The organism is Pseudomonas sp. IAC-BECa141 (assembly GCF_020544405.1).
Lineage (GTDB): Bacteria > Pseudomonadota > Gammaproteobacteria > Pseudomonadales > Pseudomonadaceae > Aquipseudomonas.
On the sequence record NZ_CP065410.1, the window covers coordinates 572,578 to 687,920 of the forward strand.

Genomic DNA, 115,343 nt, shown 5'->3' on the forward strand with positions numbered 1-115,343 from the left:
CGCCGAGGACATGAGCCAGCTGCGCTACGGCAAGATCTGCATCCTCGCTGACGCCGACTCCGACGGTCTGCACATCGCGACCTTGCTCTGCGCTTTGTTCGTCCAGCATTTCCGCCCGCTGGTGGACGCTGGTCACGTCTACGTCGCGATGCCGCCGCTGTACCGCATCGACCTGGGCAAAGAGATCTACTACGCCCTCGACGAGGCCGAGCGCGACGGGATCCTTGACCGTCTGGTGGCCGAGAAGAAACGCGGCAAGCCGCAGGTCACCCGATTCAAGGGTCTGGGTGAAATGAACCCGCCGCAACTGCGTGAAACCACCATGGACCCGAACACTCGGCGCCTGGTGCAGTTGACCCTCGGGGACGACTTCGCCCAGACCTCGGAAATAATGGACATGCTGCTGGCGAAGAAACGCGCCGGCGACCGCAAGACCTGGCTCGAATCCAAGGGCAACCTCGCCGAGGTTCTGGCCTGATGCGGTTTGGCTGGGCCTTGGCGGGTGCGTTGCTGCTGGGTTCGATGACGGTGTCGGCAGAGCCTGCGCAAGAGCTGCGCGTGCTCGCCGAGCACCCGGTCGAAGGCATGCGCGGCGGCAACCTGTCGGGGCTGGCCTTGTGTGGCAATGATCTGTGGACCGTTTCGGATCGCGACGATGACCAGATCTACCGTCTCGATATCCGCGACCGGGTCTGGCAGGCCACGGCCGTGCGCATCGATCCGCCGAAAGTGCCGGACAGCGGCTTGCCGTGGGGCATCAGCTCGCGCACCTGGGCGGCTTCGTTCATTCGGGGCGGCGATCTGGATTTCGAAGGCATCACCTGCGACAGCGCCGGCAACCGCTACATTGTCAGCGAAGCCCACGCAGCGGTGCTGCAAGTGCCGCCTCAGGGGCCGTCGTCGTGGCTGAAAATCTCGCCGATGATGGTCCGCGAGGCGCGGGCCAGCGGGATGTTGCTGCAGTTCAACGCGATATTCGAAGGCCTGGCGATCAATCCGGCGGGCGATCAGATGTGGCTGGCTGCGGAGCGGCAAAGCCGTGGCTTGCTGATGATCAAGCGTCAGCAGACGGTGTGGGATTGTGACGGGCGCTGCGTGCTGCTCAGCGAGGGCGGGATGGAAATGCAACCGCCGCAGTTTCCGAAAGCCCGCCCGGTCAATCGGGATTTTTCCGACGTGTCCCTGTTCAACGGCAAACTGTTTACCCTTGAGCGCAACGCGTACCAGATCTGTCGTCGCGATGCGCTGACGGCCAAGGTCGAGCTTTGCTGGTCGTATGCGGCCGAGTTGTTGCAGGCCAATCGTCGTTATTCGCAGAACTTCGGGCTGGAAGAGGCGCTGGTGGTCGATGCTCAAGGTGCGTGGATCGGCGTCGACAACAATTTTGGTCCCCGGGCCGATGGCGAGGTCCGCCCGATCATCTGGCGATTCGCCGCGCCCGAGGGTGGCTGGAGCGCCAAGCCATGAGCCAGCAACCGCCGGGCAGGCGCGCCGGTCGGGTGTTGATGATTCTGGCCTGGTGCGCGGCGCTGTTTCTGGCCACGCGGTTCTTCGGCCAGTGGGAAGAGCGCCAGCGCAATCCCAATGTGGAAGTGGCTTCGCAGCAGGGTAACGGCTTTATCGAAGTGAAACTGATCGGCAACGCCCAGGGACATTTTGTCGCCAGCGGCCTGATCAACGGTCGGCCGGTGGAGTTCATGCTCGACACTGGCGCGACCGACGTGGCAATCCCGGCCGAAGTGGCGAAAAACCTTCGGCTGGAAGAAGGTTTCGGTGTGACCCTGAGCACGGCCAATGGCCTGAGCCAGGGCTATCGCACCCGGATCGACCGCCTGCAACTGGGCGACATCGTGCTGCGGGATGTCCGCGCACTGGTGGCGCCCGGCCTGCATGGCGATCAGGTGCTGCTCGGCATGAGCGCCCTGAACAAACTTGAATTTACTCAGCGCGGCGGCACCATGCTGCTGCGCCAGACAACGAACCGATGAGGCCCGCATGAGCGACAACCTTGCAGACAGCTTAGATGGCGTAGAACGCCGGTCGCTGGCTGACTTCACCGAAAATGCCTACCTCAACTACTCCATGTACGTGATCATGGACCGTGCCTTGCCGCATATCGGCGACGGTCTGAAACCGGTACAGCGGCGTATCGTCTACGCCATGAGCGAGCTGGGGCTGGATGCCGATTCCAAGCACAAGAAATCGGCGCGTACCGTCGGCGACGTGCTCGGCAAGTTCCACCCCCACGGCGACTCGGCGTGCTACGAAGCGATGGTGCTGATGGCCCAGCCGTTCAGCTATCGCTACACGCTGGTGGACGGCCAGGGTAACTGGGGTGCGCCGGACGATCCGAAATCCTTCGCCGCCATGCGTTACACCGAAGCGCGGCTGTCACGTTATTCCGAAGTGCTGCTCAGCGAACTGGGCCAGGGCACCGCAGACTGGGGCCCGAACTTCGACGGCACCCTGCAGGAACCGCTGGTGTTGCCGGCACGTTTGCCGAACATCCTGCTCAACGGCACCACCGGTATCGCCGTGGGCATGGCCACCGATGTGCCGCCGCACAACCTGCGCGAAGTCGCCACCGCGTGCGTGCGCCTGCTCGACGAGCCGAAAGCCACGGTCGAACAGCTTTGCGAACACATCCAGGGCCCGGACTACCCGACCGAAGCGGAAATCATCACTCCGCGCGCCGACCTGCTGAAAATGTACGAAACCGGCAAGGGCTCGGTGCGCATGCGCGCCGTGTACCACGTCGAGGACGGCGACATCATCATCACCGCGCTGCCGCACCAGGTCTCCGGGGCCAAAGTGCTGGAGCAGATCGCCGCGCTGATGCAGGCCAAGCCGTCGAAAGCACCGCAGATCGCCGACCTGCGCGATGAATCCGATCACGAGAACCCGTGCCGCATCGTGATCATCCCGGTCAACAGCCGCGTCGATCACGAAGCGTTGATGCAGCACCTGTTCGCCAGCACCGAGCTGGAGTCGACGTATCGGGTCAACGTCAACATCATCGGTCTGGACGGCAAGCCGCAGCTGAAAAACCTCCGTGCGTTGCTGGTGGAGTGGCTGGAATTCCGCGTGCTGACCGTGCGTCGCCGGCTGCAATTCCGCCTCGACAAGGTCGAGCGCCGCCTGCACCTGTTGGACGGTTTGCTGATTGCCTACCTCAACCTGGATGAAGTGATTCACATCATCCGCACCGAGGATCAGCCGAAAGCCAAACTGATCGAGCGTTTTGCCCTCAGCGAAATCCAGGCCGATTACATCCTCGATACCCGTCTGCGTCAGTTGGCGCGACTGGAAGAGATGAAGCTGCGCGACGAGCAGGATGAACTGCTCAAGGAACAAGCCAAGCTGCAAGCGCTGCTGAGCAGTGAAGCCAAGCTGAAGAAGCTGGTTCGCAGTGAGCTGCTGAAAGACGCCGAAACCTACGGCGATGATCGTCGGTCGCCAATCGTCGAGCGCGCTGAAGCCAAGGCGCTGACCGAGCACGATCTGCTGCCGAACGAGAAAGTCACCGTCGTGCTGTCGGAAAAAGGCTGGATCCGTTCGGCCAAGGGCCACGATATCGACGCCACCGGCCTGTCGTACAAGGCTGGCGACGGCTTCAAGACCTCGGCAGCGGGGCGTTCGAACCAGTCGGCCGTGGTCATCGACTCCACGGGCCGCAGTTACTCGCTGGCCACCCACACCCTGCCATCGGCACGAGGCCAGGGCGAGCCGTTGACCGGTCGTCTGACGCCGCCGCCGGGCGCAACGTTCGAATGTGTGCTGATGCCGGAAGAGGACTCGCTGTACGTGATCGCCTCTGACGCCGGCTACGGTTTCGTGGTGAAAGGTGAAGACCTGCAAGCCAAGAACAAGGCCGGCAAGGCGCTGTTGAGCCTGCCGAACAACGCCAAGGTGATCGCGCCGCGTCCGGTGGCCGACCGCGAGCACAACTGGCTGGCCTCGGTAACGACCGAGGGTCGCCTGCTGATCTTCAAGATCAGCGACCTGCCACAATTAGGGAAGGGCAAAGGCAACAAGATCATCGGTATTTCCGGTGAGCGTGTGGCCAGTCGCGAAGAATATGTCACGGACATCGCCGTTCTTCCGGAAGGCGCCACCTTGGTGCTGCAGGCCGGAAAACGTACCTTGTCGCTGAAGGCCGACGACCTCGAACACTACAAAGGTGAGCGTGGTCGCCGTGGTAACAAACTGCCACGTGGCTTCCAGCGGGTGGATGCGCTGCTCGTCGAAAACCTCAATTAAGCGGCCAGGGGGCGTTCGTACTGATTTCTCCGGCGGAGAAAATGAGTGAGAACGCCTCTCTAGAGCGTCCGATCTTCGATTTAACCCGTAGATCGGCGCTTTGGCGCTGGAGTCGGAACGCATATTCACGGATGATATGGCCTTTCCAAGCGCCGGCGTGGCCGAGCGTTCTTCATATTTGCTGAGTATTTTCACTGTGGTCAGCCTTGTGGCGGCCACCTGGACGGGATGATGACTTCTCTGCGCCCCCTTATTTTCCTGCTCGCCGGCGTTCTTGGCCTGGCGGGTTGCAGCGTTCACCAGCCGGTGTCGCTGTATCAGCTGGACAGCGGAAGTCCGGCTCAGCCTGCGCAAAGCTCAGGCATGGCAGTTCTGCTGGGTCCTGTAATCGTTGCCGATTACCTGCAGCGGGAAACCCTGTTGCAGCGTCAACCGGACGGCAGCCTGCAAGCCTCGGTCGATGGTCGCTGGGCTGGTAGCCTTTCGTCGGATATCGATCAATTGCTGCTGCGTCAGGTTGCCGGTCGTCTGGACAGCCAGCGGGTGGTACTGGCACCGGCGACCACCGGGTTCACGCCCGATGTTCAAGTGTTGTTGACCATCACTCGTCTGGACTCCGGCGCAAAACAGCCGGCGATTCTTGACGCGCAGTGGCGACTGCTCGACCGTCGTGGCCAGGTGCGTGACAACCGCATCGTCCACTTGCAAGAACTGCACAGTGGCAGCACGGCTTCCCAGGTTCAGGCGCAAGGCATTCTGCTGCAGCGTCTGGCCGAGCAACTGTCGGTCGCGCTCAAGCCGTTGGCCAACCAGCCACCGGTTGCCGAAGCGCCACGCAAACCGGCACCGAAGCCGGCAGCACCGGCGGCGGAAGCCGAGAAGCAGCCGAAGATCCCGATGGCTTCGCCGATTCGTACCGATATGGAAGTGTTCCGCTTTTAAGGCTGGAACGAGTCAGGACAGAGCCCGCCTTGTGCGGGCTTTGTTGTGTCTGGGGCTCTGCGTGGACGATCAAAAGCCCCTCACCCGAACCCTCCCGAAACGTCGGACCGCTTGGAGGGAGAGGGTAGGGTGAGGGGCTGTCGAGAGTGCATAAAAAATCCAGAACGCCACACACAAAAAAGCCCGCAGACGAGTGATCATCTGCGGGCTTCTTTACATCAAGGCCTCAGGCCCGACGCTCATGCATCCGCGCCAGTTGCCGCTCGAGCATCGACGGATATGGCTCCATCAAACGCTCCACGCAGCAGGCGCCTTCAGGGCTGGCAATCGGCCGGATCCGCGCACGCTGACGGATCAGCGCGTCGTCACCGATCTTGCGCTCCACCAGCAGCAGGTTGCGGCTGTGTTGCGACAGCGCCAGGGCGTCTTGAGCGCTGTCGGTCAACAGCAGGTCAATCTGGCTCAGACCGAACAGTTCGTCACCAAGAGTCAGGCCCAGCTGCAATTGCAGGGTGATGCCGCTGTCGGCGACTTCGATCTGCAACTGGTGGCCCAGCGCCCGCAGCAGCTCGCCGCAGCAGATGGCGTTGGTCAGGTAATCGTCGCCGCTGTCTTCGGTGTGGAACAGCATCAGCGTGCTGCCATCGTTCAGGGTTTCGATTTCGCCCTGATACAGCGAAGCGGCCTGTTCCAGACAGTCGCGATAGCGATCCTGCAACTCTTCCAGGCGCGCACGCGGCAAGCGGCGCAGTTGTTCCTGCGAGCCCAGTTGCACCGCCAGCACCGCCGTATGTTGCGGCACGCTCGGGGTCGGTCGGCGCACGGCCGGTTGTGCGGTTTCGCTCAGCGACTCGTCACGCAGGTCGGCGAACGGATCTTCGTCATCGTCGTCTTCAACGGTGCTGACCACATGGCGTGGGGCAGGCTTGTGCGCGGCCATCGGGCGGCTTTCGTCGAAACTCGGATCACGCAGGTTGCGCACTTCGAATTCCGGCTCGTCGTCGAACTCGGGTTCCGGTTCGGGCTCCGGTTCGGCCGGCTCCGGGGCATAGCTGGCGTGTAACTGGCGGGCAAGATCGCCGATCTCGTCCTGACGCTCGATTCCCGGCGTGTATTCGTCGATCCGCCGCAGCCACACGCGCAGTTGCAGCAGCGGCGTGGAGATGTGCCGGCCCAGACGCAGGCTCAGGGCCAGGGACAGTGCCAGCAGAATCGCACTCAGGATGCCCATGCTTTGCAGGCTGATGGTCATCGGCTGCTGGAACTGATCCATGTCCAGGCTGATGCGCAGTTGCCCGGCGGTCACGTCCTGAAAGGTGATCTTGCTTTCGTACATGCCCTCGGCTTCGCCCAGCAGGCCGTGCTTGGGCCGCTGACCGGACTCGGCGAGGATGCGGTTGTCCACGCTGTAGATGGCGGCGTGGGCCACCAGCTTGTTCTTGGTCAGGTTGTTGAGCAGCACGTTGAGGCTGAGGATGTCGTTGGACACCAGCAGCTCGGTCGCGGAGGTGGCGGTCTGCGTGGTCAGGCTTTCGCCCAGCGCATCGGCCTGCTCGTGCATGGCCTGCTTGAATTGCAGGCCCATCACGCAGGCATAGATCACCAGGGCCAGGGCGACCAGGATCACGTTATGGCTGGCAATGCGCAATGCAATCGGTACACGGCGGTGGCGCAGTGCACGGAAGATCAGCAGAAAGAAGTTATCGGTTTTAACTGGCGTGGGCCGGTTCACTGAGCTCGGCTCTTTTGTCCGTGAAGTTGACGCGCAGTATAGCGACAGGCCCTAGACCGGCAAAGCGCTGGCGGTGCCCGATGGTCACTGAAAGTGGGTAGAATGCGGTTTTTTTCCAGTTGCGGGGGTGCGCGTTGCGCGAAATCGTCCTGATTAACATCACGGGAGTCGACCGTCCGGGTCTGACGGCGGCCATTACCGGTGTACTGGCGCAGGGTGGTGTGAATATCCTCGACATCGGTCAGGCGGTGATCCACGACATGCTGTCGTTCGGCATCCTGGTGGAAATTCCCGACTCCTTGCAAGGCAAGTCGGTGCTCAAGGACATCCTGTTCAAGGGCTATGAGCTCGACCAGCAGGTGCGCTTCACCCCGGTATCCGAAGAGGATTACCAGCAATGGGTGGGCAATCAGGGCAAGAAACGCCACATCGTTACCCTGCTGACCCGCAAGGTCACCGCCGGCCAGTTGCAGGCCGTGAGCTCGATCACCGCCAAATACGGCCTGAACATCGACCATATCGACCGTCTGTCGGGTCGCATGCCATTGGACACTCCGGCGGACAAGGGCAAGGGTTGCATCGAGTTTTCCGTGCGCGGCGAAGCGGCCGACCCGCAGGCCTTGCGCGCCGAATTCCTCAGCGTGGCCCAGGAGCTGAACGTCGACATCGCCTTCCAGGAAGATTCGCTGTTCCGTCGCAACCGTCGTCTGGCGGTGTTCGACATGGACTCGACCCTGATCGAAGCCGAAGTCATCGACGAGCTGGCCAAAGCCGCCGGCGTCGGCGACCAGGTTTCGGCAATCACCGAGCGGGCAATGGCCGGTGAACTGGATTTTCGCGCCAGTTTCAAAGAGCGTCTGGCGCTGCTCAAGGGCCTGGATGTCAGCGTGCTGGATTCGATCGGCGCCTCCCTGCGCCTGACCGAAGGCGCCGAAACCCTGTTCGCCGAACTCAAGCGCCTGGGTTACAAGACCGCGATCCTGTCGGGCGGCTTCACCTACTTCGCCAAGCAACTGCAGGCCAAACTAGGCATCGACTACGTGTTCGCCAACGAACTGGAAGTGGTCGACGGCAAGTGCACCGGCGTGGCCATCGAGCCGATCGTCGATGCCCAGCGCAAGGCCGATCTGCTGAAGCAGCTGGCTGAAAAAGAAGGTTTGCGCCTGGAGCAGACCATCGCCGTGGGTGACGGCGCCAACGACCTGCCGATGCTGGCCATCGCCGGTCTGGGCGTGGCGTTCCGCGCCAAGCCGCTGGTCAAGCAGTCGGCGAAGCAGGCGATCTCGACCCTCGGTCTGGATGGCGTGCTGTACCTGCTGGGCTTCCGGGATCGCGACGGGCAGCTCTGACCCGTGCACAGGATCGCAGCCCTCGGTTGCGATCCTGGCTCAAAGAGATTTCCACAACGAGTCGAAATCCTCTTCGCCCCCGCCATTCTGCGCGCCCTCCAGCGAGCGATAGGCAAACTGATTGAAACTGTGAGTGCTGGCCACCCGCCGATCCAGTCCGGCGCGGTGCTCTTCGCCCTGGGTGTTGATCAGCACTTTATTGCCCTCCTGAAACGGCAGTCGCGGCGCCAGTAGCGTCGCCGGCAAGTCGATTGCGCTGATCTCCGGCAACAGCAAACCGCGCAGATACTGGCTGTGATCATCCCGCGAACGCACCAGTTGCAACCCACATGGCCGGGCATGCGGAGCTACCAGTTCGATGCCCATTTGCGTGCCGGCGCCGCGCACCTGGCGGATCCAGCGCACCACGGCAATGCTCCAGCCCTGATTGAGGCTGTCCTGAATCCCGACCATTTCCCCGGCCTGCAATTCGGCCGGTACGTCCTTTGGCCAGGCCAGGCAATAACCACCGGGGCTGTGATTGATGACGGGCAAGGCGTAGGTCGGGTAATGCGGCGGGCTGTCAGTGTCGCCTTCATCGTCGATCAGTGGTTCGTAGCGGATTTCCTCGTAGGGCAACAATTCATCGGACGTGCTCTGCGGCGCGGCATCGAAGGCTTGGCTCCAGCTATCCTTTTCGCCCTGAACCACCGCGCGGCTGAAATTCGCCGCACGGGCGCCGGGGTGCTTGAGCAGTTCGCTGAAGGTGCGTTCGCCGCCGAGGTAGAAGTGCAGGGCGCTCATGCCGACGCATACGGTCAGGTTGCCCTGGCCGACGGTGCGCTGGAAGCTGCGTTCGGCGGCTTCGCCCCAGGTAGCGTGCAAATGTTGCAGGGTGTCGAGGGTCAGACCGGCCGGTACGGGCAGCGGCGTGGTCGCATCCTGATGCAGCAGGTGGGCTTCGATGGCATTCACCAGCGGTTGCGGATCGAAGCCGAGCAGGCGGGCCTGTTGCTCGCTGCGAAACTGGGAGCGGTAACGCGGGCCGGCGTCGATCTCGGCCGAAACCGCGAACAGCCCCTCGCCCTGATTGGCGGGGTGCAGTTTCAGCCAGGCACTCCACGGTTCCACTACTTGGGCCAGGCGTGCGATCTGGTTCTGTCGCAATTGATTACAACGGGCGCTGCCCAGCAACAGGGCGGCGAGGTAGGTCTGCTCGACGCTCAACTCGCCGGTCAGGCTGGCAAGGTCGTCGCGCACCCGGCGATGTTGCAGTTGCAGCTCGCAGGCGCAGCGAAACAATTGATGCAACTCGAACCACAGCTGTTCCGGCGCGGCGCTGTACAGCTGCGTGGCGCGAACCAGTTGCGCTTTCAGTGCATGAGCCGCGCGTTGCAGCGCTTCGCTCACCAGGGCTGCACGATCCCGCGAGTACTTGGGCGCGATCCGCAGAATGATTTGTTTGTAACCGATGGCCAGTTGGCTTTGCAGGGCCTGGCATAGATTGCTGATCTTGCGCGAGCGCTCATCGAGCATGATCGCCTGATGCAGAAAGTGCCGCTCCAGGTGCTGGCAGACGAAATAAACCTCGGGCCGCAACAGTTCCAGCAGATGCAGGCGGTTGTCGCTGGGCGTCAGCAGTTGATTGAGTTCGCCGAGGCCTTGATACAGCAGACGCGCGGTTTCGCCGATGTTGGCCTTGGGCAGGTTGGAGATCCAGCGTTTGAGGTCGCGCGGGGTGGCTTCACAGAAGGACAGGCGCAACTGCGTGGGCGTCGGGGCGCTCAGTTGGGGGCGTGATCGTGGCTCACTCATGCCGTGGCAAGCTCCGGCGGCGAATAGGGCAATGCCAAAAACTCTAGCAGTTGTGGCCTGTTTCGCAGGCGATTGTCAGGCTTTTTTACCGCTGGCCTGCTGGCCTGGTGCCATTTCGGCAGGCACTACCAGGCTTGTGGCAAGTGGGTGATCGGCGGGCGGGATAACCAGAACGTTATCGCGTTGAACGTCACGTTCAGTGACGGAGGGAACAACCTCGGCGGCAGCCATACCTGCGCCAACGAAGGGCCGATCGGCTTTCGTGGGCAGATAGAGTAACGACGCCACTCAGGTTGTGTCCGCCCCTTCGCAGATGTGCGAAAGGGCGGATCAACAGGTTCAGGCGTTGGACAGTGCCAGGGCCTGACCCATCTGTACCGGCGAGCCGGCCTTGATTTCTTCAACCCATTTCACCTGATCCGGCCCGAACAGCACGATCGCGGTCGAACCCAGCTTGAAGCGCCCCAGTTCTGCACCTTTTTCCAGATGGATTGGCGCACGGGCAGCTTCGTCGTAGCGGAAGGTTTTCAGTTCGCGCTTCGGTGGCGTGACCAGACCGGCCCACACGGTTTCGATCGAGGCCACGATCATCGCGCCCACCAGCACCACGGCCATCGGGCCGCGCTCGGTGTCGAAGATGCACGCCACGCGTTCGTTGCGGGCGAACAGCTCAGGGACGTTTTCCGCGGTGGTCTGGTTGACCGAGAAGATCCGGCCCGGGATGTAGACCATTTCGCGCAGGGTGCCGGCCAGCGGCATGTGCACGCGGTGGTAGTCCTTCGGCGACAGGTAAACAGTCGCGAATTCACCCCCCATGAACGGCGCAGCATTCGCCGCATCGCCACCCAGCAGCTCCAGCACGCTGAAGCTGTGGCCCTTGGCCTGGAAGATGCGGCCGTGCTCGATCGGGCCGAGCTGGCTGATCGCGCCGTCGGCCGGGCTGAGGATCGCGCCCGGGGTCTGGTCCAGCGGACGTGCGCCGTCTTTCAGGGCACGGGTGAAGAAGGCGTTGAAGTGCTCGTAAGCGGTTACGTCTTCAACCAGCGCCTGGGACATGTCCACTTGATAACGCTTGGCGAACCAGGTGGTGAAGGCATTTTTGAACCAGCGCACACGGCACTCGGCGACGCAGCCGGCCAGGCGCGACAGCAGGTGATGCGGCAGCAGGTACTGGCTGATGATAAACAAACGCTCTTTCATGACTGTCCTTAAAAATCCTTAAAGCTCGACGGGGGTATCGGGGTGGTTGCCCCATTCGCCCCAGGAACCGGCGTAGCCCTTGACCCGCGGATAACCGAGAGCCTTGGCCACCAGATAAGTGAAACCGGACCGGTGGTGGGTCTGGCAGTGAGTGATGATTTCTTTGTCCTTGGTGATCCCGAGGTTTTCCAGGATCTGCGGCATGTCGGTACGGATGCGCAACTGGCGCGCCTGATCCATGCCCGCCGTCCATTCGAAATTGACCGCGCCGGGGATGTGTCCACCCTTGGCCGCGAGGACTTTCTCGCCGGAGTATTCCAGCGGCCCGCGGGCGTCCCAGATCGCCAGGTCGGCAGCGCCGAGACGGCTTTGCAGGTATTCGCGGGTGGCGGTCGGTTCCTCGTGCAGGGTCAGGGCAACCGGGCCGCCCGCCGCCGGAGGAATCTGGATCGACATCGGCGAACCTTCCGCCAGCCACGCCGGCAGACCGCCGTCGAGATAGTGGTATTTGTCGTGACCGATCACGTCGAGCAGCCAGATGAAACGCCCGGCCCAGCCGCCGCCTTCGTCGTCATAGACCACGTAGACCGCGTCCTTGCGATGGCCGAGTTCGCCGAACAGTTCTTCGAGTTTTTCTTTGCTCGGCAACAGGCCCGGAGCCGGCGCCTGACCCAGCTGAGTGCGTTTCGGATCGACAAAACGTGCGCCGGGAATATGTCCCTCGGCGTAGCGGGCGGCACTGGTCAGATCCACCAGAATCAGATCGCGGGATTCGAGGCGCGGCAGCAGGTCGCTCGGCTCGATCACCAGGGCCAGGCCAGAGAAATCAGACATGTGAGGTCTCCAGAGCACAAAGGGGATGGATTGTAGCTGTCATTGGCCGCGCTGGCTAAAACTGTGCAGGGCTTTCTCGATGCACTGCGCGGTTTTGCCGAAGGCTTGTACGGTGATGTCGGCGAACGGCCCGCCACCCTGGTCGGCGACCACGATCATGATCACCCGGCCGTTGTTCACCAGCGAGCGCAGGAACAGATGTTCGCCACGAAACAGCGTGCGCAGCGAAGGTGGGAGCAGGGCGGAAAACTGGGCGTTGTTGTCTGGGGTGATCCGCACTTGCGCCTGCTGCGCGAGCAGGCGTTGCAGCACCGAACTCTGGCTGACGACGAAATTGAGCGCAGCGGCTTCCTTCGGCAACCCTGAGGTTTGATGGACGCGCAGATTGGCGTGGCTGCGGTCGGCCATCAGGATCATCACCCGGCGCATGCCGCTGGCGACCAGCGCGTCACGGGCGGCGACGGTCAGGCTCATGGCGTTGGTGAAACGGCTTGGCACGGCCAGCAGTTCGGCGCACTGCCGGCGCCACTGGGTCAGATCTTCAGCGGACGGCGCCGCCGCCGGGAGCATTCCGGCGGGCAGCCGACGGGTTCCCCACGGCCACAACAGCGAAACCGCCGGGTGCCACAGGTCCGGCATGGAATGAAGGCGAGCGCTGACGGCAGCCTGTTGGTGCAGCTGCTGTTGCACCTCGTCCATCGAGATTTGCAGGTAGAGGCTGGTCAGGTATTGCCAGCGCTCGCTGTGCGGACTGTCCCAGGCTTGTTGCGCCGAGAGGGCCAGGCCGTTGGCCAGCAACACGGTGTTGGCCGGTTGATTGAGCCAGCGGCGCAGGGTCGGATCGTCATCGAGGCGGTTTTGCTGGCGCAGCGGATGATCGACGTCGCGGGCAATGCGCAGGACCTTGACCAGTTCGCGCTGCTCGTTCAGCAGCAGTCGATAGCCTTGCTGCACCCAGATCGGCAGACGCCAGGCTTCCACCAGCGCTTCGCCGATTTTCAGCAGGCGCACACCGAACAGCTGCTTTTCCACGACGCGCGCTGATTCGCCTTTGTGGATAACCCGCACTTCCCACTCTTCAAGCAATTTGGGAAAGGTCAGCGCCAACGGCCACAGCGGCGACAGAAACAGCAGGCTGCCCCAATGAATGTCCTGCCAAAGTCGCGCCAGGCGGCTGGCAAAAAAGCCGTTGGCCTGTTGCGTGGCGTGCTGGCTGATCATCTGCAGCTGGCGCAGGGCCTGGGGAATTTGCGCGGCAGGTTCGGCGGGCAGGCGCGCCAGCAGTTCCTCGGTGCGGCCAAGGCCGAGGCGATTGATCGCCACTTCGAGGTTTTCCGCCGGCGCGGTCATGTTGCCATGGGTGTGGCGGTTGGCTTCGCGGATGATGCTCAGGGCCAGCGCCGGGCTGTCCTGCATCAGGTCGGCGATGTCGCGCAGCGAGCGGCGGTCATCTCGAATCGCCCGGCAGACTCGGTCATGGGCGTCTTGCGGTACTGGCAGGCGAACGCTGTCGAGCAACTTCACCCAGCCATCGAGTGTGGTCGGTTTCACGTGTGGGACGTTCGTTTCATTAGCCATGTCTGGACGAGATCTTCACTGACTGTAGACGCGCCCGGCATGGGCTAAATTGGCTTTTCGCCTGAACTGGCTATAGTCTGGCGCAGTTTTGCCGATAAGTAGAAGAAGAGATTTTTTAACTTCCGAATATGACCTTGAACCCGACTTAAACAAGTACCTTTCTACCTATGGCTAAAATTATCGGCATCATCGTCGTATTCGCGAGCGTGCTCGGCGGATACGTGCTCTCCCACGGCAAGATTGCCGCCCTGATCCAGCCCTTCGAGGTGATGATCATCGGCGGTGCGGCACTCGGTGCATTCCTGCAGGCCAACCCCGGTTACATGACGATGCACGTGCTCAAGAAGTCCCTGAGCATGTTCAGTTCGCGTTTCAGCCACACGTTCTATCTGGAAGTGCTCGGCCTGATCTACGAGATCCTCAACAAGAGCCGCCGTGAAGGCATGATGGCCATCGAAGGCGACATCGAAGACGCCGCCGCGAGCCCGATTTTTGCCAAGTACCCGGCGGTACTGAAAGACGAACGCATGACCGCGTTCATCTGCGATTACCTGCGCATCATGTCCTCCGGCAACATGGCTCCCCACGAGCTGGAAGGCCTGTTCGACATGGAGCTTTACAGCCTGAAAGAAGAACTGGAGCACCCATCGCACGCCGTCAACGGCATTGCCGACGGCATGCCGGGTTTCGGTATCGTCGCGGCGGTACTGGGTATCGTGGTGACCATGGCGTCTCTGGGTGACGGCGATCAGAAGTCCATCGGTCTGCACGTAGGTGCGGCACTGGTCGGTACCTTCTTCGGTATTCTCGCGGCGTACGGTTTCTTCGGCCCGCTGGCGCACTCGCTGGCGCACGATGCCAAGGAAGAGCTGAACGTCTATGAAGCCATCAAGGCCTCGCTGGTGGCTTCGGCCTCCGGCATGCCGCCGTCGCTGGCTGTCGAATTCGGTCGCAAGGTTCTGTACCCGGCTCACCGTCCAAGCTTTGCCGAGCTGGAACAAGCCGTTCGCGGTCGTTAAGCCATGGAAAATAACCAGCCAATAATCGTCAAGCGCGTCAAGCGCATTGCCGGCGGGCATCACGGCGGGGCGTGGAAGATTGCCTTCGCCGACTTCGCGACGGCGATGATGGCGTTCTTCCTGGTGTTGTGGCTGCTGTCCACCGCGACCCCGGAGCAGAAGATCGCCATCGCCGGTTACTTCAAGGACCCGGTCGGTTTTTCCGAGAGCGGTACGCCGTACATCATCGATCTGGGCGGCACGCCGACCCTGGCGCCGGAAAACACCCTCAACCCTGAAGTGAAGTCTCAGCCGCAACCGGACAAGGTCACGGTCGACACCGATCAGGTCGAAGGCATGGCCGAGCAGGTCGAGAAGGAACGCCTGGAGCTGCTGCTGCAAGAACTGCAGAACAAGGTCGACGAGAACCCGCAGCTGCAGAAATTCAAGGACCAGATCCTGTTCGAAATCACGCCGAACGGCTTGCGCATCCAGATCATGGACGCCGAGAACCGGCCGATGTTCGACTCCGGTTCTGCACGCCTGAAGCCATACTTCGAAGACATCCTGCTGGCCATGGCCGACACCATCAAAGCGGTGCCGAACAAAATCAGCATCAGCGGCCACACCGATGCCAAGCCTTACGTGGGCAACGGCGACTTCGGCAACTGGGAGCTTTCGGCCAACCGTGCCAACGCCGCGCGGCGGGCACTGGTGGCAGGCAGTTATCCGGACGCTCAAGTGGCTCGCGTGGTGGGTTACGCCTCGTCGGCGCTGTTTGACAAGGAGAACCCGTTCAACCCGGTCAACCGCCGCATCGACATCGTGGTGTTGACCAAAAAAGCCCAGGCGGCCATCGAAGGTGCGCAAGGTGCCGATGCCGCAAAACCGGCAGAGCAAGGTCAGAACGGCGCGGCTCCGGCCACCCCGGTCGACCCGAACGCCTTGCCGGCGGATCAGCAACCGGTGCCGGCCCACGAGTTGCGCGAACGGCTGAACCTGTTCGACGACCCGCTGCCGAAACCGACCGAACCGGGCAGCGCGGCGCCAGCCCCGGCGCCTGCTGCACCGGCCACTGCACCGGCGCCCGCGCCGAAACAGTGATCCAAAAAAGCCGACAGTGATGTCGGCTTTTTTGTGCCCTGTGCCCTGCATTCAAGGAGCGTTGTTGAGCAGGGTATCGCGCATAAGCGACCTTTCCCACTCCATTTGAAGAAACTGCCTACATTACCCGCAAAGCGCTCTTGGTAGCGTGCCCGCCAATTCTCGCGAGCACGAACCACGGACGGTTTGGACATCGCGCTCTTTTCCTCTTTGCTTAAGGATAAGCGTATGTTCCGGTCGGCCAATGCGGCGCATTTCGTGTTGCAGATTCCTGCGATCCGCCACGACTTCAAGGTCCTGGCCTTCAGCGGCACCGAAGCGATCAGCACCCTCTACGGCATTCACATTGAACTGGTCAGCGAACACCCGGATTTCGATCTGGAAAGCTTGCTTGCCCGGCCCGCGTTTCTGCAGTTTGGCCACAACGGCGAAGGCATTCACGGGCATATCGAGGATGTGTTGGCGGGTGAGTCGGGCAAGCGTCTGACCCGCTACCACCTGACACTGGTGCCGGCGCTGCACTACTTGCAGTTCAGTCGTGATCAGCGGATTTTCCAGCAGCGTACGGTGCCGCAGATCATCGCGCAGGTGCTCAAGGGGCATGGCATTCAAGCGGATGCCTTCAGCTTTCATGTCGCGGCGAATCCGCCCCGTGATTACTGCACCCAGTACGGCGAATCCGATCTTGAGTTCATCCAGCGCCTGTGCGCCGAGGACGGTATCGCCTGGCATCACCAGCACTCGGTGGACGGGCATCTGCTGGTATTTACCGATGACCAGGTGTTTTTACCCAAGCTCGGCGCCACGCCCTATCGGCAGGACTCCGGCATGGTGGCCGAGCATCCGGTGGTCAGCCGTTTCAGCATTCGTACCGGCACCCGCACCAGCACGGTCGTGCGCCGCGACTATGACCTCAAGCGCCCGAGCCTGCTGGTCGAGAGTCGCTTTACCGCCGATTTCACTCCGGTGCTGGAGGATTACCGCTATCCGCTGTTGATCGAAAACGAAAGACGCGGCAAGCAGCTCGCACGGCAGGCGCTTGAGCGCTCTCGCGCCGACTATGAGCTGGGTGAAGGAGAGAGCGATCAAGCCAACCTGCGCAGCGGCCATCTCTTTGAACTGGCCGAACACCCGCGCCAACACTGCAACGACCTGTGGCTGTTGCTCAGCGTTTCCCACGAGGGGCGTCAGCCTCAGGTGCTTGAAGAATCGGTCACCAGCGATGCGAAAGACACCGACGGTTTCACCCAGGGTTATCGCAATACCTTCAGCGTGATCCCTGCCGAGGTGGTGTTCCGGCCACCGCTGCCGGCACCTCGTCGTCCGCTGGTCAGTCAGACCGCCCGAGTCACCGGGCCGGTCGGCGAAGAGATCTATTGCGATGAGTTTGGCCGGGTGAAGTGCGAGTTCCCATGGGACCGCGCCGAACTCGACAGTGAGCGCAGCAGTTGCTGGCTACGGGTTTCGTCGAGTTGGGCCGGTGAAAGCTTCGGCTCGGTGACGATCCCGCGCATCGGCATGGAAGTGCTGGTGACCTTTCTGGAGGGTGATCCGGATCAGCCGCTGATTACCGGGTGCGTGGCCAACAAAGTCACCTCGGTGCCCTACACCCTGCCTGAGCACAAGAGCAAAACCGTGCTGCGCAGCCACAGTTCGCCACACACCGGCGGCTACAACGAACTGATGATCGAAGACCGTGCCGGGCAGGAAAAAATCTACCTGCGGGCCGAGCGCGACTTCGAACAACTGATCCTCAATGACAGCCACAGCCAGATCCGGCGCGACCGTTTCCAGCAGGTGGACAACCAGAGCACCAGCCTGATCAAGGCGGATGAACGACACACCACCGACGGAACGCGCCATACGGTCATCGGCACCGACGATCTGCTCAGCATCAGCGGCAACAGCAGCACCACGGCGGACGGCACGCTGGTCATCCAGGCCGGCCCCCATGCGCGGGTCACCGCCAGCCAGGTGGTGATCGATGCCGGGACCAGCCTGACGCTGACGGCGGGCGGGCATCACATCGTGATCAATTCGGGCGGGATCTTCAGCAGCGTGGCGATTGTCGAGGGTGGTGCGCCGGTGGCGGGGGCCGCCGCGCAGTCGGCACTGGCGGCGCCGGAATCTTCACAAACGCTCCTTGCGTTATCCATGACCACGCAATTGGCCGCCCTGGCTCAGGCAGCAGAGCAGGCTGCGTCCGTCTGCGCCGTGTGCGAAAAACTGGCGCAGGTGAGCGCATGAATCGGGCGTATCTGTTGCTGGATCAAATCCAGATCGAAAACCTTCCGGAACGCCTGTTCGAGCTGACGGGAGGCGTAATGCCTCACTCGCTTTATCAGCGCACGGCCTACAGCGCCCTGGATAAAGCAGGCCCCGTACTGGTGGCGGTAACCCCTGACAGTCCTCTGGCGCAGGTCTTTTCACAGGAGTGGAGCACGACGGCGGGGCTCTGGCTGGAGTCGCAAGCCGATGAGGGGGCATTGCTGGAGCATTTGCGCAGCCTGATCCACGCCCGTGTCGAGGGTGATGTGACCGTGCTCTTTCGCTTTTACGATCCCCGCATCACTGCGTTGTGGCTGGCGGACAAGCCCGCAGCAGAGCGGGATCGGTTGATGGGACCGGTGCACCTGATCCGGCTGCCGGGCCTGCAGATCCGGCAGCTCACCGAGCAACCGGCGATCCCTTACGCGGACAGACCGTGGCTGGTGCTCACGGCGGAGCAGCTCAATGACCTGAACGCTGCGAAACGCCGGACATTCGCCGGGCAACTGATCGAACATGCTCTGCGGTATTTCCCGAAATGCCTTGGATCGCAGGAACCGACGGCTTTGCAGCAATGGGCCATGGACTGTCAGGGCAGTGCGGCGCGCAATGGCTTCAGTGCCGTGGAGGAGGTGCTGCTCTGGGCGCGTTTCTACGCAGTGCTGGGGGCGGACTTTCCCGATGGGCCGGCGCACGGCGCCTACCGGCAGTTGCTGGCCGAGCCTGGTGTGTTGCCCCGCCAGCGCCTGGACAACCTCAACGGCGCATTGACGCATCAGTTGCTGACTGACAAGGACCTCACCCTATGAGCGCCGAAAAACTGGCCATGGTCGACCAGGCCGCGCAGGCCGAACGGGCCGCCAAAGCCCAGCCGCATGTGGATATCAACAGCACGGTGCATCCGTGTCCCGCCAGTCAGCCTGATCTGTTTGTGGTACCGGTGCGCTATGCGCTGGCGCACGAAAAGGCCGAACACGCCTGTTGCGTTCCCGGTATCGCGCCCGAGAGTCGCCCGATGGCAACGCGTCGCTTGCGGGCGGGGTTTGTGTACGTCTGGCAGCATCAGGGGCCGCTCAAGCGCTACGCCGTTTCAGCCGAAGGGCTGTTGCAGGCGCAGCCGCTGGACGCGGGGCCCGCCCTTGTGGCCGACGCAACGCTGGCCGGCCTGTCGCTGCCAAAAGCTCACGATGCCTGGATGCTTTACAGCGAATTCCCCCTGGGTGCCGAGCACTGTCAGTCACTGAGCGAGGACAGCGCCAAACGCACTCAGCACATGCGATGTATTGCGCTGCGCACAGTGGCCGACGAATTACAGGCCCCGCACTGCCCGGCCCTGGAGCGTGCCGATGAGGTCATGGCCGAACTTCTGCCGAACACCTATGCCCGGTCGATGAAAGCCGATCAGCAAAAAAATGCCGAGGACACCGACGCCCTCGGCGCGACACTGCTGAAGGATCCGACTGTGGCCAACATCAAGGCCTACACCGATGCCATGCACCGGATCCGCGAGCGCAACAAGGTGCTCGCTCAACACCCCGACGCCAGCGACCAGCCGCCCGGCGAGTGGAGCGCCGAGCCATGGGACGGTCAGGGCACCCGGGACTGGCTGGACAACGCCAGGGCGCAAAGCGACGGCCTGTTCGCCGTCTTCGCCTGTCTGGATGACGATCCTGGCGTGCTGCGCGATATCAACCATGAACAGGAATGGCTGGAATCCGGCCACGAGCAATGGCTCGGCGAAAACAACCTGCGCCTGAGCATCGGCGGGTTTGTGCGCAGCCTGATCACTGAGGACGGTGCAGAGCTGGCCGGCAATCTCAGCTACCGCTACAAGGATCGAGACATCAGCCTCACGCCGGCGCAGGGCCGGGTCATGCTCGACGCTCAGCATCGACTGGAGGAAGAGCTCAAGGCTGAAACCCGGGCCCGGCAGTATGGCGGTCAGCCGAGTCATGCAGAGTCCGCCGCCCGCGATGCCCGCATCGCAGCGATTGTCGCGCCGGTGCGGGCGTTTATTCCGGCAGACCTGTACCGCGAGGCCGAGGTCCTTGTCCGCGAATATCGCGCGGAAAAACTCGCCAACCTGAACAATCATCCGTTCGGCGCCAAGGTCGGCGAGTACATCGATCTCGACGCGATGAACACCTGGTTCAGCGACACGGCCGCCGCCCACTTTCAACAACTCGAAGAGCGGCACGCGGCGTTGTTCGCTGACCGGGGGCTGTACCTCAAACGCTCGTCCAGCGGCACCTGGTTTGTCGACTTCGACGACCTGGCGGCGCGCCAGTGGCTGACCGAGCTGGCCACCGGCTGCCTGACCGCCCAGTGCATCCGCGCCCAGGGCGCCGAGCAATACGCCGACTATGTACGCGCCGCCGACGGTGGCGCACTCCGGCAACTGTTCAACGCCTGGACGCCCTCACTCGAAGCGGCCGTCAACAATGCCTCGCGCCTCAGCGAGCTGATGGCCGCGCTGTCTGCCGACAACATCAGCGCCACCCATCAGGCGCTGGCGCCGTTGAGCGCAGTGGTGCTGGATGACATCGCGACCATGGCCCGGGACGCCGCCAGCCAGTGGAGTGTGCTGGTCAACCGGCTGGGAGCGGCGTTGTTGCTGCTCAAGGGTGACAACGGCTTCAGTGCGTCGTGGATGAGCATCTTCGTCGCGGCGAGGCTGGGGGGTGAAAGCCGTTTGCAGCAAGTGTCCGAGGGCGGGCGACAGGTGTGGGCGTTGCTGGGGCAACGGGCCGAGGCACTGGCCCAATGGGTGAACAAGACAGGCAAGGCGATTGGCGTCGGGCGGGTGGAACGGATCGTCAATTCGCCGGTGGTGGTCAACAGCGGGGGCGTTGTGCCGCTGGCGGCGCTGCTGGTGAACGTGGTGAATGTGCAGAACTACTTGAAAGAGGCCGGGGTGCTGGAGGGGATGGAAGGGCGCCGGGTGAATGACACGATTTCGGCGAGTCTTTACGGGGCGGCGGCGTTGGTGGCGGTGGTGGATAGTCAGGTGAGGGTGGGGTTGGGGAGGGATAGGTTTTACTTCTTCGGCACTGCTGCGCCGGCGCTTACGTTGTTTGGTGGTGTGATTGGCGCATTGTCGGCGGGTGCAGCATCCTCCGAATTCAAGTCTCTACAGCAGCAAATTGAAAACGCCCAAAACGCCGTCGATCCATGGCTGGAAATACGTCAGACCGTGGTAGGTGGGCAAGTAGCCGCGTTTGGCGCCCAGGCATTGTTAGGATTTGGCTATACCGCCCGTGCCTTGGCGGGGGCAATCACAGTAGACGTCGCCATTTTGCGTTACACACTCTACATGGGGCCATTGAACTGGATCATTGCCGGTTTGGGTCTGCTGTATCTGACGGCCTGGATTTTTGAAAAGACGCCGCTGCAGCACTTCCTGAGTTCCTGCTGCTGGTCCAGAGCCCGGGCCAATAATCTCGAGCCCCTTGCGCCCAAGGCTCAACAGGACGAGCTTGACCGTTTGTACCTCATCCTCTACACGCCACGGGTCTCCATGCAGAGCAGCTCCAGGCAGGCACCTGATAATGGCCGTTCCGGCCTGACTTACGTCAGCGCCATTGATTCCCTGACCATCGACCTGCCGGGTGCCGAGCCCGGCAACGTCTACCTGGAACTGAGCATGGTCGGCGACCCGGTGGATACCCTCGAAAACCGCTACCTGATCAAAAATAGTCCGATCGACTATTTCAGGCCTCCCCGTCCCTGGCGCGATATGACGCCCTTCTGGTTGTCCAGCAGCAGTTGCCAGTGGATACCGATCAAGGAAGGTCGGGGTTTGCGTATAGGCGGTCCATTCAAAGAGGTGAAAGACGTATTGCGCACTCCCCCTGGCACGTTGTCGCTCAGGTTGCGTTATCGCACACCGTTGACCGGAATACTCGGTGCCCGCTCTTTCATCGGTGGAGAACGAGGATTGGCGTTCACCTTGAACAACACCACCGGCGTCATCGCCCTGAGAAACGACCCGACGCCCGAGCTTGATCGTGTACCGAACTACCCGCTCGGTGAGGACCACCCCGGCGCCATTTACCTGCAACCCAAGGACAAACAATGAGTACGCCACCGGCCGGCACCACGAAGAAGGGGATTTTCTCGCGCAATGACTATTTGGCGCCATTGCCGATTCCAACCGGGAGAAAGCCCTGTGACGTGCTCAATATCGTCTGGCGCAAAAACGACGTCTTCATTGACATAGGCAACTACAGCATCGGTTCAGCGGTGATGGTGATGTGGCCGGGAGTGATGGTGTTTTTAGCAATGTCATTTTTTACTCGAAATCTGACTTCTGATTTCAGTCAGGACATTTTGATCCTGGGCGCATGTATCATGGCCCTTCCGATTTTTTGGTTGATTCAAGGCCTCTTTCGCGAAGTCCCCTTACCCGTGCGCTTCAACCGCCAACGCCGCGAAGTCTGCGTCCCCCGCGACAACGGCGAATACTGGATCGTCCCTTGGGAAAGCGTGACAGCGGCCGCCACCCAGCAGTCGTCGGTCAGTCAGGCCGGTAAAAACACCATGGGTTTACTGGTCATCGGTTTCGAAAACCCCGACCCGGATGCCACCCAAGACAACAAGCATTTTTCGCTGGGCTTCAACTGCGGCGGTGGTACGACGGCGATGGCGTTGTGGGAATGCATGCGCAGTTACATGGAGATCGGGCCAGAAGCATCGCCGGATGCCGCAGCGCTCAATTCAGGCGCCAACCTGCGTTACTACGTCGATTACATGAAAGATAAAGCCAAAGAACGTGGCTGGTTCTTGACGTTGTTATGGGAAGGCGTATTCGGCGTATTCATTTTCAATGCACCTCTCGCGACTTATCTGCAAAGAAAAAAGCTATATCCGCCCCCCGACTTGCCCCATCCCGACATCATCGAATGGTCAAAACCCCTCCCTCCCGAACAATGGGCCAAACGCTCTCCTGAACTAGAGGTCGCCATCGCCCAGCGCGAGGCTGAACTCGCTGCACCGGCCAAAAGCGAGCGGGTTTGAGGCCGGCCCTGCACTCTGAATGCAAAAAAGCCGCGATAATCGCGGCTTTTTTGCGTCTGTCAGAACCCCCGCCGAATCCGGTTTTTCAGTTGTTCATGGAAGATTTCCGCGTTGCGTCTGTAGGTGCCGCTGAAGGATTCGTTACTTGAATCCAGCGTCATCGAGCGTTTGTTCGTCACTTCTTCACGGTAGGCGTCGATGAAGAAGTTCAGGTCGTTGGCCGTGCTCAGCTTCGGCCACTTGTCCAGGTACAGCGGCAGTTGGGCGGCGCCCGTTCTGAAGGAACAGATCCGCCGGTTGCTGATCGTCGCTTCGCCGATCTCGAACGGCACCCACCAGGACAACGCGGTTGACTCCGAGACCACCGCCAGCAGGTGGGTGCATTCAGTGATGTTGCGGGTGATGACTCCGGTGATGTCGTCGGTGGTCTGGGATTCGGGGTCCAGCACGTCCAGATAGGTTTTGATATTGGCCTGCTTCAGGCGGGCATCGATCGCGAGGGCGTGGGCGCGGTCCATGTGGCGGTAGCTGATGAATACGGGCATCAGAAATGTCCTTTGAGGGCGAGTTCGCGGTAATAGGCACCCAGAGCTGTCAGGCGACACCCGGTAGAGTGCATGGCGGCGTAATACATGTGTTCGGCGTCCACCGGCTCGATCAGGCTGTGGCGGTTGCACATTTGCAACTGTTTGAAGATGTCACCGTGATCGGGATCGAACGAGGCGGCGGTGGGTTCGAAACTGGGGTCTAGCCGGAAGACAAAACTCGGTTCCGGAAACCAGTCCTTGAGCTTGCGCAGGGTTTCTTCGGCGATCAGCGGTGCGACCTCGCGCAGTGGTACGAACTGCGACACATTGGTCTTGAACACCGGCCGCTGCTCCCAGGCCCCCAGAGCATTGTCGACGAACGAGTAAACGCTGCCGGGAGTGACCTTGCCCAGCACGTTGGCGGCACCGCCATGCAGGGCTTGAAGCAGCAGGTCCGTGAACACGCCATGGCCACGGCTTTCCAGGGCGGACTGTTCTTTTTTGCAGGCGGTGAGAATGGTCACGCCTTCGCCGATCAGGCTGCTGCCGCCGCGCAAGTTGCGCACGGCACCGGCGGCGCCAGCCTGGCAGCAATCAAGGATGATGATTTTGTTCTTGATCTGCTGGGCGTTGTCGGCCCACTGCAGAATGTCGCTGATGCGAATGCCGTCGCCGCCGGGCTGATAGTCCTGGGGGATCAGCAACCCTTCATCGATGCTGGTATCGAACTGGCCATGGCCGGCGAAATACAGAAGCGCAACATCGCAGTCGCCCGAGAACAGGCTTTGGATGTGCTGCCTCATGGCCGTGAGCGAGAGGTCCTCCTCCGCCGAAGTCAGCACCTTGCTGCTGAAGTTGGGCCGTCCGCTGGCATGGCGCTCCAGCACCGAGGCCATGGCCATTGCATCATTGTTGCAGCCGCTGAGCGGCGAAACGTGGGTGTAGTGGTTAATGCCGATAAACAGTCCCTTGCGCATGATTACACCGCCGTATGAAGGCGTATGGCGCTGACGATGCTGTTGGTATTCCACGCACATTCGACATGCGCGGCGTCGCTGACCACTTTTGCGGTGCGTTCGGCGCCATGGGGACGAATCGCGATGATCACCTTGCCTAGACGTTTGGCAATCTCGATTTCCTTCTGAATCCATTTGCTGTAGGCCGAGTACATACCGGCCATGACCAGCACTGCCGAGCATGGGCGGATCTTGTTTTCGATGGTCTCTTCCAGCTCCTTGTCAGTGCGGGCGTCGATGATCGGATTGTGCGGCGGCACCGAGAAATTTTTGAAGGTGAACGTCGGGTGATCGCTGAGCAGGCGGATCAGATTGTCGTGGGAGCCGGAGTAGTTCCAGGAGTGGCTGATGAACAAATGGTAGGTTTGCATGGGGCCTCGGAGGTCGCGACAGTGCGAAGGAGGAACCCAATGTAGGCATCTGGCGTGTGCCAACAAGGCCTGAGCGGTGAAATAGAAATGTCCTGCAAGCAGGTGTGGGCGGAGCTGTCAGAAAGGTCTGACGTTCAACAGATTACCGGGTTTGTCAGACGCGGTCCGACACACGGCAGCCCTCGGGCGAGGTGCTGCCGTCGCGGATGTTCAGTAACCGTTTTCCGGCAAGCTGGCGATGATCGAGCGATAGCTGTTCATTCGCTGCTGCTGCACGCGGCCGTCTTCCAGGGCCTTGAGCAGTGCGCAACCGGGTTCGCGGTCGTGCTTGCAGTCGCGGAAGCGGCAGGTGCCGAGCAGGTCGTTGAACTCGATGAAGCCGGCTTCAACGTCGGCGCGGCTGACGTGGCCGAGGCCGAATTCACGGATGCCCGGGGAGTCGATCAGTTCACCGCCGCCAGGGAAGTGGAACAGCCGCGCGGTGGTCGTCGTGTGCTGACCCTGACCGGACCACTCGGACAATGGGCCGACACGGGTTTCGACATTCGGCAACAGGCTGTTGACCAGCGACGACTTGCCCACACCCGACTGGCCGACGAACACGCTGATGCGCCCGTCGAGTTGTTTCTGCAATTGCTCCATGCCGTTGCCATGGTGCGCCGAGACTTCCAGCACCGGGTAACCCAGCGTGCGGTAGACGGCCAGCAGAGCATTCAGCGCAGGGGCGTTCTGTTCGTCGATCAGGTCGAATTTGTTCAGCAGCAGCAACGGGCGGATGCCGGCGTGCTCGGCCGCGACCAGATAGCGGTCGATCAGGTTGGCATGGGGCTCGGGCATCGGGGCAAAGACGATGACGATCATGTCGACGTTGGCGGCCACCGGTTTGAGCTGGCCACGGCTGTCCGGACGGCACAGCTCGGTGGTGCGCGGCAGTTGCGCGACGATCACGCCGATGCCCTGGTTGCCGGCGCGCCAAACCACCTGGTCGCCTGTCACCAGCGCCGGCAGGTTGGCGCGCAAGTGGCAGCGGAAGACCTGGCCGGCCAGTTCGCCGTCAACGGCCTCGACCTCGACCTGCACACCGAAGTGGGCGATCACCAGACCGTGTTGCTCCGGGCCCAGATCGCCGCCTTCGAGCGCCTCGACTGCCGAGGACTCGCGTTTGGCGGCGCGGGCGGCGCGCTCGCCCTGAATCTTTTCGATGCGCCAGTTTTGACGACGATTGAGTTGGCGTTTGGCCATGGGTGTTCCGTCTGAAGAATGCAGCGATTAGGTAAAACGGCCGCGAGTTTAGCACGCCCGGCAGGCTGCCTAGGCTAAACTGCGCAGCATTGCTCAGGAGCCGAAATATGCAAAACCCGCAGAATCTGATCTGGATCGACCTGGAAATGACCGGTCTGGATCCGGAAAACGACGTCATCATCGAAATGGCCACCATCGTCACCGACAGTGACCTGAACACCTTGGCCGAAGGTCCGGTGATCGCCATCCACCACAGCGACGAAGTCCTCGCCCGCATGGACGAGTGGAACACCCGCACGCACGGCAACTCCGGCCTGACCCAACGCGTGCGCGACAGCCGCGTAAGCATGGCCGAGGCGGAAGCCGAAACCATCGCCTTCCTCGAAAAGTGGGTGCCGAAGGGCAAGTCGCCGATCTGTGGCAACAGCATCTGCCAGGATCGCCGCTTCCTTTATACCCACATGAAGTCGCTGGAAAGTTACTTCCACTACCGCAACCTCGACGTCTCGACGCTCAAGGAACTGGCCGCACGCTGGGCGCCGGACGTGCGAGACAGCTTCAAGAAAGGCAGCACTCACCTGGCGCTGGATGACATCCGCGAATCCATCGCCGAGCTGCAGCACTACCGCAAGCATTTCATCAAGTTCTGAGATCGGCACCCGCGCCGGGGCGCCCTCTTTTGGTGCCTCGGCGAAGTGAGTAGACTGCGCGCCTTCCTGCCAGGATCGCCACCATGTTGCTGATGCTCTATCTCGTCGCCATTACTGCCGAAGCCATGACTGGCGCCCTGTCTGCGGGACGTCGCGGCATGGACTGGTTCGGCGTGGTGCTGATCGCCTGCGTCACGGCTTTGGGCGGCGGTTCGGTGCGCGACGTGCTGCTCGGGCATTACCCGCTGACTTGGGTGAAGCATCCGGAATACCTGGTGCTGACAACGATTGCGGCGATGATCACCGTGTTCACCGCACGCTGGATGCGTCACCTGCGCTCGCTGTTTCTGGTGCTCGACGCGGTCGGTCTGGTGGCATTCACTCTGATCGGCTGCATGACCGCCCTGGAAATGGGCCATGGCATGCTGGTGGCCTCGGTCAGCGGCGTGATCACCGGGGTATTCGGCGGCATCCTGCGCGACATCTTTTGCAACGACATCCCGCTGATCTTCCGCCGCGAACTCTACGCCAGCGTCTCGTTCGCCGCGGCGTGGTGCTACATGCTCTGTCTGTTTCTCAACGTGCCGAGTGAACAGGCGATTCTGATCACGTTGTTTGGTGGTTTTCTACTGCGGCTGTTGGCGATTCGTTTCCACTGGGAAATGCCGAAGTTCGTCTATAACGACGCGCCTTGACGGTCGGCGTGCTGTTTCAGCGCCCATTCCACATGTTCGCGTACCAGCTCTGAGGGGTAATCGCGTCGTGCCTTCAGTGCTTCCAGCACTGGAATGCTCGATGGCGCATTTCCCAACCCCACCGCCAGATTGCGTAGCCAGCGCTCGTATCCCGCGCGGCGTAGCGGCGAACCTTCGGTGCTGCTGAGGAATTTGTCTTCATCCCACAAGAACAGCTCGGCCAGCTCGGCGTTGTCCAGATTGTGTCGTGGCTTGAAGTCGATTTCGCCGGACGGGCGGGCGAAGCGGTTCCACGGGCAGCAGATCTGGCAGTCGTCGCAGCCGAACACGCGGTTGCCGATCAGCGGTCGCAGATCTTCGGGGATGGCGTTCTTAAGCTCGATGGTCAGATAGGAAATGCAGCGTCGCGCGTCCAGCACATAGGGGCCGACGAAGGCGTTGGTCGGGCAGATGTCGAGGCACACGGTGCAGCGTCCGCAATGTTCGGTGCTGTGGGGTTCATCCACTGGCAGCGGCAGGTCGACGAACAGTTCGCTGAGAAAAAAGTAACTGCCAGCCTTGCGGTTCAGCACCAGGGTGTTTTTGCCGATCCAGCCCAACCCGGCCTGTTCGGCGATGGCCTTCTCCAGCACCGGTGCGCTGTCGACGAAGGCGCGAAAACCGAACGGCCCGATCTCGGATTGAATCCTGTCCGCCAGTTGTTGAACGCGTTTACGGATCAACTTGTGATAATCGCGGCCCAAGGCATAACGCGAGATGTAGGCCTTTTCCGGTTTGGCCAGCAATTGCGCCATTTGTGTGTCGCCCGGCAAGTAGTCCATGCGCAGCGACACCACGCGCAAGGTGCCCGGCACCAACTCTTCGGGGTGCGAGCGTTTGCTGCCGTGGGCGCCCATGTAATCCATTTCGCCGTGGTAGCCGGCCTCGAGCCAGCGTTGCAGGTGCTGTTCATGCTCGGCCAGATCCAGACCGCTGATGCCGACTTGCTGGAAGCCCAGCTCGCGGCCCCAGTCCTTGATGGATTGGGCGAGGGCAGGCAGATCTGTGGTGATGGCGGACATGAGGCGAGAGAAACCGGAGCTGAGGTGCGTATAATTCTGCCAGACATCGGAGCCCGAAGACGCATGCCGAACACTAAAGATCAATTACCCGACGCGCTGTACCGTGCCGCGCAGGTGCGTGAACTCGATGCACGACTGATCGCCGCCGGCACGCCTGGCTTCGAATTGATGCAGCGTGCCGCCCATGCCACGTGGCGCGCGCTGGTACGCCAATGGCCGGCCGCGAATCAAATGACGGTGCTGGCCGGGCACGGCAACAACGCCGGCGATGGTTATCTGGTGGCAGCGCTGGCCCATCGGGCGGGTTGGCAGGTTCAGGTGCTGGCTGTCGGCGAGCCGCAACGCTTGAAGGGCGATGCCGCCGTGGCGCACGCCGAAGCCGTGGCCGATGGTGTCTCGATTGCCCCATGGGATCTGTCCTGCGAGTTGCGCGGTATCGTCGTTGACGCGTTGCTCGGCACCGGCCTGAGCGGCGATGTGCGTGAGCCCTACGCCGCTGCGATTGCGGCGATCAATGCCAGTGGACTGCCTGTGGTGGCGGTCGATATCCCTTCCGGGTTGTGCGCCGACACCGGTCATGCGCTGGGTGATGCGGTACACGCTGACCTCACCGTGACGTTCATCGGCCTGAAGCTCGGGCTGTTCACGGGTGCGGCGGCGGATCATGTCGGCGAACTGCTGTTTAACGACCTGCAGGCGCCTGCCGAACACTTCAGTGACTTGCCTGTCGCCGCTCGCCGGCTCAACGTGGCGAACCTTCCGCGTCTGGCTGCCCGTTCGCCGGCCGCGCACAAGGGACGATTTGGTCATGTGCTGCTGATCGGCGGTGATCACGGGTTTGGCGGGGCAATCCTGCTGAGTACCGAAAGTGCGTTGCGCAGTGGTGCCGGGATGGTCTCGGTCGCGACGCGCCCGGAACATGTCCCGGCGGCGCTGAGCCGGATACCGGAAGCCATGGCGCTGGGCGCTTCTTCAGCCAATCAATTGATGGGGCTGCTGGAAAAAGTGTCCGTGCTGGTGGTCGGGCCGGGGCTGGGTCAGGCCGGTTGGGGCAGGGCGCTGTTGTCAGCTGCCGCCAATGCGCCGTTGCCGCAGGTGTGGGATGCCGATGCGTTGAACCTGCTGGCTTCCGGTTTTGTCAGTCTGCCCAGGGATTGCGTGATCACGCCGCATCCGGGGGAGGCCGCGCGGCTGCTGGGGATCAGCACCGCCGAGGTGCAGGCCGATCGTCCGGCGGCGGCGCTGGCGTTGAGCAAAAAATATACAGCGGTGGTGGTGCTCAAGGGCGCGGGCAGTCTGATTGCTCATCCCGATGGTCGTCTGGCGCTGTGTCATCAAGGCCATCCGGCCATGGCCTCCGCGGGACTCGGCGATGTGCTGGCCGGTCTGACCGGCGCGCTGCTGGCTCAGGGCATGGACGGTTTCGATGCCGCGTGCCTGGCGGTCTGGCTGCACGCCAACTCCGGTCTGCAACAAGGTAAATTCGGCCGTGGGCTGGCGGCCAGTGATCTGATTCCAGTCATTCGTCAGTTGTTGGAGGAGCATGCACCGTGTCTGAAGTAACCCTGTACCTGGCCGATGAACAGGCCATGAGCGACTTTGGCGCACGCATCGCCCGTATCACCCAGGGCCATGGCCTGATCTTTCTCGAAGGCAACCTCGGGATGGGCAAAACCACGTTGTCGCGGGGCATCATTCGCGGTCTGGGGCACATCGGGGCGGTGAAAAGTCCGACCTTCACCTTGGTCGAGCCCTACGAGATCGGTGACATCCGGGCCTTCCACTTTGATCTGTATCGCCTGGTCGATCCGGAAGAGCTGGAGTTTCTCGGGATCCGCGACTATTTCGAAGACGATGCCCTGTGCCTGATCGAATGGCCCGATAAAGGTGCAGGCTTTTTGCCAAAGCCTGACCTGACCATTACCATTAGCCCGCAAGACAGCGGACGTTCGCTGACCATTTTGTCCCAGGGCTCGCGCGGCGAGGCCTGGTGTGCCGCTTTGGCATTGGAAACCAATTGAATGATGGGGTTAGGTATGCGCTTTCGCGCGTTGGTGGCTGCCGCTGGACTGATGTTGATGGCAGTAACCGTCAACGCTGTGGCCGACACGAAGGTCAACAGCGTGCGCCTGTGGCGGGCGCCGGACAACACGCGACTGGTCTTCGACCTGACAGGCCCGGTGCAGCACGGCGTCTTCACGCTGACCGCGCCGGATCGCCTGGTGATCGACATCAACGGCGCCACCCTCGGCGCGCCGTTGAATGTGCAGACCGCCAATACACCGATCACCGCCATACGTTCGGCCCAGCGCACGCCGACCGACCTGCGGGTGGTCATCGACCTGAAGAAGGCCGTCACCCCGAAAAGCTTCTCGCTGGCGCCGAATGCGCAGTACGGCAACCGTCTGGTGGTCGACCTGTTCGACAATCCGGCTGACGCCGCCCCGCCGCCTGCGCCTTCGTCGACTCCAACGGTTGCGACCGTTCCGGCGGTGCCCGTCACCCCGGCCGAGCCGGCGATCAAACTGCCACCCGCCCCGGCCGGCAAGCGCGACATCATCGTGGTCATCGATGCCGGACACGGTGGTGAAGACCCGGGTGCATCGGGTTCTCGCGGTCAGCGCGAAAAGGACGTGGTACTGCAGATCGCCCGCGAGCTGCAGCGTCAGGTCAACGGCATGAAAGGCTTCCGTGCCGAACTGACCCGTACCGGCGACTATTTCATCCCGCTGCGCGGCCGTACTGAAATCGCCCGCAAGAAAGGTGCTGACCTGTTCGTCTCGATCCACGCCGACGCTGCGCCGTCTGCGGCCGCGTTCGGGGCGTCGGTGTTCGCCCTGTCCGACCGCGGTGCCACCTCGGAAACCGCCCGTTGGCTGGCCGACAGTGAGAACCGTTCCGACCTGATCGGCGGTGCCGGCAACGTCAGCCTTGATGACAAGGACCGGATGCTGGCCGGCGTTCTGCTCGACCTGTCGATGACCGCCTCGCTGACCTCCAGCCTCAATGTCGGCCAGAAAGTCCTGACCAACATTGGTCGGGTCACCCCGCTGCACAAACAGCGTGTGGAGCAGGCCGGGTTCATGGTGCTGAAATCTCCGGACATCCCGTCGATCCTGGTGGAAACCGGCTTCATCTCCAACGCCAACGAAGCGAACAAGCTCTCGGCAGCGAGCCACCAGCAGGCGCTGGCGCGCTCGATCAGCAGTGGCGTACGCCAGTTCTTCCAGCAGAATCCGCCACCGGGCAGTTACATCGCCTGGCTGCGTGATTCGGGCAAGATCGCTCAGGGACCGCGGGATCACCGGGTAGGCCCGGGTGAAACCGTGGCGATGATTGCCGTGCGTTACCAGATTTCGCCGGCCACGCTGCGCAGTGCCAACAATCTGAAAAGCGATGATCTGAAAGTCGGTCAGCACCTGACCATTCCCGGCACCGAACTGGCGTCCAAAGAATGAATCAGGTCCTGAACGCTGCCCGCATCGAACTGCTCAGCCCGCGGCTGGCGAACCAGATCGCCGCCGGTGAAGTGGTCGAGCGTCCGGCCTCGGTGATCAAGGAGTTGCTGGAAAACAGCCTCGATTCCGGCGCCAGGCGCATCGACGTCGATGTCGAACAGGGTGGTGTCAAACTGCTGCGAGTGCGCGACGACGGCAGCGGCATTTCCGCCGATGACCTGCCGCTGGCTCTGGCCCGTCACGCCACCAGCAAGATCCGCAATCTGGAAGACCTCGAACAGGTGATGAGCCTGGGCTTCCGGGGCGAGGCGCTGGCGTCGATCAGTTCCGTGGCGCGTCTGACGCTGACCTCGCGCACCCGTGATGCCGATCAGGCCTGGCAGGTCGAGACCGAAGGCCGTGACATGGCGCCTCGCGTGCAGCCTGCTGCCCACCCGGTCGGCACCTCGGTGGAAGTCCGTGACCTGTTCTTCAACACCCCGGCGCGGCGCAAATTTCTCAAAACCGAAAAAACCGAATTCGATCACCTGCAGGAAGTGATCAAGCGTCTGGCGCTGGCGCGTTTCGACGTGGCGTTCCATTTGCGTCACAACGGCAAGACGATCCTCAGCCTGCATGAAGCCCACGATGATGCGGCCCGCGCCCGGCGTGTGGCGGCGATCTGCGGTTCGGGCTTCCTGGAGCAGGCGTTGCCGATCGAGATCGAGCGCAATGGTCTGCATTTGTGGGGCTGGGTCGGTCTGCCAACCTTCAACCGCAGTCAGGCGGACTTGCAGTATTTCTTCGTCAACGGCCGTGCGGTGCGCGACAAACTGGTGGCACACGCGGTGCGTCAGGCTTATCGCGATGTGCTGTTCAACGGCCGGCATCCGACGTTCGCGCTGTTTTTCGAGGTCGATCCGGCAGCGGTCGACGTCAACGTGCACCCGACCAAACACGAAGTGCGCTTCCGCGACGGGCGCATGGTGCATGACTTCTTGTATGGCACCTTGCACCGTGCTCTCGGCGATGTGCGACCGGAAGATCAGTTGGCCGGGTCGGTCACGACTGCGATCGTCCGGCCAACCGGCCTTGAAGCCGGGGAATTCGGGCCGCAGGGCGAAATGCGTCTGGCTGCCAACGCGTTGCTGGAGCAGCCGCAGGCGCAACCAGCGTTCAACACCGCTTCGGGTGCCAGCGCGGGCGGCGCTTATCAGTATCAATACACGCCGCGCCCGCAATCGACCGTGCCGGTAGCTGAAGCCCAGGCTGCGTATCGCGAGTTTTTTGCGCCGCTGCCCGAGGCGAATGCCAACGCGCTGCCGGCCGGTCAGGAAGACATTCCGCCGCTGGGCTACGCGCTGGCCCAGCTCAAGGGCATCTACATTCTGTCCGAGAATGCTCAGGGCCTGGTTTTGGTGGACATGCACGCTGCTCACGAGCGGATCATGTATGAGCGCCTGAAGATTGCCATGGCCAGCGAAGGCCTGAGCGGTCAGCCGCTGCTGGTGCCGGAATCGCTGGCGGTCAGTCAGCGCGAGGCCGATTGCGCCGAAGAGCATGCGGCATGGTTCCAGCGCCTTGGTTTTGAATTGCAGCGCCTTGGCCCGGAAACCCTGGCCATCCGGCAGATCCCGGCCCTGCTCAAGCAGGCCGAAGCCAACCGACTGGTGGGCGATGTGCTGTCGGACTTGATGGAATACGGCACCAGCGACCGGATCCAGGCGCATCTGAATGAACTGCTGGGCACCATGGCCTGCCACGGCGCGATTCGCGCCAACCGGCGCCTGGCCCTGCCGGAAATGAACGGCCTGCTGCGTGACATGGAAAACACCGAGCGCAGCGGTCAATGCAACCATGGCCGACCGACCTGGACCCAACTGGGCCTGGACGATCTGGACAAACTGTTCCTGCGCGGTCGTTGATGAGCCAGCTTCCTCCAGCGATTTTCCTGATGGGCCCGACCGCTGCGGGCAAGACAGATCTGGCCATCGAGCTGACCAAGGTACTCCCGTGCGAGCTGATCAGTGTCGATTCGGCGCTGGTCTATCGCGGCATGGACATCGGCACTGCCAAGCCGTCCAAAGAATTGCTGGCCGAGTTTCCCCACCGGCTGATCGACATTCTCGACCCGGCCGAAGCCTATTCGGCCGCAGATTTCCGCCGCGATGCGCTGGAGGCCATGGCCGAGATCACCGCACGCGGAAAAATTCCGCTGCTGGTGGGCGGCACGATGCTCTATTACAAGGCTTTGATCGAAGGTCTGGCGGACATGCCGGCGGCCGATCCCGAAGTTCGCGCGCAGATCGAAGAAGAGGCTGCACGCCTTGGCTGGCAGGCCCTGCACGATCAGTTGGCGGTCATCGATCCAGAGTCTGCGGCACGTATCCATCCGAACGATCCACAACGACTGAGTCGTGCGCTGGAAGTTTACCGGGTCAGTGGTCAGAGCATGACTGAACTGCGGCTGAAACAATCTGTACAAAGTACCGAAGCGGTCGCATCGGGATTGCAACAATTGCCCTATACTGTCGCGAATCTGGCGATTGCTCCAACTAATCGTCAGATACTGCACGAGCGCATTAAACAAAGATTCACAAATATGCTGGAACAGGGATTCATCGACGAGGTCGTAGCCCTGCGTAATAGAAGTGACCTGCATGCCGGGTTGCCGTCTATACGTGCGGTAGGCTACCGCCAGGTCTGGGACTACCTGGATGGCAAGCTGACGTCGGCCGAGATGCAGGAACGGGGCATCATCGCCACGCGCCAATTGGCCAAACGCCAGTTCACCTGGCTGCGCAGCTGGAAGGATTTGCACTGGCTCGACAGTCTGGATTGCGACAATCTGCCACGCGCCTTGAAATACCTTGGGACGATCTCCATATTGAGCTGAGTCCTTGCAATTGCCGTCTATCCTTGGGGGTGTGGCGGCAAAAGCCATCTGTTTACCTATTTTTTATTTTGAATCCTTAAAGGAGTGCGGCACATGTCAAAAGGGCATTCGCTACAAGACCCTTACTTGAATACTTTACGTAAAGAGAAAGTGGGGGTTTCCATCTACCTGGTAAACGGGATCAAACTGCAAGGCACGATCGAGTCGTTCGACCAGTTCGTTATCCTGCTGAAGAACACCGTCAGCCAGATGGTTTACAAACACGCTATCTCTACAGTCGTGCCGGTTCGTCCAATTCGTCTGCCAAGCGCAACCGAATCCGAAGCAGGTGACGCTGAGCCAGGTAACGCCTGATAGGAGTCTCCTTTGTTCTTTGAGCGCCACGGTGGTGGTGAACGAGTCATCCTCGTTCACTTGGATGGACAGGACCCTGAGGCGCGCGAAGATCCGCAGGAGTTTCAGGAACTGGCAAATTCGGCTGGCGCCGAGACCGTTGCGTTTTTTAACGTGCCGCGTCATCGGCCAACCGCCAAATACCTGATTGGCAGCGGCAAGGTCGAGGAACTGCGCGACCTGGTTCACGCCAAAGAAGCCGATCTGGTCATCTTCAATCACACCCTTACGCCCAGTCAGGAACGTAACCTCGAACGTGTCTTCGAGTGTCGCGTGATTGACCGTACCGGTCTGATTCTCGATATTTTCGCCCAACGCGCCCGTACCCATGAGGGCAAGCTCCAGGTAGAACTGGCCCAGCTTGACCACATGAGCACCCGGCTGGTTCGCGGCTGGACTCACCTTGAGCGTCAGGGTGGCGGTATCGGCCTGCGCGGTCCGGGTGAAACCCAGCTCGAAACCGACCGGCGACTGCTGCGGGTTCGCCTGCGCCAGATCAAGGGGCGGCTGGAAAAAGTGCGCAGCCAGCGCGAACAGTCGCGTCGCGGCCGCTCGCGTGCGGATATCCCAACCGTGTCTCTGGTGGGATACACCAACGCCGGTAAATCCACACTGTTCAATAACGTGACGAAGTCCGAGGTGTACGCGGCTGACCAGCTGTTCGCCACGCTCGACCCGACCCTGCGCCGTCTGGATCTGGATGACCTGGGGCCGATTGTTCTGGCCGACACCGTGGGTTTCATCCGCCACTTGCCGCACAAACTGGTCGAGGCATTTCGGTCTACGCTCGAAGAGTCGAGCAATTCCGACCTGCTGTTGCACGTGATCGATGCGGCCGAACCGGATCGCATGTTGCAGATCGAGCAGGTGATGGTGGTGCTGGGCGAGATCGGTGCTCAGGACTTGCCGATCCTCGAGGTCTATAACAAACTCGATTTGCTTGAAGGCGTTGAGCCACAAATCCAGCGCGATGAAAACGGCAAGCCTCAGCGGGTCTGGCTGTCGGCGCGTGATGGCACCGGTCTGGAATTGCTCGAGCAGGCGATTGCCGAGTTGTTGGGCAGTGACCTGTTCGTGGGAACCCTGCGCCTGCCTCAGCGGTTCGCGCGTCTGCGTGCCCAGTTCTTCGAACTGGGTGCGGTGCAGAAAGAAGAACACGACGAAGAAGGGGTCAGCTTGCTGGCCGTTCGATTGCCACGCTCGGAGCTCAATCGACTGGTCAGTCGTGAAGGCGTTGTGCCGACGGAGTTCATCGAGCAACACACTTTGCAATAAAAGCCTGGCAAAGCGGTTGTGCCGCAACGGCAGGCATTCTGTAGCATTGGTCGGCGCGCCGTGGGTGCGTCTTTGCTTTATCAGATGGAGAGCGCTATGGCTTGGAATGAGCCGGGTGGCAACTCGAACAATCAGGATCCTTGGGGTGGCAAGCGTCGCAACAACGGCGACCGCAAGGGGCCGCCGGATCTCGACGAGGCCTTCCGAAAGCTGCAGGAAAGCCTGAACGGGTTGTTCGGTGGTGGAAAAAAACGCGGTGATGACGGTGGCGGCTCGGGCAAGAGCGGCGGCTTCGGCGGCCTGCTCGGCATCGGCCTCGTCGTGCTGGCGGCGGTCTGGCTGTACAGCGCGGTGTACGTCGTGGACGAGCAGGAGCAAGCCGTGGTGCTGCGCTTCGGCAAGTACTACGAGACTGTCGGTCCCGGCCTGAACATCTATTTCCCGCCGATCGACAAGAAGTACATGGAGAACGTCACGCGTGAGCGTGCCTACACCAAGCAGGGCCAGATGCTGACCGAAGACGAGAACATCGTCGAAGTGCCGCTGACCGTGCAGTACAAGATCAGCAACCTGCAGGACTTCGTGCTGAACGTCGACCAGCCGGAAATCAGCCTGCAACATGCGACCGACAGTGCGCTGCGCCATGTGGTGGGTTCCACCGCGATGGATCAGGTGCTGACCGAAGGTCGTGAGTTGATGGCCAGCGAGATCAAGGAGCGTCTGCAACGTTTCCTCGATACCTATCGCACCGGTATCACGGTCACCCAGGTCAACGTACAGAGCGCAGCGGCACCGCGTGAAGTGCAGGAAGCCTTCGATGACGTGATCCGCGCCCGTGAAGACGAACAGCGTTCGCGCAACCAGGCTGAAACCTACGCCAACGGCGTGGTGCCGGAAGCTCGTGGTCAGGCCCAGCGCATCCTCGAAGATGCCAACGGTTACCGTGACGAAACGGTCTCGCGCGCCAAGGGTGAGGCGGATCGCTTCACCAAGCTGGTTGCCGAGTATCGCAAGGCGCCCGAGGTTACTCGCCAGCGTCTGTACCTGGACACCATGCAGGAAGTCTTCAGCAGCACCAGCAAGGTACTCGTGACCGGCAACAAGAATGGCCAGAGCAATCTGCTTTACCTGCCGCTGGACAAGATGATTCAGAACAGTTCGGGCAGCAATGCGCCGGTCACCGGTTCGGCTGCCGCCAGCAACAACACGGACGTCACGCCGCATGTCACTGACCTGCCGCAGTCGCGTACAAGGGAGACCCGCTGATGAGCAATAAATCGCTGATCGCCCTGATCGTTGGCGTTGTCGTGGTACTGATTGGCTGGAACTGCTTCTACATCGTCGCTCAGACCGAGCGCGCGGTGTTGCTGCAATTCGGTCGCGTGGTTCAGGCTGACGTCCAGCCGGGTCTGCATGTGAAGGTTCCATACGTTAACCAGGTGCGTAAATTCGACGCACGTCTGATGACGCTGGATGCGCCGACGCAGCGCTTCCTGACGCTGGAAAAGAAAGCCGTGATGGTCGATGCCTACGCCAAGTGGCGCGTGAAAGATGCCGAGCGCTTCTACACCGCAACGTCCGGCCTCAAGCAGATTGCCGACGAGCGTCTTTCCCGTCGTCTGGAATCGGGCCTGCGTGACCAGTTCGGTAAGCGCACCCTGCACGAAGTGGTGTCGGGTGAGCGCGATGCGCTGATGGCTGACATCACGGCGTCGCTGAACAAGATGGCGGAAAAAGAGCTGGGTATCGAAGTCGTCGATGTCCGGGTCAAGGCCATCGATCTGCCGAAAGAAGTGAACCGCAGCGTGTTCGAACGTATGAGCACCGAGCGTGAGCGTGAAGCTCGCGAGCACCGCGCCAAAGGTAACGAGCTGGCCGAGGGCATCCGTGCCGACGCCGATCGTCAACGCCGCGTGTTGCTGGCTGAAGCCTATCGTGAATCCGAAGAGATTCGCGGTGACGGCGACGCCCAGGCCGCTGCGATCTACTCTAAGGCCTACGGTCAGGATCAGGATTTCTACGCGTTCTACCGTAGCCTGCGTGCCTACCGTGAAAGCTTCGCGAACAAATCCGACGTCATGGTCCTCGACCCAAGCAGCGACTTCTTCAAGTATCTGGAGAAGGCCAAGCCTTGATACGACGTTGACCTGAATTACTCCGCCCGGCGGCTAAAACCTCGGGCGGGGTGATCCTTTGGGAAAACGTGTGTATGATGCGGCAGCCGGGAAATTCCCGGCTTTTTTGCGTCTGCACGTTTGATTGCTGTTTTTGTTGCAGAAGATCGGGTTGAATGGCCCGACAGTTTTTCGAGGAAAGTGATGGGCGAAGCCGGTAACAGGCCTTTCGCCGCGTCGTTCATGCGCGTGCGTTTTGAACGGGCCGGTCATTTTCTGCTTCACTCAAGGCTCGCCCTCGGGCTGGCCGCCCGGATCTAAGGGGAATGGCGTAATGGCAACGGTAGACCGCTGGCTGCTGCCAGATGGCATCGAAGAAGTACTGCCACCGGAAGCGGCGCGCATTGAAGTCGCGCGTCGTCAGGTGTTGGATCTGTTCCAGAGCTGGGGTTACGAGTTTGTCGTGACTCCCCATATCGAGTACCTGGAATCCCTGCTGACCGGCGCGGGCCAGGACCTGGATCTGCGTACCTTCAAGGTCATCGACCCGCAATCGGGCCGGCAGATGGGTTTCCGTGCCGACATCACGCCGCAAGTGGCGCGCATCGATGCGCACACCCTTCGTCGCGAAGGCCCGAGCCGTCTGTGCTACGCCGGCAGCGTGCTGCATGCCCAGCCACGTGCCTTGTCGTCTTCGCGCAGCCCGATCCAGCTGGGCGCCGAGTTGTACGGCGATGCCAGCCCGAGCAGCGATGTCGAAGTCATCAGCCTGATGCTGGCCATGCTGCAACTGGCCGACGTGCCGGACGTGCACATGGACCTCGGGCATGTCGGCATCTACCGCGGTCTGGCTCAGGCGGCCGGTCTGTCGGGTGAAGTCGAGCAGCAGTTGTTCGATGCGCTGCAACGCAAGGCCATCGACGAGGTCATTACCTTGACCGAAGGTCTGCCGGCCGATGTGTCCGGCATGTTGCGTGCGTTGGTCGATCTGTGCGGCGGCCGTGAAGTACTGACCGCTGCCCGCGAGCGTCTGGCCAATGCGCCGGCGCCAGTACTGGCGGCGCTGGAAGATTTGCTGGCGATCGCCGAGCGCCTGTCAGTGCGCTTCCCGGAATTGCCGCTGTACTTCGACCTGGGCGAGCTGCGCGGTTATCACTACCACACCGGTGTGGTGTTCGCGGTGTTCGTGCCGGGTGTTGGCCAGTCCATCGCTCAGGGCGGTCGCTACGACGACATCGGCGCCGACTTCGGTCGCGCCCGTCCGGCCACCGGCTTCTCCACCGATTTGAAAACCCTGGTGACCCTGGGGCGTGCTGAGATCGAGCTACCGTCTGGCGGTATCTGGATGCCTGACAGTACGGATGCGGCACTCTGGCAGCAGGTTTGCCAGTTGCGCAGTGAGGGTCAGCGTGTCGTTCAGGCATTGCCTGGACAACCTTTGGCCGCCGCCCGTGATGCGGACTGCGACCGGCAATTGATCCAGCAGAACGGGCTTTGGCAAGTATCGCCACTGGCTTCCTGAGTTTTCCTGCCGGCCACCGCCGGCACCAAGTTTGCGCGAATGAGGACAAGTGTTATGGGTAAGAATGTCGTAGTCCTGGGCACCCAATGGGGTGATGAGGGCAAAGGCAAGATCGTTGATCTGCTGACCGAACATGCTGCCGCCGTAGTGCGCTACCAGGGTGGCCACAACGCTGGCCACACCCTGGTGATCGACGGTGAGAAAACCGTCCTGCACCTGATCCCGTCGGGCGTGCTGCGCGAAGGCGTGCAGTGCCTGATCGGCAACGGCGTGGTGGTTGCACCTGACGCCCTGCTGCGGGAAATCACCAAGCTGGAAGAGAAGGGCGTACCGGTTCGCGAGCGCCTGCGCATCAGCCCATCCTGCCCGCTGATCCTGTCCTACCACGTGGCACTGGACCAGGCCCGTGAAAAGGCCCGTGGCGAGATGAAGATCGGCACCACCGGTCGCGGCATCGGCCCGGCGTACGAAGACAAGGTTGCACGTCGCGGCCTGCGCATCGGTGACCTGTTCCACCGTGAGCGTTTCGCCGCCAAGCTGGGCGAGTTGCTGGATTACCACAACTTCGTACTGGTCAATTACTACAAAGAGCCGGCCATCGACTTCCAGAAGACACTCGACGAGTGCATGGAATACGCCGAACTGCTCAAGCCGATGATGCTCGACGTCACCGCCGAGCTGCACGACCTGCGTCGCGCCGGCAAGGACATCATGTTCGAAGGCGCTCAGGGTTCGCTGCTGGACATCGACCACGGTACTTACCCGTACGTGACCAGCTCCAACACCACTGCCGGTGGCATCGCGACCGGTTCAGGTGTCGGCCCGATGTTCATCGACTACATCCTCGGTATTACCAAGGCCTATACCACGCGTGTCGGTTCGGGTCCGTTCCCGACCGAACTGTTCGACGATGTTGGTGCGTTCCTCGCCAAGCGTGGTCATGAGTTCGGCGCCACTACCGGTCGCGCCCGTCGTTGCGGCTGGTTCGATGCCAACATTCTGCGTCGCGCCATCGACGTCAACAGCATCTCGGGCCTGTGCCTGACCAAGCTGGACGTGCTGGACGGTCTGGAAACCATCAACATCTGCGTGGGTTACAAGAACGCTGATGGCGCCATGATCGATGCACCGACAGATGCTGACAGCTACATTGGCCTGGAGCCGGTGTACGAGCAGATGCCGGGCTGGAGCGAATCGACCCTGGGTGCCAAGACCCTGGAAGAGCTGCCACAGGCTGCACGCAACTACATCAAGCGCATCGAAGAGCTGGTCGGCGCGCCGATCGACATTATTTCGACGGGCCCGGACCGCAACGAAACCATCGTTCTGCGTCATCCGTTCGCTTGATAAGTCGTTGATGTAAAAACACAAAGGCCCCTTCATCGGGGCCTTTGTCGTTTATGCCTGTTGGACGGCATGACCTTTGCTGTGATTCTGTCTACAAGAGTGCCATCAAATTAATGGCGTCAGAAGTAGAGGGATTCAAAGTGTCAGCCGTTCTCTCACTGTTACAAAGCCGTCTGTTGCGGCCCGTGTTCGTTACCCTTGGTATCGCCCTTTTGGTGCAAGTGCTGGTGGCCGTTGCCCTGACGCGGAGCACCGTGACTGCGCTGGAAGCCGATCTCGGCACCCGCCTGGGCGCCGACAGCCAGAAATTGTCCGGTGAGCTGGAGCAGGCCGGGCGCGAAGTCACATCGAGCCTGGACAACCTGTCCTCAAATACCCGTCAGCGCCTGACCGCCGGTCTTTCCTCGCGTCTGAAGGACGAGCAGGCGCAGTTGCGTGCGACGCTGGAAAAAGACCTGAAGGATTCGGCCAATGACATGGCTCAGTTGCTGGCCTCGGTGGCGCCTCGCGCCATGTGGGACAGCGACGTGCCGACCCTGTCCGAATTCGCCCGCCGGGCCCAGCGCAACCCCAACGTGCTGTTCGTGGTGTATGACGACGCCACCGGCCAGCATCTGACCCGCTACCTCAACCGTGAAAACCCGATCAACAAGGCCCTTTTGGAAAAGGGCCAGGGTGAGCGGGCACTGGATAAAGTGCTGGATGCGGCGAAGAACGATCCGTCGGTCTACTACCTGGAAGCCTCGATCAACCCCAATGGCGTGGAGATCGGCAAGGTATTGATGGGCGTCTCGACTGCTTCGGTGGAAGCCGATCTGGCGGCACTCGATCAGCGCTTCGCGGCGTTGATTGCCAGCAGCGATCAACTGGTCGGCGACAGCCTCAAGGGCGCTGCGGCCGACAGTGCCACCGCCATGCGCGCGCGCTTGCAATCGGCGCAGTCCACGGCTGCCGAAATGAAGGCCAACACCACCAGTACCGTGCAGGATGCTGCAGCCACCCTGCGCTGGCGTATCGGCATGGGCCTGGCGCTGGTCGGTGCCGGCGTGCTGTTGCTGCTAGCGGTCGTGCTTGGTCATCGAGTGGTCAAGCGCCTGAAAATGCTCAACGCGGCGATGGATGATCTGGCAGCAGGCGAGGGCGATCTGACCAAGCGTGTGCAGATCAACAGCAAGGACGAAATCGGCGACATGGCTTCGGCGGTCAACCGCTTTGTGGATAAGTTGCAGCCAATCGTGCGTGAGGCCGGGGATGTGGCTCAGCGTACCGGTGTGGAAATCGGTGCCATGACTCTGCGCAACGCCGGTGCCGATGCGGCGGCCGGGATGCAGCGTGATGAAGTGGCTGAAAGTCTGCGGGCACTGTCGCAAATGGCCGACGAAGCACAGTCGGAAAGCCATGCGATGCAGGCCGCGTTGAAACAGGTGGTGGATATTCGGCAGGCCACCGACGAGAACACTCGCACTTCGGCGAAGGTCGGCAGCCTTATCGAGGCGTTGGCGGGACAGGTCGATACCGGGGCGAAAGTCATCGAACGGCTGGCGCAGCAGAGTGAACAGATCGAAGTGGTGCTGACCGTGATTCACGGTATCGCCGAGCAGACCAACCTGCTGGCGCTCAACGCGGCCATTGAGGCGGCCCGGGCGGGCGAGACCGGTCGCGGGTTTGCGGTGGTGGCGGATGAAGTCCGCGCGTTGGCGAGCAAGACCCAAAGTTCCACCGGCGACATTCAGGCGCACATTGTGGCTTTGCAGCAGGGAGCCCGTGAAGCGGTGGAAGCGATCGGCCAGGCCGGGCGTCAGGCCAGCGAAGGCTTGCTGGTGCTGCGAGACAGCGCGCGGTTGCAGCAGTCGGTTCAGGCGTCGGTCGAGCAGGTGCATGCGGCGATCGGGCTGGCGACTCAGGCTGCGGCGCATCAGGCGCAGGGCGCGCAGGCAGTGCGCGGGCGGGTCGAGACGATTCATGCCCAGGCCGAGAAAGCCGCTCAGGCGGTGGTCGAAACCACGGCCAGCGGCAAGGTGCTGGATGGTCTGGCGGCGCAACTCAAGGCCAGTCTGGGCCAGTTTCGGGCTTGATGTGACAGGCAAAAAAAATCGCAGCCTCGGCTGCGATTTTTTTATCGGCTCAAATACATCTGGGTCGTCAGCAGGTAAACGGGCAATCCCGATACCACAATCAACAACGCCGCATAAGGCGCTGCCGCTGCAAACTCGACATTAGCGGTGTGCGCCCAGACTTCCGTCGCCAAGGTGTTGAGCCCCGTCGGACTCAGCAGCAACGTCGCCGTCAGCTCCTTCATGGCATCCAGAAACACCAGCGCAAAGGCGGCGCCCAGTGCCGGGAAGATGATCGGCAGGGTCACTCGGCAGAACGCCGTGAACGACGATGCGCCCAGCGTACGGGCGGCTTCTTCGAGTTGCGGTGCGGCCTTGTTCAGCGCCGTGCGGATCGGTGCCTGAGCCAGCGGCAGAAACAGCAGCGCATAGGCGATCAGCAGTAGCGCGGAGGTCTGGTACAGCACCGGCACGTAATGCAGGGCGAAATACACCAGCGTCAGGGCAATCACCAGTCCCGGCAGGGCGTGCAGCAGATAGGGCAGGCGTTCGGCCCAGATCGCCAGTTGGCCTTTGTAGCGCACTACCAGCAATCCGACCGGTACCGCCAGCACCAGACACAATCCCGCGCCACCCAGCGATAGCGCCAGTGAAGACAGCAAGGCTTCAGTGATTGCGGCCACCGGAAAGGCCGCTGACGATCCCACGGCGAGCCAGTAAGCCAGCATGCCCAGCGGAATCCCGCTGCCGACAACCGCCAGCATCAGGCAATACAACTGGCCTGCGATCGCCCACGGCCCAAGTCGCACTTGTTCAGCCCGGCGCGCCGCGCCCTGGCCGGTACGCACATGGCGGCCCTTGCCACGCACGCGCAGTTCCAGCCACAACAGCATCAGGCACAGCACCAGCAAAACCGCCGACAGCATCGCTGCGTTGGCATTGCTGAATTCCAGTTCGAATTGCTGATAGATCGCGGTGGTGAAGGTTTGCAGGCCAATGATCGACAGTGCGCCGAACTCCACCAGCATGTGCAATGCAATGAGTAGCGAACCAGCCAGCAGTGAAGGCCAGAGCAGGGGCAGGGTGACGCGGAAAAAAACGCCCAAGCGATTCTGGCCCAGCGTCCGTGCCGATTCCTCAAGGGAGGGATCAAGATTGCGCAGCGTGGCGGCTACCGGCAGAAAGATCAGCGGGTACTTCGACAGGCTCATCACCAGGATCGCCCCGCCGAGTCCTTCGAACTGCGCGCTGAGCGAAACCCAGGTAAAGCTGCTGACAAACGCCGGCACCGCGAACGGCAGGCAAAGAATCACGCCCCACAGCCGCCGGCCCGGCAGGTTGCTGCGCTCCAGTAACCAGGCCAGCGACAGGCCGATCACGCCACAAGTCACCGTCACGCCAACCATCAGCGCCAGTGTATTGCGCAGCAGGCCGAATACGTACGGGCGCCACAGCAAGTGCAGCGCTTCGGTCCAGCCCGCTTGCCAGGCTTTGAGGCCGACGTAGGCCAGCGGCAGCAGGCTCATGACCACCAGCAGCAACACCGGTAGCACCAGCCAGATCGACGGCCGCTTGCGCCGTGGCACGTAACCCCCGCGCGTGGCGGGGGCGGATAACGATGTGGTCATCAGTTCAGGCCAACTTCGCGTTCCAGCTCCAGCGCTTCTTCGGCATTGCCGAGATCGGCGGGCGTGACATCCGGTGCTTCCAGTTCGTTGAACGGCTTGAGACCGCGATCCGATTCCATGCCTTTATGCAGCGGGTATTCGGCAGTGGTCTGGGTGATGACGCGCTGGCCTTCTTCGCTGGCCATGTAGGCGAGGAACTGCTGGGCTTCTTTTGGATGTTTGCTGGATTTCAGCACGGCTGCACTGGACACGGTGATCAGGCCGCCAACGTCGCCGCCGGTGAAGTAATGCAGTTTCGAATCAAGCTGACCTTTTTCCCGCTGCAGGGCGAACCAGTAATAGTTGTTCACCAGTACGGTGGCGACTTCGCCGTTTTCCACAGCCTTGAGGGCGACCATGTTGTTGCTATAGGTCTTGCCGAAGGCGCGCAGTCCGGTCAGCCATTCTTCGGCGGCGTCGCGACCGTGTTTCTTGATGATGGCGACTGCCTGTTCCTGGAACGCGCCGCTGGTCGGTACGAAACCGACCTTGCCTTGCCACTGCGGGTCGGCGAAATCCAGCACCGATTTTGGCAGGTCTTTTTCATCGACCAGTTTCGGGTTGAAGGCCACTACGCGAACCCGGGCGGTGACGCCGATCCAGGTGCCGTTGCCGGCGACGTATTCTTTCGGCAGAACGGCCAGGGTCGCGTCGTCGGTCTTGGCCAGCAGGCCGAGTTCGCCGAGGTTGTTCAGCGGTGGGGATTCTTCGGTGTAGATGACGTCGGCGGGAGAGCGGTCGCCTTCTTCGATGATCTGGCTGGCCAGCTGATTGCTGCTGCCCTTGCGTACACTGACGTGAATGCCGGTCTTGGCTTCGAAGGCTTTGGCGATGGCGTCGCCGACCTCCTTGTGCTGACCGTTATAGAGAGTCAGGGAAACCGCGTCGGCAGCCTGGGTGAGGGGAGTGGCGAGTGCCAGGCTGAGCAGGGTGAAGGTCAAGCCGCGGCGCAGGGTATTTCGAAACATCATTCGCAGGGTTCCTCACTGTCGCATTGCAAAAACTTGCAACAATGATAAACGATATTGTTTCTCAAGTGCGCCTTGTGGGCAAAGGGTAGGTCTGGTAGACGTTTGGATTCATCTTTTCCAGACCCCGGAAACGCAAAAACCCGCTTTCGCGGGTTTTTGTGAAATTCAAGATCGTGACCTTGAATTTGAATTGGTGCCCAGAAGAAGACTCGAACTTCCACGACCGTAAGGTCACCAGCACCTGAAGCTGGCGTGTCTACCAATTTCACCATCTGGGCTTCATCTTCAGCGTTGCCGCCGTTGATGTGGCGCACTATACGGAGCGCCTTTTGATCTGTAAACCCCTGATTTGATTTTAATAAATCATTTTCAGAAAAATTCCGGGCGCAGAATGCACAAAACCCGCTTTCGCGGGTTTTGTGTGGGTCTTGAAACTGATCTAGTCTCAAACTCGAAATTGGTGCCCAGGAGAAGACTCGAACTTCCACGACCGTAAGGTCACCAGCACCTGAAGCTGGCGTGTCTACCAATTTCACCACCTGGGCATCTCGCCAACGTGTGTACGTCGTCGATGGCGCGCACTATACGGAGCGTGTTTTTAACTGTAAACCCCTGCCAGCAAAAAAAATGGTTTTTTTTACCAGCGGTGTTCAAAACGCCCTTCAGGCGTCGATACAAGGCTCCAGACGCGCCTTATATAGTCGGAAATTTCCCGTTTGATGGCGCCTATGCCAAACTAACCCGCATATAGACAAGGTGAAAACTCTCTAATGGCCGATTGGCAGTCCCTCGATCCCGAGGCCGCTCGTGAAGCGGAAAAATATGAAAACCCTATTCCCAGCCGCGAACTGATCCTTCAGCACCTTGCTGATCGGGGTTCGCCTGCTGCCCGCGAGCAACTGGTCGAAGAGTTTGGTCTGACCACGGAAGACCAGATTGAAGCCCTGCGCCGCCGCCTGCGCGCCATGGAGCGCGACGCTCAACTGATCTACACCCGCCGTGGCACGTATGCGCCGGTGGACAAGCTCGACCTGATCCTCGGCCGCATCAGCGGTCACCGCGACGGCTTCGGCTTCCTGGTGCCGGATGACGGCTCCGACGACCTGTTCATGAGCCCGGCGCAAATGCGTCTGGTGTTCGACGGCGACCGTGCCCTGGCCCGTGTTTCCGGGCTGGACCGTCGTGGTCGTCGCGAAGGTGTGATCGTCGAAGTGGTGTCCCGTGCCCACGAAAGCATCGTCGGCCGTTACTTCGAAGAGGGCGGTATCGGTTTCGTCGTCGCGGACAACCCGAAGATCCAGCAGGAAGTGCTGGTGACGCCGGGCCGCAACGCCAACGCCCAGATCGGTCAGTTCGTCGAGGTGAAAATCACCCACTGGCCGACTCCGCGCTTCCAGCCGCAAGGCGATGTGATCGAAGTCGTCGGCAACTACATGGCGCCGGGCATGGAAATCGATGTCGCCCTGCGCACCTACGACATTCCGCACGTCTGGCCTGAAGCCGTTCTGAAGGAAGCCGGCAAGCTCAAGCCGGAAGTCGAAGAGAAAGACAAAGAGAAGCGCGTCGACCTGCGCCATCTGCCGTTTGTCACCATCGACGGCGAAGATGCCCGCGACTTCGACGATGCGGTCTATTGCGAAGCCAAGCCCGGCAAACTGCGCCTGTTCTCCGGCGGCTGGAAGTTGTACGTGGCGATTGCCGACGTTTCCAGCTACGTGAAGATCGGTTCGGCTCTGGACAACGAAGCCCAGGTCCGTGGCAACTCGGTGTACTTCCCCGAGCGCGTGGTGCCGATGCTGCCGGAGCAGCTCTCCAACGGTCTGTGCTCGCTGAACCCCCACGTCGACCGTCTGGCCATGGTTTGCGAGATGACCATCTCCAAGTCCGGCGAAATGACCGACTACTGCTTCTATGAAGCGGTGATTCACTCTCACGCCCGTCTGACCTACAACAAGGTCAGTGCGATGCTGGAAACGCCGAAGGCCGCCGAAGGTCGCAAGCTTCGCGGTGAATACACCGACGTCTTGCCGCATCTGAAGCAGCTCTACGCGCTGTACAAGGTATTGCTGGCTGCCCGTCACGTGCGTGGCGCGATCGATTTCGAAACGCAGGAAACCCGGATCATCTTCGGTTCCGAGCGCAAGATTGCCGAAATCCGTCCGACCACCCGCAACGACGCGCACAAGCTGATCGAGGAATGCATGCTGGCGGCCAACGTGGCCACCGCCGAATTCCTGAAGAAGCACGAGATCCCTGCGCTGTACCGCGTCCACGACGGCCCGCCACCGGAGCGTCTGGAAAAACTGCGTGCGTTCCTGGGTGAGCTCGGTCTGTCCCTGCACAAAGGCAAGGATGGCCCGTCGCCGAAGGACTATCAGGCCCTGTTGGCCAGCATCAAGGACCGTCCGGATTTCCACCTGATCCAGACCGTGATGCTGCGTTCCCTGAGTCAGGCGGTGTACAGCGCCCAGAATGAAGGCCACTTCGGCCTGAATTACGAAGCCTATACCCACTTCACCTCGCCGATCCGTCGTTACCCGGACCTGCTCACGCACCGGGCGATCCGCAGCGTGATCCATTCGAAACAGGACACCCCGCACGTTCGTCGTGCCGGCGCGATGACCATTCCGAAGGCGCGCATCTATCCGTACGACGAAGCAGCGCTGGAGCAGCTCGGCGAGCAGTGCTCGATGAGCGAGCGCCGTGCCGACGAAGCGACCCGCGATGTGGTGAACTGGCTCAAGTGCGAGTTCATGAAGGATCGCGTGGGCGAATCGTTCCCGGGCGTGATCACTGCCGTGACCGGTTTTGGTCTGTTCGTCGAACTGACCGATATCTACGTCGAAGGTCTGGTGCACGTCACCGCACTGCCGGGCGACTACTACCACTTCGACCCTGTGCACCACCGCTTGGCGGGCGAGCGCACCGGTCGCAGCTTCCGTCTTGGCGATACCGTTGAAGTGCGCGTCATGCGCGTCGATCTCGACGAGCGCAAGATCGACTTCGAGATGGCTGAAAAAACCATCAGCGCGCCGATCGGCCGCAAGAAGCGTGGCGCCGAGGCGACTGCTCCGGCGGCCAAGGCTGTGGAAGAAAAAGCTCCGGCAAAAACCGCCAGCCGTCGTCCGGCCAAGGAAAAAGCTGTCGAGGCCTATCGTCCGAGCGATGCCGTGGCGAAAAACGCCGAGCTGCGCAAAAGCCGTGAATTGAAAAAGGCCTTGCTGGCCGACGCCAAGAGCGGTGGTAAAGCGGCGTCCGGGGGAAAGACCGGACGGTCGGCGCCTGACAAGGCCTCCGGCGGCAAGCCAGCCAAGCCGAGCAAACACCGCAAGGGCCCGCCGAAAGCGGGTTCCGCTCCAGCCAAAAGCGGCGGGGCACGTAAACCGAAGGCGAAGTCATGAGTCAGTTGGAAAAAATCTACGGCGTTCACGCGGTAGAAGCGTTGCTGCGTCACCACCCTAAGCGCGTCAAGCAGATCTGGCTGGCCGAAAGCCGTAACGATCCGCGAGTGCAGACGCTCATTGAACTGGCCAACGAAAACCGGGTTCAGATCGGTCAGGCCGAGCGCCGCGAAATGGATGCCTGGGTCGAAGGCGTGCACCAGGGCGTGGTGGCGGACGTTAGCCCGAGCCAGGTCTGGGGCGAGGCGATGCTCGACGAACTGCTAGATCGCACCGAGGGCGCGCCGCTGTTGCTGGTGCTCGACGGCGTGACCGACCCGCACAACCTCGGCGCGTGCCTGCGTTCGGCGGACGCAGCCGGTGCTTTGGCGGTCATCGTGCCGAAGGACAAGTCGGCCACTCTGACGCCTGTCGTGCGTAAAGTGGCCTGCGGCGCGGCGGAAGTGATTCCGCTGGTGGCCGTCACCAACCTTGCGCGCACCCTGGAAAAACTCCAGCAACGCGGGTTGTGGATTGTCGGCACGGCGGGTGAGGCCGAGGTCAGCATCTATGACCAGGACCTGACCGGCCCGACCATCCTGATCATGGGTGCCGAAGGCAAAGGCATGCGTCGCCTGACCCGCGAGCATTGCGATTACCTGGTGCACCTGCCGATGGCCGGTAGCGTCAGCAGTCTCAACGTTTCCGTGGCGACAGGCGTGTGCCTGTTCGAAGCCCAGCGCCAGCGCGGTGCCAAGGCCAGGGCAGCTGCCAAAAAGCCTTGAGCCATACGGCGATTCAAATGTGGGAGCGGGCGTGCTCGCGAAAGCGGAGTTACATTCAGCATCATTGTTGAGTGTTTCCCCCAATCGCGAGCAGGCTCGCTCCCGCAGTGCTTTGTGGTGTGACCCGCAATGGTGACTGTTCAAATAATCACCAATTGCCTTGCACCTCTTCAGTCCCTTCTCTACAATTGCGCCCCTTGCTGTGGCGGCAGGCATGCATGTGCCCCGCGCCAGCAAGTCCATAAGTGTCATTCACTCCTTGTCTGACCGTTTTTGAGCGGCAGGCTACAACCCGTAAGGAGCATTCATGCGTCATTACGAAATCATCTTTCTGGTCCACCCTGACCAGAGCGAGCAAGTCGGCGGCATGGTTGAGCGTTACACCAAGCTGATCGAAGAAGACGGCGGCAAAATCCACCGTCTGGAAGACTGGGGCCGTCGTCAACTGGCCTACGCAATCAACAATGTTCACAAGGCTCACTACGTGATGCTGAACGTTGAGTGCACCGGCAAGGCCCTGGCCGAGCTGGAAGACAACTTCCGCTACAACGATGCTGTGATCCGTAACCTGGTCATCCGTCGCGACGAAGCCGTTACCGGCCAGTCCGAGATGCTCAAGGCTGAAGAAAACCGCAGTGAGCGCCGTGAGCGTCGCGAACGTCCTGAGCACGATGGCAGCGCCGATGGCGATGACAGCGATAGCGACAGCGACAACAGCGATAACGCTGACGAGTAATCCACGGACCTTTTAAGGAGCCTATCAAATGGCACGTTTCTTCCGTCGTCGTAAATTCTGCCGCTTCACCGCTGAAGACGTGAAGGAGATCGACTACAAAGATCTCAACACTCTGAAAGCCTACGTATCCGAGACCGGCAAAATCGTTCCAAGCCGCATCACCGGTACCAAAGCTCGTTATCAGCGTCAGCTGGCCACCGCTATCAAGCGCGCCCGCTTCCTGGCCCTGCTGGCCTACACCGACAGCCACGGCCGCTGAGACCGGGCAGTCGACAAGTAGCAAAGGATTGAATGCATGCGTGCCTTAGCTGAGTTCATCATGCGCGGCCGTATGCAGGCCACTCTTGTAGTGGCCGGGTGTGCAACATTGCCGTTGTTGTATTGGTTGGGTGCTGCCGCCGGAAGCCTGGTGCTTCTGCGGCGCGGATTGGCCGACGCCCTGGGCGTCGTGTCGCTGGGACTGCTGCCGGCATTGATCTGGTGGTTGTATGCCGATGACCCACGTGCGCTTCTGGTGCTGCTGGGGTCTTCGGGGCTTGCGCTGGTGTTGCGCGCAAGCGAGTCCTGGGTCCGTACGCTGCTGGTCAGCGTGGCCATGGGGCTGGTGTTTTCAGTGGTGCTCGGGGCGGCGTTTGCGCCCCAGATCGAGATGCTGGCGCAGGCCTTGATAAAGGTCATGCCCGCGCTTCTCGGTGATGCCTACCAACATTTGTCGGTAGACGAGCAGGCGCGTTTCGCGTCGCTGATCGCACCGGTCCTGACCGGCCTGATTGCGGCCTTGTTGCAGATCGTCAGCGTGCTGAGCCTGATTGTCGGGCGGTACTGGCAGGCGTTGTTGTACAACCCGGGTGGTTTTGGTCGCGAGTTTCGCGCCATCCGGATCCCGCTGGGGCTGGCGATGTTACTGCTGGCGTTGATGCTTCTGGGCCCGAACCTCGGTGCACAGATGGCCATGTTGACGCCGTTGTGCAGTGTACCGCTGGTGTTCGCCGGGCTGGCCCTGATTCACGGGCTGGTGGCGCAAAGGCGACTGGCCGGTTTCTGGCTGGTGGGGTTGTACGTGACGCTGTTGCTGTTCATGCAGCTGATCTATCCGTTGCTCGTGGTTCTGGCCATTGTCGACAGCCTGATTGATTTTCGCGGTCGGGTGTCGAAAGACACCGATAACGCGAACGGTGAAGGTTAAAAGTTAAGAGGATTTCCACATGCAACTGATCCTTCTGGAAAAAATCGCCAACCTGGGCAACCTGGGCGACAAAGTAAACGTTAAGGCCGGTTACGGCCGTAACTACCTGCTGCCTTTCGGCAAAGCCACCGCTGCGACCGCTGCCAACCTGGCTGCGTTCGAAGAGCGTCGCGCTGAGCTGGAAAAAGCCGCCGCAGACCGTAAAGCATCGGCTGAAAGCCGTGCTGCCCAACTGGCCGAGCTGGAAGTGACCATCACTGCCACCGCTGGCGACGAAGGCAAGCTGTTCGGTTCGATCGGTACTCACGACATCGCTGACGCACTGACCGCCTCCGGCGTTGAAGTTGCGAAAAGCGAAGTTCGTCTGCCGAACGGCACCATCCGCAACGTGGGTGAATTCGACGTGGCTGTGCACCTGCACGCCGAAGTTGAAGCCACCGTACGCGTTGTCGTGGTAGCAGCTTAAGCAACACCCTGATCGACTGGCGGCTTGTCCGGCAGACGGTTAACATCGGGCACGATCCTGTTTACAGGTCGTGCCCTTTGTCTTTCTGCACTCCCTGCTTTTCCTGATTAAAAAGTGGCCATGAACGAAATCTCCGCTCCCGAGCAATATGATCTGCAAACCGCCGCGCTGAAGGTGCCGCCGCATTCCATCGAGGCCGAACAGGCCGTGCTCGGTGGTCTGATGCTGGACAACAACGCCTGGGAACGGGTGCTCGATCAAGTCTCCGACGGCGATTTCTACCGACATGACCACCGTCTGATTTTCCGAGCGATCGCCAAACTGGCCGATCAGAACCTGCCAATCGACGTCGTGACCCTTGCCGAACAACTGGACAAGGAAGGTCAGACCTCGCAGGTCGGCGGCCTCGGTTATCTTGGCGAGCTGGCGAAAAACACGCCGTCCGTCGCCAACATCAAGGCCTATGCGCAGATCGTCCGCCAGCGTGCGACGTTGCGTCAGCTGATCGGTATCAGCACCGAAATTGCCGACAGCGCCTTCAACCCGAGGGTCGCACCGCCGAGGAAATCCTCGACGAAGCCGAGCGGCAGATCTTCGCGATTGCCGAGGCCCGGCCGAAAACCGGCGGCCCGGTGGGTGTCAATGACCTGCTCACCAAGGCCATCGACCGCATCGATACGCTGTTCAACACCTCGGATGCGATCACCGGCCTGTCCACCGGCTACACCGACCTCGACGAGAAGACCAGCGGCCTGCAACCGGCCGACTTGATCATCGTCGCCGGCCGTCCGTCGATGGGTAAGACGACTTTCGCGATGAACCTGGTGGAAAACGCCGTGTTGCGCAGCGACAAGGTGGTGCTGGTGTACTCCCTCGAGATGCCAGGCGAATCGCTGATCATGCGTATGCTGTCGTCCCTCGGTCGGATCGACCAGACCAAGGTGCGTTCCGGCCAGCTGGAAGACGACGACTGGCCGCGCCTGACCTCGGCGGTCAATCTGCTCAACGATCGCAAGCTGTTCATCGACGACACTGCGGGTATCAGCCCGTCGGAGATGCGTGCCCGGACCCGGCGTCTGGTGCGCGAGCACGGCGACATCGGCCTGATCATGATCGACTACCTGCAGTTGATGCAGATCCCCGGCTCCAGTGGTGACAACCGGACCAACGAGATTTCCGAGATCTCCCGATCCCTGAAAGCCCTGGCCAAGGAATTCAACTGCCCCGTGGTTGCCCTGTCGCAGCTCAACCGTTCCCTGGAACAACGTCCCAACAAGCGTCCGGTGAACTCCGACTTGCGGGAATCCGGAGCGATCGAGCAGGACGCCGACGTGATCATGTTTGTGTACCGGGACGAGGTGTATCACCCGGAAACCGAACACAAGGGCATCGCCGAAATCATCATCGGCAAGCAGCGGAACGGCCCGATCGGTTTCATCCGCCTGGCCTTCATCGGCAAGTACACGCGCTTCGAAAACCTCGCGCCGGGCAGTTACAACTTCGACGACGACGAGTAACTCCGCCCTCGTCTGACAGCCCATGATATTTCCGACCACAGCCGTCGGAATTGGTCATTTTTTGTGCTATATTCCGCGCCCGCGATTTTGCACCTCAACACCGGTCATCGACATGCAAGCAGCCAAGCCGTTATTTGACTATCCAAAATACTGGGCCGAATGTTTCGGGCCGGCGCCATTTCTGCCGATGAGCAGGGAGGAGATGGATCAGCTTGGCTGGGATTCCTGCGACATCATCATTGTCACGGGTGATGCCTACGTCGATCACCCGTCGTTCGGCATGGCGATCATAGGCCGGCTGCTGGAGTCGCAAGGCTTCCGCGTCGGGATCATCGCCCAGCCTGACTGGCAGTCCAAAGACGATTTCATGAAGCTCGGCGAGCCGAACCTGTTCTTCGGCGTCGCGGCCGGCAACATGGACTCGATGATCAACCGCTACACCGCGGACAAGAAAATTCGCTCCGACGACGCCTACACCCCGGGCGGCATGGCCGGCAAACGTCCGGATCGTGCGAGCCTGGTCTACAGCCAGCGCTGCAAGGAAGCCTACAAGCACGTGCCGATCGTGCTCGGCGGCATCGAAGCCTCCCTGCGCCGCATCGCCCACTACGACTATTGGCAAGATCGCGTGCGCAACTCGATCCTGATCGACGCCAGCGCCGACATCCTGCTCTACGGCAACGCAGAGCGAGCGATTGTCGAAGTCGCCCAGCGTCTGTCCTACGGTCACAAGATCGAAGACATCACCGATGTGCGCGGCACCGCGTTCATCCGTCGTGACACCCCGGCGGGCTGGTACGAAGTCGACTCCACGCGCATCGACCGTCCGGGCAAGATCGACAAGATCATCAACCCGTACGTCAACACCCAGGACACGGCGGCTTGCGCCATCGAGCAGGAAAAAGGCCCTGTCGATGATCCGCAGGAAGCCAAGGTCGTGCAGATCCTGGCCAGCCCGAAAATGACCCGTGACAAGACCGTGATCCGCCTGCCGTCGATGGAAAAGGTGCGTAACGATCCGGTCCTGTATGCCCACGCCAATCGCGTGCTGCACCTGGAAACCAACCCGGGCAACGCCCGCGCGCTGGTGCAGAAGCATGGCGAGATCGACGTCTGGTTCAACCCGCCGCCGATTCCGATGACCACTGAAGAAATGGACTACGTGTTCGGCATGCCTTACGCACGTGTCCCGCATCCTGCGTATGGCAAGGAAAAGATCCCGGCCTACGACATGATCCGCTTCTCGGTGAACATCATGCGTGGCTGCTTCGGCGGCTGCACCTTCTGCTCGATCACCGAGCACGAAGGCCGGATCATCCAGAACCGTTCCGAAGAGTCGATCATTCGCGAAATCGAAGAGATCCGCGACAAGGTGCCAGGTTTCACCGGCGTCATCTCCGACCTCGGCGGCCCGACCGCGAACATGTACCGCATCGCCTGCAAGAGCCCGGAAATCGAATCCGCGTGCCGCAAGCCGTCCTGCGTGTTCCCGGGCATCTGTCCGAACCTGAACACCGACCACTCGTCGTTGATCCAGCTGTACCGCAGCGCCCGTGCGCTGCCGGGCGTGAAGAAGATCCTGATCGCCTCGGGTCTGCGCTACGACCTCGCGGTCGAATCGCCGGAATACGTCAAGGAGCTGGTGACCCACCACGTCGGTGGTTATCTGAAGATCGCCCCGGAGCACACCGAGGAAGGTCCGCTCAACCAGATGATGAAACCGGGGATCGGCACCTACGACCGCTTCAAGCGCATGTTCGAGAAGTTCTCGAAGGAGGCGGGCAAGGAGCAGTACCTGATTCCGTACTTCATCGCGGCCCACCCGGGCACCACCGATGAGGACATGATGAACCTGGCTCTGTGGCTCAAGGGCAACGGTTTCCGTGCCGACCAGGTGCAGGCGTTCTATCCGTCGCCGATGGCCTCGGCCACCGCCATGTATCACTCGGGCAAGAACCCGCTGCGCAAGGTCACCTACAAGAGCGACGGCGTGACCATCGTCAAGAGCGAGGAGCAGCGCCGCCTGCACAAGGCGTTCCTGCGTTATCACGATCCTAAGGGCTGGCCGATGCTGCGTGAAGCGCTGATCCGCATGGGCCGTGGCGACCTGATCGGGCCGGGCAAGCACCAGTTGATCCCGCTGCATCAGCCGGCCACCGACAGCTACCAGAGTGCCCGTCGCAAGAACTCGACGCCGGCCGGCAGCCATAAGGTCGCGAAAGAGAAGACCACCAAGATCCTCACCCAGCACACCGGTCTGCCACCGCGTGCCAGCGACGGCGGCAATCCTTGGGACAAGCGTGAACAGGCCAAGGCCGCGGCATTCGCCCGCAACCAGCAGGCCGCCAAGGAGCGCAAGGAAGCGGCGAAAGGCAAAGGGCCGAAACCGGCACGCAAGCCGGTCGTACCGCGCTGAAACGCACTTGAGCTGAACAGAACGCCAACCTTCGGGTTGGCGTTTTGCTGATCGTTCCCACGTCGAGGCGTCGAACCGTCTGCGTGGGAATGCCTCTAGGGACGCTCCGCGTCCAGTGACGCAGAGCGTCACGGGCTGCATTCCCACGCGGGAGCGTGGGAACGATCAAGTACCAAGCCGCTTTCGCAACATTTGCGTGCAACTGTGCCAAACCATTTCACCGCATCGCCCGATTTTGGTGCTGTACTGCCCTGAGCATTCCGGGAAAGCGCCCAAGCCTCTGCATGGCATAAGTCTTGCGCGCTTTCGAATACGCTTGGGCTCGCAGGAGGCACGCCGTGTCGATTCATGTCGCATTGCATCACGTCACGCATTACCGCTACGACCGCGCTGTCGAACTCGGCCCGCAGATCGTGCGTTTGCGCCCGGCTGCCCACAGCCGCACGCGGATTCTGTCTTATTCACTGAAGGTCTCGCCCGAGCAGCACTTCGTCAACTGGCAGCAGGACCCTCAGGGCAACTACCTCGCACGCCTGGTGTTCCCCGAGAAAACCGCCGAACTGCGGATCGAGGTCGATCTGCTGGCCGAGATGGCGGTGTTCAATCCGTTCGACTTTTTCCTCGAGCCCTACGCCGAGAAAATCCCCTTCGCCTACGCCGCCGATGAACGCAAGGAACTGGCGCCGTACCTCGAAACCCTGCCGCTGACGCCGAAGTTCAAGGCGTACCTGGACGCCATCGACCGTACGCCGCTGCCGGCCGTGGATTTCCTGGTGGCGCTCAACCAGCGTCTGAGCGAAGACATCAATTACCTGATTCGCATGGAGCCGGGCGTTCAGACCCCGGAGCACACGCTTGAACACGCCTCCGGCTCTTGTCGCGACTCCGCATGGCTGCTGGTGCAACTGCTGCGCAATCTCGGACTGGCGGCGCGTTTCGTCTCCGGTTACCTGATTCAACTGACCGCCGACGTGAAAAGCCTCGACGGCCCGTCCGGCACCGAAGTGGACTTCACCGACCTGCACGCGTGGTGCGAGGTGTATCTGCCCGGCGCCGGCTGGATCGGCCTCGATGCGACCTCCGGACTGTTTGCCGGGGAAGGACATATCCCGCTGGCCTGCAGTCCCGATCCGTCCTCGGCGGCGCCGATCAGTGGTCTGGTGGAACCTTGCGAGTGCGAGTTCAGCCACGAAATGTCGGTGGAGCGGATCTGGGAAGCCCCACGCGTCACCAAGCCCTACACCGATGAGCAATGGCTGGCGATCCAGGCGCTGGGTCGGCAGATCGATGCCGACCTGCTGGAAGGTGATGTGCGCCTGACCATGGGGGCGAACCGACCTTCGTATCCATCGACGACCCCGACGGCGCCGAATGGAACACCGCCGCGCTGGGCCCGGACAAGCGCCGGCTCTCCGCCGAACTGTTCCAGCGCATGCGCAAGCACTACGCACCCAAAGGGCTGGTGCATTTCGGCCAGGGCAAGTGGTATCCGGGCGAGCAACTGCCGCGCTGGTCGCTGAATTGCTACTGGCGTCGCGACGGCGTGCCGATCTGGCACAACAACGCGCTGATCGCCGATGAGCAGCAGGACTACGGCGCCGATGGCGCACTGGCAGGGCGTTTTCTGGCGAGCGTCGCCGAACGCCTGAAGCTGCCGACACGCTTCGTGTTCCCGGCCTACGAAGACAATTTTTATTACCTCTGGCGCGAGGGCGCCTTGCCGAGCAACGTCAGCGCCGAAGACTCGCGTCTGGAGGAACCTCTGGAACGTGCGCGACTGCGCAAGGTGTTCAGTCAGGGGCTGGACAAGGTCATCGGCCAGGTACTGCCGCTGGCGCGCACCGCCAAGGGCGATCAATGGCAGAGCGGGCGCTGGTATCTGCGCGATGAACATTGCCGGCTGGTGCCGGGGGATTCACCGCTCGGGTATCGCCTGCCGTTGGGCTCGCAGCCCTGGGTGAGGGCGGCGGAGTATCCGTTCATTCATCCGAATGACCCGAATCAGGACTTTCCCGAACTGCCCGAAACATCGCAGCTCAATGATCACCGTGAGCCGGCTGCGGTGGACGAGCGTGTGCCGAAGATTGACGAATCCGCCGACTGGCTGACCCGCACGGCATTCTGCGCCGAGGCCCGGGAAGGCCGGTTGTACCTGTTCATGCCACCGCTGGAGCGGGTCGAGGACTATCTGGAACTGGTGGCTGCCATCGAAGCCACTGCCGAGGAACTGCATTGCCCGGTATTGCTGGAGGGTTATGAGCCGCCGAGCGATCCGCGTCTGAGCAACTTTCGCATTACGCCGGATCCCGGCGTGATTGAGGTCAACGTACAGCCGTCGGCGACCTGGGATGAGTTGGTCGAGCGCACCGAGTTTCTGTACGAAGAAGCGCGCCAGACCCGACTGTCCACCGAGAAATTCATGGTCGACGGACGACATACCGGAACCGGCGGCGGCAACCATTTCGTGCTTGGTGGCGCGACTCCGGGCGATTCACCGTTTCTGCGCCGTCCGGATCTGCTGCGCAGCCTGATCAGCTACTGGCACAACCATCCTTCGCTGTCCTACCTGTTTTCCGGACTGTTCATCGGCCCGACCTCTCAGGCGCCGCGAGTCGATGAAGCGCGCAACGATGCGCTATATGAGCTGGAAATCGCTTTCGCGCAGATGCCGGCGCCGGGAGAAGACTGCCCGCCGTGGCTGGTCGATCGCTTGCTGCGCAACTTGCTGATCGACGTCACCGGCAACACCCACCGCGCCGAGTTCTGCATCGACAAGCTGTATTCACCGGATGGCGCCACCGGGCGCCTCGGTCTGCTGGAGTTGCGCGCGTTCGAGATGCCGCCCCATGCGCGCATGAGTCTGGCGCAACAGCTGTTGTTGCGGGCGCTGGTGGCGCGGTTCTGGCGCGAGCCTTATGCGCCGCCGAAGCTGGTGCGTTGGGGTACGGAACTGCACGACCGCTTCCTCTTGCCGCACTTCATCGAGCAGGACTTCGCCGACGTCATCGTCGAACTCAACAATGCCGGTTACCCCTTGCGCGCCGAATGGTTTGCGGCGCATCTGGAGTTCCGCTTTCCCAAGGTCGGCGACTACACCGTCAACGGTATCGAACTGGAATTGCGTCAGGCCCTTGAACCCTGGCATGTGCTGGGCGAGGAGGGCGCGGCGGGTGGTACGGTGCGCTATGTCGATTCATCGCTGGAGCGCTTGCAGGTCAAGCTTTCGGGGCTGCCGCCGCAGCGTTATCTGCTGACCTGCAATGGCATCCCGGTGCCGCTGCAATCGACCGGCCGGGTGGGCGAGTTTGTTGCCGGTGTGCGTTTTCGCGCATGGCAACCGGCCAACTGCCTGCAACCGACGATCCCGGTGCATGCGCCGCTGGTGTTCGACTTGCTTGATACCTGGATGCAGCGCTCGCTGGGCGGTTGCCAGTACCACGTCGCGCATCCGGGCGGGCGCAATTACGAAACGCTGCCGGTCAACGCCAACGAAGCGGAGAGCCGGCGCATGGCGCGTTTCTTCCGCATCGGACATACGCCGGGGAAACTTCCTATACCGAATCTGACTATTTCCGACGAGTTTCCGATGACACTCGATTTACGACGCTTTTGATTCGTACACGACCCCCGGATTTTTCGTATATCCGGGCGTCATGTGCCTGCGTTAGTCTGACCGAACCTTGCCGGCTGCCGAGCTTTCCATGCCTGACCTGCTTGACCGCTACCCGCTTACGGCGGGCACCTATCACGAACTGCTCGACGACAGCGGAGCGGTGCGCCCGCACTGGCGGCGACTGGTCGACCAATTGCAGCGCAGCACTCCGGCGCAACTGGCGCAGCGCCAGGCGTTGCTGACCCGGCAGATTCAGGAAAACGGCGTCACCTACAACGTCTATGCCGACCCCAAGGGTGCGGATCGTCCTTGGGAGCTGGACCTGCTGCCCCATGTGATCGCCGCCGATGAGTGGCAACAGCTGTCTGCCGGAATCGCCCAGCGCGCGCGGCTGCTCAATGCGGTGCTGGCGGACCTGTATGGCCCGCAACAGTTGATTCGCGAAGGCTTGCTACCGGCGGAGCTGGTGTTCGGTCACAACAACTTCCTCTGGCCCTGTCAGGGCATTGCGCCGCCGGATGGGGCCTTTCTGCATCTGTATGCCGTGGATCTGGCGCGCACGCCGGACGGGCGCTGGTGGGTGACGGCGGATCGTACTCAGGCGCCATCGGGTGCCGGTTACGCGCTGGAAAACCGCACCATCGTGTCCCGTGCCTTCCCCGAGATGTACCGGGATATGAAGGTGCAGCATCTGGCCGGATTCTTCCGCACCTTGCAGGAAACCCTGGCCCGTCAGGCGCCTTGCGACGATGACGCACCGCTGGTGGTGTTGCTGACCCCGGGGCGTTTCAACGAGAGCTATTTCGAACATCTTTATCTGGCGCGCCAGCTCGGTTATCCGCTGGTGGAGGGCGGTGACCTGACGGTGCGCGATGCCACGGTCTACCTGAAAACCCTCAGTGGCCTGCGCCGGGTACACGCGATCATGCGCCGGCTCGACGATGACTTTTGCGATCCGCTGGAGTTGCGCACGGATTCGGCGCTCGGCGTTCCGGGATTGCTGGAGGCGGTGCGTCAGGGCCGGGTGCTGGTGGCCAATGCGCTGGGCAGCGGGGTGCTGGAGTCGCCGGGGCTGCTGGGTTTCCTGCCGAAGATCAATCAGTACCTGTTCGGCGAAGAGCTGATCCTGCCGTCCATTGCCACGTGGTGGTGCGGTGAGGTGCCGGTGTTGGCCCAGGCGCTGGAGAAACTGCCGGAGCTGTTGATCAAACCGGCGTTTCCGTCGCAAAGCTTCGCACCGGTTTTTGCCCGGGATCTGAGCGAAAAACAGCGTGAAAGTCTCGCCGCGCGCATGCAGGCCCGTCCTTATGCGTACGTTGCGCAAGAACTCGCCCAGTTGTCCCAGGCACCGATCTGGCAGCCCGAGGACGGGCAACTGCAACCCCGGGCAATCGGCATGCGCATGTACGCCGTGGCCAGTCACGACGGTTATCGGGTGCTGCCCGGTGGGCTGACCCGGGTCGCGGCCGAAGCCGATGCCGAAGTGGTATCGATGCAGCGCGGCGGCGCGAGCAAGGACACCTGGGTGCTGGGGATCGGCCGCCAAGCGGCGAGCAGTGGAAAGCCCAGCGCAACATCGGCGTGCCTGATCTGGTGCGCCGCGATCCGTATCTGCCGTCGCGGGTGGTGGAGAACCTGTTCTGGTTTGGCCGTTACTGCGAGCGTTGCGACGACAGTGCGCGGCTGCTGCGGATCATGCTGGCGCGCTACGTCGACGGCGATGACCCGCAGGCCCTGCAGGCTGCCGTGGAGCTCGGCGAGCGACTGATGCTGCTGCCGGACGAAGGCAAGCTGCCGGAGCGCCTGCTCGCGGCACTGCTCGGCGAGGACTGGTCGTTCAGCCTGCGCTCCAACCTGCAACGCTTGCAGTGGGCGGCATCCCAGGTGCGCGGCAAGCTGTCCCGTGAAAACTGGCAGGCGCTGGTGGAGCTGCAACGCGAGGCTTCGGAGCTGGACACCGACGAACCGGATTTTGGCGAACTGCTGGATTTTCTCAACCGATTGGTGATGTCGCTGGCGGCGCTGTCCGGGTTTGCTCTCGATGACATGACCCGCGACGAAGGCTGGCGTTTCCTGATGATCGGCCGGCGGATCGAGCGCCTGCAGTTTCTCAGCAGCAGCCTCGCGGGATTCCTGCGCGGCGCCGGGGCGTTCGATCAGGCCGGGCTTGAGTGGTTGCTGGAGTTGGGGAATAGCAGCATCACCTATCGCTCGCGTTATCTGGCGGTGGCGCAATTGATTCCGGTGCTCGACCTTTTGCTGCTGGATGAGCAGAACCCCCATGCGGTGCTGTTCCAGTTGAAGCTGGTGACCCGCACCCTCAAGCGTCTGAACGATGATTTCGGTGTGCCGAGGGAGGCTGGATTGCCGCCGCTGGTCGAGCGTCTGGCGCGTTTCGACCTGAGCTGTCTGGAGAATCCGCTGTTCGGCGAATCCAGCGTGCGCGCGGCCCTCGATGGTCTGGCGGATCTGTTGCAGGAGATCGCCGACGCCAGCAGTCAGGTGTCGGATCGTCTGGCGCTGCGCCATTTCGCCCATGTCGATGATGTCAGCCAGCGCACGGTGTCCGTCTGATGAGCGCCCATTACCAGATCTTTCACGACACCTGCTATCGCTATGACAGCCCGGTGTCCCTGGCTCAGCAACTGGCGCACCTGTGGCCGCGCGAATGCGAGTGGCAGCGCTGCACCGAACAGCAATTGCTGATCAGTCCGGAGCCGACCACCCGCCGTGACGAGCAGGATGTGTTCGGCAATCCGCTGACCCGCCTGGCCTTCGAACGGCCACACGATGAGTTGCAGGTCAATGCACGGCTGACGGTCGAGGTGCTGGCACGGCCCGTGGTGGATTTTCATCAGTCGCCGGCCTGGGAATTGACGCGTAACGCGCTGACCTACAGCAGCCAGCCGCTGTCTGCTTCGTTGCTGGAAGCCTGCTGCTATCGATTCCAGTCGCCCTACGTGCACCTGAAGCGCAGTTTCGTCGAGTTCTCGGAGAGCTGTTTCCCGGCCGGCAGACCATTGATGCTGGGTGTGCAGGCCCTGATGCAGAAGATCTTCAGCGAATTCACCTTCGACGCCGAAGCAACGCAAGTCGCGACGCCACTCGTTGAAGTGCTGGAGCGCCGGCGCGGGGTCTGTCAGGACTTCGCGCACTTGATGCTCGCATGCGTGCGATCACGCGGGTTGGCGGCGCGTTACGTCAGCGGCTATCTGCTGACTCAGCCGCCACCGGGGCAGCCACGGTTGATCGGTGCCGATGCGTCCCATGCCTGGGTTTCAGTGTTTTGCCCGGTGCTGGGCTGGGTGGATTTCGACCCGACGAACAATGTGCAGCCGGCGCTGGAGCACATCACCTTGGCCTGGGGGCGGGATTTCTCCGATGTGTCGCCGTTGCGCGGGGTGATATTGGGCGGTGGCAATCACGACCCGGAAGTCCGCGTCACCGTGATGCCTCTGGAGGAGTGAAGGTCAAATGTGGGAGCGGGCTTGCTCGCGAAAGCAATATGTCAGTCACATCCATCGTGAATGTCACGGCGCTTTCGCAAGCAAGCCCGCTCCCACAGGAATTGCGTTCAGTGGTCCTGCGGTATTGCTCAGGCCTCGGGTGCCTGGTCTTTCGGTGCCTCAACATCATCATCGGTCGCCACTTCACCGTCAGGGTTCAGTGCCGCTTCTTCAGCCATCTGTTTCTTGCGCTGAAGCTTTTCCTCTTTCTTCTGTTCCTTGGCCAGGTCACGTTGACGTTTGGCGAAGGAGTAATTGGGTTTGGCCATGGGCGATCCTCTGGGGTCGAAGGTGAGGTTGAGCGGCGCGTATTCTGCCCTGTATCGGTGCCCGGCGGTTAACCGGGTTTCTGGTCGACCCATTTGGGCGTGACGGTGGGCTTCCAGTTATCGAGGGCTTCGAGCAGCGTTTGAGGCGATTCACTCACTTGCAGCATGTCACGGTGTGGTGCGCGAACGAAGCCTTCGCCGACGATGTGATCGAGAAATGCAGTGAGTTTGCTGTAGAAACCGTTCACTTCCAGCAGGCCGAGCGGCTTGCCGTGGTAGCCGAGCTGGCCCCAGGTCCAGACTTCGAACAGCTCTTCCAGGGTGCCGAGGCCGCCGGGAAGGGCGATGAACGCATCGCTGAGTTCGGCCATCCGCGCCTTGCGCGCGTGCATGCCGTCGACTACTTCCAGACGTGTCAGGCTTTTGTGACCGATTTCCTTGTCCATCAGGCTCTGCGGGATGATGCCGATCACTTCGCCACCGGCCGCCAGCGCGGCATCGGCGACAATCCCCATCAGGCCGACGGCGCCACCGCCATAGACCAGGGTCAGCTTACGTTCGGCGATAGCCTTGCCGAGGGCAATGGCGGCTTCGGTGTACGCCGGGGTGGTGCCGGCGTTGGCACCGCAAAATACACAAACGGATGTGAGAGACATGCCTTCCTCCTGGGTCAATCGGTCACAGGGTAATGGCTGGCACGCCCTGATCCAAGGGCTAGACTTCGTGTTTCGGGGTTTCATAAGTACCGCTGGCACCACAGGCGTAGGCGGCGAGCAGACTGCACAACAGGCTGTTGAAGGACATGACGGATGCTCCGGTTGAGTTGAGCCCTGAAGATACGTCCCGCCCAAACGTCTGGCTGTTAGATTGTTTCGATGAGTGTCATAGCCTGAAAGTTGTATACAATTTTTGACTCAAGTCATAGGAACTTGCGAAGATTTCAGGCAGTCTTCCAACCATTCGTGTTTTGTTAACCCTGCCTTGGAGATTCACCATGTTTTCCAAAGTTGTTGCGGTATCCCTGCTGGCGCTGGCCAGCAGCCAATTGATGGCTGCCGAGTGCAAAACCACCGTTGACTCCACCGACCAGATGTCCTTCAACACCAAGGAGATCGTGATCGACAAGAGCTGCAAGACCTTCACCGTCGAACTGACCCACTCCGGCAGCCTGCCGAAGAACGTCATGGGCCATAACCTGGTGATCAGCAAGGAAGCCGACATGCAGCCGATCGCCACCGACGGCCTGGCCGCCGGCATCGACAAGAACTACCTGAAGGACGGCGACGAGCGCGTCATCGCCCACACCAAGATCATCGGCGCCGGCGAAAAAGACTCGCTGACCATCGATGTATCGAAACTGGCTGCCGGCACCGATTACGGCTTCTTCTGCTCGTTCCCTGGCCACATCTCGATGATGAAAGGCACAGTGGTTGTGAAGTAAGAAAACCGCAGTCCAAAAAAAGCGTCCCGAGGGACGCTTTTTTTATGCCCGGAATTCAAGGCGCAAACGGCATGACGCGCTTGTGATGAGTCTTTTTGTAGGTGTTGACGATGATGTCGAACGCTTCCTGACGCACCGGCTCGCCGTGCAGGAAAGCGTCGATCTCGGCGTAGGTCACGCCGTGGGACGCTTCGTCCGGTTTGCCCGGCGACAGGTCTTCCAGATCCGCCGTCGGCACTTTTTCCACCAGCGATTCCGGTGCCCCGAAGCTGCGGGCGATGGCCCGGACCTGGTTTTTCACCAGACCGCTGAGCGGGGCCAGGTCGCAGGCGCCGTCACCGAACTTGGTGAAGAAACCCATTACCGCTTCCGCCGCGTGGTCGGTGCCGATCACCAGACCATGGGCCGCGCCGGCGATCGTGTACTGGGCGACCATGCGCATCCGCGCTTTGGTGTTGCCGAGCACGAAATCCACCGACACCGCGTGCTTGCCTTCGAAGGCTGCGACTTCGCTGGCCAGGGATTTCACTGCCGGGCCGATGTTGACGGTATGGCGCTCGTCCGGGGCGATGAAGTCCACCGAAGCCTGGGCATCGTGCTCATCGAACTGCACGTCGTACGGCAGGCGCACGGCGATGAACTTGTAGGCCTCGTCACCGGTGCGCTCGCGCAGTTCACGTACGGCGCGCTGGGCCAGCAGACCTGCGGTCAGCGAGTCGACACCGCCGCTGATGCCCAGCACCAGGGTCTTGAGCCCGGAATTGGTCAGGCAATCCTGGATGAAGGTGATGCGTCGGGCGACTTCCGCTTCGAGGGCCTGGTAATCGGCGAACGGCGGCTGAACGTTGAGCTGTTCAGCAATCTCACGCTGTACGGCTTGCATGAATTCACTCCTTGCTAGAAAGGCTGGAAACGGCAGGAACCTGGAAAACGTGTCGCAAATAGGCGACGAAATTCGGGTCTTTGCAGTGGGTCTTGCCCGGCTCGTCGGAGATCTTCGCCACCGGTTGGCCGTTGCAGGCGGTCATTTTAAGCACGATGCTCATCGGTTCGACACCCGGAATGTCACAGGTCAGGTTGGTGCCGATGCCGAAGCTGACATTGATCCGCCCCCGCAGTGCCCGGAAGATCTCCAGCGACTTGGGCAGCGTCAGGCTGTCGGAGAACACCAGAGTCTTGCTCATCGGATCGATGCCGAGCTTGTGATAGTGGGCGATGCATTTTTCGCCCCACAGCACCGGATCCCCGGAATCGTGGCGCAAGCCGTCGAACAGCTTGGCGAAGAACAGATCGAAGTCGCCGAGGAAGGCATCGGTGGTGATGCAGTCGGTCAGGGCGATTCCCAGCAGGCCGCGGTACTCGCGGACCCAGCAATCGAGGGCGGCAATCTGGCTGTCGATCAGTCGCGGGCCGAGTTGCTGGTGCGCCATGATCCACTCGTGGGCCATGGTGCCCAGTGGTTTCATGTCCAGCTCGCGGGACAGGTGCACGTTGCTGGTGCCGACAAAACGCCCGGGGAAATCGTGCTTGAGCACGTTCACCACTTCTTCCTGCACCCGGTAGGAAAACCGTCGGCGGGTGCCGAAATCGGCGACCTGCAACTGCGACAGCTCGTCGGCCGAGGCGTTGGCGGTCAGCCAGTCGAACTTGCGATACAGCTGCTCGCGGGCCTGTTCCAGCAGCGTTTCGCGGTAGCGATAACGGTTGCGCACTTCGCTGACGATCGCCAGCAGCGGCACTTCGAACAGGATCACATGCAGCCACGGCCCGCGCAGGCGGATGAACAACTCGCCGTTCTCGATGCCGGTGTGCAGGTAGCGCAGGTTGAAGCGGAACAGACCGAGGAAACGCAGGAAATCCGGCTTGAGGAACGAGATGCGCTCGAGAAAGCTCAACTGATCGGCGCTCAGACTCAACTCGGCCAGGCGCTCGACCTGAAAGCGGATCTCCGCCAGATACGGACGCAGATCCTCACTGTTACGGCAACGGAACTCCCATTCGACTTCGACGTTGGGGTAGTTGTGCAGCACCGCCTGCATCATCGTCAGTTTGTAGAAGTCGGTGTCGAGCAGGTTCTGCACGATGCGATCGGCAAATACACTCTCGCTCATAACGGGGTCTCCAGGCGGGCCGCGCATTGGCGCGGTATCAATCAATGGCGCTAGTGGCGCATATCCTGAATGAAGATTGCTAGCGATTTTTTGCTCGGTGGCCTGCTTTCGTCTTTGAAGGCTTTCGCTTTTTTGTCCTGAAGCAGTTTTTTGTTCGGGATACACATCGAGCGCCGCTTGAATGACCCGCTCAAGTCGCTCCCAGCTTTTTATGTACTCTTCGAGAAGCGAATGCCTAGGGATGAGATTTGTTTCGACCGCTTTGATCATTGCTGCCCTGAGCATTGCATAAGTGGCTGCTTCAGGCATTGGCGAAGCCCCCTTGAAGGTAAGCTGATCGAGCCTGGCAACGCCATCCTGAAGCAATACATAAACAGGGAGTAGCAGTCGGTAAAGATCTGAGTCATTGATGTCCTTGATGGTTACGGATGTCAGAGTCTCTAGAAGGCCGACAGCCGCGCGGATTCTGAAACTGGCATCTTCGAATAGTTCGCTGGGCGCGGCGTGTGTATCTATTAAATAGGTCGGGCTGTTGGTCGAGTTGGATTTAAGTGGGGAATAACGATTCATCGGGCGCGTCCTGATAATTGTTTTCGGCTTAATGAGCAGAAGAGCTGTTTGTTCTTTAATTCGATTCGGTGAAGTACTTGTGTATTGGTTAGCTGAGCCATCGCGGGTCAAATGGCTCAGCACTCGGCCTGGTTTTTCAAGCTGATCGTGTAGTTGCTTCGTTGGTTACCGATGACGAACTGCGATTTATTGTTTGTACTTCCCTTGGTTGCGGCGGCCAGGCCAATGGGTCGAGATCAAGATCAAGAAACTTGCTGGAGTCGAAAAGGGGCGTCTTGATTCCGATACGACGCTGCTCGTCGTAATCTCGCAAGATCCGCAGGCAAACTTTAAACAGCAGTGCCATGGATACAAGGTTGACCAGCGCCAGCAACGTCATGGTGATGTCGGCGAAAGCAAGCACGGTCGAAAGATCCTCTACCGCCCCCCATAACACCAAAACCAATACCAGCGATCGGTAGAAGAACAGCGTTTTTCGGGGTTCGCCAAACATGAACCGAAGGCTGTTTTCCCCGAGGTAGTAGTTGTAGAGCATCGCCGTGAAGACGAACAGCGCCAGCACCACACTGATGAACATTCGCCCCCATTCACCGACCACGGCCGCCAACGAGTTTTGCGCCAGCGCAACGCCGTCGCCCTCAAATCCCGGCGAGTAGAAACCCGAAAGCAAAATGAGTAATGCCGTGCACGTACAAATCACGAACGTGTCGATGAATACGCTGAATGCCTGCACGACGCCCTGTGCCACCGGATGGTCGGTTTTCGCCACGGCAGCAACATTGGGAGCGCTGCCCAGTCCCGCTTCATTGGAAAACACGCCGCGTCTCACCCCCATGACTATTGCGCCGCCGACGAATCCACCAAAGGCCTGATCCAGGCCGAATGCACTGCGGATGATGGTCATCAGCATTGGCGCAACCTGATCGAACTGCAGCACGATCACATAGCTCGTAACGCCGATGTAAGCGAGAACCTTCAGCGGCACCAACAGGTCGGCTACGGCAGCTATTCGTTTTATCCCGCCCATGAAAACTACCCCGAGCAGTAGCGCCAATATGAGCCCTGACCCTATCGGCGCCAGACCAAAAGCGTCTTTCAGCGAATGTGAGACCGCATGTGATTCGAGACCATTGATTGCAAATCCAAACGTCACCAGCAGCAGAAGTGCTGCAATTGTTCCGAGCCAGCGTTTGCCCAGTCCGTGCTCGATGTACCAGGAGGGCCCGCCTCGAAACACGCCATTCCCATCGCTACGTTTGTAGAGCTGGCCCAGTGTGCATTCGAAGAAGCTGCTCGACATGCCGAGCAACGCTGTCATCCACATCCAGAACACGGCACCGGGGCCTCCCATGCTCACAGCAATCCCTACCCCGACGATGTTGCCCGTGCCCACCCGCCCGGCGAGGCTGAGCGTCAATGCCTGAAGCGAACTCAGTTGGCGACTGCCGCTGCGCCAACTGCCCGGTAAAACGGTAAACATGTGCAGGAAATATCTGAACTGGACAAACCTTGATCGGATGGTGAAATAGCTACCCAGTCCAAGGACTACAGGGATCAAAACCTTTCCCGAAAGAAAGTCGTTGATGATGTCTAGCATTCAAAGCTCCTTGCTATTGAAAGTGCTGGCGTTTTTTATTGGCTGGTCAATTCCTGAAACCTTTCAGGGCTCGTAATATCCGGCCATATTTCGTTGGGCGCAATTTCGCAAGTTGCTTAAAAGTGATGCGGGTTGCTGCTATGTTTGTGTCTTCTAAAATCGTTTCAGGAATATTTATGTGGGAGTTTCTTCCAGCTAACTTAAGGCTTTTGTGCAGTCACTACAGATCTGTCGCGGAAGTCTGTAGGAAGATTCGAATTAATCGTGGGCAATTTAATAAGTATCTATGTGGGAATAGTGTGCCTACAGCTTTCAACTTGAAAAGAATCTGCGACTTTTTCGGAGTCGAGGCGTTTGAAATAGCGCTTCCGACAGAGCAATTCATCACACTGATCGGCATGAGATCGAGGAAGCCCGGTACGGTCGAAGAACAAACTGCTTCGCAGAGAATGCTTGGACACCTGCGTCAACACTCCTCGCCGGAACTCAAGGCGCATACTGGTTACTACTATGAGTACTACCACGCTATGACGGAGCCTGGCTCGATCCTGTGCTCGCTGGTGCACGTCCGTGAAGAGGGATCAGACATCGTCTATGAGCGAAACGAGTGCTTACAGATTGCGGGTGCCGAAGGTGAGTTTGAAAGGTATCGATACATCGGGTTCGCTTACTACCTCAGAGATCGCCTGTTCCTTATCGACTACGAGTCACTGACCTCGAACGAGATCAGCCAGACCATTCTCATACCAAGCTTCAAGAGCTGCATCACTCGGCTTAACGGTCTGAAAATGGGCGTGTCCGCTGCGGATAATCGTGCTCCGGCTTGTTCGCGAGTCGTTTGGGAATATCTGGGCCAGGAAATCAATCGGATCGATGCCTATCGCCGAGTACGTCTTTATGACGTTGATGATCCGGTTATCGATGACGACCTGCGTGCGCGACTCACTCAAACCAAAGTCGTGGATGGGTTGTTTGTTATTGCCTGACCTTTAGCCAATAGGACTGTCGATCTGCTCCAGCATCCACTTCACGAAATCCCGTACCTTGGGCACTTCCGCCGCGTGTTCCGGGTAGGCCAGGTAATACGCATCGCTGCTGGGCATTGCATGCTGCCAGGGAATGATCAGTTTGCCGTCGGCCAATTCCTCTTCCACCAGAAACCTCGGCAGCAGGGCGACGCCGCAGCCGACCTGCGCGGCGCGGATGCACATATAAAAGGTTTCGAAGCGCGGGCCGTGGTAGCTGTGCTCGGTCTGGTAGCCCTGGCTGTCGAACCAGTCGTGCCACGCTTGCGGGCGCGAAGCATTCTGCAGCAGGACCATATCGGTGAGTTGCGTTGGATCAGTCAACGGCGTGTCCGGCAGGCTGCCGGGCGCGCAGACCGGCACCAACTCTTCGCCGAACAACTTCAGGCATTCGGTGCCGGGGCGTGAACCCTGGCCGAAATAGAACGCCAGATCGCTGCGCCCTTGCAGCAAATCATCGGCTTCCTGTTCGTTGCACAGATCCAGATGAATCGACGGATGGCGCAGGCGCCAGCCCTTGAGGCGCGGCACCAGCCAGCGTGCGCCGAAGGTCGAGGGCGTCGAAACGCGCAGGACTTCGGTCTCGCCGCCGTAGGAACGCAGGTAATGGGTCGACATCTCGACCTGGGTCAGTATTTTTCTGACTTCCACCAGGTACAGATCGCCAGCCGGGGTCATCTGCAAACGGCGGCGTACCCGGCGGAACAACAAGTGCTGCAGCAATTCTTCGAGTTGCGCCACCTGCTTGCTGACAGCGCTCTGGGTCAGGTTCAGTTCCTCGGCGGCCCGGGTGAAACTCAGGTGCCGGGTCACGGCCTCGAAGCACTGCAACGCGGTGATCGACGGCAAGTGGCGTTTGTTCAGCATGGGCGATCCTTTTCTTGTCTTTCTGCGCAGCATGAATAAACGGAATGATATCTCGCGTAAAGGTCGTTTGTTGCACAGCCTTCCTGACGCTACAACTAAAGGTCTGCCCGGTCGTGAAAACGCGCCCGCACACATTCAGTTTTTTGCTTGAGGAGTGACCCATGGTTGCCGCATTGCTTGATCGTCTAGGTGTGAACCCGGCCCTGTACCAGAACGGCAAAGTGCCGGTGCATTCGCCCATCGACGGCAGCCGCATCGGCGCCGTGAACTGGGAAGGCCCGGCCGAAGTCGAGCAGCACATCAGTCGCGCAGATCATGCGTTCGAACAATGGCGCAAGGTGCCAGCCCCGCGTCGCGGCGAGCTGGTGCGTCAGTTCGGCGAAGTGCTGCGCGAATACAAGACCGAGCTCGGCGAACTGGTGTCCTGGGAAGCGGGCAAGATCACCCAGGAAGGCCTCGGTGAAGTGCAGGAGATGATCGACATCTGCGACTTCGCCGTCGGTCTGTCCCGCCAGTTGTACGGTTTGACCATCGCCTCCGAGCGCCCGGGCCACCACATGCGTGAAACCTGGCATCCGCTGGGCGTGGTCGGCGTGATCAGTGCATTCAACTTCCCGGTCGCGGTGTGGGCGTGGAACACCACGCTGGCGCTGGTCTGCGGCAACCCGGTGGTGTGGAAACCTTCGGAGAAAACCCCGCTGACCGCGCTGGCCTGTCAGGCGCTGTTCGAACGCGTACTGAAGAATTTCAGCGATGCCCCGGCGCACTTGAGCCAGGTAATCATCGGCGGTCGCGATGCCGGCGAAGCGCTGGTGGATGACCCGCGTGTCGCGCTGATCAGCGCCACCGGCAGCACCCGCATGGGCCGCGAGGTGGCGCCGAAAGTCGCCGCACGCTTTGCCCGCAGCATTCTCGAATTGGGCGGCAACAACGCGATGATTCTCGGCCCGAGCGCCGATCTGGACATGGCCGTGCGCGCCATTCTGTTCAGCGCCGTCGGCACTGCCGGCCAGCGGTGCACCACATTGCGGCGTCTGATCGCCCATGAATCGGTGAAAGAAGAAATCGTCACCCGCCTCAAAGCCGCGTACTCCAAAGTCCGCATCGGCCATCCGCTGGAAGGCAACCTGATCGGCCCGCTGATCGACAAGCACAGCTTCGAAAACATGCAGGATGCGCTGGAGCAGGCGCTGAGCGAGGGCGGTCGGGTGTTCGGCGGCAAGCGCCAACTGGAAGATCAATTCCCGAATGCCTACTACGTGTCGCCGGCCATCGTTGAAATGCCGGAGCAGAGCGATGTGGTGTGCAGCGAGACCTTCGCGCCGATCCTTTACGTGGTCGGCTACAGCGATTTCGAAGAGGCGCTGCGCCTGAACAACGCCGTGCCTCAAGGCCTGTCGTCGTGCATCTTCACTACCGATGTGCGTGAGGCGGAGAAATTCATGTCGGCAGTCGGTAGCGACTGCGGCATCGCCAACGTCAATATCGGCCCGAGCGGTGCCGAGATCGGCGGCGCGTTCGGCGGCGAGAAAGAAACCGGCGGCGGTCGAGAGTCGGGCTCGGATGCGTGGCGCGCGTATATGCGCCGGCAGACCAATACCGTGAACTACTCGCTGGAATTGCCGCTGGCGCAGGGCATTACGTTCGACTGACAGTTTTCTCAAAGCTATTGATCGTTCCCACGCTCTGCGTGGGAATGCTGCACCGAACGCTCCGCGTTCGCTTTCGGGACGCAGAGCGTCCCTGACTGCGTTACCACGCAGAGCGTGGGAACGATCTTTTAGGTGTGTTTGGCAGGTTTCTGTTGGAGTCTGGCAATGCCGTTACGCGAAGAATGTCTGTGGGAAAAACTCACGCCGCAACGTCCGGATAACACGGCGCTCAGGGGCGAGGTCAAGGTTGATGTCTGCGTGATCGGCGCCGGATTTACCGGGCTGTCGGCGGCGCTGCATCTGTTGGAGAAGGGCAAAAGCGTCTGTGTGCTCGAAGCCCATCGCGCCGGGCATGGCGGCTCCGGGCGCAACGTCGGACTGGTGAACGCCGGGATGTGGATCCCGCCGGACGAGATCGAGGCCGGCTTCGGCGAAGCGGTCGGCAGCCAGCTCAACCGCATGCTGGGTGCGGCGCCGGCGCTGGTGTTCAGCCTTGTGGATAAATACAACATCGATTGCCAGTTGCGCCGCGAAGGCACCCTGCACATGGCGCACAACGCCAAGGGTGAGGCGGATCTGCGCAGTCGCGAAGAACAGTGGAAGCGCCGGGGGGCGCCGGTCGAACTGCTGACCGGCAAGGCGTGTGAGCGGGCGACCGGTACGCAAAAGATCGCCGCTGCGCTGCTCGACCGGCGCGCCGGTACGCTCAATCCGATGGCTTATGTCACGGGGCTGGCCAATGCTGTCATCAACCTTGGCGGTCAGATGTTCGATCACTCCCCGGTCGCGCGTCTTGAGCGCCAGGGGCCGAGATGGTCGGTGCAGACCGAACAGGGTTCGGTGCTCGCCGAGCAAGTGGTGATCGCCTCCAATGCCTACACCGAAGGCGACTGGACCGAACTCAAACGCAATTTTTTCCCCGGTTACTACTATCAGGTCGCTTCGGTGCCGCTCACCGAAGATGCCGCTCAGGAAATCCTCCCGGGTGGGCAGGGCTCGTGGGATACCCGTCAGGTGTTGAGCAGCATCCGCCGTGACAAGGACGGGCGTCTGTTGCTGGGCAGTCTCGGCAACGGTAATCAGAAACCGACGTGGTTCCTCAAGGCCTGGGCCGACCGGGTGCAGCAGCATTACTTCCCCAATCTCAAACCCGTGGAGTGGGAATGCACCTGGACCGGGCGCATCGCTTTCACTCCCGATCACCTGATGCGCCTGTTCGAACCGGCGCCCGGACTGGTGGCCGTCACCGGTTACAACGGCCGTGGCGTGACCACCGGCACCGTGGTCGGCAAAGCCTTCGCCGACTACCTGTGTAACGGAAATCCTCAGGCATTGCCGATTCCCTTCGCACCGATGCAACCCCTGGCGGGTGCGGGCTTGCGCAGTTGCCTGTACGAGGCCGGATTCTCGCTGTATCACGCGGGCCAGTGCCTGCGGATCGTCATCTGAGTGTTGAAAATTGTTGCGTGACGCGGCGCTTTTCAATGTAGCGACTAGCCTGTAATGGTGCGGGTTGTAGCAGTCCCGCACCAGCAGTGTGCAGTTCGGTGACGCGGGCTGTTACAGGCTGGTTGCACGTCGTTTGGTGCCGCGGTTGCAATGATGGCGCGTGCGGGTTGCGCCTTGAAAAATAATTGGTTTCACCTTCCGCGGTTTAGACGGTTGCACGCCCAATGAAAATGGGAACGAAACAGTCGAAATAACAAGAAAGCAGCGACTTTTTGAAGAATAAAAAACCGATGGCACGGCCCTTGCTCTGAGCATTCAAGTGAAGTCGCAGTGCCAACTAAAAAAAACCTTGGAGCACCACCTCATGTCCCAGACGTTTTACAAGAAAGGCTTTCTGGCCCTCGCAGTGGCTACTGCGCTGGGTGTTTCTTCGTTTGCACAAGCTGATGTGAAAATCGGCGTGGCGGGTCCGATGACGGGCGCCAACGCGGCATTTGGCGAACAGTACATGAAAGGGGCACAAGCGGCGGCCGACGCGGTCAACGCGGCGGGCGGCGTCAACGGGGAGAAAATCGTTCTGGTCAAGGGCGATGACGCCTGCGAGCCGAAACAGGCGGTGACGGTCGCCAAGGACCTCACCAATCAGAAAGTCGCCGGTGTGGTCGGCCACTTCTGCTCGTCCTCCACCATTCCTGCGTCCGAGATCTACGACGAAGCCGGCATCATCGCGATCACCCCGGGCTCCACCAACCCGCAGGTGACCGAGCGCGGCCTGAGCGCCATGTTCCGCATGTGCGGGCGTGACGACCAGCAAGGCATCGTCGCCGGCGATTACATCGTCGACGTGCTCAAGGGCAAGAAAGTGGCCGTGCTGCACGACAAGGACACCTATGGTCAGGGCCTGGCCGATGCGACCAAGGCTCAGCTGGAAAAACGCGGCGTGAAGCCGGTGCTGTACGAAGGCCTGACCCGTGGTGAAAAAGACTTCAGCGCCGTGGTCACCAAGATCCGCGCGGCCGGTGCCGACGTTGTCTACTTCGGTGGCCTGCATCCGGAAGCCGGTCCACTGGTCAAGCAACTGCGTACCGAAGGCCTGAAAGACGTGAAGTTCATGTCTGACGACGGCATCGTGACCGACGAACTGGTGACCACCGCCGGCGGCCCGCAATACGTCGACGGCGTGCTGATGACCTTCGGCGCCGACCCGCGTCTGCTGCCGGACAGCAAAACCGTGGTAGACGCATTCCGCAAGGCCGGCACCGAGCCTGAAGGCTACACCCTGTACGCCTACGCCTCGATCCAGGCACTGGCCGCCGGTTTCAATGGCGCCAAGTCCAACAATGGCGAAGACGCTGCCAAATGGCTGAAAGCCAACCCGGTCAAGACCGTGATGGGCGAGAAGACCTGGGACGCCAAGGGCGACCTGAAAGTCTCCGACTACGTGGTTTACCAGTGGGACAAGGACGGCAAATATCACCAGCTGGAAAAGCAGAAGTAAGGGCTGACGCGATCAGTTGATCCCACTCATCCCATGTGGGAGCGAGTTTGCTCCGGGCGGCGTTCCGACGAAGACGGAATCACAGGCAACATCCCTGTTGAATGTTTAACCGCTTTCGCGAGCAAGCTCGCTCCCACAGGATCCTGTGGTGGTCGGGCTGACTGCGCTCTGACAATGCTCCGACGTAAATCTGTATTTTTCCTAGAAGAACCGCGCGCCCCCGGGTGCGCAGGTTCTCACTGCGTGAGATTGCGTTATGGATGGTATTTTCCTGCAGCAACTGGTCAACGGCCTGACCCTCGGGTCGGTCTATGGCCTGATCGCCATCGGCTACACAATGGTCTACGGCATCATCGGCATGATTAACTTCGCCCACGGCGAGGTTTACATGATTTCCGCTTACCTCGCGGCAATCAGTCTGGCTCTGCTGGCTTACTTCGGTATCGAATCCTTCCCGCTGCTGATGCTCGGCACACTGGTTTTCACCATCGTCGTCACGGGGGTGTATGGCTGGGTCATCGAACGCATCGCCTACAAACCACTGCGCAACTCGACCCGACTGGCTCCGCTGATCAGTGCCATCGGTATCTCCCTGATCCTGCAAAACTATGCCCAGATCAGCCAGGGCGCCCGCCAGCAGGGTGTTCCGACGCTGCTTTCCGGCGCCTGGCGCATCGATGTCGGCTCGGGCTTCGTCCAGCTGACCTACACCAAAGTCTTCATTCTCGTCGCGGCGTTCGTCGGGATGGGCCTGCTGACCTACGTGATCAAGTACACCAAGCTCGGCCGCATGTGCCGCGCTACCCAGCAAGACCGCAAAATGGCCTCGATCCTGGGGATCAACACCGACCGGGTGATTTCCTATGTGTTCATCATCGGTGCAGCGATGGCGGCCCTGGCCGGCGTGCTGATCACCATGAACTACGGCACGTTCGACTTCTACGCAGGCTTCGTCATCGGCATCAAGGCGTTTACCGCCGCGGTGCTCGGCGGGATCGGCTCGCTGCCTGGCGCCATGCTCGGCGGGATCATCCTCGGGATCTCCGAGTCGCTGTTCTCGGGCCTGGTCAACTCCGACTACAAAGACGTGTTCAGCTTCTCGCTGCTCGTACTTGTTCTGGTCTTCCGGCCTCAGGGCCTGCTGGGCCGTCCTCTTGTGTCGAAGGTGTAAGCGATGTCTTCAACCACTGCAAAATCCATTGATGTGAAAAAGAGCCTGGTTGAGGCGATTCTCGCCGGTCTGATCGCCCTGATCGTGTTCGGGCCGATTGTCGGCGTGGTACTCGACGGCTACAGCTTCAACCTCGAACCGACCCGCGTGGCGTGGATCATTGCCATCGTCATGGCCGGCCGGTTTGCCCTGAGCCTGTTCCTGCAAACCCCCAGGGGCCTGAAAATCCTCGAAGGATTCGAGAGCTCCGGTTCAGGCGTGCATGTGCTGCCCGCCGATCACAAATCCAGGCTGCGCTGGATCATCCCGCTGCTGATCGTGATCGCCGTGATCGTGCCTTTCGTTTCCAACTCGTACCTGCTGGGCGTGGTCATCCTCGGACTGATCTACGTGCTGCTGGGGCTGGGGCTGAACATCGTGGTCGGTCTCGCCGGGCTGCTCGACCTGGGTTACGTGGCGTTCTACGCCATCGGCGCCTACGGTCTGGCGCTCGGTTACCAGTACCTCGGGCTGGGCTTCTGGACGGTGCTGCCGCTGGCGGCGATCACTGCCGGACTCGCCGGTTGCATCCTCGGTTTCCCGGTGCTGCGCCTGCATGGCGACTACCTGGCGATCGTGACCCTGGGCTTCGGTGAAATCATTCGTCTGGTACTCAACAACTGGCTATCGCTGACTGGCGGCCCTAACGGCATGCCGGCGCCACTGCCGACCTTCTTCGGTCTGGAATTCGGCAAGCGGGCGAAAGATGGCGGGGTGCCGTTCCACGAGTTTTTCGGCATCGCCTACAACCCGGACGTGAAGTATTACTTCATCTATGCGGTGCTGTTCCTGGTGGTGCTGGCCGTGCTTTACATCAAGCATCGTCTGGTGAAAATGCCGGTCGGCCGCGCCTGGGAAGCTCTGCGCGAAGACGAAATCGCCTGCCGCTCGATGGGTTTGAACCACGTGCTGGTCAAGCTCTCGGCGTTCGCCATCGGTGCATCCACGGCGGGTCTGGCGGGGGTGTTCTTCGCCACCTACCAAGGCTTCGTCAACCCGACCTCGTTCACCTTCTTCGAGTCGGCGCTGATCCTCGCCATCGTCGTGCTCGGCGGCATGGGCTCGACCATCGGTGTGGTGATCGCAGCGTTCGTGCTGACCGTCGCCCCGGAACTGCTGCGCGGCTTCGCCGAATACCGCGTGCTGCTGTTCGGGATCCTGATGGTGTTGATGATGATCTGGCGACCGCGCGGGCTGATCCGCATCAGCCGTACCGGGGTCACTCCACGCAAAGGTGCCATTCACTATGAGAGGACTGCGCCATGAGTGAAGTCGTACTCTCTGTTGAAAAACTGATGATGCATTTCGGTGGCATCAAGGCCTTGAGCGATGTCAGCCTGAAGGTCAAACGCAACTCGATCTTTGCCCTGATCGGCCCCAACGGCGCCGGCAAGACCACGGTATTCAACTGCCTGACCGGCTTCTACAAGGCCTCCGGCGGCAAGATCGAACTCAACGTGCGCGGCCGGCAGACCAACGTAATCCAGCTGCTGGGCGAATCGTTCAAGCCGACCGACTTCGTCTCACCGAAAAACTTCGCCAGTCGCCTGTACTACAAGATGTTCGGTGGCACCCATCTGGTGAACCGCGCGGGCCTGGCCCGGACGTTCCAGAACATTCGCCTGTTCAAGGAAATGTCGGTGCTGGAAAACCTGCTGGTGGCGCAGCACATGTGGGTCAACCGCAACATGCTGGCCGGCATCTTCAACACCAAGGGCTATCGCAAGGCTGAAAGCGACGCGCTGGACTGCGCGTTCTACTGGCTGGAAGTGGTGGATCTGGTGGACTGCGCCAACCGTCTGGCCGGTGAACTGTCCTACGGCCAGCAACGCCGTCTGGAAATCGCCCGGGCCATGTGCACGCGGCCGCAGATCATCTGCCTCGACGAACCGGCCGCCGGCCTCAACCCTCAGGAAACCGAAGCGCTGAGCGCGATGATCCGGCTGCTGCGCGACGAGCACGATCTGACCGTGGTGCTGATCGAACACGACATGGGCATGGTAATGAGCATTTCCGATCACATCGTGGTGCTGGACCACGGCATCGTCATCGCCGAGGGCGGTCCGGATGCCATTCGTAACGATCCGAAGGTGATCGCGGCCTACCTGGGCGCCGACGAAGAGGAAGTCGTATGACGCAACCCATCCTCGAACTCAAGGATCTGGACGTGTTCTACGGCCCGATCCAGGCCCTCAAAGGCGTTTCGCTGCAGATCAACGAAGGCGAAACCGTCAGCCTGATCGGCTCCAACGGTGCGGGCAAGTCGACGCTGTTGATGTCGATCTTCGGCCAGCCTCGCGCGGCGGGCGGTCAGATCCTCTATCAGGGCGTGGACATTACCCACAAGTCATCGCACTACATCGCCTCCAACGGCATCGCGCAGTCGCCGGAAGGGCGGCGGGTGTTCCCCGACATGACCGTCGAGGAAAACCTGCTGATGGGCACCATCCCGATCGGCGACAAGTACGCCAAGGAAGACATGCAGCGCATGTTCGAGCTGTTTCCGCGGCTCGAAGAACGCCGCAATCAACGCGCGATGACCATGTCCGGCGGCGAGCAGCAGATGCTTGCCATCGCCCGGGCGCTGATGAGCCGGCCCAAGCTGTTGCTGCTGGATGAGCCGAGCCTGGGCCTGGCGCCGATCGTGGTGAAACAGATCTTCGCCACCCTGCGGGAACTGGCGAAAACCGGCATGACCATCTTCCTCGTCGAGCAGAACGCCAACCATGCGTTGAAACTGTCCGACCGGGCCTACGTGATGGTCAACGGCGAGATCCGCCTGACGGGCACCGGCAAGGAGCTGCTGGTGAACGAGGAGGTGCGTAACGCTTACCTCGGCGGTCACTGAGTTGGTTATTAGTCGCTGTAGGTCACTACAGCGACTAATTTTGTTTTCACCAAATTTCTCTACTGTATATTCGAGAACTCATGACTAGTGCGAGTAATTGTGAATTTTTCTGGCTGGCTAGGTGTAAGTAGTGAAGAGTTAAAGATCACGTAATTAACACCAGAGTCAAAAGAACTCTTGAATGCCAATCCGTCAAATTTCGCTTGTGATTTAATAAATTCGCATAAAAATTGAGTCGGGATATATTCTAAATTGCTGTTTTCTGGGCGTATTGGCTTAGAAAGGTCCAGCGATAGCGATTCTAAAAGGTTCAGAAAATTTAGAACTGCCGGGAGTTGGTGTTCTTCGAACGAAGCAGCCGAGCACATCCGTCGCGGCGATGTAAGGTCTAGTATTAATAAGTCTTTCTGGGGGTGGAAGGTTGCTACGTAGACTTGGCTTGAGTTGCTGGGTCTTACTTCGTTGATGCATGTGTCTATGTTTTCTGCTAGATATAAATACGGGATCCCTCGAGGGTTCGCTCTACCGCCGGTCACCTTTTCCTCTGGTGGACAACTCATGTCGGTATCAGAAAGTGCTGTATCTGATATTCGAGCTCTGTAAAATGTCTCTGCCCTGTATATTGGTGTTGTAAGTTGTTCTAATAGCTGAAAGAAAACATCGCTATCAGATACTTCTGAGGGAGGCTGAAATACAGATGAGTAGATCGTGTTTTTTGGAAAGAAGCGATTTCGATGTTTCAGCTCTACTTTAAATTCCTCCCATTGTCGAGTGTGATCCCCTAAGTCAAATTCAAACTCAAAACGCTTTTCGCCAATGCCGGGCTCAGCGAATATTTCATCCAATAACGCTTCAGGATCTCTGACGTTTGGGGAGGTTATGCAGTATATAGATGAAATTATTTCTGAAAATTTTATTCCGGTGGGGCTCTCTGTTAAGCCATAGGTGAACAGCTCCATCTTATTCTTAAGTTCAGACGGTAAAGCACATGCGACTCTATTCGAGCCGCAGTGCCCGCAGCGAGCAATAGTCGAATTTGAGTTTATCTTTTCAATTATCGCTGTGTCGTAAAAGCAGGCGGTGCAGCAAAATGCCATAACATCACTCCTTGATGTAGTCGCAAATCGTTTCTATGTGATGTTTTAAAGAAAGTTTTTTGACTTGGCCTAAACCGGGGAATGGTTTTTCGTGCAGCTCAAAAAAACCTTGTAGTCCAGTTGAGTGGTAGTAGATGCCCATATTTGATCTTGCGGATTGAACTAGTTTGTCGAGCGCATCTTTAAACTTACCGCCAGGGTTCGTTGGGGACTCGTCGTTGTAGGATGAAAAGTGATTGACGTACATCGCGTCGAATTCTTCTGTGTCTATATAGCTTAGATGTATTGTCACTACATAGGCAGGCCCCCCCGACTCACTGTACTCCTCACTCGAAATCGTGAAGTCTCCGAAACCGACCACATTGCCTGTTTTCTTATATTCCGTGTGCAGGTTTGAGAAGAAAGACCTGTCACCATAATCAGCATTTCTGGTTTGTTTATTAAACGAATTTCGATATAGAACAACGTTTTTCATCAAAGCAATAGCGCCAGGAACTACTTTATCCTGGTTTGCGAAAATTATCTTTGCATTTTTTGTACGTTCTATTAACTGGCGATCCATTCCGTTTTCTATGAAAACGGCATAGTCAGTATCCATGTAGCTGATTTGATCCAAAATTGGATCGCTTCCGCTAATGATTTTAAAGCAGGGCATATACTCATTGTTCTCCGGACCATCAAGCTCTTGCTGGATTAGAACTTTGGTCTTGGAGAAGTCCCCCAGGGAAGGGTTGACTATTACTATCGGTACTATCCCTTTCTCATTTAACACGCCAATTGTAGTGGTTAGGGGTTTGAGATTAGCTCGTACGGGTTCAATGAGTGGGGTTATGAGCTCCGGAGAAAGCACGGCTGAGAGTTCTCGGAGAGCAATTAGTTCAAATTGCTTGCTTCTAAGTATTGGGTAGTACATAAAGCATCCTTACTTATGTTTTGTTTGAGGTTTTCTAATAAAGCTATTTTTTGGTTTTTGAGAATTTGTAACTTATGCCGGCTGTCAAAAGAGCGCGTGGAAGATTGTTTATGAAGTTGTTTTCAATGGAGCGGCTTTTTTTAATTACTTTGCAGAAAAAATTTCGAACACGAACAGGTGGTGCCTGCCTCAGTAGCTTTTCGCAAGTATCAAATATTTCCGTATTCGAGCAGTTTGGGATAGAACCATAGATTAGCTTTACAATTTCCGTGTACTCACCAACCCTTAGTGAACGGATCAGTGTGGGTACATCAATTTCGTTTTCATTTGACTTAGCTTCTCTGATTTGGCTAAGAGAGTTTCTTTTTGTCAATAGGATTATTCCTATTTCGGGACTTACTTTTTCTCGATATGCTCAATGTGGTTTTCTGATGTGACAATGTAGACTTTGTCAAAGAGTTTTTGGTAGTTGTGAAGTTGGTTGTCTAAGCGATCTAAGTTGTCGTATTCGGATTTTATCTCGTAGCAGGTTGAGCTTCCGTTAACGATCACACAGTCTGCCTTGCTTTTCCCTACCCTGAATTCTGATATTGCGGTTGCAGTATTCGTCGAGTGTCGGCCAAGTAATATTTTTTCGGTTACAGTGTTCTTGAAAAAATACTCTCCGCGATAATTTCGAGAAAGATCTTTGTAGCAGACCTCATAAACTTCTTGGGGGGTGTATGGGTTGCTCAGATTTGATTGATAGTTAGTTGCAACTTTTTTGAGGAATGTAAAGTCGCCATTGCATATTTCTAAAATCCGCTTACTGGAGAATAGTTTAGAAATTTCTTTATGAGTCAGCATTAAGCACTGGACTCCAAGTGCGGGTTACAAAAAAGACAAAATAATTGGGCAAAAAATATCAATCATCCACCTTCATAGCAAGTGATAACGGACCACAAGCGCGGTATTTCAATTCCCTTCCGTGCGATTTTTCGTAGTCCGATTACCCCTACCTGCGGCTTTGCGGTCAAGGGCGAAGCCAAATTGTGGAAAACATTCTGAAAACTTGCCAAAGCGCGACATAAAGCCGCTGCAAATGGCTGTTTTTCCACAGTTTTGACTTGTCCCCGTTTGCTGTGGAGCTGGCTGTGAATAACGTGGGTGTAGCTGGCTGAAAGCCTTGAAAACCGTGGCTTGCAGAGGTGTGTTTGTTTTTTGAACAGTGTGTTTTTGCTGAGGAGAAGGCCCGTTTGTCAACCTTTTTATCGAGGTGCAAAACGACGCGGATCGCTGTGGTCATTCCTGTGGATAAGTCTGTGATTAAACTCTGGAAAGACTCGGCTGAGGGCCGTAATTGCTGGCCTCGCGCAATCATGGCCATGACCGGCCGGTCGTGCGAAATGCTCTTGCCGGCACAACTGATTGTGCAGGGTCAAGCAAAAAACTTTCTGAATCGCCCGCAAAGCCTTGTGTGGCGCGGCTTTGCGCTTTCCCACTTGCCCCCGGAAACTGTGGAAGGGCTTGTGGATAACGTGCGTGCACATGGCTACAGGCCACGGTGCGTATGGCGTAGCGGCCGTTGATCAATTAATGAGCAGGATTCGGTGGTTGCCGGCTAAAGCAGGGCCGGGCATGCTGCCCGCTGATTTTCTATTCCAATGGCTGCCCCTGCGGCCGAAGCAAGGAGAACACGATGTCCAACACCCTGTTTATCACCGGCGCGACCTCCGGTTTTGGTGAAGCCTGTGCCCGTCGTTTTGCCGAGGCCGGCTGGAAACTGGTGCTGACCGGTCGTCGTGAAGAACGTCTCAACGCGCTGTGCGCCGAGCTGTCGAAGCAGACCGAAGTGCATGGGCTGGTGCTGGACGTGCGTGATCGCAAGGCGATGGAGGAGGCGATTGCCAACCTGCCACCGTCGTTCGCCAAACTGCGCGGCCTGATCAACAACGCCGGGCTGGCGCTGGGCGTAGACCCTGCACCGAAGTGCGACCTCGACGATTGGGACACCATGGTCGACACCAACGTCAAAGGCCTGATGTACAGCACCCGTCTGCTGCTGCCACGCCTGATCGCTCACGGTCGCGGCGCCGGCATCGTCAACCTCGGCTCTATCGCTGGTAACTATCCGTACCCGGGCAGTCACGTTTACGGCGCGACCAAAGCGTTCGTCAAACAGTTCTCGCTGAACCTGCGTTGCGACTTGCAGGGCACTGGCGTGCGCGTCAGCAACATCGAGCCGGGCCTGTGCGAGAGCGAGTTCTCGCTGGTGCGTTTCGGCGGTGATCAGGCGCGTTATGACGCGACCTACGCCGGTGCCGAGCCGATCCAGCCGCAGGACATCGCCGAGACGATTTTCTGGGTACTGAATGCCCCGGCGCACATCAACATCAACAGCCTGGAACTGATGCCGGTCAGCCAGACCTGGGCGGGTTTTGCCATCGAGCGCAACAAGGCTTGAACCGGATAACGACCTGTCGCCAGCACAGCTGGCGATTTATCCGTCAGCGGAGATATTCCGCCAGACCGGCATAGCAGGTCGCCAAGTGATACGGCGTGGTCGACGGCATGTCCTTGCGGCTGACCTCGCCTCGCTCGTCGCGGCATTCATGCCAGCCACCGGTATGCAGGAAGCGCTGCTGCAACGCCTGCAATTGGCGCAGCACCGCGCTTTCACTGTCCGGGCGTAATGTCAGGGCGCGCAGGTATTCGGCCTGGGCCCAGATACGTTGGGTCGAATCTTTTGGCCGCCCGTCCATATTCAGATCAAGCATGGCCCGCACCGCGCCGGACGATTGCACCACGCCGTACTGCTCGGTGAAGGCAAAGGCCCGGTCCAGCGCGGCATGCAGTTTCGAGCTGCGCAGCAGGGGCGAGGACTCCAGCAGGAAATACCACTCGAACTGATGGCCAGGCTCATACCAGTTATCCACAGCTCCCAGCGGTTTTTCCATCAGCACACCGGCTTGCGGATCAACGAAGTGCTTGTGCATGGCTGTGCATAACTCGCTCAGCGCTTGCTTGACCTTCGCGTCTTCGCGCACAGCCAGCGTGGCCAGGAACGCCTCGGCCAGGTGCATCAGCGGGTTTTGCAGCGGGCCGGTTTCCAGTGTGATCCAGTCGCGGTCCAGGCAGGCTTCGTAAAGGCCATCACCAGTGGCGAAACGCCGGCCGATGACTTCCAGCGCGGCGTTGAGCGTGGATTCCACCAACGGCTCGCGAGACTTGTCCCAATAGTGGGCGCAAGCGAACAGGATGAAGGCGTGGGTGTAGAGATCCTTGCGCTGATCCAGCGGTTTGCCCTGCGGATCAATGCTGTAGAACCAGCCGCCGTGTTCGGCATCGTGGAAGTGTCGTTGCAGGGAGCGGAACAGCGCAGCCGCGCGGACTTCGGCGTTATCCACAACCCCGATCAGGCTGGAAAACAGATACAGCTGCCGTGCGCAGGCCATGGCCCGATAGCGCTGCGGTGGCAGCGGCTGGTGCGCGGCGTCCAACGCCTCGTAGGGCAGCGCCATGTCGGCGTTCCAGCCCGGTCCTTGCCAGAGGGGCACGATCACGTCCAGAAAGTGCTGTTGCACTTCACCGAACAGGGCGGTCAATTCAGGCAGGGAGGTGGAGCGGGAAGCGTGGGGCATGGGCGGACGTCGTCACGGCAGGGGCGATTGCGCGACATGGTAGCAGAGCAACGGCGTGATGAGACGCGGTGTCTGTCAGTCCGTCTTCGTCGGATCGCCGCCCGGACCAAGCTCGCTTGTATGCTGGTACTTGAAGGGAGGAGGAGGGACAAGGCTCGATTCTGACTGTTGGCGCAGTACAGATCCGTGGGAGATTTCGCCCCTCCTCCTTTCACCCAAGCGCCGATAAAGAATGCATCTGGCTAGACCGACGATAGGAACAAGCCTGCGCCTCTGGGTGAGCCCTTCAAGTGCTCAAAACCATATCTCGGGGGGTGTTCAATGGCAATGTCGGTTTCTGTTTCCAAGCCAATCGTGGGCGTGGATGTCGCCAAAGATGAGCTGGTGATCTACCAGACCGAACTGGATCTGCTGGAGACGCTTCCCAATAACAAGCCAGCCATCAAGAAATGGCTGAAAACCTTGCCGGCACCGGTCGACATAGCAATTGAGTCGACCAATATCTATCACTTGGAATTCGCCGATCTGGCCCATGATGCCGGCTGCACGATTTACATGGTCGGTGGCTATGAACTAAGCCACTACCGCAAAGGTGTGAAGGTTCGCGCCAAAACCGACGCGCTGGATGCAAAGCTGCTCGCCCGTTATCTGAAAAACGAATATGAAGAGCTTCACCCATGGACTCCACCATCGCCGCTGTATCGTCAGCTCTTGAGCCTTTTCCGCCGGCGCGCCGCGCTGGTTCAGGCACGAGTTGGCCTGGTACAGAGCTGGGCAAATGAGCCGCTGCTCAAAGCCGCTTTTGCCGAGCAAATAGCCTCAATGCAGAGGCTTGAAGTGCTGGTCGAGAAGATGATCAACGACCTCCTTAAAGAGGCCGGTTTACTTGTCCATCTAAGGCGCTGCATGAAAGTTGAAGGCATAGGCTTTTTGACTGGAGCTCGCCTGATCGCGGCGTTTCAACGGGGCGAGTTTAAAAACGCTGACGCATTCATCGCTTTTTTGGGGATGGATTTACGGGTTTCACAGTCGGGGCAGAAGGACGGTCGTCGCAGTCTGACAAAACGAGGTGATCCGGAGGCGCGCCGACTTTTGCACAATGCAGCCATGTCGGCCAGCCGAACAGCGACCTGGAAAGGTTTTTATGAAGAGCAACGAGCTAAAGGGTTCAGCACCACTCAGGCACTGGTGATTCTGGCCCGTAAACTTGCTCGGGTCGTATTCGCACTACTAAAGGGGCAGAGCGAATACCAGCCGAAAGCAAGTTGAGGGTTTCCCCTAAACCATAGAATCTCCCACATTGGTTTTGCAGCGTTTACAAACCTTGTGGGAGCGAGCTTGCTCGCGAAGAGGCCTGATCAGGCGATAGAAATCAGCCGGCCAGCAACCACGCGCCGGTCACCGCCGAAGCCGCTCCGGCCAGTCGAACCAGCGGCGCGGCAGCCTGAGGTAGAAACCGAACCACCGCATAACCCGCCGCATGCAGGGCAGCCGTTGCGACCACGAAACCTGCGGCATAGGCCCATGGGCTCGACATGTCCGGCAGCTCCAGGCCATGGGCCACGCCATGGAACAGCGCAAACAGCGCCGTCGCCGCTACCGCCATCACCAGCGGCGGACGCACCGCCAGTGCCACCGCCAGGCCCAACGCCAGCACCGACGCGGCAATCCCGCTTTCCAGCGCCGGCAACTCCAGCCCTTCAAATCCGAGCAGGCCGCCGATCAGCATGGTACCGACGAAGGTGCACGGCAGCGCCCAGCGCGCGGCGCCTTGTTGCTGCGCCGCCCACAGACCGACCGCCACCATCGCCAGCAAATGGTCGAGGCCGCCGATCGGGTGGCTGATGCCGGCCACCAGGCCAGAGTCGCCGTGACCGGGGTGGGCGAAGGCCAGGGCCGGTGTCAGCAGCAGTGCGACGGCGCCGAGAATGCGTTTGAGTGTCATGGATAAGCTTCCTTGTTGATCAGTGAATCAGGCTGCGGTCAGCAGGCCCTGGCGTTCGATGAAGGCGATGATGTCTTCCAGGCCCTGACCGGTTTTCTGGTTGCTGAACACGAACGGCTTGCCGTTGCGCATGCGTTGGGTGTCGCTGTTCATCATCTCCAGCGAGGCGCCGACCAGCGGCGCGAGGTCGATCTTGTTGATCACCAGCAGGTCGGATTTGCAAATGCCGGGCCCGCCCTTGCGCGGCAGCTTGTCGCCGGCCGACACGTCGATCACGTAGATGGTCAGGTCGGACAGTTCCGGGCTGAAGGTCGCGGAAAGGTTGTCGCCACCGGACTCCACCAGAATCAGGTCCAGCCCCGGAAAACGCCGGTTCAGTTGATCCACCGCCTCGAGGTTGATCGAGGCGTCTTCGCGGATCGCGGTGTGCGGGCAGCCGCCGGTTTCAACGCCGATGATCCGCTCCGGTGCCAGCGCTTCGTTGCGCACCAGGAAGTCGGCGTCTTCGCGGGTGTAGATGTCGTTGGTGACCACCGCCAGGTTGTAGCGCTCGCGCAGGGCCAGGCACAGGGCCAGGGTCAATGCGGTCTTGCCGGAACCGACCGGGCCACCGATGCCGACGCGCAGGGGTTGTGTGTTCATGTGATTCTCCAGATAAAAGGCCCTAGGAACGGAACAGGCGGCTGTACTGGCGCTCATGGGCCATGCACGCCAGGGACAGACCGAACGCGGCGCTGCCGAGGTGTTCGGGATTGATTCGGGTGGCGTCCTGCTGCGCCTGCTGCAGCAGCGGCAGCAGTTCGCTGGTCAGGCGCTGCGCGGCTTGCTGGCCCAGCGGCAGGGTTTTCATCAGCACCGCGAGCTGGTTTTCCAGCCAGCTCCACAGCCACGCGGCGAGGGCGTCTTGCGGGCTGATCTGCCAGGCGCGGGCCGCAAATGCCCAGCACAGGGCCAGGTGCGGTTCGGTGCATTGCTCAAGAAAATCGCGGGCCGGTGCGTCGAGTTCGGGCAAGCCGTGGAGCAACTGCTGCAACGAGTAGCCCATCTGCCGACTCTCCAGATGCAGTTCGCGGGTTTCGCGGCTGGCGCGGTGGCTTTCGCAGAGCCTGCGCAATTCATCCCAGCTTTCGTTTGCCGCAGCCTGGCAATGGGCGAGCAGCATGGGGGCTTCGAACCGGGCGAGATTGAGCAGTAACTGATCGCTGATCCAGCGGCGGGCGCTGTCCGGGCTGTCGACGCGACCGTTATCCACCGCCATCTCCAGGCCCTGGGAATAGCTGTAGCCGCCAATCGGCAATTGCGGACTGGCCAGGCGCAGCAGCGCCCAGGCCGGGTTCACAAACGGACGCCGAACTGATGGAGTTTCGGCGCGTAGTTGAAGTCCTCGTCACCGTGCCGCGAATGATGATGGCCGCCACCGTAGGCGCCGTGTTCCGGCTGGAACGGCGCTTCGATCGATTCCACGGCGGCACCGAGCTGTTCGAGCATCGCTTTGAGCACGTAATCGTCGAGCAGCCGCAACCAGCCGTCACCGACTTGCAGCGCAACATGGCGATTGCCCAGGTGATAGGCCGCGCGAGTCAGTTCGAAGGCGTTGGCGCAGGTGACGTGAAGCAATTGTTCGGGGCGGGCGCAGACCCGGACGATCCGGCCATCTTCGGCTTGCAGGCATTCGCCGTCGTACAGTGGTGGCTGGCCGCGCTCCAGAAACAGACCGACGTCTTCGCCTTCGGCACTGAAACAGCGCAGCCGGCTTTTGCTCCTGGCTTCGAAGCTCAGGTGCAACTCGGCGGCCCAGACGGGTTGGGGGTCGATTCTGCGATGAATCACCAGCATCGGAAAGCTTCCAGCAATGGACAATGCTCAGGCTAGAGCAAGGGGCTTGCCAATCGGACGATATGTAGGAAAACCCTGTCGGAGCGTAGCGGATGTTTCAAGATGTTGCAGAATTGTGAGGTGTTTTGGTGCGTGAAGTTTTTTACATGCACCAAACAAGAGCCAGTGTGGGAGCGAGCTTGCTCGCGATGGCTTCCGCCCAGTCATATAGAGTTGACTGACACACCGCTATCGCGAGCAAGCTCGCTCCCACAGGGTATTGGGGCTGGAGAGGAATTATTCGGTACTACCAAGGCCTTGCCAGTGCTTGAGCCCGATAAAGATGAAGCGCAACTGCTGGGTGATCTTCGCCTGTGGCGTCAGATGCTCGGGCAGGGCTTCGGCCGGCGGGTCGATGATGTCCGGCAGGGTGGCAAACACCGATTTGACGATCAGGTCCGCCATCACGCTCAAACCTTCGCGATTGAGGTGCTGAAGTTTGGGCATCAAGGCCAGATCCGCCGCCAGGTCGGAGCTGATGTCCTCGCGCAAACGGCCAATGGCCTGACGCACCGGCAACGATCCGCCGTACTGCTCACGGGCGAGAAACAGGAACTGCGAACGGTTGGCGCTGACCACGTCGAGGAAGATTCGCACCGAGGCATCGATGATCCCGCCCATGACGAATTCGTTGTGGCGCACCAGGCGGATGGTTTCGCGGAAGGTCTGGCCGACTTCGCTGACCAGTACCAGGCCGAGTTCGTCCATGTCGGCGAAATGCCGGTAGAAACCGGTGGGCACGATGCCGGCGGTTTTCGTCACTTCACGCAGGCTCAGGCTGCCGAATCCTCGGCCGCTTTCCATCAAGTGGCGGGCAGCGTCCATCAGGGCGTTGCGGGTCTGTTGTTTCTGTTCGGCGCGGGGCAGCATCGCAAGGGTGTGTTCTTAGGCAAGACAAGCGCCGCACTCTAGCAAATCGGCTTTGTCGGCGTCGAACGGCAGCGGGGGAGAGGGAGCAGGGAAGTTTCGACTTCTTTATACCGGCTGATGAAAAGTCAAAAGCCCAATCCGGGGATTGGGCTTTTTTTCCAGGCCGCCATGGGCTTAGCTCAAAGCGCTGTTGCGTTCGATCACGCGGTCACCACCACCTTCGGCCAGGGTTTGACCTTGTGGGGTTTTATCGTAGCCGTCAGCAGCAAGGGTCTGACCTTGTGGGGTACGGTCGCCACCGTCAGAAGCCAGAGTCTGGCCTTGTGGGGTACGGTCACTACCGTCAGATGCCAGGATTTGCCCTTGTGGAGTGCGATCCGAGCCGTCTTGTACCAGACCTTTCTCTTCCAGGCGATCACGGCCGCCTTCAGCTACGAATTGACCTTGAGGGGTTTTGTCATAGCCATCTTGAACCAGGCCTTTTTCTTCCAGGCGGTTACGACCGTTTTCAGCCAGAGTCTGGCCTTGTGGAGTGCGGTCCGAACCATCAGCGGCAACAGTCTGGCTGAACACCGAGTGGCTGGTTTTGACTTGTGGAGTCGCTTGGTCGGCAGCTGGCAGAGCGAATGCGGTGCTGGCCAGCATCGAGAGGGTAAGACTGAACAGAAGTTGGCGTTTCATGATGGGTTGCTCCTTGGGAGGGCGATAAAGTGGGTACGAGGGCAATGCTACTCTCGATAAGTCGATATAAAAGTTCATAAACACAATGGTAATAATCAACAGAATTGATTGTTCGCTTGGGAGGCTCTAGCTCGGGCGTTTCAGGCGGGCGGTTTTGCACTGCGGTGGGTATTTTCCACCCACTTGCGCCCCGCAAATGTGCGGGCCCGGTAACGCCCATTCGACCGATCGGTCAGAATGGCGACCGTTTTTTGCCCTCGATAGGGCTTTGGATTAAACCTGCGGGCTGTTTGTCAGTCACAGATTTCATGAGGGCCATCATGGCCCGTCGTTTCAGCTGCGTCGTGCCAATGGATGCAGTCGTCTTCAGGAGCTTTGTGCAATGACGCGCGCGCGTAAAATCTTCGCCTGGACCTTCACCACCCTCGTGCTGCTTCTGGCGGTGCTGGTGCTGATCATCGTGTTCTTCGACTGGAACCGGATCAAACCGCCGCTCAACGCCAAAGTTTCGGAAGAACTGCATCGATCGTTTGCCATCAACGGCAATCTGTCGGTGGTCTGGCGGCGCGAACTCGACGAGGGCGGCTGGCGCGCCTGGGTGCCGTGGCCGCATGTGGTGGCCGAAGACCTGACTCTGGGCAATCCGGACTGGTCGAAGCAGCCGCAGATGGTCACCCTGAAAAGGGTTGAATTGCGCATTTCGCCGCTGGCCTTGCTGGCACAACGGGTGACGATCCCGCGCATCGACTTGACCGAACCGAACGCGCAATTGCAGCGCCTTGCCGATGGCCGCGCCAACTGGACCTTCAAGTTCGATCCCAAGGATCCGGATGCCGAGCCCTCGAACTGGGTGGTCGACATCGGTGCCATCGGTTTCGACAAGGGCCACGTCACCCTGGATGACCAGACCCTCAAGACCAACCTCGATCTGTTGATCGATCCGCTGGGCAAGCCGATTCCGTTCAGCGACATCGTCGGCGACAAAGCGGCGAAAACCGCACAGGACAAGGGCGGCGCGCCGCAGGATTACGCCTTCGGCCTGAAAGTCACCGGCCAGTACCACGGCCAGAAACTCGCCGGCCAGGGCAAGATCGGCGGCCTGCTGGCCCTGCAGGATGCGAGCAAACCGTTCCCGTTGCAGGCCCAGGCGAAAATCGGCGATACCAGCATCGAACTCGCCGGTACCTTGACCGATCCGCTCAATCTCGGCGCCCTCGATCTGCGCCTGAAACTGGCAGGCGCCAGCCTCGGCAACCTGTATCCGCTGACCGGCGTAACACTGCCGGACACCCCGCCGTACGCCACCGACGGTCATTTGATCGCCAAACTGCACGAGTCGGGCGGTGCGCAATTTCGCTATGAACAGTTCAACGGCAAGATCGGCAGCAGCGACATCCATGGTGATCTGGCCTACGTCGCCAGTCAGCCACGGCCCAAGCTGAGTGGTGCGCTGCTGTCCAATCAACTGCTGTTTGCCGACCTCGCGCCGCTGATCGGGGCCGACTCCAATGCCAAGCAGAAGGCCCGTGGCGGCGAGAGCAAACAGCCGGCGGACAAGGTGCTGCCGGTGGAAGAGTTCAAGACCGAACGCTGGCGCGACATGGACGCCGACGTCGAATTCACCGGCAAGCGCATTGTCCACAGCGAAGAACTGCCGTTCACCGACCTCTATACCCACCTCAAACTCAACGACGGCGAACTGAGCCTGGAGCCGCTGCGGTTCGGCGTGGCCGGCGGCAATCTCGACGCGCAGATTCGCCTCAACGGTCGCACCGAGCCGTTGGAGGGCCGGGCCAAACTGACCGCGCGCAAGTTCAAGCTCAAGCAGCTGTTCCCGACCTTCGAACCGATGAAGACCAGTTTCGGCGAGCTCAACGGCGATGCCGATATCACCGGTCGCGGCAACTCGGTGGCCAAATTGCTGGGCGGCGCCAACGGCAACCTGAAGATGCTGATCAACGACGGCGCGATCAGTCGCGAGTTGATGGAGCTGGCAGGTCTCAACGTCGGCAACTACGTGGTCGGCAAGATCTTTGGCGACAAGGAAGTGAAGATCAACTGCGCGGCGGCGGACTTCGACATCAAGACCGGCCTGGCGAACACGCGGCTGTTTGTGTTCGATACCGAGAACGCGATCATCTACATCGACGGCACGGCGAACATGGCGACCGAGCAACTGGATTTGACCGTGACCCCGGAATCCAAGGGCTGGCGCCTGATTTCCCTGCGTTCGCCGCTCTATGTACGCGGCAAGTTCATCAAGCCGGATGCCGGGGTCAAAGCCGTGCCGCTGATGTTGCGCGGAGCAGGGATGGTGGCGCTGGGTGTGATCGCTGCGCCGGCGGCGGGGCTGCTGGCGCTGGTGGCGCCGAGCGGTGGCGAGCTAAACCAGTGCGCGCCGTTGCTGGAGCAGATGAAGGCGGGCAAGGCGCCAGCAACTGTCAAACCCACCAGGTAATTGCTGCAACTCAGATCGTTCCCACGCTCTGGAATGCATCCCGGGACGCTCCGCGTCCCAACAGCGGACGCAGAGCGTCCATGGCGGCATTCCCACGCAGAGCGTGGGAACGATCGGTCGGTGGGGTTAGCGGGGATTAGAGGTCTTTCAGAATATCCGCCATGTCATCCGCATGCTCTTCTTCCTGAGCCAGGATGTCTTCGAAGATCCGGCGCGTGGTCGGATCCTTTTCACCGATGTACTGGATGATCTCGCGATAGCTGTCGATGGCGATCCGCTCGGCCACCAAGTCTTCGTAAACCATTTCCTTCAAGGTGTTGCCGGCCACGTATTGCGCGTGGGACATCTTCGACAGCAGGTCAGGGTTGAACTCAGGCTCACCGCCCAGTTGCACGATGCGCTCGGCGAGACGGTCGGCATGTTCGGCTTCCTGAGTGGCGTGCTCAAGGAATTCGTCGGCGGCGACGTTGGCTTTCAGGCCGTTGGCCATGAAGTAGTGGCGCTTGTAGCGCAGGACGCAGACCAGTTCAGTGGCCAGCGATTCGTTGAGCAGGCGCAGCACTTCTTCACGGTTGGCGCTGTAGCTTTCGGTCACCGCGCCATTTTCCACATGCTGGCGTGCGCGCTCGCGCAGGGTTTGAACATCAGACAAATGCAGGTCACTCATTTCAGTCTCCTGGAGGCTAATCCAATTGGCGTCACGTTCTGCTGACGTGATCGTTACCTGGTTGTGAGTGATAAACACCGCAAAAAGTTTTGTCGGATTCAGCGCGGGACATGCCCGGAAAGCTGTGCTTCTTCGCGCAGCCAGGCAAAAAACGCTTTCACCGGTGGATGCCGCTCACGGCCCGGTACACAGAGGGCGCTGTAACCGGCACCGTCGACCTGCACGTCACCCTTGTACGGCACCAGCAAACCATTGGCGACGCTCTCCGACACCAGAATGTTGCTCGCCAGCACCAGCCCTTGCCCGGCGATGGCCGCTTGCAGGGCGTAATGCTCTTCGTCGTATTCGCGGACGGCCGGGTGCTGATTCAACCAGTTCTCGCCTGATTGTGCGCACCAGGCTTCCCAACCGTGGGCGTAGAGCTTCGAGTTGTGCCAGCGCACGCTGATCAGCGCCGGGGTGCGACGGGCGGCCAATGCCACCTGTTCCGGCGAGCCGTACACGCCGAACGATTCATCGAAGAGGCACAACCCGTAGAGGTTCGGGTAGTCGTCGAGGCTGTAGCGCAGCACCAGATCGACGCTGGCGTCCTGATGCAGGTCGATGACTTCGCAGTGGGTGTCCAGTCGCACATTGATGTTCGGGTGCTTGGCATAAAACCGCCCCAGTCGCGGCACCAGCCACAGCGCAGCGAACGCGGCGGTGGTCGACAGTGTCAGGTTGCTGCCGCTGCGTTGCGGACGCAGCGTGTCGACGCTTTGCGCCACCTCCAGAAACGCGCCGTGCAGGCTGCGAAACAGCCGCTCGCCACCCTCGGTCAAGCGCACCTGGCGCGGCAGGCGTTCGAACAGCGCCACGCCGAGCCAGTCCTCCAGCGAGCGGATCTGATGGGAAATCGCCGTCGGCGTCACCGCCAGTTCTTCGGCGGCCGCCTTGAAACTCAACAGGCGTGAGGCGGATTCGAACGCGCGCAGGGCGGTCAGGGGCAAGGCAGCGAACATGAAAACTCCACGGATGAAATCAATTCATCCAGACTGATTTTTGCTCATTTGAGCCGATGACATGAGCGCTGCAATCTGGCGCCACACAGTCACTCAAGTCTAGCCCCGAGGAGATTCAGATGAGCAAGATTCTTGCGATCCATGCCAGCCCACGCGGTGAGCGTTCCCATTCGCGGCGCCTGGCGGAAAGTTTTCTCAGCGCCTGGCAAGTCCGTCATCCACAGGCTCAGGTCACCCGCCGTGAAGTCGGGCGGGCGCTGATTCCGGCCGTGAATGAAGCGTTTGTCGCGGCGGCGTTTTACCCGGAGCCCGAGGCTCGACCGCTGACAATGCAGGCCGATCTGGCGCTCAGCGATCAACTGGTGGGCGAGTTGTTCGATCACGATCTGCTGTTGATTTCCACGCCGATGTACAACTTCAACGTGCCTAGCGGCCTCAAGGCCTGGGTCGATCAGATCGTGCGTCTGGGCCTGACGTTCGACCATACGCTGGACAACGGCATCGCCCAGTACACGCCGCTGTTGCACGGCAAGAAGGCGCTGATCGTTACCAGTCGCGGAGGTTTCGGATTCGGCCCGGGCGGGGAGCTGGAGGCGCTGAATCACGCCGATCCATGGTTGCGCACGGCGCTGGGTTTCATCGGCATCAACGACGTCACGGTGGTCGCCGCCGAGGGCGAGGAATCCGCCGAGCGTACCTTCGCGGTGTCGGTGGCCGAGGCCGAGCAGCGCTTGCTCGACCTGGCCCGGGAGTTCTAGGTGGCCTGGCTGTTTCTGCTGATCGCGGCCGGGTTCGAGGTCACCTTCGCCATGGGCATGAAGTACGCCGAGGGTTTCACCCGGCTGTGGCCGTCGCTGATCACTGTGATCGCGGCGGTGGGCGGGGTGTACTTCCTGACCCTGGCGATGCGCGAGTTGCCGGTGAGCATCGCTTATCCGGTCTGGACCGCCATCGGTTCGCTCGGCACGGTGTTTCTCGGTTTTGCCCTGCTGGGTGAGAGCCTGACGCTGGTGAAGTTGCTGTCGGTGGGGCTGATTGTGGCGGGGGTGGTGGGGCTGAAGTAGGCTGGTCGTGGAGTTGTCATCATCGAGGAGGATGCTTGGCGGGCGTTTTGCACGCCCTGCATCCACTCACCGACCACAAGGATGTTTGCCCATGTCGCAAGATTCGGCCACGCGTTATCCCCTGGTGCTGGTGCCGGGAATGCTCGGTTTTATCCGTCTGGTGCTGTACCCGTACTGGTACGGGATCATCAAGGCGTTGCGCCGGGGTGGTGCGACGGTGATTGCGGTGCAGGTGTCGCCGCTCAATTCCACCGAGGTGCGCGGCGAGCAGTTGCTGACGCGCATCGATGAAATTCTCCGTGAGACCGGCGCGGCCAAGGTCAATCTGTTCGGCCATAGCCAGGGCTCGCTGACGGCGCGTTATGCGGCGGCCAAACGTCCGGATCTGGTGGCTTCAGTCACGTCGGTGGCCGGGCCCAATCACGGTTCGGAACTGGCCGACTATCTGGCGAAGCATTACCCGGCGGACAGCGCCAAGGGCCGAGTCCTTGAGGCGCTGTTGCGTTTTGTCGGCTGGCTGATGGCGCTGCTGGAAACCGGCTACCACGGGCCGAAACTGCCGGTGGATATCCACGCCTCGCACAACTCCCTGACCACCGAAGGCGTGGCGCTGTTCAACCAGCGTTATCCACAGGGCCTGCCGAAAACCTGGGGTGGGCACGGGGCGGAAGAGGTCAACGGTGTGCGTTATTACTCGTGGTCCGGCACGTTGCAGCCGGGCAAGACCGATCGCGGCGGCAACCTGTTTGACGGCACCAACCGCAGTTGCCGGTTGTTCGCCAAAACCTTCGTGCGCGAACCGGGGCAGTGCGACGGCATGGTCGGACGCTACAGCTCGCACCTGGGCACGGTCATCGGCGATGACTACCCGATGGATCACTTCGACATCGTCAACCAGTCACTGGGTCTGGTCGGCAAAGGCGCGGACCCGGTGCGGCTGTTTGTCGAGCATGCCGCGCGGTTGAAAGCCGCCGGGGTTTAACCGTTAAACCGAGTTATCGTTCTTCGCGAGCAAGCTCGCTCCCACATTTGGAATGCGTTCCCCTGTGGGAGCGAGCTTGCTCGCGAAGAGGCCGGATCAGGCGACGCTGAGTTTGCGGCCGAGGACAGTGGTCCAGCGCTCGGAAAGAACCACACCCCCAGCGTCAGCAAGCCACCGACCAGGTGATACATCGCCAGCTGTTCCTTCAGCACCACCGCTGCAATCAGTGCGGTGATCAGCGGCAGCAGGTTGAAGAACAGCGTGGTCCGACTCGGCCCCAGGCGCTGCACGGCCTGCATCCACGCCAGCGGCGCGAGCATCGAGGCCAGCAGGCACGCGTAGAGCACCAGCGGAATGTTCTGCAGGGTCAGGCCGGTCTTCGGTGAAACAGCATACAGCGGAAACAGCACCACCACCGCCACCAGCACCTGCAAATACAGCAACACCAGTGGCGGCAGGCGCAGCTGCCATTTTTTCAGCAGGGTGCTGTAGATCGCGTAGGCGAGGGTGGCGATCAGCATCATCGCGTCACCCAGGTTAACGCCGTGTTGTAGCAGTGCGCCGAGGCTGCCGGACGACACCACCACCAGCACGCCGGCGAATGACAGCACCGCACCGACCAATGCGCCGGCGGTCAGGCGCTGGCCGAGGCTGATGATCGCCATGGCCAGCGACATCAACGGCATCAGTGACAGGATGATGCCCATGTTGGTGGCGCTGGTCAGGGTTGCGGCGAAGTAGGCCAGGCTCTGGTAGACCGCCATGCCGAGCACGCCGAGGATGAAGATCCTGCCCAGATTCGGGCGGATCTGCGGCCAGTGCGCGATCACCTTTTTCAGCATGAACGGCGTGAACAGCAGGCCGGCGAGCAGCCAGCGGTAGAAGCCGATCTCGGCGGGGAAAATTGCACCGACTGCGAGCTTGTTGATCACGGTGTTGCCGGCCCAGATGAAAATCGCCAGCAGGGGAAACGCGTATTGCATGGGAAGAGAAACCAGTACGTTGATGAACGCTGATTATCCTCTGTCTGGATACAGGCCTATACTGCGAACCGGACAACCCGCCCCTGATTCCGGACAGCATGAACAGTAAGCACATCGACCTGCTGGATTTCAGCGAACTGCCGTCGGCGGTGTATTTCCGCTACGCCGACTTCAACGCTCATGAATACGCCGCGCCGCACCGCCATCCGTGGGGCACGCTGGAGTACGCGGCCCACGGTGTACTGCACATGGATGTCGACGGCAGCCGCTTCATGTCGCCGCCACAATACGCAGTGTGGGTGCCGCCGCAGGTCGAGCACAGTTTCTACAGCCATCAGCCGGTCAACTATCGGGCGGTGTGTCTGGCGCCGGAGGTGTGTTCCGACTTGCCGGCGCAGGCCTGCACCCTGGCAATCAGCGACATCCTCAAGGCGATCCTCAAGGACTTCGCCGCCCGTGATGTGAAGATCCCCGCGTTCGAGGCCGACCAGAGACTGGCTCAGGTACTGGTGGATCAGCTGCGTCAGGCGCCGGTTCACCAATGCTATTTGCCTTACGCCAGCAGCCCCGGCTTGCTGACCATCCTCGAAACCCTGCAGGCCGAGCCCGGCAACAACGAGCCGCTGGCGCACTGGGCGGCGCAGGTGCATGTCAGCGAACGCACCCTGGCCCGGCAATTTGTGCGGGAGTTGGGGATGAGTTTCGGCGAATGGCGCCAGCGGCTGCGTTATCTGGCGGCAATCGAGGCGCTGGAGTCGGCGCGCAGCGTGCAGGAAATCGCCTTCGATCTCGGTTACAGCAGCGGCTCGGCCTTCATCGCCATGTTCGCCCGGCAGGCCGGATGTACCCCGGAGCAATACCGGCGCAGTCACCTGGAGAGCAGGAAGGTGTAACAAGCTTTGACTACACTCAGCCGGAGGCCGTATCCATCGATGCGGCGACAAGGAGAAAACTCCATGAAGATGCTGCGTGTCCCTTTGTTGATGATCGGTCTGCTGCTGTGCTCCCAGGGTTTCGCCGCCACGGCGCAACAGAACAAAATGACCACCTGCAACGCCGACGCCACGGCCAAGAGCCTCAAGGGCGACGAGCGCAAAGCCTTCATGAGCACTTGCCTCAAGGCCGCCCCGGCCGCCAATGACGCCAAGACCCTGACCCCGCAGCAGGAAAAGATGAAGACCTGCAATGCCGACGCCAAGACCAAGGCCCTGACCGGCGATGCGCGCAAGGCGTTCATGAGTGATTGCCTGAAGAAAAAATAAACGCCGAAGCTTTGTGGTGAGTGTGCTGGCCCCATCGTCGGATCGCCGCCCGGACCCAGCCCGCTCCCACAGCGAATGAGGCTGTTCACACTATTTGTGTTCGACACATAACTTGCGGGAGCTGGCTTGCCAGCGATGAGGCCCCAAAGGTCTGCCCGCATATCCCTAGTGCTCCTCTCGGATCGCTGGCAGACTGCCAATCCTTTTACGCCGTTCGTTTTGAGGCTGTATGCCAACGTTTTCTGAGCGTCATGTAGTGTTCTGGGTCAGTTGCATCATCATTTTCGGCGGCCTGTTGCTGGTGTTGCCGTTGCGATTGTTGCCCAGTCTGTTGGCAGGATTGCTGGTGTACGAGCTGGTCAACATGCTCACCCCGCAACTGCAACGGCTGATCGAAGGCCGGCGTGCGCGCTGGCTGGCGGTGGCGCTGCTGGGCACGCTGGTGGTGAGTGTGCTGACGCTGATCTTTGCCGGCGCCATCAGTTTCCTGCTGCATGAAGCGGAAAACCCTGGCGCTTCTCTCGACAAATTCATGGGTGTGGTTGACCGTGCGCGCGGGCAGTTGCCGCCGTTCATCGATGCCTATCTGCCGGCCAGCGCTGCCGAGTTCCGGGTGGCCATCGGTGAGTGGGCGAGCAAGCATTTGTCCGAACTGCAATTGGTGGGCAAGGACGCGGCGCACATGTTCGTGACGCTGCTGATCGGCATGGTGCTCGGCGCGATCATCGCCTTGCAGCGCGTACCGGACGTCACCAAGCGCAAACCGCTGGCGGCCGCACTGTTCGACCGTCTGCACCTGCTGGTTCAGGCATTTCGCAACATCGTGTTCGCACAGATCAAGATTTCCCTGCTCAACACTTTCTTCACCGGGATCTTCCTGGCGGTGATCCTGCCGCTGTTCGGGATCAAGCTGCCGCTGACCAAGACCCTGATCGTGCTGACGTTCCTGCTGGGTCTGCTGCCGGTGATCGGCAACCTGATGTCGAACACGCTGATCACCATCGTCGGCCTGTCGCTGTCGATCTGGGTGGCGATTGCGGCGCTGGGCTACCTGATCTTTATCCACAAGCTGGAATACTTTCTCAACGCGCGCATCGTCGGCGGGCAGATCAGTGCCAAGTCCTGGGAGTTGCTGCTGGCGATGCTGGTGTTCGAGGCCGCGTTCGGCCTGCCTGGAGTGGTGGCAGGGCCGATCTATTACGCGTATCTGAAGAGTGAGTTGAAGCTGGGCGGGATGGTTTGATCCAGGCCTTGTAGCGTCTGAACCGGTCCTTTCGCGAGCAAGCTCGCTCCCACAGGTTCAATTTGATCCTGTGGGAGCGAGCTTGCTCGCGATTGGCAGCGCCGCAGAAACTGGATCAGTTTACTGAGCCGTAACGTTTCATGGCTTCAATCGCCAGGCCGCTACCAATGCTGCCAAAGATATTCCCTTCGACATGCCGCGCGTTCGGCAGCATTGCCGAGACGCTATTGCGCAGCGCCGGAATACCGCTGGAACCGCCGGTGAAGAACACCGTATCGACCTGACCGACCGCCACGTTGGCGTCTGCCAGCAACTGGGTGACGCTGCCGCGCACGCGCTCGAGCTGCGATTCGATGGCCGACTCGAACAGCGCCCGGGTCAATTCAACGCTCAGACCCGGCTCGATGCGATCCAGCGCCACATGGCGGCTGTCGTTGTGGGTCAGCTGGATCTTGGTTTCTTCCACTTCCATCGCCAGCCAGTGCCCGGCGCGCTGTTCGATCAGCTTGAATAGACGGTCGATGCCGCCGGTGTCTTCGATGTCGTAGCGCATGCTGCCCAGGGCCAGGGTCGATTTCTGTGAGTACACCGAGTTGATGGTGTGCCAGGTCGCCAGGTTCATGTGATGACTGGTCGGCATGAACGCGCCGCTTTTCATGCGGCTGCCATAGCCGAACAGCGGCATCAGGCCTTGCAGACTCAGTTGCTTGTCGAAGTCGGTTCCGCCGATGTGCACGCCGCCGGTGGCGAGGATGTCGTCGTGACGGTTATCCACACCGCGACGCTCGGGCGACAGGCGCACCAGCGAGAAGTCCGAAGTACCACCGCCGATGTCGACGATCAGTACCAGCTCTTCCTTTTCGATGGTCGACTCATAGTCGAACGCAGCGGCAATCGGCTCGTACTGGAAGGAAACGTCCTTGAAACCGAGCTTGCGCGCCACTTCCACCAGGGTGTCTTCGGCTTCCTGGTCGGCCAGCGGATCGTCGTCGACGAAGAACACCGGGCGGCCCAGAACAACCTGCTCGAACTCACGACCGGCGGCAGTTTCGGCGCGGCTCTTGAGCTGGCCGATGAACAGCCCGAGCAAGTCCTTGAACGGCATCGCCGTGCCGAGGACGCTGGTGTCGTGCTTGATCAGTTTGGAACCGAGCAGGCTCTTGAGCGAGCGCATCAGCCGGCCTTCGTAGCCTTCCAGGTATTCGTGCAGCGCCAGACGGCCGTAAACCGGGCGACGCTCTTCGATGTTGAAGAAGACCACTGACGGCAGGGTGATCTTGTCGTCTTCCAGCGCGATCATCGTTTCCACGCCGGGGCGCAGCCAGCCGACGGTGGAGTTGGACGTGCCGAAGTCGATGCCGCAGGCACGGGCTGGAGAGGCGTCTTTCATGGTCTTTCGGTTCCGGTCAAAAAAACGGCCGCGCAGTGTATGTCAGTGCGCGACAGATTCGAAGGCCGGTCATCTGCTATTTAGCGACTAAGCTTGCTTGAAAGTCGGCGCTTTGCCCCAAACTTGCTGGCATGGGCCGGCAGACACACCGGCGGTCGCAAGAACCGCTGTCCACTGCCGATAAACTTCTGCTGCGCCACCCGGTCACAAACTTGAGATCGGTCAACCCGGCACGCGCAAATCGGCGCATGCTGGCAACGGCGCGAAATCGTTAACGGATGGTGATTCCTTCGATGGACTTCAAAGACTATTACAAGATACTCGGCGTGGAGCCGACGGCGGACGACAAGGCAATCAAGGCTGCCTATCGCAAGCTGGCGCGCAAATACCACCCCGATGTCAGCAAGGAAAAGGACGCCGAGGCCAAGTTCAAGGATGCCTCGGAAGCCTATGAAGCGCTGAAAAGCGCCGACAAGCGCGCCGAATACGACGACCTGCGCCGCTACGGCCAGCACGGGCAGCCGTTCCAGGGCCCGCCGGGCTGGCAGAGCCGTGGCGGTTTCGGCGGCGGTGGCGACACCGGCGACTTCTCGGACTTCTTCAGTTCGATCTTCGGCAATCGCGGCCCCGGTTTTGGTGGCGGCGCTGGCCGGCAATCCCGCAGCGCCGGACGGCGAGGGCAAGACGTGGAACTGGAACTGCCGATCTTTCTGGAAGAGACGCTTTCGAACGAATCGAAAAAGATCAGCTTCCAGGTGCCGCAATACAACGGCTCGGGCCAGCACGTCAGCAACACCAGCAAGAGCCTGAACGTGAAAATTCCGGCGGGCGTGACCGACGGCGAGCGCATCCGCCTCAAGGGCCAGGGCGCACCGGGCATCGGTGGCGGCGCCAATGGCGATCTGTACCTGACCATCCGTTTCGCGCCACACCCGAAATTCGATGTCGAAGGCGAAAACCTGATCATCACCTTGCCGCTGGCACCGTGGGAACTGGCGCTGGGCGCCGAAGTGGCCGTGCCGACCCTGACCGGCAAGATCAACCTCAAGGTCCCGGCCGGCAGCCAGAACGGCCAGCGCATGCGCGCCAAGGGCCACGGTCTGCAGAACAAGGCCGGCGAACGCGGTTATCTGTTCGTCCAGCTCAAGGCCGTGATGCCCAAAGCCAACGGCGATGACGTCAAGGCGCTGTGGCAGGAACTGGCGAAGAAAGCCGCCTTCAATCCGCGCGAGAACTTCTGATACTGACGACGGAGTAGCCCATCATGAGCAGCCCCCTGATCGTTCAACTGGACATGGCAGAATTCTGTGAGGCGGCCGAGTTGTCGGACGTCTACGTGATCGAAATCGTCGAACACGGCATCCTCGAACCTCAGGGCACGCAGCCCAGGGAATGGCGCTTCACCGACTACGAACTGGCCCTGGCCAAACGCGCCGCCAAACTGCGGCGCGACCTTGACCTGGAATGGGAAGGCGTCGCCCTGGCGCTGGACCTGCTGGAAGAGGTCAAGGAGCTGCGGGCCGAGAATCGCATGCTCCGTCAGCGGCTGGCGCGGCTGGTGGTCGAGTAGCGCTCAGGCCTGTCTGGGCAGCATCACGCTGAACAGCGTTCCTTCGGCTTCGCTTGAGCTGACTTCGATGGTTCCGCCGTGGGCGGTCACCACTTCCTTGACGATGAACAGGCCCAGCCCGAGGCTGGTCGAGGCCTGACCGAGCTCTTCATTGGAGCTACGCACCAAGGGGTCGAAAATCGTGCCGATGGCTTCTTCGGAAATCGGCTCGCCATGGTTGTGCACCGTCAGGCTCACGACATCGCCTTCACCTTTCAGCGTCACGATCAGATCCCGCGGGTGAGTCCCGTACTGCAAGGCGTTGCCGATCAGGTTTTGCAGCAGTTGTGCCAGTCGAGCGGAATCCCAGACACCCCGCGTATCGCCTTCGATGATCAGCGTCGGATCGCTTTGCGGGTTGCCGGCACAGGCTTCGGCAATCGCTGCCCGCGCCGCATCGGCCAAGTCCATCGGCGCGGGCTCTATCGGCAGGCTCTTGCCCAGGCGACTGCGCACCAGTTCCAGCAGATCGCTGACCATCGCCGCCATGTGCCGCGCACCTTGCTTGATGCTCAACGCACAGCTCAGCGCATCGCCCTCCAGAGCTGTTTTGCGCATCAGCAACTCAGTAGACATGCTGACCGCTTGCAGCGGTGCGCGCAGGTCGTGACCGAGGATCGCGAGGAAAATGTCGCGCGAGCGGTTGACCTGCTCGGCGTAGGCGGCGGTCGACTCGGCGAGGGCTTCATCGATGGCTTCGTTGAAACGGATCATGTCCTGGAAGTACGCCATGTCCGGGGTTTCCAGACTGTTGGCCCAGAGGCGGATCACGCAGGCGCGCAAGTGGCGGAATTCCGATGTCATCTGCACCAGGTCAAAGCCCACGGCATGGCGCAACTCACCGTGGCTGGCACCGGCCTCATCCAGGCTCGGGGTTTTCTCCGGGCCTTCGCCCTTGGCCTTGGCGATTTGTTCGCGGGCGGTTTGTGTGGTGTCCATGTCCCGCGCGGCGGCCAGCAGGATGGCCTTGGCATGGTCGCGCAGTGCCGCCTGATCCATGGTGTCGGCCGCCGGGCTGATGGTCCTGGCGAACTGTTCCCACTCCTCGACGATGTGATCCGCGTGTTGCCTGATGAATTCGGATAAACGCATGACCGGGTTCCTGGAAATTCAAGGCGGGGCGTTCGAATATTAGACCCTTTGCGCGGGAATGAAAGCGCCGCTCCAGCCTGAAACGTCCGCTGACAAGCTGCCCCGTTGCGATATTTATGTACCGCAGCCACGGAGGTCGGTCATGGTCTGCTTTTGCTCCATTTGAAGGAGTGAAACCATGTCCGAAATCCCTGCCGCTTCATCTTCCCCGGACCCCGTTGCAGCGCCGAGCGCCTTTGTAACGCAAAGTCTGCACGCCGACCTGCTGCAGCGGTCCAGTCCCGGATGGCTGATCGATGCTTCGCAGCGCCAGCGTGAGGCGTTGAAGCATACCGATGTCGCCACACCGGACTGGTACAGGCACGCATCCCGCGATCAACGCAAGGCCGTGGGCGATGCCTTGACCGCCAGCCTCGCCGCTCAGGCACGGCTGGACAATGCCATGTCGGATTTTCAGGACATCGATCGCTTCGCAGCGCCCTTGCTGACCCAGGCCCTGAAGGACCGGTTCAACGTGACCCTCGACGTCAACAAGACCTGGCTGGTGCTGAACAAACCGGTGGAGGTGGGGATTTTCGCCATCGAAATCGATTCTTTCCAGGTCCTGAAACTGCCTTTGCTGCAAGCAGCGCTGCACAATTTCGAAGCCCGCGAATGTAAGGGCGGGGCCTTTCATCGGACTTCGGGATTTCGCATTGAAACCTCGAAACCGGGCACCCTGGAACCGTTAACCACCCGTTTGACAGTCGAGCAGTTCACCGGACTGTGCCGTTCGCTGGACATCGGAGCGAAGTATCAGGATTACCTCAAGGCGTTTCTGTACCCCAAGGATGCGGTGGCCAGGAATGTGCTGCGCGACAAGTTCATCGACGCCCACAAGACTGCTTTGCGGGCAGCGGCCGAAGTGGCGCTGCTCACGGGCGATATCGGGCGCGAAGACTACGCCTCGATTCGCTCGATCCTCAATGGCGAGCTTGCGCCGCGCCAGGGCAAGCGACAGATCTGGTTCTGCGATCTGGGCCTGATGGGGCGGCGCATGACCGGCTGTGTGTTGTTCGCGATCTGCGAGAAGTACCGCTACAGCGACGACTCGATCCTGTATATCCCGGGCGATCCTTATCACCCGCTCAAGCGTTACAAGGGCCAGGAAATCGAAGCGATGTTCAAGCAGCGCTTCACTGCGCGCGATGCCACGCAGGCTCATCCGGCGGACCCGAATGCGTATCAGCGGTTCTTCAGTCAGTTCGTGGCCTATGCCGACCGGTCTTACTATTTCAGTCAGTTCACCGATGACAAGCCAGGCCGAACGGCCTTACAAAGATTGACGCCCTACGCTCCACTGCTTAATGAGGCTTTCAAGGCCATCAACCCGATCAGCGGGACGTTTGTCGGCATCCGCGAGTTGCCGCCTGCGCCTGCCGTCGAGCAGGTCCCGAATCCTGATCCGTATCTGAATCCCGTGGACTTGTCGCGCAAGGGCCACGGGATCTGGGCGGACAATGTCGACCTGTGGGAATACCTGTTCGATCAGCATCGCGATCGACTGATCGCCGATGCCCGTAGCCACGCCGTACCCACCGCGGATGTCGATGCCAGGGTGCGCTCGGAAAAACTCGCCGGGTTGCTCAATCTCGGAATGCTGGTGCTGACCGGTGTTTCGATGTTCGTGCCGGTGCTGGGGGAATTGATGATGGGGGTGATGGCCGGGCAACTGCTCGACGAAACCTTTGAAGGTGCCATCGAATGGAGTGAGGGCGATCGCAAGGCCGCGAAGGCGCATCTGATCGATGTCGCGCAGAACCTGGCATTGATCGCTCTGATGTCAGGTGGCGGTAAAGCGTTCGCCAGGCTGACGACTGCCAGGCCGGTGCCGGCCATCGAGAACCTGCATCAGGTGCAGATGCCCGATGGCACCACCCGCTTGTGGAAGCCTGACCTGAGCGCTTACGAGAGTCCGGTGAAGCTGGACTCGCGCGCAGCGCCCAATGCGCTGGGGCAATACGAAGTCGGGCAGGACAAATACATTCAGCTTGACGGCAAGACGTATCGGCAGACTTATGACGAGTCGCTCAAAGCGTGGCGTATCAGCCATCCAAGTGATCCGCAGGCCTATCATCCGCCGTTGGCGCACAACGGCGCCGGCGCCTGGCGACACACGCTTGAGCGCCCGCAGCGCTGGGATCGACTGAAACTGCTCAGGCGAATCGGCCACAGTACTGACGCCTTCGCCGACGAACAGTTGCTGATCCTTGGCGACGTGGCCGGTGTCAGCGATGAAGCCCTGCGCAAAATGCACCTGGACAACGCCTTGCCTCCCCCGGAGCTGGCGGACGCCATGAGACTTTTCCGCGCCGAACGGGATGCCGGACTGATCGTCGAACAGGTGGCCGGTACGCAACCCATCGACGAGCGATACCTGCAGGTTTTGCCCTTGCTGCCCGAGATGCCACGCTGGCCGTGGGGGCGGCAGTTGCAGGTCTACGAGTCTCCTGATTTGTCGGGTAGTGCGCTGCGTTACGGGACACGGCGCGGTGGCAGGGCGCCCATCCGGATCAGCCGGGCCGAGGTGCTGAGCGGTGGGTTGCCGGCGCGGATTCTGGCCTCACTGGATGAGGCCGAAGTGGTTGGATTACTCGGTGATGAGCCTGCACGGGTCGCCGCCGTGAGGCCGCAGGAACTGGCCCGGCAGATCGGCGATTTTGCCGGCGCTCGCAAACCGGCGCTGCTCGAGAGCCTTTTACGGCCCGTCGATCCTGTTGCGCCACGGATCGCGAAATTGCAGCGAAGCCAGCCAGGCCTGACAGAGCGGGCCGCGCAGACTGTGCTGCATCAGGCGAATGCCGACGAACTCGCGCGGCTGGACAGTTCACCACGCGTTCCCCTGCATTTGCAGGAGCTCAGTCGCGAGTATGCCGGTGAAGGGCGCCTGACCCGGGCCATGGCCGGGCTGCACGGCGAAACCATGGCGTCGAACGATAGCGCCCGACTGGCGCTGCATGCATTGAGCAGACTACCTGGCTGGCCTGGCGATGTACGTCTGGAACTACGCGCAGGCGGTGTCGGCGGACCGCTGATCGATGCCATTGGCAGCGAGGCCGCGCCGCATCACAAATTCGTGGTCAGGAACGGTACGGCCTGGCAGGCCTTTGACGATCGTGCTGAAACACTCAACAGTATGCCCGCCAGAGGGGACAACTTTTACGCCTCGCTGATGCATGCGCTGCCCGATGAGGCTCGGCGCTCGATCGGATTGCCACAGGTGGGGCAAAGCAGGGAACTGCAACGCGCGATCATTGATTACGCACGCACTCATCGCACGGCGTGCGCGCAGGTGTTTCGACCCGCCGCCCGTTGGTTCAGGCCGCCTCGTCGCATGGCTTCCGGGCGGCTGGGGTATCCGGCCAGTGGTGAGAGCGCCGGGCTGGATCCGGTGTTGACCAGCCACGTCCAGGCGCTCTATCCCGGACTGAGTGACGCACAGGCCCGAGGTTTCATTCTCGAACAATGGCGCCTGGGCAAGACCGATCAACAGATCTTCCATCTGCTCAACAATCGCATGAGCGAATGGCGAGAGCTTGAAACGACACTTGATCAATGGTCGATGTCACCGGACCTGCGCCAGCGAGAGTCCCGCGACGCAATCATGCACACGGCGCAAAGCATCAAGGATGGCTGGCGCAATGCACCGTTGGCGGGACACGATCCTGAAGCGGCGCGCCTCACCCTCATCAGTGATGCGCCATTGCCGCCACTGGCGGCAGATTTCGCCCACGTCCGCGAACTGACCCTGCGCGCGCCGGTGGTCGCCGAAACGCTCGCCGTGTTTCCCAATGTCGAGAGGCTGACACTGACCACGAGTACGGCGGAGTTCGAGAAGACGCTTGCGACGCTGAAGTCGCTGCGGCACATGACCCGCCTGAAACTTTCGACGCCGTTGACTGCGACTGTGGCGACGCGGCTTCGAGAGTTGAGCCGGCTTGAAGAGTTTGAGCTGCACTGTACCGGTGTCGGGATGAATCCAGTCGTACCGACGACCCTTGATGTCAGCGGCATGCGGCAGTTGCGCAGGCTCGAAGTCAACGCCCTGCAAATGGACCAATGGCCGCGCGGTGTGCTGGACCTGCCCCGGCTCGAGCGCTTGAACCTGCGCTCGACCGCCATCAACAGCCTGCCGGTGGACATCTATGAAGGGCACCAGCGCCTGTTGTCCGGTCTGTCTCTGGACTGGTCGAGGTTCACGCGACGAGTGTTCAAGCCGATCTACGAGTTTGTCCGCAGCCAACCCCGGCATCTGCTCGATCTGGACGAAATGGTTGCCGATTACTGTCGCGGCGAACTCAAGCGTTTCGTCCGCATGGAGTCCGGCCTGCTCGATGTCTTGAACAATGGCTTCAAAGCGCAATTTACCGATGCGATGAGCCGGTTTGCGGCCATCGAAACCCTGAGCGAGCAGTTCAACGAACTCAATCGGTTGCAGGAGTGGGTGGGGTCCGAGCCGACCGTGTTCAACGGCGGAACAGCACGCTCGGAAGTGGCTGAAGCGCTGATGAGCAGTTGGCGCAGCGGGTTGCTTCAGCGCTATGGCACACGCACTGAAAGCGTGTTTTACAACCTGTATGTCAGTTTTCCCAACGACGCCTCGGTGCTGGATATCGCCGGTTCGCCGATGGAGAGTCTGCCAACCTTATCTCCTGAAGGTTTCAACCATGTCCGCAACCTGTATCTGGCAGGGTTAAAGGCCCCGCTGGAGCAAATGCGCGGTTTTCTCCGTACTTTCCAGCACCTCGATACGCTGGATCTGAGCGATTGCAATCTGTCTGCGTTGCCGCTGGAGCCAGGTGATCTGCCGACGCTGGAAACCCTGAACCTGCATGACAATCCATTGAGCAATATTGATGTGCGCGGCATGAACCGACTGAGGGCGCTCGACCTGAGCAAGACTGCCATTGATCAATGGCCGACCGGTGCCGAGACGCTGCCCGAGCTGACCTGGCTGGATCTCAGTGACAGCCGCCTGACGTCGTTACCGCAGGCGTTGCTGTCTCGTGATCAGCTGTTGCTCGACACCAGCCTGACCGACACTCCGCTGAGTCCGCAGGCGCGTGCCGATCTCGCTGCTGCCCGGTCGCGGATCGAGGACAGCCATGGCCTGGTCGCCGGCTCGCTGCAACGCTTTGCACTGGAAGAGCCGCGTCACCGGACACCGCCCATGGAAAGCGGCTCGGTGGTTGCTCGACGCCTGTTGCCGCTGCCACCGTTGCCGACGGGCGAAGGTCCGGTAACGTGGGAAGCGCGTTTGCGGCGGCTGCGCCCGGATTACGACGCCGCCCGTGCGCAGACGTCCATTGAACAGATGCGGGACGCCGGCCTGGTCGATACACAGATCAGTGCCCGGATCGCGCAATGGGAGCAGTCATTCGAGTCGCTCACCCGGCGCCTGAACGACTGGCTGTTCACCCATGAAACCCGGGGCACGCACTGGGTCGTATCGTCGCGCAGCCGCCAGCTCGCCGCGCAGCGCATCATCAGGTGCTGGCGCGAAGGTTCGATTGACTGGAACGGCGTGGCAGATCACGAATTGAGCCTCGACGGTCTACAGGTGGGTAATCTGCCTGAGCTGGTCGAGTCAATGCCTGCGGTGAGCAACCTGAATCTGTCCGGGGTCAAGCTGACCACAAGTGGTTCGAACGGGTTTCTCGGGGCATTTACGCAGCTGCGTCGGCTCAGTCTCAGCGGCAACCATCTGTTGGCAATTCCTGAACCTGTTGCGCAGATGCGCTTGCTGGAACGGCTTGAGCTGTCGTCCACGGGCCTGGCGCAATCCACACCCATGTATCCGATCCTTCAGGGGCTGGAGCAATTGCGCTGGCTGGATCTGAGCCATAACAGCCTGTACACGTTCGATGTCACTGGCCTCGGGCGGCTGGAACGGCTGGACCTGCGTGACAATCTGCTGGCTGCCTGGCCTGACGGTGTATTGCAGTTGCCGAATCTGCAAGCGGTCGATCTGAGCAGCAACGAAATCGCGTCGATTCCTTCCGAGCTGTATGACGGCACTCATACCGCGCTGATCGCGAGCAGCAACCTGTCGGAGAATTACGAAATATCGCAGCAAAGCCTTGTCCGGTTGCGAGCGTACGCCGATACCCAGGGACGCCATGAGGTGCTGGGCATTACCTATGCCGACATCGACCGGATGATCGATGACATGGATAGCACCACTGAAAGCGACGGTGAGGGTGCGGGGCTCGAGAGCGAGCCGGAGCCGGATGAAGTTCTTTTGACGCCTGCTCAAGGCATCCTCGAACAACAGGCCGCTCCGTGGATGGAAAGCGTTGCCCAGGAGGATGTCGCGTCATATCGGATGATGTGGCAGCGATTGGCTGGCGAACCCGACAACGCTGCGTTCTTCCATCTGTTGTCGCGGATGCCGGATACCGAAGAGTTCCGGGTTTTTCGTGCCGACCTGACCCGGCGAGTATGGAAAATCGTCGAGACGATCGATGGCAGCCAGGAGCTGCGCGACACGGTATTTTCCATGGCGACCACTCACTCCACCTGTGTCGACGGGCGAACCCTGGCGTTCAGTGAAATCGAGGTCAAGGTGTTCGAATACAACGCATTGCGCCATTTGCAGCCCGGCCTTGCGGAAAAGGGACGCGCCTTGCTCGACTTGTCACGGCAGCTGTTCCGTCTGGGCGAGGTGGAAAAACTCGCCACCCGCAGCATGGACCGTCATGCCGATCCGGCGGAGGTGCGTCTGCAGTATCGAATCGGCCTGACCTCAGGCTGGGAGGATGGATTGCAGCTCCCGGGTCAGCCCGGCCAGATGCGGTTCGCCCGGCCGATCAGGGGCGAAGAGCTGGCAGCCGCGCGTGCTGCGGTGGTGAAGGCCGAGAAAAGCGTGCGGTTCTATGAGGACCTGATCAGCCGCGAATACTGGGTGCAATACCTGAACGAGAAATATCCGGAGGCGTTCGCCGCGCTTGGCCGCCATGCCGATGAGCAACTCGAAAGCCTGGAAGGTGAACACGAAGACGTGAGCAGCACAGCCTATCGCGAGGCGGTGCAGATGCTTGAGGTCGAGCGCAGCATTGAGCGCAATACGAAACTGATCGAGTTGTCGCACCTTGAGACCGGCGAACCGATGCCCACCGCCACCGAGGGCACTTCGCAAGACCTGATGAACGCTTCCGCTCGATGATCACCACAGCCCTGGGCGTCGACTGTCTCGACGCCCAGGGCTTTGTCTCAGAACAGGAAGTAACGCTGCGCCATCGGCAGGGTTTCGGCCGGTTCACACCAGAGCAATACGCCGTCGGCCTTGACCTGATAGGTCTGTGGGTCGACGTCGATGTTGGGCAGGTAATCGTTGTGGATCAGGTCGGTTTTCTGCACGTCGCGACAACCTTTGACCACGGCGATTTTCTTCTTCAGGCCCAATGCATCGGGCAGTCCCGCCTCCTGCGCGGCCTGGCTGATGAAGGTCAGGCTGGTGGCGTGCAGCGAGCCGCCGTAGCTGGCGAACATCGGGCGGTAGTGCACCGGTTGCGGGGTTGGAATCGAGGCATTGGCGTCGCCCATCAGGCTCGCGGCGATGGCACCGCCCTTGAGGATCAGCGTCGGTTTCACGCCGAAGAACGCCGGGCGCCAGAGCACCAGATCGGCCCATTTGCCGACTTCCACCGAACCCACTTCATGGCTGATGCCGTGGGTGATCGCCGGGTTGATCGTGTACTTGGCGATGTAGCGCTTGGCGCGGAAGTTGTCGTTGCCTTCGCCGTCCTGCGCGAGCGGGCCGCGCTGTTTTTTCATTTTGTCGGCGGTCTGCCAGGTGCGCGTGATGACTTCGCCGACGCGGCCCATGGCCTGGCTGTCGGAGCTGATCATCGAGAACGCGCCGAGGTCGTGGAGGATGTCTTCGGCGGCAATGGTTTCGCGGCGGATGCGGCTTTCGGCGAACGCCACGTCTTCGGCGATGCTCGGGTCGAGGTGATGGCAGACCATCAGCATGTCGAGGTGTTCGTCGATAGTGTTGCGGGTGAACGGCCGGGTCGGGTTGGTCGAACTCGGCAGCACGTTGGCGAAACCGCAGGCCTTGATGATGTCCGGCGCATGGCCGCCGCCGGCACCTTCGGTGTGATAGGTGTGGATCGTGCGGCCCTTGAACGCGCCGAGGGTGGTTTCGACGAAACCGGATTCGTTGAGGGTGTCGGTGTGGATCGCCACCTGCACGTCGTACTGGTCGGCGACGCTCAGGCAGTTGTCGATGCTCGCCGGGGTGGTGCCCCAGTCCTCGTGGAGCTTGAGGCCGATGGCGCCGGCCTTGACCTGTTCGATCAACGGCTCCGGCAGGCTGGCGTTGCCCTTGCCGGTGAGGCCGATGTTCATCGGGAACGCATCCGCTGCCTGGAGCATCCGCGCCAGGTGCCACGGTCCGGAAGTGCAGGTGGTGGCGTTGGTGCCGGTGGCCGGGCCGGTGCCGCCGCCGATCATGGTGGTGACGCCGCTCATCAGCGCTTCTTCGATCTGCTGCGGGCAGATGAAGTGGATGTGGGTGTCGATGCCACCGGCGGTGAGGATCATGCCTTCGCCGGCGATCACTTCGCTGCTGGCGCCGATGGCGATGGTCACGCCGGGCTGCACGTCCGGGTTGCCGGCCTTGCCGATCGCGGCGATGCGCCCGTCCTTGAGGCCGACGTCGGCCTTGACGATGCCCCAGTGGTCGATGATCAACGCGTTGGTGATGACGGTGTCGACCACTTCGGCCGCCAGCAACTGGCTCTGGCCCTGGCCATCGCGGATCACTTTGCCGCCGCCGAATTTCACTTCTTCGCCGTAGGTGGTGAAGTCCTGCTCGACCTCGATCCACAGCTCGGTGTCGGCCAGGCGCACCTTGTCGCCGACGGTTGGGCCGAACATGTCGGCGTAGGCTTGTCTCGAGATTTTCATGCGCATGCCTTGAGATTCAATTGTTTTTGAGACTGTTCGCTTCGCTCACAGATTCGCGAGCAAGCTCGCTCCCACAGAGGGAATGCGATCACCTGTGGGAGCGAGCTTGCTCGCGAAGGGGCCTGCGCAAACGGTATAAATTCAGAGGTCACCCATGACCCGCCCGGCAAACCCGAACACTCGGCGATGCCCGGCGTATTCCACCAGTTCCACCTCGCGGCTTTGTCCCGGCTCGAAGCGCACGGCGGTGCCCGCCGGGATGTTCAGGCGCATGCCACGGCTGGCGGCGCGGTCGAAGGTCAGGGCGTCGTTGGTTTCGAAAAAATGGTAGTGCGAGCCGACCTGGATCGGCCGGTCGCCGCTGTTCGCCACTTTCAGGCTGACCGTGCGACGACCGACGTTGAGTTCGATGTCGCCGGGCTGGATCCGGTATTCGCCGGGAATCATCAGTTCGCTCCTTGCAGGACTTTGTAATAGAGGGCCGTCGGGCGATAGGTGCCGTTCGGGTCGCAGGCGTAATCGGGGATTTCCCCGGCGCGGGTGTAACCCAGGGCCTTGTAAAAATCTTCGGCGGGGGAGCCGGCCTCGGTGTCGAGGTAAAGCATGCCGCGCTTGTACTGGCGGGCCGTCAGTTCCAGCGCTTGCATCAACTGCTGGCCGAGGCCGCGCCGCCGGGCGTGTTCGCGCACCAACAGCTTCTGCACCTCGGCACGGTTCAGGCCGTTGGCCTTCTGGCACAGGCTCAACTGGACGCTGGCCTGCACTTGTTCATCCTTGACCACCACCCACAGCAAGACGTTGCCTTTGTTCAGGTTGTCCTGCACGTCGTCGAAATAGGCGCGGGCCTGAGCGGCATCGAGGTCGTCCATGAAGCCGACGCTGGCGCCATAACCAACGGCGTCGAGCAGCAGGTCGATCAGGCCCTGACGATAGTGCGCAAAACTTTCCGCATTGACGCGTCGCAGTTGGGCGGGGTTCATCGGTATCACTCCTTGTTGGCGGGCGGTGGCTCCGCGCCAGGATTGAGGGTCAGTTGCATGAAGGTCAGGTCGAGCCAACGGCCGAACTTGGTGCCGACTTGCGGCATCTGCCCGGTGGTGATGAAACCGGCGCGTTCGTGCAGGCGGATCGACGCGGCGTTGCCGCTCTCGATGGCGGCGACCATGATGTGTTTGCCGCAGGTT

The 115,343-nt window shown here is 60.7% G+C and carries 92 protein-coding genes, 2 tRNA genes and 4 pseudogenes (2 of these 98 only partly in view); 59 read left to right on the plus strand and 39 right to left on the minus strand.

Annotation, left to right across the window (positions count from 1 at the left end):
• From parE to I5961_RS02560, 5 genes are all read left to right on the plus strand, one after another.
• Nucleotides 1-478: the 3' portion of a DNA topoisomerase IV subunit B gene (parE, locus tag I5961_RS02540; protein WP_085701034.1), read on the plus strand. 1,430 nt of this gene lie to the left of the window's left edge; the window shows 478 of its 1,908 coding nt (coding positions 1,431-1,908); its start codon lies off the left edge, out of view; its stop codon occupies nucleotides 476-478.
• Entirely contained in the window at nucleotides 478-1,467 is a 990-nt protein-coding gene (locus tag I5961_RS02545) for an esterase-like activity of phytase family protein (protein WP_085685234.1), read from the plus strand. The genes parE and I5961_RS02545 overlap by 1 nt, the downstream gene beginning before the upstream one ends.
• Entirely contained in the window at nucleotides 1,464-1,988 is a 525-nt protein-coding gene (locus tag I5961_RS02550; protein ID WP_085701033.1) for a TIGR02281 family clan AA aspartic protease, read from the plus strand. Before I5961_RS02545 ends, I5961_RS02550 begins: the two co-directional genes overlap by 4 nt.
• A 7-nt stretch (nucleotides 1,989-1,995) precedes the next feature.
• Nucleotides 1,996-4,260 (plus strand): DNA topoisomerase IV subunit A, encoded by a 2,265-nt coding sequence (gene parC, locus I5961_RS02555; protein WP_085701032.1) that lies wholly within the window; start codon nucleotides 1,996-1,998, stop codon nucleotides 4,258-4,260.
• 231 nt (nucleotides 4,261-4,491) lie between these two features.
• A complete protein-coding gene (locus tag I5961_RS02560; protein ID WP_085701031.1) occupies nucleotides 4,492-5,202 on the plus strand; it encodes a membrane integrity-associated transporter subunit PqiC in 711 nt (236 codons plus the stop codon).
• 226 nt (nucleotides 5,203-5,428) lie between these two features.
• Here I5961_RS02560 and I5961_RS02565 read toward each other — a convergent pair whose 3' ends face one another.
• Nucleotides 5,429-6,934 (minus strand): AhpA/YtjB family protein, encoded by a 1,506-nt coding sequence (locus I5961_RS02565; RefSeq protein WP_227234247.1) that lies wholly within the window; start codon nucleotides 6,932-6,934, stop codon nucleotides 5,429-5,431.
• A 134-nt stretch (nucleotides 6,935-7,068) separates the two neighbouring features.
• Between I5961_RS02565 and serB the strand changes: the two genes are divergently transcribed.
• Complete coding sequence (gene serB / locus I5961_RS02570; RefSeq protein ID WP_085701029.1) at nucleotides 7,069-8,283, plus strand: phosphoserine phosphatase SerB; 1,215 nt, start codon at nucleotides 7,069-7,071, stop codon at nucleotides 8,281-8,283.
• A gap of 39 nt (nucleotides 8,284-8,322) precedes the next feature.
• Here serB and I5961_RS02575 read toward each other — a convergent pair whose 3' ends face one another.
• On the minus strand, nucleotides 8,323-10,077 hold the full coding sequence (locus I5961_RS02575) for a molecular chaperone (RefSeq protein ID WP_227234249.1): 1,755 nt from the start codon (nucleotides 10,075-10,077) through the stop codon (nucleotides 8,323-8,325).
• 72 nt (nucleotides 10,078-10,149) lie between these two features.
• Between I5961_RS02575 and I5961_RS02580 the strand changes: the two genes are divergently transcribed.
• Entirely contained in the window at nucleotides 10,150-10,356 is a 207-nt protein-coding gene (locus I5961_RS02580; RefSeq protein WP_227234251.1) for a hypothetical protein, read from the plus strand.
• A gap of 60 nt (nucleotides 10,357-10,416) precedes the next feature.
• Here I5961_RS02580 and asd read toward each other — a convergent pair whose 3' ends face one another.
• From asd to I5961_RS02595, 3 genes are read right to left on the minus strand one after another with little or no spacing between them, the layout of a single operon-like run.
• A complete protein-coding gene (gene asd / locus I5961_RS02585) occupies nucleotides 10,417-11,277 on the minus strand; it encodes an archaetidylserine decarboxylase (protein ID WP_085701027.1) in 861 nt (286 codons plus the stop codon).
• 18 nt (nucleotides 11,278-11,295) lie between these two features.
• Nucleotides 11,296-12,111, minus strand: a complete 816-nt coding sequence (locus tag I5961_RS02590) for a rhodanese-like domain-containing protein (protein ID WP_064379082.1) — start codon at nucleotides 12,109-12,111, stop codon at nucleotides 11,296-11,298.
• A gap of 39 nt (nucleotides 12,112-12,150) precedes the next feature.
• Entirely contained in the window at nucleotides 12,151-13,689 is a 1,539-nt protein-coding gene (locus I5961_RS02595; RefSeq protein ID WP_085701025.1) for an HDOD domain-containing protein, read from the minus strand.
• Nucleotides 13,690-13,856: 167 nt separating this feature from the next.
• Between I5961_RS02595 and motA the strand changes: the two genes are divergently transcribed.
• From motA to I5961_RS02625, 6 genes are all read left to right on the plus strand, one after another.
• The gene (gene motA / locus I5961_RS02600; protein WP_085685206.1) at nucleotides 13,857-14,708 is read left to right on the plus strand and encodes a flagellar motor stator protein MotA; all 852 of its coding nucleotides are present in this window, start codon (nucleotides 13,857-13,859) and stop codon (nucleotides 14,706-14,708) included.
• Between the two features lie 3 nt (nucleotides 14,709-14,711).
• Nucleotides 14,712-15,791 carry a flagellar motor protein MotB gene (motB, locus tag I5961_RS02605; RefSeq protein WP_227234252.1) on the plus strand — a complete coding sequence of 360 codons (1,080 nt, stop codon included), beginning with the start codon at nucleotides 14,712-14,714 and terminating at the stop codon, nucleotides 15,789-15,791.
• A 228-nt stretch (nucleotides 15,792-16,019) separates the two neighbouring features.
• Entirely contained in the window at nucleotides 16,020-18,038 is a 2,019-nt protein-coding gene (gene tssI / locus I5961_RS02610; RefSeq protein ID WP_227234254.1) for a type VI secretion system tip protein TssI/VgrG, read from the plus strand.
• Nucleotides 18,035-18,868, plus strand: a complete 834-nt coding sequence (locus I5961_RS02615) for a DUF4123 domain-containing protein (protein ID WP_227234255.1) — start codon at nucleotides 18,035-18,037, stop codon at nucleotides 18,866-18,868. The genes tssI and I5961_RS02615 overlap by 4 nt, the downstream gene beginning before the upstream one ends.
• Nucleotides 18,865-22,137 carry a toxin VasX gene (locus I5961_RS02620; protein ID WP_227234257.1) on the plus strand — a complete coding sequence of 1,091 codons (3,273 nt, stop codon included), beginning with the start codon at nucleotides 18,865-18,867 and terminating at the stop codon, nucleotides 22,135-22,137. The genes I5961_RS02615 and I5961_RS02620 overlap by 4 nt, the downstream gene beginning before the upstream one ends.
• On the plus strand, nucleotides 22,134-23,075 hold the full coding sequence (locus I5961_RS02625) for a DUF6708 domain-containing protein (protein WP_085703401.1): 942 nt from the start codon (nucleotides 22,134-22,136) through the stop codon (nucleotides 23,073-23,075). Before I5961_RS02620 ends, I5961_RS02625 begins: the two co-directional genes overlap by 4 nt.
• Nucleotides 23,076-23,134: 59 nt before the next feature.
• Here the strand turns inward: I5961_RS02625 and I5961_RS02630 are convergent, their stop codons facing one another.
• The 4 genes from I5961_RS02630 to rsgA all read right to left on the minus strand — a co-directional run bounded on the left by I5961_RS02630 (nucleotide 23,135) and on the right by rsgA (nucleotide 26,231).
• Nucleotides 23,135-23,620 carry a toll/interleukin-1 receptor domain-containing protein gene (locus I5961_RS02630; protein ID WP_085701321.1) on the minus strand — a complete coding sequence of 162 codons (486 nt, stop codon included), beginning with the start codon at nucleotides 23,618-23,620 and terminating at the stop codon, nucleotides 23,135-23,137.
• Nucleotides 23,620-24,579, minus strand: coding sequence for a caspase family protein (locus I5961_RS02635; protein ID WP_085701320.1), 960 nt, complete (start codon nucleotides 24,577-24,579; stop codon nucleotides 23,620-23,622). Before I5961_RS02635 ends, I5961_RS02630 begins: the two co-directional genes overlap by 1 nt.
• 2 nt (nucleotides 24,580-24,581) lie before the next feature.
• On the minus strand, nucleotides 24,582-24,989 hold the full coding sequence (locus I5961_RS02640; protein ID WP_085701319.1) for a TIR domain-containing protein: 408 nt from the start codon (nucleotides 24,987-24,989) through the stop codon (nucleotides 24,582-24,584).
• Between the two features lie 210 nt (nucleotides 24,990-25,199).
• Nucleotides 25,200-26,231 carry a small ribosomal subunit biogenesis GTPase RsgA gene (rsgA, locus tag I5961_RS02645; RefSeq protein WP_085703402.1) on the minus strand — a complete coding sequence of 344 codons (1,032 nt, stop codon included), beginning with the start codon at nucleotides 26,229-26,231 and terminating at the stop codon, nucleotides 25,200-25,202.
• Between the two features lie 107 nt (nucleotides 26,232-26,338).
• Between rsgA and orn the strand changes: the two genes are divergently transcribed.
• Together orn and I5961_RS02655 are read left to right on the plus strand one after the other, a co-directional pair.
• Entirely contained in the window at nucleotides 26,339-26,881 is a 543-nt protein-coding gene (orn, locus tag I5961_RS02650) for an oligoribonuclease (RefSeq protein WP_007950739.1), read from the plus strand.
• A gap of 83 nt (nucleotides 26,882-26,964) precedes the next feature.
• Nucleotides 26,965-27,576, plus strand: a complete 612-nt coding sequence (locus I5961_RS02655; protein ID WP_039766632.1) for a trimeric intracellular cation channel family protein — start codon at nucleotides 26,965-26,967, stop codon at nucleotides 27,574-27,576.
• On the opposite strand, the gene queG is transcribed toward I5961_RS02655, so the two are convergent.
• Complete coding sequence (queG, locus tag I5961_RS02660; RefSeq protein WP_227234259.1) at nucleotides 27,558-28,637, minus strand: tRNA epoxyqueuosine(34) reductase QueG; 1,080 nt, start codon at nucleotides 28,635-28,637, stop codon at nucleotides 27,558-27,560. The two genes, I5961_RS02655 and queG, sit on opposite strands and share 19 nt — an antisense overlap.
• Nucleotides 28,638-28,700: 63 nt before the next feature.
• On the opposite strand from queG, the gene I5961_RS02665 reads away from it, so the two are divergent.
• From I5961_RS02665 to I5961_RS02720, 12 genes are all read left to right on the plus strand, one after another.
• Entirely contained in the window at nucleotides 28,701-30,200 is a 1,500-nt protein-coding gene (locus tag I5961_RS02665; RefSeq protein ID WP_227234261.1) for an NAD(P)H-hydrate dehydratase, read from the plus strand.
• Nucleotides 30,188-30,658 (plus strand): tRNA (adenosine(37)-N6)-threonylcarbamoyltransferase complex ATPase subunit type 1 TsaE, encoded by a 471-nt coding sequence (gene tsaE, locus I5961_RS02670; protein ID WP_085701315.1) that lies wholly within the window; start codon nucleotides 30,188-30,190, stop codon nucleotides 30,656-30,658. The genes I5961_RS02665 and tsaE overlap by 13 nt, the downstream gene beginning before the upstream one ends.
• A 51-nt stretch (nucleotides 30,659-30,709) precedes the next feature.
• Nucleotides 30,710-32,095 carry an N-acetylmuramoyl-L-alanine amidase gene (locus tag I5961_RS02675; RefSeq protein ID WP_371917950.1) on the plus strand — a complete coding sequence of 462 codons (1,386 nt, stop codon included), beginning with the start codon at nucleotides 30,710-30,712 and terminating at the stop codon, nucleotides 32,093-32,095.
• On the plus strand, nucleotides 32,092-33,999 hold the full coding sequence (gene mutL, locus I5961_RS02680) for a DNA mismatch repair endonuclease MutL (RefSeq protein WP_227234263.1): 1,908 nt from the start codon (nucleotides 32,092-32,094) through the stop codon (nucleotides 33,997-33,999). The genes I5961_RS02675 and mutL overlap by 4 nt, the downstream gene beginning before the upstream one ends.
• Nucleotides 33,999-34,970, plus strand: coding sequence for a tRNA (adenosine(37)-N6)-dimethylallyltransferase MiaA (gene miaA / locus I5961_RS02685; protein WP_085701312.1), 972 nt, complete (start codon nucleotides 33,999-34,001; stop codon nucleotides 34,968-34,970). The genes mutL and miaA overlap by 1 nt, the downstream gene beginning before the upstream one ends.
• A gap of 93 nt (nucleotides 34,971-35,063) precedes the next feature.
• Nucleotides 35,064-35,324, plus strand: coding sequence for an RNA chaperone Hfq (hfq, locus tag I5961_RS02690; protein WP_007902656.1), 261 nt, complete (start codon nucleotides 35,064-35,066; stop codon nucleotides 35,322-35,324).
• A gap of 12 nt (nucleotides 35,325-35,336) precedes the next feature.
• On the plus strand, nucleotides 35,337-36,638 hold the full coding sequence (gene hflX / locus I5961_RS02695) for a ribosome rescue GTPase HflX (protein ID WP_085701311.1): 1,302 nt from the start codon (nucleotides 35,337-35,339) through the stop codon (nucleotides 36,636-36,638).
• 96 nt (nucleotides 36,639-36,734) lie between these two features.
• Nucleotides 36,735-37,904, plus strand: coding sequence for an FtsH protease activity modulator HflK (gene hflK / locus I5961_RS02700; protein WP_085685164.1), 1,170 nt, complete (start codon nucleotides 36,735-36,737; stop codon nucleotides 37,902-37,904).
• Nucleotides 37,904-38,773 carry a protease modulator HflC gene (gene hflC / locus I5961_RS02705; RefSeq protein ID WP_085701310.1) on the plus strand — a complete coding sequence of 290 codons (870 nt, stop codon included), beginning with the start codon at nucleotides 37,904-37,906 and terminating at the stop codon, nucleotides 38,771-38,773. Before hflK ends, hflC begins: the two co-directional genes overlap by 1 nt.
• A 313-nt stretch (nucleotides 38,774-39,086) precedes the next feature.
• Complete coding sequence (locus I5961_RS02710; protein ID WP_227234265.1) at nucleotides 39,087-40,274, plus strand: ATP phosphoribosyltransferase regulatory subunit; 1,188 nt, start codon at nucleotides 39,087-39,089, stop codon at nucleotides 40,272-40,274.
• Between the two features lie 54 nt (nucleotides 40,275-40,328).
• A complete protein-coding gene (locus I5961_RS02715) occupies nucleotides 40,329-41,621 on the plus strand; it encodes an adenylosuccinate synthase (protein WP_085701309.1) in 1,293 nt (430 codons plus the stop codon).
• A gap of 140 nt (nucleotides 41,622-41,761) precedes the next feature.
• Nucleotides 41,762-43,696, plus strand: a complete 1,935-nt coding sequence (locus I5961_RS02720) for a methyl-accepting chemotaxis protein (protein WP_085703496.1) — start codon at nucleotides 41,762-41,764, stop codon at nucleotides 43,694-43,696.
• Between the two features lie 41 nt (nucleotides 43,697-43,737).
• Here the strand turns inward: I5961_RS02720 and I5961_RS02725 are convergent, their stop codons facing one another.
• The 4 genes from I5961_RS02725 to I5961_RS02740 all read right to left on the minus strand — a co-directional run bounded on the left by I5961_RS02725 (nucleotide 43,738) and on the right by I5961_RS02740 (nucleotide 46,858).
• Nucleotides 43,738-45,303 (minus strand): ABC transporter permease, encoded by a 1,566-nt coding sequence (locus I5961_RS02725; protein ID WP_227234267.1) that lies wholly within the window; start codon nucleotides 45,301-45,303, stop codon nucleotides 43,738-43,740.
• On the minus strand, nucleotides 45,303-46,313 hold the full coding sequence (locus tag I5961_RS02730; RefSeq protein ID WP_227234269.1) for an extracellular solute-binding protein: 1,011 nt from the start codon (nucleotides 46,311-46,313) through the stop codon (nucleotides 45,303-45,305). Before I5961_RS02730 ends, I5961_RS02725 begins: the two co-directional genes overlap by 1 nt.
• A gap of 191 nt (nucleotides 46,314-46,504) precedes the next feature.
• Nucleotides 46,505-46,591: transfer RNA gene (locus tag I5961_RS02735), tRNA-Leu, on the minus strand.
• 180 nt (nucleotides 46,592-46,771) lie between these two features.
• Nucleotides 46,772-46,858: transfer RNA gene (locus I5961_RS02740), tRNA-Leu, on the minus strand.
• 225 nt (nucleotides 46,859-47,083) lie between these two features.
• Between I5961_RS02740 and rnr the strand changes: the two genes are divergently transcribed.
• The 11 genes and pseudogenes from rnr (at nucleotide 47,084) to I5961_RS02795 (ending at nucleotide 63,879) form a co-directional block, all read left to right on the plus strand.
• On the plus strand, nucleotides 47,084-49,714 hold the full coding sequence (gene rnr / locus I5961_RS02745) for a ribonuclease R (RefSeq protein WP_085701306.1): 2,631 nt from the start codon (nucleotides 47,084-47,086) through the stop codon (nucleotides 49,712-49,714).
• A complete protein-coding gene (rlmB, locus tag I5961_RS02750; RefSeq protein WP_085701305.1) occupies nucleotides 49,711-50,478 on the plus strand; it encodes a 23S rRNA (guanosine(2251)-2'-O)-methyltransferase RlmB in 768 nt (255 codons plus the stop codon). Before rnr ends, rlmB begins: the two co-directional genes overlap by 4 nt.
• Before the next feature lie 307 nt (nucleotides 50,479-50,785).
• Nucleotides 50,786-51,214, plus strand: coding sequence for a 30S ribosomal protein S6 (gene rpsF, locus I5961_RS02755; protein ID WP_007950702.1), 429 nt, complete (start codon nucleotides 50,786-50,788; stop codon nucleotides 51,212-51,214).
• A 28-nt stretch (nucleotides 51,215-51,242) separates the two neighbouring features.
• Nucleotides 51,243-51,473 (plus strand): 30S ribosomal protein S18, encoded by a 231-nt coding sequence (gene rpsR, locus I5961_RS02760; protein ID WP_002551829.1) that lies wholly within the window; start codon nucleotides 51,243-51,245, stop codon nucleotides 51,471-51,473.
• Between the two features lie 36 nt (nucleotides 51,474-51,509).
• Nucleotides 51,510-52,400: a hypothetical protein gene (locus I5961_RS02765; RefSeq protein WP_085703406.1), complete on the plus strand. Its 891-nt coding sequence runs from the start codon at nucleotides 51,510-51,512 to the stop codon at nucleotides 52,398-52,400.
• A gap of 19 nt (nucleotides 52,401-52,419) precedes the next feature.
• Nucleotides 52,420-52,866: a 50S ribosomal protein L9 gene (gene rplI, locus I5961_RS02770; RefSeq protein ID WP_003186385.1), complete on the plus strand. Its 447-nt coding sequence runs from the start codon at nucleotides 52,420-52,422 to the stop codon at nucleotides 52,864-52,866.
• Between the two features lie 120 nt (nucleotides 52,867-52,986).
• Nucleotides 52,987-54,383: pseudogene (dnaB, locus tag I5961_RS02775) on the plus strand (replicative DNA helicase).
• Between the two features lie 112 nt (nucleotides 54,384-54,495).
• Nucleotides 54,496-56,799 (plus strand): YgiQ family radical SAM protein, encoded by a 2,304-nt coding sequence (locus tag I5961_RS02780; RefSeq protein ID WP_085701302.1) that lies wholly within the window; start codon nucleotides 54,496-54,498, stop codon nucleotides 56,797-56,799.
• Between the two features lie 338 nt (nucleotides 56,800-57,137).
• Nucleotides 57,138-60,412 (plus strand): annotated as a pseudogene (locus tag I5961_RS02785) (DUF2126 domain-containing protein).
• An 88-nt stretch (nucleotides 60,413-60,500) separates the two neighbouring features.
• A pseudogene (locus I5961_RS02790) lies at nucleotides 60,501-62,986 on the plus strand (circularly permuted type 2 ATP-grasp protein).
• The gene (locus tag I5961_RS02795) at nucleotides 62,986-63,879 is read left to right on the plus strand and encodes a transglutaminase family protein (RefSeq protein WP_227234271.1); all 894 of its coding nucleotides are present in this window, start codon (nucleotides 62,986-62,988) and stop codon (nucleotides 63,877-63,879) included. The pseudogene I5961_RS02790 and the gene I5961_RS02795 overlap by 1 nt, the downstream one beginning before the upstream one ends.
• 128 nt (nucleotides 63,880-64,007) lie before the next feature.
• Here the strand turns inward: I5961_RS02795 and I5961_RS02800 are convergent, their stop codons facing one another.
• Complete coding sequence (locus I5961_RS02800; protein ID WP_085701299.1) at nucleotides 64,008-64,187, minus strand: hypothetical protein; 180 nt, start codon at nucleotides 64,185-64,187, stop codon at nucleotides 64,008-64,010.
• 68 nt (nucleotides 64,188-64,255) lie between these two features.
• A complete protein-coding gene (locus I5961_RS02805; protein WP_085701298.1) occupies nucleotides 64,256-64,843 on the minus strand; it encodes a TIGR00730 family Rossman fold protein in 588 nt (195 codons plus the stop codon).
• A gap of 338 nt (nucleotides 64,844-65,181) precedes the next feature.
• Between I5961_RS02805 and azu the strand changes: the two genes are divergently transcribed.
• Nucleotides 65,182-65,628: an azurin gene (gene azu, locus I5961_RS02810; protein ID WP_227234273.1), complete on the plus strand. Its 447-nt coding sequence runs from the start codon at nucleotides 65,182-65,184 to the stop codon at nucleotides 65,626-65,628.
• Between the two features lie 55 nt (nucleotides 65,629-65,683).
• On the opposite strand, the gene nadE is transcribed toward azu, so the two are convergent.
• The 3 genes from nadE to I5961_RS02825 form a co-directional block, all read right to left on the minus strand.
• Nucleotides 65,684-66,511, minus strand: coding sequence for an ammonia-dependent NAD(+) synthetase (nadE, locus tag I5961_RS02815; protein ID WP_085701296.1), 828 nt, complete (start codon nucleotides 66,509-66,511; stop codon nucleotides 65,684-65,686).
• Nucleotides 66,512-66,515: 4 nt separating this feature from the next.
• The gene (gene pncB / locus I5961_RS02820; protein ID WP_227234275.1) at nucleotides 66,516-67,739 is read right to left on the minus strand and encodes a nicotinate phosphoribosyltransferase; all 1,224 of its coding nucleotides are present in this window, start codon (nucleotides 67,737-67,739) and stop codon (nucleotides 66,516-66,518) included.
• A gap of 706 nt (nucleotides 67,740-68,445) precedes the next feature.
• Nucleotides 68,446-69,906 (minus strand): alanine/glycine:cation symporter family protein, encoded by a 1,461-nt coding sequence (locus I5961_RS02825; RefSeq protein ID WP_227234277.1) that lies wholly within the window; start codon nucleotides 69,904-69,906, stop codon nucleotides 68,446-68,448.
• A gap of 176 nt (nucleotides 69,907-70,082) precedes the next feature.
• Between I5961_RS02825 and I5961_RS02830 the strand changes: the two genes are divergently transcribed.
• Nucleotides 70,083-70,892 carry a helix-turn-helix domain-containing protein gene (locus I5961_RS02830; RefSeq protein WP_085701293.1) on the plus strand — a complete coding sequence of 270 codons (810 nt, stop codon included), beginning with the start codon at nucleotides 70,083-70,085 and terminating at the stop codon, nucleotides 70,890-70,892.
• 3 nt (nucleotides 70,893-70,895) lie between these two features.
• Here the strand turns inward: I5961_RS02830 and I5961_RS02835 are convergent, their stop codons facing one another.
• Nucleotides 70,896-71,798, minus strand: coding sequence for a LysR family transcriptional regulator (locus I5961_RS02835; protein WP_085703413.1), 903 nt, complete (start codon nucleotides 71,796-71,798; stop codon nucleotides 70,896-70,898).
• Nucleotides 71,799-71,959: 161 nt separating this feature from the next.
• Here I5961_RS02835 and I5961_RS02840 point away from each other — a divergent pair, with 161 nt between their 5' ends.
• The 7 genes from I5961_RS02840 to I5961_RS02870 all read left to right on the plus strand — a co-directional run bounded on the left by I5961_RS02840 (nucleotide 71,960) and on the right by I5961_RS02870 (nucleotide 80,455).
• Nucleotides 71,960-73,450, plus strand: coding sequence for an aldehyde dehydrogenase family protein (locus tag I5961_RS02840; protein ID WP_011332204.1), 1,491 nt, complete (start codon nucleotides 71,960-71,962; stop codon nucleotides 73,448-73,450).
• Nucleotides 73,451-73,615: 165 nt separating this feature from the next.
• The gene (locus I5961_RS02845) at nucleotides 73,616-74,899 is read left to right on the plus strand and encodes an NAD(P)/FAD-dependent oxidoreductase (protein ID WP_227234278.1); all 1,284 of its coding nucleotides are present in this window, start codon (nucleotides 73,616-73,618) and stop codon (nucleotides 74,897-74,899) included.
• A 364-nt stretch (nucleotides 74,900-75,263) separates the two neighbouring features.
• Nucleotides 75,264-76,397 carry an ABC transporter substrate-binding protein gene (locus I5961_RS02850; RefSeq protein ID WP_085701290.1) on the plus strand — a complete coding sequence of 378 codons (1,134 nt, stop codon included), beginning with the start codon at nucleotides 75,264-75,266 and terminating at the stop codon, nucleotides 76,395-76,397.
• 256 nt (nucleotides 76,398-76,653) lie between these two features.
• Nucleotides 76,654-77,568 carry an ABC transporter permease subunit gene (locus I5961_RS02855; RefSeq protein ID WP_085701289.1) on the plus strand — a complete coding sequence of 305 codons (915 nt, stop codon included), beginning with the start codon at nucleotides 76,654-76,656 and terminating at the stop codon, nucleotides 77,566-77,568.
• Nucleotides 77,569-77,571: 3 nt separating this feature from the next.
• Nucleotides 77,572-78,873, plus strand: coding sequence for a high-affinity branched-chain amino acid ABC transporter permease LivM (livM, locus tag I5961_RS02860; RefSeq protein ID WP_085701288.1), 1,302 nt, complete (start codon nucleotides 77,572-77,574; stop codon nucleotides 78,871-78,873).
• A complete protein-coding gene (locus I5961_RS02865; protein ID WP_085701287.1) occupies nucleotides 78,870-79,742 on the plus strand; it encodes an ATP-binding cassette domain-containing protein in 873 nt (290 codons plus the stop codon). The genes livM and I5961_RS02865 overlap by 4 nt, the downstream gene beginning before the upstream one ends.
• Nucleotides 79,739-80,455 (plus strand): ABC transporter ATP-binding protein, encoded by a 717-nt coding sequence (locus I5961_RS02870; protein WP_064388664.1) that lies wholly within the window; start codon nucleotides 79,739-79,741, stop codon nucleotides 80,453-80,455. The genes I5961_RS02865 and I5961_RS02870 overlap by 4 nt, the downstream gene beginning before the upstream one ends.
• A gap of 59 nt (nucleotides 80,456-80,514) precedes the next feature.
• Here I5961_RS02870 and I5961_RS02875 read toward each other — a convergent pair whose 3' ends face one another.
• The 3 genes from I5961_RS02875 to I5961_RS02885 all read right to left on the minus strand — a co-directional run bounded on the left by I5961_RS02875 (nucleotide 80,515) and on the right by I5961_RS02885 (nucleotide 83,311).
• Complete coding sequence (locus I5961_RS02875; RefSeq protein ID WP_085703416.1) at nucleotides 80,515-81,552, minus strand: RES family NAD+ phosphorylase; 1,038 nt, start codon at nucleotides 81,550-81,552, stop codon at nucleotides 80,515-80,517.
• 4 nt (nucleotides 81,553-81,556) lie between these two features.
• Complete coding sequence (locus I5961_RS02880; RefSeq protein WP_227234279.1) at nucleotides 81,557-82,465, minus strand: sce7725 family protein; 909 nt, start codon at nucleotides 82,463-82,465, stop codon at nucleotides 81,557-81,559.
• Nucleotides 82,466-82,861: 396 nt separating this feature from the next.
• Nucleotides 82,862-83,311, minus strand: coding sequence for a sce7726 family protein (locus I5961_RS02885; RefSeq protein ID WP_227234280.1), 450 nt, complete (start codon nucleotides 83,309-83,311; stop codon nucleotides 82,862-82,864).
• An 832-nt stretch (nucleotides 83,312-84,143) separates the two neighbouring features.
• Between I5961_RS02885 and I5961_RS02890 the strand changes: the two genes are divergently transcribed.
• Nucleotides 84,144-84,908: an SDR family oxidoreductase gene (locus I5961_RS02890; RefSeq protein WP_085701286.1), complete on the plus strand. Its 765-nt coding sequence runs from the start codon at nucleotides 84,144-84,146 to the stop codon at nucleotides 84,906-84,908.
• Nucleotides 84,909-84,951: 43 nt separating this feature from the next.
• Here the strand turns inward: I5961_RS02890 and I5961_RS02895 are convergent, their stop codons facing one another.
• Nucleotides 84,952-86,085: an AGE family epimerase/isomerase gene (locus I5961_RS02895; protein ID WP_227234282.1), complete on the minus strand. Its 1,134-nt coding sequence runs from the start codon at nucleotides 86,083-86,085 to the stop codon at nucleotides 84,952-84,954.
• Between the two features lie 321 nt (nucleotides 86,086-86,406).
• Here I5961_RS02895 and I5961_RS02900 point away from each other — a divergent pair, with 321 nt between their 5' ends.
• A complete protein-coding gene (locus I5961_RS02900) occupies nucleotides 86,407-87,354 on the plus strand; it encodes an IS110 family transposase (protein WP_227234178.1) in 948 nt (315 codons plus the stop codon).
• A 103-nt stretch (nucleotides 87,355-87,457) separates the two neighbouring features.
• Here the strand turns inward: I5961_RS02900 and I5961_RS02905 are convergent, their stop codons facing one another.
• The 6 genes from I5961_RS02905 to I5961_RS02930 form a co-directional block, all read right to left on the minus strand.
• Nucleotides 87,458-88,030, minus strand: a complete 573-nt coding sequence (locus I5961_RS02905) for a HupE/UreJ family protein (protein ID WP_064379124.1) — start codon at nucleotides 88,028-88,030, stop codon at nucleotides 87,458-87,460.
• Nucleotides 88,031-88,057: 27 nt separating this feature from the next.
• The gene (ureG, locus tag I5961_RS02910; protein ID WP_007950645.1) at nucleotides 88,058-88,672 is read right to left on the minus strand and encodes an urease accessory protein UreG; all 615 of its coding nucleotides are present in this window, start codon (nucleotides 88,670-88,672) and stop codon (nucleotides 88,058-88,060) included.
• A gap of 22 nt (nucleotides 88,673-88,694) precedes the next feature.
• Nucleotides 88,695-89,369, minus strand: coding sequence for an urease accessory protein UreF (locus I5961_RS02915; protein ID WP_085703421.1), 675 nt, complete (start codon nucleotides 89,367-89,369; stop codon nucleotides 88,695-88,697).
• The gene (ureE, locus tag I5961_RS02920) at nucleotides 89,366-89,866 is read right to left on the minus strand and encodes an urease accessory protein UreE (protein WP_085701283.1); all 501 of its coding nucleotides are present in this window, start codon (nucleotides 89,864-89,866) and stop codon (nucleotides 89,366-89,368) included. Before ureE ends, I5961_RS02915 begins: the two co-directional genes overlap by 4 nt.
• Nucleotides 89,867-90,142: 276 nt before the next feature.
• Nucleotides 90,143-90,775 (minus strand): TetR family transcriptional regulator, encoded by a 633-nt coding sequence (locus I5961_RS02925; protein WP_007950628.1) that lies wholly within the window; start codon nucleotides 90,773-90,775, stop codon nucleotides 90,143-90,145.
• A 174-nt stretch (nucleotides 90,776-90,949) separates the two neighbouring features.
• Entirely contained in the window at nucleotides 90,950-91,456 is a 507-nt protein-coding gene (locus I5961_RS02930) for a hypothetical protein (protein WP_085701281.1), read from the minus strand.
• A gap of 382 nt (nucleotides 91,457-91,838) precedes the next feature.
• Between I5961_RS02930 and I5961_RS02935 the strand changes: the two genes are divergently transcribed.
• Nucleotides 91,839-93,914 carry an AsmA family protein gene (locus tag I5961_RS02935; RefSeq protein ID WP_227234284.1) on the plus strand — a complete coding sequence of 692 codons (2,076 nt, stop codon included), beginning with the start codon at nucleotides 91,839-91,841 and terminating at the stop codon, nucleotides 93,912-93,914.
• A gap of 136 nt (nucleotides 93,915-94,050) precedes the next feature.
• On the opposite strand, the gene I5961_RS02940 is transcribed toward I5961_RS02935, so the two are convergent.
• Both I5961_RS02940 and I5961_RS02945 read right to left on the minus strand, forming a co-directional pair.
• Complete coding sequence (locus tag I5961_RS02940; RefSeq protein ID WP_064379129.1) at nucleotides 94,051-94,581, minus strand: ferritin-like domain-containing protein; 531 nt, start codon at nucleotides 94,579-94,581, stop codon at nucleotides 94,051-94,053.
• A gap of 98 nt (nucleotides 94,582-94,679) precedes the next feature.
• Nucleotides 94,680-95,582: a LysR substrate-binding domain-containing protein gene (locus I5961_RS02945; RefSeq protein ID WP_227234286.1), complete on the minus strand. Its 903-nt coding sequence runs from the start codon at nucleotides 95,580-95,582 to the stop codon at nucleotides 94,680-94,682.
• Nucleotides 95,583-95,701: 119 nt separating this feature from the next.
• On the opposite strand from I5961_RS02945, the gene I5961_RS02950 reads away from it, so the two are divergent.
• The 3 genes from I5961_RS02950 to I5961_RS02960 all read left to right on the plus strand — a co-directional run bounded on the left by I5961_RS02950 (nucleotide 95,702) and on the right by I5961_RS02960 (nucleotide 97,628).
• Entirely contained in the window at nucleotides 95,702-96,340 is a 639-nt protein-coding gene (locus I5961_RS02950; RefSeq protein WP_085609212.1) for an FMN-dependent NADH-azoreductase, read from the plus strand.
• Nucleotides 96,341-96,646 carry a DMT family transporter gene (locus I5961_RS02955; protein WP_227234288.1) on the plus strand — a complete coding sequence of 102 codons (306 nt, stop codon included), beginning with the start codon at nucleotides 96,341-96,343 and terminating at the stop codon, nucleotides 96,644-96,646.
• Nucleotides 96,647-96,737: 91 nt separating this feature from the next.
• A complete protein-coding gene (locus I5961_RS02960) occupies nucleotides 96,738-97,628 on the plus strand; it encodes an esterase/lipase family protein (protein WP_227234290.1) in 891 nt (296 codons plus the stop codon).
• A 96-nt stretch (nucleotides 97,629-97,724) separates the two neighbouring features.
• Here I5961_RS02960 and I5961_RS02965 read toward each other — a convergent pair.
• Nucleotides 97,725-98,611, minus strand: a pseudogene (locus tag I5961_RS02965) (DMT family transporter).
• 98 nt (nucleotides 98,612-98,709) lie between these two features.
• Here I5961_RS02965 and I5961_RS02970 point away from each other — a divergent pair.
• The 3 genes from I5961_RS02970 to I5961_RS02980 all read left to right on the plus strand — a co-directional run bounded on the left by I5961_RS02970 (nucleotide 98,710) and on the right by I5961_RS02980 (nucleotide 101,116).
• Nucleotides 98,710-99,504, plus strand: coding sequence for an AraC family transcriptional regulator (locus I5961_RS02970; protein WP_227234291.1), 795 nt, complete (start codon nucleotides 98,710-98,712; stop codon nucleotides 99,502-99,504).
• A 63-nt stretch (nucleotides 99,505-99,567) separates the two neighbouring features.
• Nucleotides 99,568-99,873: a PsiF family protein gene (locus I5961_RS02975; protein ID WP_065258819.1), complete on the plus strand. Its 306-nt coding sequence runs from the start codon at nucleotides 99,568-99,570 to the stop codon at nucleotides 99,871-99,873.
• 229 nt (nucleotides 99,874-100,102) lie between these two features.
• The gene (locus I5961_RS02980) at nucleotides 100,103-101,116 is read left to right on the plus strand and encodes an AI-2E family transporter (protein ID WP_085701018.1); all 1,014 of its coding nucleotides are present in this window, start codon (nucleotides 100,103-100,105) and stop codon (nucleotides 101,114-101,116) included.
• Nucleotides 101,117-101,231: 115 nt separating this feature from the next.
• Here the strand turns inward: I5961_RS02980 and I5961_RS02985 are convergent, their stop codons facing one another.
• Entirely contained in the window at nucleotides 101,232-102,506 is a 1,275-nt protein-coding gene (locus I5961_RS02985; protein WP_085685051.1) for an Hsp70 family protein, read from the minus strand.
• Between the two features lie 293 nt (nucleotides 102,507-102,799).
• Between I5961_RS02985 and I5961_RS02990 the strand changes: the two genes are divergently transcribed.
• Entirely contained in the window at nucleotides 102,800-103,747 is a 948-nt protein-coding gene (locus I5961_RS02990; protein WP_085685048.1) for a DnaJ C-terminal domain-containing protein, read from the plus strand.
• A 23-nt stretch (nucleotides 103,748-103,770) separates the two neighbouring features.
• Entirely contained in the window at nucleotides 103,771-104,076 is a 306-nt protein-coding gene (locus tag I5961_RS02995; RefSeq protein ID WP_085703427.1) for a chaperone modulator CbpM, read from the plus strand.
• 3 nt (nucleotides 104,077-104,079) lie between these two features.
• Here the strand turns inward: I5961_RS02995 and I5961_RS03000 are convergent, their stop codons facing one another.
• Nucleotides 104,080-105,207 (minus strand): sensor histidine kinase, encoded by a 1,128-nt coding sequence (locus I5961_RS03000; RefSeq protein WP_085701015.1) that lies wholly within the window; start codon nucleotides 105,205-105,207, stop codon nucleotides 104,080-104,082.
• Nucleotides 105,208-105,385: 178 nt separating this feature from the next.
• Here I5961_RS03000 and I5961_RS03005 point away from each other — a divergent pair, with 178 nt between their 5' ends.
• A complete protein-coding gene (locus I5961_RS03005; protein ID WP_227234293.1) occupies nucleotides 105,386-112,411 on the plus strand; it encodes an NEL-type E3 ubiquitin ligase domain-containing protein in 7,026 nt (2,341 codons plus the stop codon).
• Between the two features lie 47 nt (nucleotides 112,412-112,458).
• On the opposite strand, the gene ureC is transcribed toward I5961_RS03005, so the two are convergent.
• From ureC to I5961_RS03025, 4 genes are all read right to left on the minus strand, one after another.
• Entirely contained in the window at nucleotides 112,459-114,159 is a 1,701-nt protein-coding gene (ureC, locus tag I5961_RS03010) for an urease subunit alpha (RefSeq protein WP_085701023.1), read from the minus strand.
• A 141-nt stretch (nucleotides 114,160-114,300) separates the two neighbouring features.
• The gene (locus I5961_RS03015; RefSeq protein WP_085701013.1) at nucleotides 114,301-114,606 is read right to left on the minus strand and encodes an urease subunit beta; all 306 of its coding nucleotides are present in this window, start codon (nucleotides 114,604-114,606) and stop codon (nucleotides 114,301-114,303) included.
• Nucleotides 114,606-115,139: a GNAT family N-acetyltransferase gene (locus tag I5961_RS03020; protein WP_227234294.1), complete on the minus strand. Its 534-nt coding sequence runs from the start codon at nucleotides 115,137-115,139 to the stop codon at nucleotides 114,606-114,608. The genes I5961_RS03015 and I5961_RS03020 overlap by 1 nt, the downstream gene beginning before the upstream one ends.
• 5 nt (nucleotides 115,140-115,144) lie before the next feature.
• Nucleotides 115,145-115,343: the 3' portion of a GNAT family N-acetyltransferase gene (locus tag I5961_RS03025; RefSeq protein WP_085703430.1), read on the minus strand. The gene runs 335 nt beyond the window's last position; only the last 199 of its 534 coding nucleotides appear in the window; the start codon falls outside the window, past its right edge; it ends in the stop codon at nucleotides 115,145-115,147.

Bases quoted from the DNA above. Each gene is read 5' to 3' on its own strand.
- I5961_RS02545 (WP_085685234.1), top strand. From the start codon at position 478: ATGCGGTTTGGCTGGGCCTTGGCGGGTGCGTTGCTGCTGGGTTCGATG.
- I5961_RS02550 (WP_085701033.1), top strand. From the start codon at position 1,464: ATGAGCCAGCAACCGCCGGGCAGGCGCGCCGGTCGGGTGTTGATGATT.
- parC (WP_085701032.1), top strand. From the start codon at position 1,996: ATGAGCGACAACCTTGCAGACAGCTTAGATGGCGTAGAACGCCGGTCG.
- I5961_RS02560 (WP_085701031.1), top strand. From the start codon at position 4,492: ATGACTTCTCTGCGCCCCCTTATTTTCCTGCTCGCCGGCGTTCTTGGC.
- I5961_RS02575 (WP_227234249.1), bottom strand. From the start codon at position 10,077: ATGAGTGAGCCACGATCACGCCCCCAACTGAGCGCCCCGACGCCCACG.
- asd (WP_085701027.1), bottom strand. From the start codon at position 11,277: ATGAAAGAGCGTTTGTTTATCATCAGCCAGTACCTGCTGCCGCATCAC.
- I5961_RS02590 (WP_064379082.1), bottom strand. From the start codon at position 12,111: ATGTCTGATTTCTCTGGCCTGGCCCTGGTGATCGAGCCGAGCGACCTG.
- I5961_RS02595 (WP_085701025.1), bottom strand. From the start codon at position 13,689: ATGGCTAATGAAACGAACGTCCCACACGTGAAACCGACCACACTCGAT.
- motA (WP_085685206.1), top strand. From the start codon at position 13,857: ATGGCTAAAATTATCGGCATCATCGTCGTATTCGCGAGCGTGCTCGGC.
- motB (WP_227234252.1), top strand. From the start codon at position 14,712: ATGGAAAATAACCAGCCAATAATCGTCAAGCGCGTCAAGCGCATTGCC.
- tssI (WP_227234254.1), top strand. From the start codon at position 16,020: ATGTTCCGGTCGGCCAATGCGGCGCATTTCGTGTTGCAGATTCCTGCG.
- I5961_RS02615 (WP_227234255.1), top strand. From the start codon at position 18,035: ATGAATCGGGCGTATCTGTTGCTGGATCAAATCCAGATCGAAAACCTT.
- I5961_RS02620 (WP_227234257.1), top strand. From the start codon at position 18,865: ATGAGCGCCGAAAAACTGGCCATGGTCGACCAGGCCGCGCAGGCCGAA.
- I5961_RS02625 (WP_085703401.1), top strand. From the start codon at position 22,134: ATGAGTACGCCACCGGCCGGCACCACGAAGAAGGGGATTTTCTCGCGC.
- I5961_RS02630 (WP_085701321.1), bottom strand. From the start codon at position 23,620: ATGCCCGTATTCATCAGCTACCGCCACATGGACCGCGCCCACGCCCTC.
- I5961_RS02635 (WP_085701320.1), bottom strand. From the start codon at position 24,579: ATGCGCAAGGGACTGTTTATCGGCATTAACCACTACACCCACGTTTCG.
- I5961_RS02640 (WP_085701319.1), bottom strand. From the start codon at position 24,989: ATGCAAACCTACCATTTGTTCATCAGCCACTCCTGGAACTACTCCGGC.
- rsgA (WP_085703402.1), bottom strand. From the start codon at position 26,231: ATGGCCAAACGCCAACTCAATCGTCGTCAAAACTGGCGCATCGAAAAG.
- orn (WP_007950739.1), top strand. From the start codon at position 26,339: ATGCAAAACCCGCAGAATCTGATCTGGATCGACCTGGAAATGACCGGT.
- I5961_RS02655 (WP_039766632.1), top strand. From the start codon at position 26,965: ATGTTGCTGATGCTCTATCTCGTCGCCATTACTGCCGAAGCCATGACT.
- queG (WP_227234259.1), bottom strand. From the start codon at position 28,637: ATGTCCGCCATCACCACAGATCTGCCTGCCCTCGCCCAATCCATCAAG.
- I5961_RS02665 (WP_227234261.1), top strand. From the start codon at position 28,701: ATGCCGAACACTAAAGATCAATTACCCGACGCGCTGTACCGTGCCGCG.
- I5961_RS02675 (WP_371917950.1), top strand. From the start codon at position 30,710: ATGTTGATGGCAGTAACCGTCAACGCTGTGGCCGACACGAAGGTCAAC.
- mutL (WP_227234263.1), top strand. From the start codon at position 32,092: ATGAATCAGGTCCTGAACGCTGCCCGCATCGAACTGCTCAGCCCGCGG.
- miaA (WP_085701312.1), top strand. From the start codon at position 33,999: ATGAGCCAGCTTCCTCCAGCGATTTTCCTGATGGGCCCGACCGCTGCG.
- hfq (WP_007902656.1), top strand. From the start codon at position 35,064: ATGTCAAAAGGGCATTCGCTACAAGACCCTTACTTGAATACTTTACGT.
- hflK (WP_085685164.1), top strand. From the start codon at position 36,735: ATGGCTTGGAATGAGCCGGGTGGCAACTCGAACAATCAGGATCCTTGG.
- hflC (WP_085701310.1), top strand. From the start codon at position 37,904: ATGAGCAATAAATCGCTGATCGCCCTGATCGTTGGCGTTGTCGTGGTA.
- I5961_RS02710 (WP_227234265.1), top strand. From the start codon at position 39,087: ATGGCAACGGTAGACCGCTGGCTGCTGCCAGATGGCATCGAAGAAGTA.
- I5961_RS02715 (WP_085701309.1), top strand. From the start codon at position 40,329: ATGGGTAAGAATGTCGTAGTCCTGGGCACCCAATGGGGTGATGAGGGC.
- I5961_RS02725 (WP_227234267.1), bottom strand. From the start codon at position 45,303: ATGACCACATCGTTATCCGCCCCCGCCACGCGCGGGGGTTACGTGCCA.
- I5961_RS02730 (WP_227234269.1), bottom strand. From the start codon at position 46,313: ATGATGTTTCGAAATACCCTGCGCCGCGGCTTGACCTTCACCCTGCTC.
- rnr (WP_085701306.1), top strand. From the start codon at position 47,084: ATGGCCGATTGGCAGTCCCTCGATCCCGAGGCCGCTCGTGAAGCGGAA.
- rlmB (WP_085701305.1), top strand. From the start codon at position 49,711: ATGAGTCAGTTGGAAAAAATCTACGGCGTTCACGCGGTAGAAGCGTTG.
- rpsF (WP_007950702.1), top strand. From the start codon at position 50,786: ATGCGTCATTACGAAATCATCTTTCTGGTCCACCCTGACCAGAGCGAG.
- rpsR (WP_002551829.1), top strand. From the start codon at position 51,243: ATGGCACGTTTCTTCCGTCGTCGTAAATTCTGCCGCTTCACCGCTGAA.
- I5961_RS02765 (WP_085703406.1), top strand. From the start codon at position 51,510: ATGCGTGCCTTAGCTGAGTTCATCATGCGCGGCCGTATGCAGGCCACT.
- rplI (WP_003186385.1), top strand. From the start codon at position 52,420: ATGCAACTGATCCTTCTGGAAAAAATCGCCAACCTGGGCAACCTGGGC.
- I5961_RS02780 (WP_085701302.1), top strand. From the start codon at position 54,496: ATGCAAGCAGCCAAGCCGTTATTTGACTATCCAAAATACTGGGCCGAA.
- I5961_RS02795 (WP_227234271.1), top strand. From the start codon at position 62,986: ATGAGCGCCCATTACCAGATCTTTCACGACACCTGCTATCGCTATGAC.
- I5961_RS02800 (WP_085701299.1), bottom strand. From the start codon at position 64,187: ATGGCCAAACCCAATTACTCCTTCGCCAAACGTCAACGTGACCTGGCC.
- I5961_RS02805 (WP_085701298.1), bottom strand. From the start codon at position 64,843: ATGTCTCTCACATCCGTTTGTGTATTTTGCGGTGCCAACGCCGGCACC.
- azu (WP_227234273.1), top strand. From the start codon at position 65,182: ATGTTTTCCAAAGTTGTTGCGGTATCCCTGCTGGCGCTGGCCAGCAGC.
- nadE (WP_085701296.1), bottom strand. From the start codon at position 66,511: ATGCAAGCCGTACAGCGTGAGATTGCTGAACAGCTCAACGTTCAGCCG.
- pncB (WP_227234275.1), bottom strand. From the start codon at position 67,739: ATGAGCGAGAGTGTATTTGCCGATCGCATCGTGCAGAACCTGCTCGAC.
- I5961_RS02825 (WP_227234277.1), bottom strand. From the start codon at position 69,906: ATGCTAGACATCATCAACGACTTTCTTTCGGGAAAGGTTTTGATCCCT.
- I5961_RS02830 (WP_085701293.1), top strand. From the start codon at position 70,083: ATGTGGGAGTTTCTTCCAGCTAACTTAAGGCTTTTGTGCAGTCACTAC.
- I5961_RS02835 (WP_085703413.1), bottom strand. From the start codon at position 71,798: ATGCTGAACAAACGCCACTTGCCGTCGATCACCGCGTTGCAGTGCTTC.
- I5961_RS02840 (WP_011332204.1), top strand. From the start codon at position 71,960: ATGGTTGCCGCATTGCTTGATCGTCTAGGTGTGAACCCGGCCCTGTAC.
- I5961_RS02845 (WP_227234278.1), top strand. From the start codon at position 73,616: ATGCCGTTACGCGAAGAATGTCTGTGGGAAAAACTCACGCCGCAACGT.
- I5961_RS02850 (WP_085701290.1), top strand. From the start codon at position 75,264: ATGTCCCAGACGTTTTACAAGAAAGGCTTTCTGGCCCTCGCAGTGGCT.
- I5961_RS02855 (WP_085701289.1), top strand. From the start codon at position 76,654: ATGGATGGTATTTTCCTGCAGCAACTGGTCAACGGCCTGACCCTCGGG.
- livM (WP_085701288.1), top strand. From the start codon at position 77,572: ATGTCTTCAACCACTGCAAAATCCATTGATGTGAAAAAGAGCCTGGTT.
- I5961_RS02865 (WP_085701287.1), top strand. From the start codon at position 78,870: ATGAGTGAAGTCGTACTCTCTGTTGAAAAACTGATGATGCATTTCGGT.
- I5961_RS02870 (WP_064388664.1), top strand. From the start codon at position 79,739: ATGACGCAACCCATCCTCGAACTCAAGGATCTGGACGTGTTCTACGGC.
- I5961_RS02875 (WP_085703416.1), bottom strand. From the start codon at position 81,552: ATGGCATTTTGCTGCACCGCCTGCTTTTACGACACAGCGATAATTGAA.
- I5961_RS02880 (WP_227234279.1), bottom strand. From the start codon at position 82,465: ATGTACTACCCAATACTTAGAAGCAAGCAATTTGAACTAATTGCTCTC.
- I5961_RS02885 (WP_227234280.1), bottom strand. From the start codon at position 83,311: ATGCTGACTCATAAAGAAATTTCTAAACTATTCTCCAGTAAGCGGATT.
- I5961_RS02890 (WP_085701286.1), top strand. From the start codon at position 84,144: ATGTCCAACACCCTGTTTATCACCGGCGCGACCTCCGGTTTTGGTGAA.
- I5961_RS02895 (WP_227234282.1), bottom strand. From the start codon at position 86,085: ATGCCCCACGCTTCCCGCTCCACCTCCCTGCCTGAATTGACCGCCCTG.
- I5961_RS02900 (WP_227234178.1), top strand. From the start codon at position 86,407: ATGGCAATGTCGGTTTCTGTTTCCAAGCCAATCGTGGGCGTGGATGTC.
- I5961_RS02905 (WP_064379124.1), bottom strand. From the start codon at position 88,030: ATGACACTCAAACGCATTCTCGGCGCCGTCGCACTGCTGCTGACACCG.
- ureG (WP_007950645.1), bottom strand. From the start codon at position 88,672: ATGAACACACAACCCCTGCGCGTCGGCATCGGTGGCCCGGTCGGTTCC.
- ureE (WP_085701283.1), bottom strand. From the start codon at position 89,866: ATGCTGGTGATTCATCGCAGAATCGACCCCCAACCCGTCTGGGCCGCC.
- I5961_RS02925 (WP_007950628.1), bottom strand. From the start codon at position 90,775: ATGCTGCCCCGCGCCGAACAGAAACAACAGACCCGCAACGCCCTGATG.
- I5961_RS02930 (WP_085701281.1), bottom strand. From the start codon at position 91,456: ATGAAACGCCAACTTCTGTTCAGTCTTACCCTCTCGATGCTGGCCAGC.
- I5961_RS02935 (WP_227234284.1), top strand. From the start codon at position 91,839: ATGACGCGCGCGCGTAAAATCTTCGCCTGGACCTTCACCACCCTCGTG.
- I5961_RS02940 (WP_064379129.1), bottom strand. From the start codon at position 94,581: ATGAGTGACCTGCATTTGTCTGATGTTCAAACCCTGCGCGAGCGCGCA.
- I5961_RS02945 (WP_227234286.1), bottom strand. From the start codon at position 95,582: ATGTTCGCTGCCTTGCCCCTGACCGCCCTGCGCGCGTTCGAATCCGCC.
- I5961_RS02950 (WP_085609212.1), top strand. From the start codon at position 95,702: ATGAGCAAGATTCTTGCGATCCATGCCAGCCCACGCGGTGAGCGTTCC.
- I5961_RS02960 (WP_227234290.1), top strand. From the start codon at position 96,738: ATGTCGCAAGATTCGGCCACGCGTTATCCCCTGGTGCTGGTGCCGGGA.
- I5961_RS02970 (WP_227234291.1), top strand. From the start codon at position 98,710: ATGAACAGTAAGCACATCGACCTGCTGGATTTCAGCGAACTGCCGTCG.
- I5961_RS02975 (WP_065258819.1), top strand. From the start codon at position 99,568: ATGAAGATGCTGCGTGTCCCTTTGTTGATGATCGGTCTGCTGCTGTGC.
- I5961_RS02980 (WP_085701018.1), top strand. From the start codon at position 100,103: ATGCCAACGTTTTCTGAGCGTCATGTAGTGTTCTGGGTCAGTTGCATC.
- I5961_RS02985 (WP_085685051.1), bottom strand. From the start codon at position 102,506: ATGAAAGACGCCTCTCCAGCCCGTGCCTGCGGCATCGACTTCGGCACG.
- I5961_RS02990 (WP_085685048.1), top strand. From the start codon at position 102,800: ATGGACTTCAAAGACTATTACAAGATACTCGGCGTGGAGCCGACGGCG.
- I5961_RS02995 (WP_085703427.1), top strand. From the start codon at position 103,771: ATGAGCAGCCCCCTGATCGTTCAACTGGACATGGCAGAATTCTGTGAG.
- I5961_RS03000 (WP_085701015.1), bottom strand. From the start codon at position 105,207: ATGCGTTTATCCGAATTCATCAGGCAACACGCGGATCACATCGTCGAG.
- I5961_RS03005 (WP_227234293.1), top strand. From the start codon at position 105,386: ATGTCCGAAATCCCTGCCGCTTCATCTTCCCCGGACCCCGTTGCAGCG.
- ureC (WP_085701023.1), bottom strand. From the start codon at position 114,159: ATGAAAATCTCGAGACAAGCCTACGCCGACATGTTCGGCCCAACCGTC.
- I5961_RS03015 (WP_085701013.1), bottom strand. From the start codon at position 114,606: ATGATTCCCGGCGAATACCGGATCCAGCCCGGCGACATCGAACTCAAC.
- I5961_RS03020 (WP_227234294.1), bottom strand. From the start codon at position 115,139: ATGAACCCCGCCCAACTGCGACGCGTCAATGCGGAAAGTTTTGCGCAC.